Origin of the sequence: Pseudoalteromonas sp. BZK2 (assembly GCF_014349195.1) — a bacterium.
Taxonomy (GTDB): Bacteria; Pseudomonadota; Gammaproteobacteria; order Enterobacterales; family Alteromonadaceae; genus Pseudoalteromonas; species Pseudoalteromonas simplex.
Genome location: NZ_JACSOG010000003.1, coordinates 57,672 through 173,014, shown reverse-complemented (window position 1 = coordinate 173,014; position 115,343 = coordinate 57,672). Strand labels below are relative to the sequence as shown.

General features: G+C 41.9%; 112 protein-coding genes, 1 tRNA gene and 1 riboswitch (2 of these 114 cut by a window edge). Of the genes, 63 read left to right on the top strand and 50 right to left on the bottom strand.

Annotated elements, in window-relative coordinates:
• The 7 genes from tatC to BIZ38_RS03140 all read right to left on the bottom strand — a co-directional run.
• Positions 1 to 686, bottom strand: the 5' portion of a protein-coding gene (gene tatC / locus BIZ38_RS03170; RefSeq protein ID WP_187489538.1) for a twin-arginine translocase subunit TatC. 55 nt of this gene lie to the left of the window's left edge; the window shows 686 of its 741 coding nt (coding positions 1–686); its start codon is at positions 684 to 686; its stop codon lies beyond the left edge, outside the window.
• Between the two features lie 50 nt (positions 687 to 736).
• A complete protein-coding gene (tatB, locus tag BIZ38_RS03165; RefSeq protein WP_054552342.1) occupies positions 737 to 1,069 on the bottom strand; it encodes a Sec-independent protein translocase protein TatB in 333 nt (110 codons plus the stop codon).
• A 5-nt stretch (positions 1,070 to 1,074) separates the two neighbouring features.
• Complete coding sequence (gene tatA, locus BIZ38_RS03160) at positions 1,075 to 1,314, bottom strand: Sec-independent protein translocase subunit TatA (RefSeq protein ID WP_054552343.1); 240 nt, start codon at positions 1,312 to 1,314, stop codon at positions 1,075 to 1,077.
• A 77-nt stretch (positions 1,315 to 1,391) separates the two neighbouring features.
• The gene (gene ubiB / locus BIZ38_RS03155) at positions 1,392 to 2,993 is read right to left on the bottom strand and encodes a ubiquinone biosynthesis regulatory protein kinase UbiB (protein ID WP_187489537.1); all 1,602 of its coding nucleotides are present in this window, start codon (positions 2,991 to 2,993) and stop codon (positions 1,392 to 1,394) included.
• A gap of 17 nt (positions 2,994 to 3,010) precedes the next feature.
• Entirely contained in the window at positions 3,011 to 3,616 is a 606-nt protein-coding gene (locus BIZ38_RS03150; protein WP_138618506.1) for an SCP2 domain-containing protein, read from the bottom strand.
• A gap of 28 nt (positions 3,617 to 3,644) precedes the next feature.
• Positions 3,645 to 4,400: a bifunctional demethylmenaquinone methyltransferase/2-methoxy-6-polyprenyl-1,4-benzoquinol methylase UbiE gene (gene ubiE, locus BIZ38_RS03145; protein WP_054552346.1), complete on the bottom strand. Its 756-nt coding sequence runs from the start codon at positions 4,398 to 4,400 to the stop codon at positions 3,645 to 3,647.
• Positions 4,401 to 4,521: 121 nt separating this feature from the next.
• Positions 4,522 to 5,508: a GGDEF domain-containing protein gene (locus BIZ38_RS03140; RefSeq protein ID WP_054552347.1), complete on the bottom strand. Its 987-nt coding sequence runs from the start codon at positions 5,506 to 5,508 to the stop codon at positions 4,522 to 4,524.
• 359 nt (positions 5,509 to 5,867) lie between these two features.
• Between BIZ38_RS03140 and BIZ38_RS03135 the strand changes: the two genes are divergently transcribed.
• A complete protein-coding gene (locus tag BIZ38_RS03135; protein ID WP_138599078.1) occupies positions 5,868 to 7,646 on the top strand; it encodes a DUF885 domain-containing protein in 1,779 nt (592 codons plus the stop codon).
• A gap of 115 nt (positions 7,647 to 7,761) precedes the next feature.
• On the top strand, positions 7,762 to 9,246 hold the full coding sequence (locus tag BIZ38_RS03130; RefSeq protein ID WP_055020563.1) for an FMN-binding glutamate synthase family protein: 1,485 nt from the start codon (positions 7,762 to 7,764) through the stop codon (positions 9,244 to 9,246).
• Between the two features lie 56 nt (positions 9,247 to 9,302).
• Here BIZ38_RS03130 and mtnK read toward each other — a convergent pair whose 3' ends face one another.
• Positions 9,303 to 10,520 (bottom strand): S-methyl-5-thioribose kinase, encoded by a 1,218-nt coding sequence (gene mtnK, locus BIZ38_RS03125; RefSeq protein WP_187489536.1) that lies wholly within the window; start codon positions 10,518 to 10,520, stop codon positions 9,303 to 9,305.
• A gap of 145 nt (positions 10,521 to 10,665) precedes the next feature.
• Between mtnK and mtnA the strand changes: the two genes are divergently transcribed.
• Positions 10,666 to 11,694, top strand: a complete 1,029-nt coding sequence (gene mtnA / locus BIZ38_RS03120; RefSeq protein WP_187489535.1) for an S-methyl-5-thioribose-1-phosphate isomerase — start codon at positions 10,666 to 10,668, stop codon at positions 11,692 to 11,694.
• Between the two features lies 1 nt (position 11,695).
• On the opposite strand, the gene BIZ38_RS03115 is transcribed toward mtnA, so the two are convergent.
• The 5 genes from BIZ38_RS03115 to BIZ38_RS03095 all read right to left on the bottom strand — a co-directional run bounded on the left by BIZ38_RS03115 (position 11,696) and on the right by BIZ38_RS03095 (position 16,147).
• On the bottom strand, positions 11,696 to 13,858 hold the full coding sequence (locus BIZ38_RS03115) for a winged helix-turn-helix domain-containing protein (protein ID WP_187489534.1): 2,163 nt from the start codon (positions 13,856 to 13,858) through the stop codon (positions 11,696 to 11,698).
• Positions 13,859 to 13,952: 94 nt separating this feature from the next.
• Complete coding sequence (locus BIZ38_RS03110; RefSeq protein WP_054552356.1) at positions 13,953 to 14,294, bottom strand: gamma-glutamylcyclotransferase family protein; 342 nt, start codon at positions 14,292 to 14,294, stop codon at positions 13,953 to 13,955.
• A gap of 1 nt (position 14,295) precedes the next feature.
• Positions 14,296 to 14,838 (bottom strand): 1,2-dihydroxy-3-keto-5-methylthiopentene dioxygenase, encoded by a 543-nt coding sequence (locus BIZ38_RS03105; protein WP_187489533.1) that lies wholly within the window; start codon positions 14,836 to 14,838, stop codon positions 14,296 to 14,298.
• Positions 14,835 to 15,521 carry an acireductone synthase gene (gene mtnC / locus BIZ38_RS03100; protein ID WP_187489532.1) on the bottom strand — a complete coding sequence of 229 codons (687 nt, stop codon included), beginning with the start codon at positions 15,519 to 15,521 and terminating at the stop codon, positions 14,835 to 14,837. The genes BIZ38_RS03105 and mtnC overlap by 4 nt, the downstream gene beginning before the upstream one ends.
• Positions 15,518 to 16,147, bottom strand: coding sequence for a methylthioribulose 1-phosphate dehydratase (locus BIZ38_RS03095; protein WP_166341190.1), 630 nt, complete (start codon positions 16,145 to 16,147; stop codon positions 15,518 to 15,520). Before BIZ38_RS03095 ends, mtnC begins: the two co-directional genes overlap by 4 nt.
• A gap of 99 nt (positions 16,148 to 16,246) precedes the next feature.
• On the opposite strand from BIZ38_RS03095, the gene BIZ38_RS03090 reads away from it, so the two are divergent.
• The 6 genes from BIZ38_RS03090 (at position 16,247) to BIZ38_RS03065 (ending at position 21,518) form a co-directional block, all read left to right on the top strand.
• The gene (locus tag BIZ38_RS03090) at positions 16,247 to 17,389 is read left to right on the top strand and encodes a methionine aminotransferase (RefSeq protein WP_187489531.1); all 1,143 of its coding nucleotides are present in this window, start codon (positions 16,247 to 16,249) and stop codon (positions 17,387 to 17,389) included.
• Entirely contained in the window at positions 17,377 to 18,150 is a 774-nt protein-coding gene (locus tag BIZ38_RS03085) for an amidohydrolase (protein ID WP_187489530.1), read from the top strand. The genes BIZ38_RS03090 and BIZ38_RS03085 overlap by 13 nt, the downstream gene beginning before the upstream one ends.
• A 65-nt stretch (positions 18,151 to 18,215) precedes the next feature.
• On the top strand, positions 18,216 to 19,631 hold the full coding sequence (locus tag BIZ38_RS03080; RefSeq protein WP_187489529.1) for a mannose-1-phosphate guanylyltransferase/mannose-6-phosphate isomerase: 1,416 nt from the start codon (positions 18,216 to 18,218) through the stop codon (positions 19,629 to 19,631).
• Between the two features lie 58 nt (positions 19,632 to 19,689).
• The gene (locus tag BIZ38_RS03075) at positions 19,690 to 20,499 is read left to right on the top strand and encodes a hypothetical protein (RefSeq protein WP_187489528.1); all 810 of its coding nucleotides are present in this window, start codon (positions 19,690 to 19,692) and stop codon (positions 20,497 to 20,499) included.
• A 65-nt stretch (positions 20,500 to 20,564) separates the two neighbouring features.
• Positions 20,565 to 20,855 (top strand): hypothetical protein, encoded by a 291-nt coding sequence (locus BIZ38_RS03070; protein WP_187489527.1) that lies wholly within the window; start codon positions 20,565 to 20,567, stop codon positions 20,853 to 20,855.
• Between the two features lie 72 nt (positions 20,856 to 20,927).
• The gene (locus tag BIZ38_RS03065; RefSeq protein WP_187489526.1) at positions 20,928 to 21,518 is read left to right on the top strand and encodes a hypothetical protein; all 591 of its coding nucleotides are present in this window, start codon (positions 20,928 to 20,930) and stop codon (positions 21,516 to 21,518) included.
• A gap of 43 nt (positions 21,519 to 21,561) precedes the next feature.
• On the opposite strand, the gene BIZ38_RS03060 is transcribed toward BIZ38_RS03065, so the two are convergent.
• Positions 21,562 to 23,202, bottom strand: coding sequence for an endonuclease (locus tag BIZ38_RS03060; RefSeq protein ID WP_187489525.1), 1,641 nt, complete (start codon positions 23,200 to 23,202; stop codon positions 21,562 to 21,564).
• A 349-nt stretch (positions 23,203 to 23,551) separates the two neighbouring features.
• On the opposite strand from BIZ38_RS03060, the gene BIZ38_RS03055 reads away from it, so the two are divergent.
• From BIZ38_RS03055 to BIZ38_RS03035, 5 genes are all read left to right on the top strand, one after another.
• Positions 23,552 to 25,366, top strand: coding sequence for an assimilatory sulfite reductase (NADPH) flavoprotein subunit (locus tag BIZ38_RS03055; protein WP_187489524.1), 1,815 nt, complete (start codon positions 23,552 to 23,554; stop codon positions 25,364 to 25,366).
• Between the two features lie 48 nt (positions 25,367 to 25,414).
• Entirely contained in the window at positions 25,415 to 27,112 is a 1,698-nt protein-coding gene (gene cysI, locus BIZ38_RS03050) for an assimilatory sulfite reductase (NADPH) hemoprotein subunit (RefSeq protein WP_058584009.1), read from the top strand.
• Between the two features lie 38 nt (positions 27,113 to 27,150).
• Positions 27,151 to 27,891 (top strand): phosphoadenylyl-sulfate reductase, encoded by a 741-nt coding sequence (locus BIZ38_RS03045; protein ID WP_063701066.1) that lies wholly within the window; start codon positions 27,151 to 27,153, stop codon positions 27,889 to 27,891.
• 100 nt (positions 27,892 to 27,991) lie between these two features.
• Positions 27,992 to 28,720 carry a substrate-binding periplasmic protein gene (locus BIZ38_RS03040; RefSeq protein ID WP_187489523.1) on the top strand — a complete coding sequence of 243 codons (729 nt, stop codon included), beginning with the start codon at positions 27,992 to 27,994 and terminating at the stop codon, positions 28,718 to 28,720.
• 12 nt (positions 28,721 to 28,732) lie between these two features.
• Entirely contained in the window at positions 28,733 to 29,275 is a 543-nt protein-coding gene (locus BIZ38_RS03035) for a DUF4124 domain-containing protein (protein WP_187489522.1), read from the top strand.
• On the opposite strand, the gene BIZ38_RS03030 is transcribed toward BIZ38_RS03035, so the two are convergent.
• The 4 genes from BIZ38_RS03030 to BIZ38_RS03015 all read right to left on the bottom strand — a co-directional run bounded on the left by BIZ38_RS03030 (position 29,272) and on the right by BIZ38_RS03015 (position 33,564).
• On the bottom strand, positions 29,272 to 29,517 hold the full coding sequence (locus BIZ38_RS03030) for a hypothetical protein (RefSeq protein WP_187489521.1): 246 nt from the start codon (positions 29,515 to 29,517) through the stop codon (positions 29,272 to 29,274). The genes BIZ38_RS03035 and BIZ38_RS03030 overlap by 4 nt on opposite strands.
• 211 nt (positions 29,518 to 29,728) lie before the next feature.
• Positions 29,729 to 32,479: an aconitate hydratase AcnA gene (acnA, locus tag BIZ38_RS03025; RefSeq protein WP_187489520.1), complete on the bottom strand. Its 2,751-nt coding sequence runs from the start codon at positions 32,477 to 32,479 to the stop codon at positions 29,729 to 29,731.
• 220 nt (positions 32,480 to 32,699) lie between these two features.
• On the bottom strand, positions 32,700 to 33,119 hold the full coding sequence (locus BIZ38_RS03020; RefSeq protein ID WP_187489519.1) for a hypothetical protein: 420 nt from the start codon (positions 33,117 to 33,119) through the stop codon (positions 32,700 to 32,702).
• A 70-nt stretch (positions 33,120 to 33,189) separates the two neighbouring features.
• A complete protein-coding gene (locus BIZ38_RS03015; protein ID WP_187489554.1) occupies positions 33,190 to 33,564 on the bottom strand; it encodes an RNA-binding S4 domain-containing protein in 375 nt (124 codons plus the stop codon).
• Between the two features lie 235 nt (positions 33,565 to 33,799).
• On the opposite strand from BIZ38_RS03015, the gene BIZ38_RS03010 reads away from it, so the two are divergent.
• Together BIZ38_RS03010 and BIZ38_RS03005 are read left to right on the top strand one after the other, a co-directional pair.
• Positions 33,800 to 34,087, top strand: a complete 288-nt coding sequence (locus BIZ38_RS03010) for a hypothetical protein (RefSeq protein ID WP_055198928.1) — start codon at positions 33,800 to 33,802, stop codon at positions 34,085 to 34,087.
• A 53-nt stretch (positions 34,088 to 34,140) separates the two neighbouring features.
• Entirely contained in the window at positions 34,141 to 34,803 is a 663-nt protein-coding gene (locus BIZ38_RS03005; RefSeq protein ID WP_187489518.1) for a hypothetical protein, read from the top strand.
• On the opposite strand, the gene BIZ38_RS03000 is transcribed toward BIZ38_RS03005, so the two are convergent.
• From BIZ38_RS03000 to glnA, 5 genes are all read right to left on the bottom strand, one after another.
• Positions 34,800 to 35,258: a cyclic nucleotide-binding domain-containing protein gene (locus tag BIZ38_RS03000; RefSeq protein WP_054563446.1), complete on the bottom strand. Its 459-nt coding sequence runs from the start codon at positions 35,256 to 35,258 to the stop codon at positions 34,800 to 34,802. The two genes, BIZ38_RS03005 and BIZ38_RS03000, sit on opposite strands and share 4 nt — an antisense overlap.
• A 25-nt stretch (positions 35,259 to 35,283) precedes the next feature.
• Positions 35,284 to 36,669 (bottom strand): nitrogen regulation protein NR(I), encoded by a 1,386-nt coding sequence (gene ntrC / locus BIZ38_RS02995; RefSeq protein WP_062566672.1) that lies wholly within the window; start codon positions 36,667 to 36,669, stop codon positions 35,284 to 35,286.
• A gap of 18 nt (positions 36,670 to 36,687) precedes the next feature.
• Positions 36,688 to 37,758 (bottom strand): nitrogen regulation protein NR(II), encoded by a 1,071-nt coding sequence (gene glnL, locus BIZ38_RS02990; RefSeq protein ID WP_062566671.1) that lies wholly within the window; start codon positions 37,756 to 37,758, stop codon positions 36,688 to 36,690.
• Positions 37,759 to 37,838: 80 nt separating this feature from the next.
• On the bottom strand, positions 37,839 to 38,360 hold the full coding sequence (locus tag BIZ38_RS02985; RefSeq protein WP_235372566.1) for a DUF4124 domain-containing protein: 522 nt from the start codon (positions 38,358 to 38,360) through the stop codon (positions 37,839 to 37,841).
• A gap of 133 nt (positions 38,361 to 38,493) precedes the next feature.
• A complete protein-coding gene (gene glnA / locus BIZ38_RS02980; protein WP_054552391.1) occupies positions 38,494 to 39,900 on the bottom strand; it encodes a glutamate--ammonia ligase in 1,407 nt (468 codons plus the stop codon).
• A gap of 507 nt (positions 39,901 to 40,407) precedes the next feature.
• On the opposite strand from glnA, the gene typA reads away from it, so the two are divergent.
• Both typA and BIZ38_RS02970 read left to right on the top strand, forming a co-directional pair.
• On the top strand, positions 40,408 to 42,231 hold the full coding sequence (typA, locus tag BIZ38_RS02975; protein ID WP_054552393.1) for a translational GTPase TypA: 1,824 nt from the start codon (positions 40,408 to 40,410) through the stop codon (positions 42,229 to 42,231).
• A 379-nt stretch (positions 42,232 to 42,610) separates the two neighbouring features.
• Positions 42,611 to 43,036 carry a BLUF domain-containing protein gene (locus tag BIZ38_RS02970; protein ID WP_054552394.1) on the top strand — a complete coding sequence of 142 codons (426 nt, stop codon included), beginning with the start codon at positions 42,611 to 42,613 and terminating at the stop codon, positions 43,034 to 43,036.
• Between the two features lie 15 nt (positions 43,037 to 43,051).
• Here the strand turns inward: BIZ38_RS02970 and BIZ38_RS02965 are convergent, their stop codons facing one another.
• Complete coding sequence (locus BIZ38_RS02965; RefSeq protein ID WP_138602667.1) at positions 43,052 to 44,143, bottom strand: MBL fold metallo-hydrolase; 1,092 nt, start codon at positions 44,141 to 44,143, stop codon at positions 43,052 to 43,054.
• Positions 44,144 to 44,275: 132 nt separating this feature from the next.
• The gene (locus tag BIZ38_RS02960; protein WP_054552396.1) at positions 44,276 to 44,932 is read right to left on the bottom strand and encodes a DUF2959 domain-containing protein; all 657 of its coding nucleotides are present in this window, start codon (positions 44,930 to 44,932) and stop codon (positions 44,276 to 44,278) included.
• Positions 44,933 to 45,018: 86 nt separating this feature from the next.
• On the opposite strand from BIZ38_RS02960, the gene BIZ38_RS02955 reads away from it, so the two are divergent.
• From BIZ38_RS02955 to dtd, 3 genes are read left to right on the top strand one after another with little or no spacing between them, the layout of a single operon-like run.
• On the top strand, positions 45,019 to 45,891 hold the full coding sequence (locus BIZ38_RS02955; protein ID WP_054552397.1) for a virulence factor BrkB family protein: 873 nt from the start codon (positions 45,019 to 45,021) through the stop codon (positions 45,889 to 45,891).
• Between the two features lie 25 nt (positions 45,892 to 45,916).
• Entirely contained in the window at positions 45,917 to 46,870 is a 954-nt protein-coding gene (locus BIZ38_RS02950; protein ID WP_054552398.1) for an alpha/beta fold hydrolase, read from the top strand.
• Complete coding sequence (dtd, locus tag BIZ38_RS02945) at positions 46,858 to 47,295, top strand: D-aminoacyl-tRNA deacylase (protein WP_054552399.1); 438 nt, start codon at positions 46,858 to 46,860, stop codon at positions 47,293 to 47,295. The genes BIZ38_RS02950 and dtd overlap by 13 nt, the downstream gene beginning before the upstream one ends.
• A 7-nt stretch (positions 47,296 to 47,302) precedes the next feature.
• On the opposite strand, the gene BIZ38_RS02940 is transcribed toward dtd, so the two are convergent.
• Positions 47,303 to 47,992, bottom strand: coding sequence for a spermidine synthase (locus BIZ38_RS02940; protein WP_187489517.1), 690 nt, complete (start codon positions 47,990 to 47,992; stop codon positions 47,303 to 47,305).
• 228 nt (positions 47,993 to 48,220) lie between these two features.
• Here BIZ38_RS02940 and BIZ38_RS02935 point away from each other — a divergent pair, with 228 nt between their 5' ends.
• Positions 48,221 to 49,114 carry a bifunctional GNAT family N-acetyltransferase/hotdog fold thioesterase gene (locus BIZ38_RS02935; protein WP_054552401.1) on the top strand — a complete coding sequence of 298 codons (894 nt, stop codon included), beginning with the start codon at positions 48,221 to 48,223 and terminating at the stop codon, positions 49,112 to 49,114.
• Between the two features lie 40 nt (positions 49,115 to 49,154).
• On the opposite strand, the gene BIZ38_RS02930 is transcribed toward BIZ38_RS02935, so the two are convergent.
• The 5 genes from BIZ38_RS02930 to dapA all read right to left on the bottom strand — a co-directional run bounded on the left by BIZ38_RS02930 (position 49,155) and on the right by dapA (position 54,347).
• On the bottom strand, positions 49,155 to 50,192 hold the full coding sequence (locus BIZ38_RS02930; protein WP_054552402.1) for a phospholipase A: 1,038 nt from the start codon (positions 50,190 to 50,192) through the stop codon (positions 49,155 to 49,157).
• Between the two features lie 186 nt (positions 50,193 to 50,378).
• Positions 50,379 to 51,497, bottom strand: a complete 1,119-nt coding sequence (locus tag BIZ38_RS02925; RefSeq protein WP_138602471.1) for a succinylglutamate desuccinylase/aspartoacylase family protein — start codon at positions 51,495 to 51,497, stop codon at positions 50,379 to 50,381.
• Between the two features lie 5 nt (positions 51,498 to 51,502).
• Positions 51,503 to 52,708, bottom strand: coding sequence for a PLP-dependent decarboxylase (locus BIZ38_RS02920; RefSeq protein WP_187489516.1), 1,206 nt, complete (start codon positions 52,706 to 52,708; stop codon positions 51,503 to 51,505).
• Complete coding sequence (locus BIZ38_RS02915; RefSeq protein WP_054552405.1) at positions 52,708 to 53,448, bottom strand: 2,3,4,5-tetrahydropyridine-2,6-dicarboxylate N-succinyltransferase; 741 nt, start codon at positions 53,446 to 53,448, stop codon at positions 52,708 to 52,710. The genes BIZ38_RS02920 and BIZ38_RS02915 overlap by 1 nt, the downstream gene beginning before the upstream one ends.
• A gap of 14 nt (positions 53,449 to 53,462) precedes the next feature.
• Complete coding sequence (gene dapA / locus BIZ38_RS02910; protein WP_138602467.1) at positions 53,463 to 54,347, bottom strand: 4-hydroxy-tetrahydrodipicolinate synthase; 885 nt, start codon at positions 54,345 to 54,347, stop codon at positions 53,463 to 53,465.
• Positions 54,348 to 54,484: 137 nt separating this feature from the next.
• Positions 54,485 to 54,681: riboswitch (Lysine riboswitch) on the bottom strand.
• 183 nt (positions 54,682 to 54,864) lie between these two features.
• Between dapA and BIZ38_RS02905 the strand changes: the two genes are divergently transcribed.
• The 7 genes from BIZ38_RS02905 (at position 54,865) to BIZ38_RS02875 (ending at position 64,862) form a co-directional block, all read left to right on the top strand.
• Positions 54,865 to 55,560: a DNA-3-methyladenine glycosylase I gene (locus BIZ38_RS02905; RefSeq protein ID WP_054552407.1), complete on the top strand. Its 696-nt coding sequence runs from the start codon at positions 54,865 to 54,867 to the stop codon at positions 55,558 to 55,560.
• Positions 55,561 to 55,568: 8 nt separating this feature from the next.
• Complete coding sequence (locus tag BIZ38_RS02900) at positions 55,569 to 56,981, top strand: protein adenylyltransferase SelO (RefSeq protein ID WP_187489515.1); 1,413 nt, start codon at positions 55,569 to 55,571, stop codon at positions 56,979 to 56,981.
• Positions 56,982 to 57,310: 329 nt separating this feature from the next.
• Positions 57,311 to 58,372: an OmpA family protein gene (locus tag BIZ38_RS02895; protein WP_054552409.1), complete on the top strand. Its 1,062-nt coding sequence runs from the start codon at positions 57,311 to 57,313 to the stop codon at positions 58,370 to 58,372.
• Between the two features lie 449 nt (positions 58,373 to 58,821).
• Positions 58,822 to 59,892, top strand: a complete 1,071-nt coding sequence (locus BIZ38_RS02890) for an OmpA family protein (RefSeq protein ID WP_187489514.1) — start codon at positions 58,822 to 58,824, stop codon at positions 59,890 to 59,892.
• A 296-nt stretch (positions 59,893 to 60,188) separates the two neighbouring features.
• On the top strand, positions 60,189 to 62,786 hold the full coding sequence (gene acnB, locus BIZ38_RS02885) for a bifunctional aconitate hydratase 2/2-methylisocitrate dehydratase (RefSeq protein ID WP_054552411.1): 2,598 nt from the start codon (positions 60,189 to 60,191) through the stop codon (positions 62,784 to 62,786).
• Positions 62,787 to 62,981: 195 nt separating this feature from the next.
• Positions 62,982 to 63,614 (top strand): 2OG-Fe dioxygenase family protein, encoded by a 633-nt coding sequence (locus BIZ38_RS02880; RefSeq protein WP_054552412.1) that lies wholly within the window; start codon positions 62,982 to 62,984, stop codon positions 63,612 to 63,614.
• A 9-nt stretch (positions 63,615 to 63,623) separates the two neighbouring features.
• Entirely contained in the window at positions 63,624 to 64,862 is a 1,239-nt protein-coding gene (locus BIZ38_RS02875) for a cysteine desulfurase-like protein (RefSeq protein WP_187489513.1), read from the top strand.
• Positions 64,863 to 64,961: 99 nt separating this feature from the next.
• On the opposite strand, the gene BIZ38_RS02870 is transcribed toward BIZ38_RS02875, so the two are convergent.
• Positions 64,962 to 65,666, bottom strand: a complete 705-nt coding sequence (locus BIZ38_RS02870) for a 2OG-Fe(II) oxygenase (RefSeq protein ID WP_138602461.1) — start codon at positions 65,664 to 65,666, stop codon at positions 64,962 to 64,964.
• Positions 65,667 to 65,702: 36 nt separating this feature from the next.
• Here BIZ38_RS02870 and BIZ38_RS02865 point away from each other — a divergent pair, with 36 nt between their 5' ends.
• The 10 genes from BIZ38_RS02865 (at position 65,703) to BIZ38_RS02820 (ending at position 75,664) form a co-directional block, all read left to right on the top strand.
• Positions 65,703 to 66,101: an acyl-CoA thioesterase gene (locus BIZ38_RS02865; protein WP_187489512.1), complete on the top strand. Its 399-nt coding sequence runs from the start codon at positions 65,703 to 65,705 to the stop codon at positions 66,099 to 66,101.
• A gap of 82 nt (positions 66,102 to 66,183) precedes the next feature.
• A complete protein-coding gene (locus BIZ38_RS02860) occupies positions 66,184 to 66,762 on the top strand; it encodes an anthranilate synthase component II (RefSeq protein ID WP_135923252.1) in 579 nt (192 codons plus the stop codon).
• Between the two features lie 48 nt (positions 66,763 to 66,810).
• Positions 66,811 to 67,971: an HDOD domain-containing protein gene (locus BIZ38_RS02855; protein WP_187489553.1), complete on the top strand. Its 1,161-nt coding sequence runs from the start codon at positions 66,811 to 66,813 to the stop codon at positions 67,969 to 67,971.
• A gap of 369 nt (positions 67,972 to 68,340) precedes the next feature.
• Positions 68,341 to 69,546, top strand: a complete 1,206-nt coding sequence (locus BIZ38_RS02850) for an aspartate aminotransferase family protein (protein WP_054552417.1) — start codon at positions 68,341 to 68,343, stop codon at positions 69,544 to 69,546.
• A 79-nt stretch (positions 69,547 to 69,625) separates the two neighbouring features.
• Positions 69,626 to 70,642, top strand: a complete 1,017-nt coding sequence (gene astA, locus BIZ38_RS02845; protein ID WP_054552418.1) for an arginine N-succinyltransferase — start codon at positions 69,626 to 69,628, stop codon at positions 70,640 to 70,642.
• Between the two features lie 18 nt (positions 70,643 to 70,660).
• Entirely contained in the window at positions 70,661 to 72,130 is a 1,470-nt protein-coding gene (gene astD, locus BIZ38_RS02840) for a succinylglutamate-semialdehyde dehydrogenase (protein WP_166340658.1), read from the top strand.
• 128 nt (positions 72,131 to 72,258) lie between these two features.
• Positions 72,259 to 72,606 (top strand): DUF3802 family protein, encoded by a 348-nt coding sequence (locus BIZ38_RS02835; RefSeq protein ID WP_054552420.1) that lies wholly within the window; start codon positions 72,259 to 72,261, stop codon positions 72,604 to 72,606.
• A 146-nt stretch (positions 72,607 to 72,752) separates the two neighbouring features.
• A complete protein-coding gene (locus tag BIZ38_RS02830) occupies positions 72,753 to 73,166 on the top strand; it encodes an OsmC family protein (RefSeq protein ID WP_187489511.1) in 414 nt (137 codons plus the stop codon).
• Positions 73,167 to 73,254: 88 nt separating this feature from the next.
• Entirely contained in the window at positions 73,255 to 74,067 is an 813-nt protein-coding gene (gene speD / locus BIZ38_RS02825) for an adenosylmethionine decarboxylase (protein WP_054552422.1), read from the top strand.
• A gap of 118 nt (positions 74,068 to 74,185) precedes the next feature.
• Positions 74,186 to 75,664 (top strand): NAD(P)H-hydrate dehydratase, encoded by a 1,479-nt coding sequence (locus BIZ38_RS02820; protein WP_187489510.1) that lies wholly within the window; start codon positions 74,186 to 74,188, stop codon positions 75,662 to 75,664.
• Positions 75,665 to 75,822: 158 nt separating this feature from the next.
• On the opposite strand, the gene groL is transcribed toward BIZ38_RS02820, so the two are convergent.
• The 3 genes from groL to BIZ38_RS02805 all read right to left on the bottom strand — a co-directional run bounded on the left by groL (position 75,823) and on the right by BIZ38_RS02805 (position 78,428).
• Positions 75,823 to 77,469, bottom strand: a complete 1,647-nt coding sequence (groL, locus tag BIZ38_RS02815; RefSeq protein ID WP_187489509.1) for a chaperonin GroEL — start codon at positions 77,467 to 77,469, stop codon at positions 75,823 to 75,825.
• A 51-nt stretch (positions 77,470 to 77,520) separates the two neighbouring features.
• The gene (locus BIZ38_RS02810) at positions 77,521 to 77,808 is read right to left on the bottom strand and encodes a co-chaperone GroES (protein WP_063701599.1); all 288 of its coding nucleotides are present in this window, start codon (positions 77,806 to 77,808) and stop codon (positions 77,521 to 77,523) included.
• A gap of 143 nt (positions 77,809 to 77,951) precedes the next feature.
• A complete protein-coding gene (locus BIZ38_RS02805; protein ID WP_054552425.1) occupies positions 77,952 to 78,428 on the bottom strand; it encodes an FxsA family protein in 477 nt (158 codons plus the stop codon).
• A 162-nt stretch (positions 78,429 to 78,590) separates the two neighbouring features.
• Between BIZ38_RS02805 and cutA the strand changes: the two genes are divergently transcribed.
• The 15 genes from cutA (at position 78,591) to BIZ38_RS02730 (ending at position 94,241) form a co-directional block, all read left to right on the top strand.
• On the top strand, positions 78,591 to 78,911 hold the full coding sequence (gene cutA / locus BIZ38_RS02800) for a divalent-cation tolerance protein CutA (protein WP_054552426.1): 321 nt from the start codon (positions 78,591 to 78,593) through the stop codon (positions 78,909 to 78,911).
• On the top strand, positions 78,911 to 80,737 hold the full coding sequence (locus BIZ38_RS02795) for a protein-disulfide reductase DsbD (protein WP_187489508.1): 1,827 nt from the start codon (positions 78,911 to 78,913) through the stop codon (positions 80,735 to 80,737). The genes cutA and BIZ38_RS02795 overlap by 1 nt, the downstream gene beginning before the upstream one ends.
• Positions 80,738 to 81,085: 348 nt before the next feature.
• Complete coding sequence (gene aroQ, locus BIZ38_RS02790; RefSeq protein ID WP_138600159.1) at positions 81,086 to 81,538, top strand: type II 3-dehydroquinate dehydratase; 453 nt, start codon at positions 81,086 to 81,088, stop codon at positions 81,536 to 81,538.
• A 31-nt stretch (positions 81,539 to 81,569) separates the two neighbouring features.
• Positions 81,570 to 82,034: an acetyl-CoA carboxylase biotin carboxyl carrier protein gene (gene accB, locus BIZ38_RS02785; protein ID WP_054552429.1), complete on the top strand. Its 465-nt coding sequence runs from the start codon at positions 81,570 to 81,572 to the stop codon at positions 82,032 to 82,034.
• Positions 82,035 to 82,057: 23 nt separating this feature from the next.
• On the top strand, positions 82,058 to 83,398 hold the full coding sequence (accC, locus tag BIZ38_RS02780; RefSeq protein ID WP_054552430.1) for an acetyl-CoA carboxylase biotin carboxylase subunit: 1,341 nt from the start codon (positions 82,058 to 82,060) through the stop codon (positions 83,396 to 83,398).
• Positions 83,399 to 83,540: 142 nt separating this feature from the next.
• Positions 83,541 to 84,014, top strand: coding sequence for a tRNA (adenosine(37)-N6)-threonylcarbamoyltransferase complex ATPase subunit type 1 TsaE (gene tsaE, locus BIZ38_RS02775; protein WP_187489507.1), 474 nt, complete (start codon positions 83,541 to 83,543; stop codon positions 84,012 to 84,014).
• Positions 84,015 to 84,080: 66 nt separating this feature from the next.
• On the top strand, positions 84,081 to 85,388 hold the full coding sequence (locus BIZ38_RS02770) for an N-acetylmuramoyl-L-alanine amidase (RefSeq protein ID WP_262387547.1): 1,308 nt from the start codon (positions 84,081 to 84,083) through the stop codon (positions 85,386 to 85,388).
• A 23-nt stretch (positions 85,389 to 85,411) separates the two neighbouring features.
• Positions 85,412 to 87,256: a DNA mismatch repair endonuclease MutL gene (mutL, locus tag BIZ38_RS02765; RefSeq protein ID WP_187489505.1), complete on the top strand. Its 1,845-nt coding sequence runs from the start codon at positions 85,412 to 85,414 to the stop codon at positions 87,254 to 87,256.
• 15 nt (positions 87,257 to 87,271) lie between these two features.
• Positions 87,272 to 88,189: a tRNA (adenosine(37)-N6)-dimethylallyltransferase MiaA gene (miaA, locus tag BIZ38_RS02760; RefSeq protein WP_187489504.1), complete on the top strand. Its 918-nt coding sequence runs from the start codon at positions 87,272 to 87,274 to the stop codon at positions 88,187 to 88,189.
• Between the two features lie 80 nt (positions 88,190 to 88,269).
• Positions 88,270 to 88,533, top strand: coding sequence for an RNA chaperone Hfq (gene hfq, locus BIZ38_RS02755; protein WP_054552435.1), 264 nt, complete (start codon positions 88,270 to 88,272; stop codon positions 88,531 to 88,533).
• 17 nt (positions 88,534 to 88,550) lie between these two features.
• Positions 88,551 to 89,840 carry a ribosome rescue GTPase HflX gene (gene hflX, locus BIZ38_RS02750; protein WP_054552436.1) on the top strand — a complete coding sequence of 430 codons (1,290 nt, stop codon included), beginning with the start codon at positions 88,551 to 88,553 and terminating at the stop codon, positions 89,838 to 89,840.
• Positions 89,841 to 89,931: 91 nt separating this feature from the next.
• Entirely contained in the window at positions 89,932 to 91,098 is a 1,167-nt protein-coding gene (gene hflK, locus BIZ38_RS02745) for an FtsH protease activity modulator HflK (protein ID WP_054552437.1), read from the top strand.
• 5 nt (positions 91,099 to 91,103) lie between these two features.
• Entirely contained in the window at positions 91,104 to 91,982 is an 879-nt protein-coding gene (gene hflC, locus BIZ38_RS02740) for a protease modulator HflC (protein ID WP_054552438.1), read from the top strand.
• 225 nt (positions 91,983 to 92,207) lie between these two features.
• The gene (locus BIZ38_RS02735; RefSeq protein ID WP_054552439.1) at positions 92,208 to 93,521 is read left to right on the top strand and encodes an adenylosuccinate synthase; all 1,314 of its coding nucleotides are present in this window, start codon (positions 92,208 to 92,210) and stop codon (positions 93,519 to 93,521) included.
• A gap of 111 nt (positions 93,522 to 93,632) precedes the next feature.
• The gene (locus tag BIZ38_RS02730; protein ID WP_138600165.1) at positions 93,633 to 94,241 is read left to right on the top strand and encodes a tetratricopeptide repeat protein; all 609 of its coding nucleotides are present in this window, start codon (positions 93,633 to 93,635) and stop codon (positions 94,239 to 94,241) included.
• 50 nt (positions 94,242 to 94,291) lie between these two features.
• Here BIZ38_RS02730 and BIZ38_RS02725 read toward each other — a convergent pair whose 3' ends face one another.
• A complete protein-coding gene (locus BIZ38_RS02725; protein WP_138600166.1) occupies positions 94,292 to 96,151 on the bottom strand; it encodes a cation:proton antiporter in 1,860 nt (619 codons plus the stop codon).
• Positions 96,152 to 97,069: 918 nt separating this feature from the next.
• Here BIZ38_RS02725 and proB point away from each other — a divergent pair.
• The gene (gene proB, locus BIZ38_RS02720; protein WP_138600167.1) at positions 97,070 to 98,176 is read left to right on the top strand and encodes a glutamate 5-kinase; all 1,107 of its coding nucleotides are present in this window, start codon (positions 97,070 to 97,072) and stop codon (positions 98,174 to 98,176) included.
• Positions 98,173 to 99,420 carry a glutamate-5-semialdehyde dehydrogenase gene (locus tag BIZ38_RS02715; protein ID WP_138617986.1) on the top strand — a complete coding sequence of 416 codons (1,248 nt, stop codon included), beginning with the start codon at positions 98,173 to 98,175 and terminating at the stop codon, positions 99,418 to 99,420. The genes proB and BIZ38_RS02715 overlap by 4 nt, the downstream gene beginning before the upstream one ends.
• Positions 99,421 to 99,561: 141 nt before the next feature.
• On the opposite strand, the gene BIZ38_RS02710 is transcribed toward BIZ38_RS02715, so the two are convergent.
• Positions 99,562 to 99,637 (bottom strand) — tRNA-Ala (locus BIZ38_RS02710).
• A gap of 165 nt (positions 99,638 to 99,802) precedes the next feature.
• Here BIZ38_RS02710 and BIZ38_RS02705 point away from each other — a divergent pair.
• Together BIZ38_RS02705 and BIZ38_RS02700 are read left to right on the top strand one after the other, a co-directional pair.
• Positions 99,803 to 100,189 (top strand): hypothetical protein, encoded by a 387-nt coding sequence (locus BIZ38_RS02705; RefSeq protein ID WP_187489503.1) that lies wholly within the window; start codon positions 99,803 to 99,805, stop codon positions 100,187 to 100,189.
• Positions 100,190 to 100,690 (top strand): prolyl-tRNA synthetase associated domain-containing protein, encoded by a 501-nt coding sequence (locus BIZ38_RS02700; RefSeq protein WP_058583962.1) that lies wholly within the window; start codon positions 100,190 to 100,192, stop codon positions 100,688 to 100,690.
• On the opposite strand, the gene BIZ38_RS02695 is transcribed toward BIZ38_RS02700, so the two are convergent.
• Positions 100,657 to 101,793 carry an MFS transporter gene (locus tag BIZ38_RS02695; protein WP_166339850.1) on the bottom strand — a complete coding sequence of 379 codons (1,137 nt, stop codon included), beginning with the start codon at positions 101,791 to 101,793 and terminating at the stop codon, positions 100,657 to 100,659. The genes BIZ38_RS02700 and BIZ38_RS02695 overlap by 34 nt on opposite strands.
• A gap of 232 nt (positions 101,794 to 102,025) precedes the next feature.
• On the opposite strand from BIZ38_RS02695, the gene BIZ38_RS02690 reads away from it, so the two are divergent.
• The 4 genes from BIZ38_RS02690 to BIZ38_RS02675 all read left to right on the top strand — a co-directional run bounded on the left by BIZ38_RS02690 (position 102,026) and on the right by BIZ38_RS02675 (position 105,074).
• The gene (locus BIZ38_RS02690) at positions 102,026 to 102,565 is read left to right on the top strand and encodes a DUF2058 domain-containing protein (RefSeq protein ID WP_063701878.1); all 540 of its coding nucleotides are present in this window, start codon (positions 102,026 to 102,028) and stop codon (positions 102,563 to 102,565) included.
• Positions 102,566 to 102,668: 103 nt separating this feature from the next.
• A complete protein-coding gene (locus BIZ38_RS02685; RefSeq protein ID WP_054552448.1) occupies positions 102,669 to 102,992 on the top strand; it encodes a c-type cytochrome in 324 nt (107 codons plus the stop codon).
• A gap of 129 nt (positions 102,993 to 103,121) precedes the next feature.
• Positions 103,122 to 103,889, top strand: coding sequence for a class II aldolase/adducin family protein (locus tag BIZ38_RS02680; RefSeq protein ID WP_054552449.1), 768 nt, complete (start codon positions 103,122 to 103,124; stop codon positions 103,887 to 103,889).
• A 9-nt stretch (positions 103,890 to 103,898) separates the two neighbouring features.
• Positions 103,899 to 105,074, top strand: coding sequence for a mandelate racemase/muconate lactonizing enzyme family protein (locus BIZ38_RS02675; protein ID WP_054552450.1), 1,176 nt, complete (start codon positions 103,899 to 103,901; stop codon positions 105,072 to 105,074).
• Between the two features lie 65 nt (positions 105,075 to 105,139).
• On the opposite strand, the gene BIZ38_RS02670 is transcribed toward BIZ38_RS02675, so the two are convergent.
• The 9 genes from BIZ38_RS02670 to BIZ38_RS02630 form a co-directional block, all read right to left on the bottom strand.
• On the bottom strand, positions 105,140 to 105,514 hold the full coding sequence (locus tag BIZ38_RS02670; RefSeq protein WP_187489502.1) for a hypothetical protein: 375 nt from the start codon (positions 105,512 to 105,514) through the stop codon (positions 105,140 to 105,142).
• A gap of 9 nt (positions 105,515 to 105,523) precedes the next feature.
• Positions 105,524 to 107,071, bottom strand: coding sequence for a S41 family peptidase (locus BIZ38_RS02665; RefSeq protein ID WP_187489501.1), 1,548 nt, complete (start codon positions 107,069 to 107,071; stop codon positions 105,524 to 105,526).
• A 46-nt stretch (positions 107,072 to 107,117) separates the two neighbouring features.
• Complete coding sequence (locus BIZ38_RS02660) at positions 107,118 to 107,960, bottom strand: amidohydrolase family protein (protein ID WP_187489500.1); 843 nt, start codon at positions 107,958 to 107,960, stop codon at positions 107,118 to 107,120.
• Positions 107,957 to 108,682, bottom strand: coding sequence for an SDR family NAD(P)-dependent oxidoreductase (locus BIZ38_RS02655; RefSeq protein ID WP_187489499.1), 726 nt, complete (start codon positions 108,680 to 108,682; stop codon positions 107,957 to 107,959). The genes BIZ38_RS02660 and BIZ38_RS02655 overlap by 4 nt, the downstream gene beginning before the upstream one ends.
• Before the next feature lie 9 nt (positions 108,683 to 108,691).
• On the bottom strand, positions 108,692 to 109,180 hold the full coding sequence (locus BIZ38_RS02650) for a peptidylprolyl isomerase (RefSeq protein ID WP_054552455.1): 489 nt from the start codon (positions 109,178 to 109,180) through the stop codon (positions 108,692 to 108,694).
• A 63-nt stretch (positions 109,181 to 109,243) separates the two neighbouring features.
• Positions 109,244 to 110,740 carry a LysM peptidoglycan-binding domain-containing protein gene (locus BIZ38_RS02645; protein ID WP_187489498.1) on the bottom strand — a complete coding sequence of 499 codons (1,497 nt, stop codon included), beginning with the start codon at positions 110,738 to 110,740 and terminating at the stop codon, positions 109,244 to 109,246.
• Between the two features lie 28 nt (positions 110,741 to 110,768).
• Entirely contained in the window at positions 110,769 to 111,755 is a 987-nt protein-coding gene (locus tag BIZ38_RS02640; protein ID WP_166339864.1) for an MBL fold metallo-hydrolase, read from the bottom strand.
• A gap of 68 nt (positions 111,756 to 111,823) precedes the next feature.
• Positions 111,824 to 112,111 carry a cell division protein ZapA gene (locus BIZ38_RS02635; protein WP_054552457.1) on the bottom strand — a complete coding sequence of 96 codons (288 nt, stop codon included), beginning with the start codon at positions 112,109 to 112,111 and terminating at the stop codon, positions 111,824 to 111,826.
• Complete coding sequence (locus BIZ38_RS02630) at positions 112,111 to 112,341, bottom strand: hypothetical protein (protein ID WP_054552458.1); 231 nt, start codon at positions 112,339 to 112,341, stop codon at positions 112,111 to 112,113. The genes BIZ38_RS02635 and BIZ38_RS02630 overlap by 1 nt, the downstream gene beginning before the upstream one ends.
• Positions 112,342 to 112,581: 240 nt before the next feature.
• On the opposite strand from BIZ38_RS02630, the gene BIZ38_RS02625 reads away from it, so the two are divergent.
• Positions 112,582 to 113,421 (top strand): 23S rRNA (adenine(2030)-N(6))-methyltransferase RlmJ, encoded by an 840-nt coding sequence (locus BIZ38_RS02625; protein WP_187489552.1) that lies wholly within the window; start codon positions 112,582 to 112,584, stop codon positions 113,419 to 113,421.
• 55 nt (positions 113,422 to 113,476) lie between these two features.
• Here BIZ38_RS02625 and BIZ38_RS02620 read toward each other — a convergent pair whose 3' ends face one another.
• The 3 genes from BIZ38_RS02620 to BIZ38_RS02610 all read right to left on the bottom strand — a co-directional run.
• Positions 113,477 to 114,286: an META domain-containing protein gene (locus tag BIZ38_RS02620; protein WP_138600177.1), complete on the bottom strand. Its 810-nt coding sequence runs from the start codon at positions 114,284 to 114,286 to the stop codon at positions 113,477 to 113,479.
• A gap of 156 nt (positions 114,287 to 114,442) precedes the next feature.
• Positions 114,443 to 115,009 (bottom strand): PhnA domain-containing protein, encoded by a 567-nt coding sequence (locus tag BIZ38_RS02615; RefSeq protein WP_054552461.1) that lies wholly within the window; start codon positions 115,007 to 115,009, stop codon positions 114,443 to 114,445.
• Between the two features lie 83 nt (positions 115,010 to 115,092).
• A protein-coding gene (locus tag BIZ38_RS02610) for a substrate-binding periplasmic protein (RefSeq protein WP_054552462.1) crosses the window boundary here: on the bottom strand, positions 115,093 to 115,343 show its final stretch. Its footprint extends 511 nt past the window's final position; only the last 251 of its 762 coding nucleotides appear in the window; the start codon falls outside the window, past its right edge; it ends in the stop codon at positions 115,093 to 115,095.

Below are 115,343 nucleotides of genomic sequence, written 5' to 3'. Positions count from 1 at the left end.
CCTAATTCAAATAATAACAGCATGGGTAATGCTAGCAATGTTTGTGACAGTACATCAGGAGGTGTTAAGAACATGGCAACCACGAATACACCTACCACGATATAAGGTCGTTTTTCTTTTAAACTTTTCGTTGTTGTTGCGCCACTCCAGCATAACAGCATGATGGCAACAGGTATTTCAAACGCAATACCAAAAGCAAAAAACAGTTTTAAAGCAAAACTTAAATAACTACTAATATCAGGTGCTAATGTCATCATATCAGGGCCAGTATTAGTAAAAAACCCTAAAATAATAGGTAGCACCACAAAGTAGCAAAATGCGATACCACTATAAAATAGCAAGATACTTGAGGCCAAAATTGGCATTAGCATGCGCTTTTCATGTTGATACAAACCTGGTGCTATAAAGCTCCAAACTTGATGCAGTATCATGGGAATAGCAGCAAATAACGCCACAAATAAGGTGAGTTTAAACGGTGCAAAAAAAGGTGCTGTTACATCCGTTGCGATCATGGTGGCAGTGCTTGGCAAGTTTGCAATCAGTGGAGCTGCAACAAAGCTATAAATATCGTTGGCAAAATACACCAAGCTGATAAATATTAGCAAAATGCTTAACAAAGCTTTCATGAGTCGGTTTCGTAACTCAATCAAGTGGCCAACAAAGCCTGTTTGAGCTTGCTCGGTCATAATTTACTATTCATCATCATTGTTATTGACCACAAAAGCAGAGATTAATTTCACTTTTTTTCGTCATTATTGTTAGTTTCTGCTTTTTCTGGTGTGTCTTTTTTATAACTGTGGGTAACTGACTGAGCAGCCTTTTGAAGTTCGTTTACAGAATCTTGCAGATCTGGTGTGAGCTCTTGCAAATTTTGCTGTTCTGCTTTTTTTAAGTTCTCGTGAAGCTCATGGATACGGAGTTCTTCGTTCACTTCAGCTTTCACTGAATTGGCGACTGACTTTAATGTTTTTACCCAGCGGCTAACTGTACGAATTGCCACAGGCAAGCGCTCAGGACCTAACACAATCAGACCTACGATAAGTACGACAACAAGTTCCCACATCCCCATGTTGATTAAGCCTTATGGTCGTCTTTGCTTTTCTCTACGGTTTCTTTGCTTTGCGTGTTAGAAGCTTGCTCTATTTGCTCGCTTTTGGAATTAGTTTGGTCATCATCAGACACGGCTTTTTTAAAGCCTTTTACTGCGCTACCTAAATCACCGCCAATGCCACGAAGTTTCTTTGTGCCAAATAACAACACGATGATTGCTAAAATAATGATTAATTGCCAAATACTGATACCACCAAAACCCATGGGTTACTCCGTTTTTATCAAATTTATTGAATAGACTTGCCTTGATTATACCCACCAAAACATAAATAGCACTTAGTTTATGCGCTTCGCCATGCTGCAATAAAGCCTGCTATAGCAAAGCCTGCGGTAATTACACTGGCGACTAAGTCATGCTGTAAATAACATAAGCCTGAAACTATTAAACAGCTACCAGCAAAGATACTAAGTAACAAAGGCTTAGCAGATTGCGGCGCTGGCAATTGTACAGGTTGTTGTTGACGTTTTAAGTTTTGATAAATTAAATCAGGTAATTCAGGCATTTTTTCTGCCCAAAATGGCAAGTTCGCATACATTTTTTTCATTACTGCAAGCGGACCAACTTGTTCTTTGACCCAATCTTCTAGAAAAGGTTTAGCGGTTTTCCATAAATCAAGCTGCGGATACAGTTGTCTGCCAAGGCCTTCAACATACAACAGCGTCTTTTGTAGTAACACTAATTGCGGTTGAACTTGCATATTAAAGCGACGAGCCGTATTAAACAGGTTAACTAGCACGTGGCCAAAAGAGATTTCGGCCAGTGGTTTGTTGAAAATTGGTTCACACACAGTACGAATGGCAAATTCAAACTCTTCAATGCTGGTATCGGCGGGTACCCAGCCAGAATCAACATGCAGTTGCGCTACTTGGCGGTAATCACGGTTGAAAAAGGCAATAAAGTTCTCTGCTAAATAGCGTTTATCTTCACGATTAAGGGTGCCCACAATGCCGCAATCAATGCCGATATATTTTGGGTTATGAGGGTTTTCACGTGAAACGAAGATATTACCCGGATGCATATCAGCGTGGAAGAAACTGTCGCGGAATACTTGTGTGAAAAATACTTCGACTCCACGCTCAGCTAGTAGCTGCATATTGGTATTTTGTGCCAGTAATGCGTCGGTATCAGATACTGGAATACCGTAAATGCGCTCCATTACTAATACGTTATTGCGGCTGTAGTCACTGTAAACAAAGGGAATGTAGAGCGAATCTGAGTCTTCGAAGTTACGGCGTAGCTGAATCGCATTCGCCCCTTCACGCATTAAGTCGAGCTCATCGAGTAAAGTTTTTTTGTACTCGTTTACTACTTCAATAGGGCGTAAACGTTTTGCTTCTTTTAATAACTTAGCAACCAAGCGAGCGACTTTTTGCATTAGCATTAAGTCAGCATCAATTTGCTCTTTAATGTTAGGGCGAATGACTTTAATCACCACATCTTGTGGCGCGCCATGCTCATCAATTAAGGTTGCCGTGTGAACTTGTGCAATCGAGGCTGATGCCAAAGGTGTTTGCGAAAAATCACTAAATAATTTACTAATATCATTAATACCGAGCGCCTTTTCGATCAGTTGCTGGGCAAGCTCACCTTCAAAAGGTTCAACCTGATCTTGTAGCAGTGCAAGCTCTAATGCGACATCATGCGGCAGTAAATCACGGCGTGTAGAAAGCATTTGACCAAACTTGATCCACACCGGGCCGAGCTCTTGCAATGCAAGTCTTAAGCGCATACCTGCAGGTTTATCTTTATGTTGGTTACGTAACCAAAATAAGCTGCCACGGGCGAGTTTGGCAAACCAAGGCACTCGTTTACGCGGAATTAATTCGTCTAAGCCATAGCTCAGTAGAGTTTTAGTAATGTAATAAAGACGAGCAGACGACACACAAGTTCCTTAGCGCATTAGCGTGACTGTAACAGCGCGTTAATTCGCATCTCTAATTGAGATACTTGGCTTTTTAATTGGCGATTTTGCTGTTTAAATTCAGCAAGTTCAAGAGGGTGTATGGTCACTGCTAACTCATCTTGGCAAAGCGTTGTTAAGGTATTTTCTAACTTGCTTTTCGTTTGTGAACTACGACGTTTTAAAGCTTGAATAGAGAGCCACAACTGTTGTGCTGGGGCATCGCCAATGTATCGAGAAAAATGTTCTGGCCAATCAATATCAAGCTCAGCAAACGCATTGCTAAAGCCTTGCGCAAGATTTAAATCGCCTTGTAAGTCGAGCTTGTCTTGGCGAATGAGTTGCGTGAGCATTGATGGATCTTTAAGCGCCAATAAGGTGTTGATATCGGCGCTGATCATGCAGTCAAAACTGCGTTCTTGCGTACTGTATAAGTGAATTTGCTCGTCGCTGTAAACGCACAAAATTGACTGTTGCCAATCACGTATCTCAATCAACAGCTGTTTATCAGCAATTGCTGCAAGCTTACCCTTTAACTGAGGGTCTAACTGCAGCAGTTGATTAATGATTCGTTCGACGAGTGATAACAGAGCGTTTGCTAACATCGCGTTACCTACTTAATTTACAGAGTTTTTAGTATTTAAAACCACGGTGAAGGGCAACAATACCGCCAGTAAGGTTTTGATAACTGGTTTGTTCAAAACCCGCATCTTCCATCATGCCTTTTAATGTTTCTTGATCAGGATGCATACGGATAGACTCAGCAAGGTATTGATAAGACTCGCTGTCATTCGCAACCAGCTCACCCATCTTAGGTAAGATATTAAATGAGTAGAAATCGTAAGCTTTGCTCAGTATTTCTTGCTCTGGTTTTGAGAACTCAAGCACAAGTAAACGACCGCCAGGCTTAAGAATACGATACATTGAGCGTAGAGCTTTATCTTTATCGGTCACGTTACGAAGACCAAAGGCAATCGTAATTAAGTCGAAGCTGTTGTCAGGAAATGGCAATGCTTCGGCATTCATTTGTACATATTCAATATTGCCAACACGACCAAGATTACGCAGTTTCTCGCGGCCAACTTTCAGCATTGAAGAGTTGATATCGCCTAAGATAACTTGACCTGTTTCACCCACTAACTGACTAAATTTAGCGGTCAAATCGCCTGTACCGCCAGCAAGATCTAATACATAGTGACCTTTACGAACACCAGAACTTGCAATAGTTTGGCGTTTCCATAAACGATGAATACCGAACGACATTAGATCATTCATTACGTCATACTTTGCAGCGACTGAGTGGAATACATCAGCAACCATTGATGCTTTGTCGTTTTCAGCAACGGTTTTATAGCCAAAATGCGTGGTCTTTTCTTGATTCTCGTTCATGATTAATCTCTATCGTGGCAATAAAGACTAGTGTACTTGATTGTAGCTGTGGGGTGCAATTTGATTATAACTAAATCATCAGATTAGCATTGCTTTTCATGATTTAGCACAGGTTTAAACTTTACTGGCCGGCAATAAAACTACTTTGCCCAAGCGACTTGGCTTTCGCAGCTGCTAAAGAGGCTTTACGGGCTAAGCTGTTAAAGTCGCCATCGCCTTCATGTTTAGCGATACCTAGGGCTAAGGTAATAGCGGGGAGTTTGGTGCCATTTTTTGAGCTGACAAAGCGCAGCTTTTCGACACCATTTCGTACTTTTTCGGCTATTAAGTTGGCAGTTTCAGGCTCAATATCAGCAAGTAAGATGGTAAATTCATCTTTACTTGTGCGCCCAGGTAAGCCGCTTTCTTGTACGTATTTTTGCACCTGCTTGGCGACTTTATTTAAAATTACTTCACCAATCACATCACCATAGTTTTCAATAAAATGGTTTAAGTTCTCAATGTGAATAGAGATAGCACAAACCGCTTTATTTTGGCCGACCCAAAGTTGAGTTTGTTGATTTAAGTAATGGCGCTTGTATAAGCCGGTTTGTTGGTCGGTGATGTGTTGTTTGCGTAATTGAGTGAGCTGTTTTTGGGTTTTTTCTTGCAGTGATTTGGCTTTTGCTATTTCTTGCTTAAATTGACGATGCTGATTGAGCAGGACTTCAGATTGCTTACTGAGCATTTTTAATGCATGACGCGTTTGCTCAATATTGTTTTCATCAATTGAATGAACACATTCTGTGACTTGATCAGCAAAGCGCACAATATTTTGCTCGTTATTGTTAGCATTTCGCGAAAGGGTGTTAATTACTGAGTCAACGTTGCGAACAATGGCGGTTTTCATTTTATGCCCTTGCTCTATAAAATCGAAATAAAGCTGTTCTACATAGACACAATCGATGGTTTTTCTTTGTGCGATGGCACGGTCAATAGCGGCGTTAAGTTTAGGGTTAGACTGGCTGACGTAGGTGTAAACAACTTGGTAGTTAAGTGGTGACGGCGGTAATGCATGATGTTCTAAAAAGATACATACCTTTGTCATTTTTTCTTGAGCAATAGCCATGGGATCATGGAACATCATTTTTCAATACCACTAAATACGCATATCAACCAATTAATCATCTCTTCCGTAAGGTATAGCTGCTTCCAAGCATAAATACTGAGTCTACAGTAATCTGTAATCAGCCTATTTAAAAGCAAAATCGCTTACTTTGGAACTTAAATTTGTTTCGTTTGTGTCTATTAGCTGATTTTCTCAACAACTTTAACAAGTGTAATTAAAAATTGCTTAAACCTTGCTCATTCTTATTTATACACCGTTGTTAATTTGAGCGTATTTAACCTGAGCTTGGTCGCATTTGTTTGGGTTTTAGCCAGTGCTGCGCTACTTTAGCGATACTGACTAAAACTAAAAAGAATGCTATGAAACAAACACTGTCGCGAACTTTAAATCGTTCTGTTATTGCGGTTGCTTTAGCGTGTACTTTAAGCGCTTGCCAAGTAACAAATATTGATGCTGATCAGCAATTTACTCAAGTAGCCGAAAATATTGTTAATTATCGCCAAAGCATCAGCCCGTATGGTAAAGATAATGGCGTTGATGGTTATTTATTAGAAAATCTATCGGCTGAATTTTTAGAACAAAAATACCAAAAGAATACAGAGTTACTTGCCGAGCTAGACGCTATCGACCGTGATAAGTTATCGGAAGAAAATCGCATTAACCTGACTATTTTACGCGGCCAAGTGCAAAATAGTGTCGATGAATATGTGTTTAATGCGCACTATATGCCGCTGACATCTGAATATGGGTTCCATTCTAGCTTGTCATTTATGATCTCCAGCTCAGATTACACAAAACCACAAGATTACCAGCTATATCTCGCTAAATTACAGCAAATTCCTCGCTATTTTTCGCAAAATATTGGCTGGATGCGAAAGGGGCTTGAAGTGGGCCTAACCCAGCCAAAGGCTGTTTTAGAAGGTTATCAAGACTCAATCACGGCTTATATTGTTGATGATGCTACTAAGTCTGAATTCTACAAACCATTTTTAAATAACACGGCAGGCCTAAGTGATAGCGAGTTTGCAGCGCTACAAAAGCAAGCGCAAACCATTATCACAGAACAAGTTATTCCGGCATATCAAGGTTACTTAACCTTCTTTAACAATGAATATCAACCGGGTGCACGTACAGATATTGGTATTTCAAGTACGCCGAATGGCAAAGCGTTTTACGAAAATCGCGCTAAGTACTACACCACCACAGATATGACGCCAAAAGAAATCCATGAGCTGGGTTTACAAGAAGTCGCGCGTATTCGCGCAGAAATGGAAAAAATTATCGAGAAAGTAGGCTTTGAAGGCTCGTTTGCTGATTTTGTGCACTTTTTACGTACTGATCCGCAATTTTACGCAAAAACACCAAAAGATTTGCTAAAAGAAGCGTCTTACATTGCCAAGAAAATGGATGCGCAGTTACCTAAGTTATTCCACACCTTGCCAAGAATGCCGTACGGTGTTGCGCCAGTGCCAGAGAGCATTGCACCTAAATATACAACGGGTCGTTACTCAGGCTCTCGCCGTGATGATCAAGCAGGTTATTACTGGGTTAATACCTATGCGTTAGATAAGCGCCCGTTGTATGTACTTGAAGCATTAACTTTACACGAAGCAGTACCTGGGCATCATTTACAAATCTCGCTAAATGCTGAACTTGAGTCATTACCAAGTTATCGCCGTAATGCATATTTGTCGGCATTTGGTGAAGGTTGGGGCTTATATTCGGAGTTTTTAGGTATCGAAGCGGGCTTTTATCAAGACCCATACAGTGACTTTGGTCGTTTAACTTATGAGATGTGGCGAGCGGCACGTTTAGTGGTTGATACCGGTATGCATATGTATGGCTGGAGCCGCGAGCGTGCAATGAAGTTTATGAGCGAAAACACCGCGCTTTCATTGCATAATGTGAAGACAGAAACTGATCGTTATATCTCATGGCCTGCACAAGCGTTGTCATACAAAATTGGTGAGCTAACGATTAAACGTCTACGCCACGAAGCTGAGCAAGCACTTGGTGCAGATTTCGATATTCGCGAATTCCACCATCAAATATTGCGTCATGGCTCAGTGCCAATGTCAGTGCTTGAAGAGCAAATTCAACTTTATATTAAAGCTGAATTAGCAAAACGAGCAGCATAGCTGTATAGCAGTATAAAAGAAGAGGCGTGATTTACATCACGCCTTTTTTGTTTATTGCACGTAATATAAACACCTTATATGCTTTGAAGGATGTCATTTCACAAAGGGGCCTTGGATGAGTGATTTTATAATTTTTAGTATCGATGTATTTGCCAGCTTGTTTATTTTTGCACTCGGTATAGGTTTGCTGGTGATTGTGTGCTTTTACATTAGTGATGTGACGCAATCTAAACAGGCGATTCGCCGTAATTACCCGGTGATCGGTCGCTTTCGTTATTTTTTTGAACGCCAAGGTGAATTCTTCCGACAATACTTTTTTGCCATGGATAGGGAAGAGCTACCATTTAATCGTGCTGAGCGAAGCTGGGTGTATCGTGCTGCGAAAAATGTTGATCGTACTACGGCCTTTGGTTCAACCCAAAGCCTTGAAGCAACGGGCACTGTGATGTTTATGAACTGTGCGTTTCCGACTTTAGATGAAGATGCACTCGACCCGAGCGAAGTCACGTTAGGGCCTTATTGCCAAGCTCCTTATACAACAAACTCGTTATTTAATATTTCAGGTATGAGCTTTGGCGCATTATCTAAGCCCGCTGTTCGCGCATTATCGCGAGGGGCAAAATTAGCCGGCTGTTGGATGAATACCGGCGAAGGAGGGCTCAGCCCTTACCACCTTGAAGGTGGCGCTGATATTGTGTTTCAGATTGGCACGGCAAAATATGGTGTACGAGATGAGCACGGTAAATTAAGCACCGAAAAACTCAAAGCGATTGCTGAGCACGAACAAGTTAAAATGTTCGAAATTAAAATGAGTCAAGGTGCTAAACCCGGTAAAGGGGGTATGTTACCAGGGCGCAAAGTGACTGCTGAAATTGCAAAAATTCGGGGTATTCCTGAAGGGCATGACTCGATTAGTCCAAATGGTCACCCAGAGATTAAATGCCCAGCAGATTTACTCGATATGATTGAAACGGTACGCAGTACCACAGGTAAACCAACCGGTTTTAAAGCGGTTATTGGTGAATACACTTGGCTCGAAACCTTGTTTAGTGAAATAAATAACCGTGGTATTGAATCTGCCCCTGATTTTATCACTATTGATAGTGCCGACGGTGGAACGGGCGCTGCCCCTCAACCCTTGATGGATTCAGTTGGTTTACCGCTACGAGAGAGCCTGCCTTTGGTTGTTGACTTGCTAAAAAAACATGGTCTCAGAGAACGAGTGAAAGTGATTGCATCGGGTAAGCTAATCGTACCGTCAAAAGTGGCTTGGGCACTCGCGCTGGGTGCTGATTTTATTGTGTCGGCGCGTGGTCATATGTTTTCGTTAGGTTGTATTCAGGCTCTACAATGTAATAAAGATACCTGCCCGACCGGTATTACGACTCATAATGAACGCTTACAGCGGGGCCTAGATGTGACCGATAAGGCACAACGTGTCGCCAATTATAATAAGTTTATTCATTATGGTGCAGGGCTGATTGCTCATTCATGTGGTGTATCAAGTGCCCGCGAGTTAGCTCGCCAGCATGTGCGAGTGGTACAAGAAAATGGTTTATCAGAGCCGCTCGATAAAATGTATGAGCACTACAATAAATAATCTAGTTGAGTTGAATAATTCAAAGGCGCATTGAGCGCCTTTTTACTTTTTGACTATCAGTTTAATAAACTGATTAACAACGAAAAGAACTCGTCTTTATTGTTACAGCTTGTGGCATTGAGCATCAGTTGCTCGCCGAGTACAAGAGTTTGTTGTTGTACTGCTAAACGAGCTTGTGCATCTTCAATACCGTCTATATCTGCAACATGGGCTAAACCAATAGTACGGCGAATAAGTTCAGCGCCACAGTAGCCAATCGCATCACGCAATACGTGTTGTAAGTAATCTTCGCTAAAGGCGCGGTTTGCAAAGCTAATATCAGTTGCTTCCCTGCTTGCTAGGTTTAACCAATGTTGCTCAAATTGGCTATAACAGTCTTGTAAGCAAGTTAATAAATGGGTTTGATACTGACGGCGCTTTGCTTGCTCTGTAATACGGGCGTTTTGGGCACAGTAATTTAGTAGCAAGTTACCCATAAATGAGCCGATATCGAAACCAACAGGGCCAAAAAAGCCGAACTCTGGGTCGATCATTTTAGTGGTTTTGCTATCAACAAAAATGCTGCCACTGTGCATATCGCCATGCAATAAAGTTTGCGGGCACGATAAAAATTTCGCTTTTAATTTAGCTGCGGCTAGTTTTAAAGCACCATTATTACGAATACTTTCGACGTGCTCAGTAAGCTCTGCAGGGAAATTATTGCGCTCATGCTCAATGTACGGATCAGTAAAGAATAAGTCTTCTGTGATCTTACATAAATCAGGGTTAATAAATTGACTGACTTTGGCTTTTTTATCTTCAGCAGATAAGTAAAAATCCGAGTTATAAAAGCCTATACGGCTTAAGTAGAGCGCAACATGACTTGCCAATAAGGGAAATTGCTCTGCGTTGATTTGTGCGCCACGTAAAATTTGTAACTCACCTAAATCTTCTAACACGGTTAATGCCAGCTCGATATTGTGATGTAATATCGCCACGGTATGCTCTGGGCATAACTTACCATGATTAATCAATACTTCGGCTTCGATTCTGGCGCGGTCTAACGATAATGGCCATGACTCACCTACGCAGCGGGCATAAGGGAGTGCTTGCTTTAGAATTACACTGTTGTTGTGCTGATCAGCAACCCGAAAAACTAAGTTTAAGTTTCCATCTCCAAACTCGTATGCAGTCAGTGTTGCATCAGCAGGGAAGACTGAAATTAGTTCACTTTTAACAAGTTCTTTAATGTAATCAACAGCATGCTCTGCATTAAAGGCAGTGTATTTAGCCATGGCTCTATCTCGTAATACAATTAACTTTGAGCATTCTATACCTGTAACCGTTTAGATGTCCATACATCTAGCTTGTTAGTTGTCTAAACTGATGTAAAATAACTATTCACATAAATTAGTTATTCATTAGTTATTCGGATTCAGTATGCAAGATCTCATCGCCAGCAGTATTAAATATCAGCAAGGTACGCTAACCGTGCTTGATCAGTATTTGTTACCACATCAACAGCATTGGCATGTATTTAACGATGTTGAAACGATGAAAGATTTGATTCTGACTTTGAAAATCCGGGGAGCGCCTTTAATCGGCTTAGGTGCTAGCTTATTGGTTGCACACCTAGCTGAGCAAGGCATGAGTCAATCAGCACTTGCGGTTGCTATAGATGAACTAGAAGCGACACGCCCAACCGCCGTTAACCTTATGCACTGCATGGCCAAGTTACGCCTAGCGCTTGTAGAGACTGATTATGTTGCGGCTGTTGTCTCTACTGCTGAGCAGTTATTTAAAGAAGATATTGCCCTTTGCGATAGCATGGCAGAACGTGGTGCTGCCTTGGTTGATAAAGGTGATAACATTTTAACGCACTGTAATACCGGTGCGTTAGCGACTGCGGGTGTCGGTACTGCATTAGGGGTTATTCATAAAGCGCAGCAACGCCACGGTGATATTCATGTTTGGGTTGATGAAACGAGGCCGCTACTGCAAGGCGGTCGCTTAACGGCTTTTGAGCTTGAGCGCTGGCAAATTCCTTATACCTTGATTTGCGATAACATGGCGGCGAGTTTAATGGCTGCGGGCAAAGTAGATAAAATCTTTGTAGGTGCAGACCGTATTGCTGCAAACGGTGACTTTGCTAATAAGGTAGGTACATATAACCTTGCTGTGTTAGCGCATTTTCATAACATTCCATTTTATGTCGTTGCGCCACTTACGACGCTTGATACACAAACGGCGTGTGGTGCGAATATCGAAATTGAGCAACGCAGCCCTAATGAAGTGCGAGGGGTTAGTGGCAGTTTTGGCGAAGCAATATGGGCACCAACTAACGCGAAGGTTTATAACCCGGCATTTGATGTTACACCGGCTAGCCTAGTCACAGGCTGGGTGCTCGATAGCGGCGTTTATAACCAATCCGATATCGAGCAAGGTATTCTAAAACAGTTAATATCGTAAATTACTCTGCGCTTTTTTTAGTGTAGAGCTCAATGCTATTTTGACTATTTGCGGTTAGTAACGAAATCGCCAGCTTGTCATTACTCGCATTGATATGCGTTATATAGTGTAAGGGCCGCATTTTCATTGCTAGATCAACATCTTGTATGTTTGCCAAGTCAATACTATAAATTTCATTATTTGTGGCAATATATAAGCTGTGATGGTTGCTTGTCATAGTGATAATTGAAGGCTTTAGCTCGATTAGTTTGTCAGGAGTTATCAGCTCACTATAAGTATTGCTGTCACTATCTAAAAGCAAATATTTTCCGTATTTAGAATGGACGATTAGCTGATTATCATCATACCAAGCAATTGCCAATGGGGTGTCGATGGTGCTTTTGACAACCTGATCGCTGTTGGTGTGCAAAATCATTAGTTGGTTTTGCTGGTTACTAAGCTCGGTAAAGATTACTGCAATTTTACTACCTCTGACTGCTGCTAGTTTGCTGTTTCCTGGTAGTGTCCAGTGTTTAACTTCTGAAAAGTCATTGGCATTTAATAAGCTTAGCTTTTGATTGCTTTTATTAAAACTCACCAGCTGACTGCTGTCGTTATTTGCAGAAATAATGGTGGTATCTTCACCAATTTTGTCGGTTATATCTATATATTGGTTGTTTTTTCTGAGCCAGTGCTGTCGTTTATAGTATTCAAGATCAGCGAAGTAGACATCATTATTCGGTAGTGCGACAACATCATCCTCATGCTTATTAGCTGTGGCAATATAGCTCATTTGTTTTGATTTTATGTCAAATATAGCCGCATCACTGTCGTGTAAATCAGTGCTTATCAGTACACTTTGTTTATTAAGAGGGTAAGCGTAATTTGCTCGTTTTACTGGGGCTTTAATGGCTTGTCCCCGACTCATGGTATCAAATGAAAATGATTCAATTGTTAATTTACCGCGGTTATACCAAACAAGCGAGTTAGTTTGTTTATCATAAGTTGCAGCCCAAGCTCGGTATTCGTTGGTGGTTAAAAGTTTGAGTGAGCTACCGTCCAAATTCGCTATATAAATTTCTGCTTGGCCAACATTGTGGCGTTCAAAAATAACACGGTTGGGGTTTTTAAGTGTTGTTAAAATATAATCGCCAGTGCCAGTAATATTAGGTGATGTAATGCGAATTTCTTCACCGGTCTTTAAGTCTTGCGCATACAGAGCAGATAGGTGAGTTAAGCCACGGTAATTATTACGTCTTGTAATTGCCGTATTACCAATTTCAATGTACTGATCTGGTGTGATATTTAATATAGATTGATTTGTAACTGGCTTTAGTAATACTTCATTTGATAGCAAATTGCTTGCTTGCCAAGCACTACAATCATTGAAGTCACTGTTTTCACATGAACTATAAAACAGCCGCTCGCCATCTTCAGACCAGCCCTGTAAAAAGACAGCGCCAGATGTAATTGAGTACTCTTTTTTTGTCGTTAAGTCGACAACATAAATATGCTGATTGTCATTTTGCAGCACATAGGCAAGCTGCGTTTTGTCGTGATTTAGCAATAATTGATAGTGAGTGCCCTTATGCCATGAAATCGTTTCGGCTTGCAGGTCTAAAAATGGCGCTTCGTTTTGTGCTTCATCATTTACTTTAGGTTGCTGTAAGAACAACCAAATAGCCGCAATCAATAAACCAAGCGCTAAGGCTGCAAAAGGCCATGGCCAGCGTGAAGAATGCGCTTTTTGCACGTTAAGGGGAGTTGTATTAACTGGAGTGTTAGCTTCTTTATGTTCTGTGTTTTTATCTTCTGTTATTTGTGGGTCTGAAATGGGGGTGGGCTCAAGAGGCTTAACTTTAATAAATAGGCTATAACCTTTGCGGTAATGGGTTTTAATAGTTTGCCCGGGCTGCTTTTCTGATTTGAGAGTTTTTCTTAGTTCAGAGATGGCACGGTTAATAGCATTGTCATCAACAAAACTTTGTTGCCAAATATTCTCAACCAGCTCTTGGCGAGTGATAATGCGATCATTATGCTCAATAAAGAAACACAGCAATTTAAACAATAAAGGTTCTAGTTCACGCTTATGAGTGCCATCGCTGATGGTTTGCTGCTGAGTGTTAAATTGCCACTCACCCACATAAATAACGGTATCGCGTAAGGGTGAAAATGCCGACCCCATGTTTAGTCCTTTAACTAAAAAATATTAATTTTGATAGGGAAGATAATAACAGCTTTTGTTCTTGATTTGGGTCTTTTTGTTTTATATTTGTAAATTAAAGGCTGTTTTTTGCAACATATAGCCAAGCTTGGTTGTTACATTGGAATGTTTCTGCGATTCGTTGATAATCATCTACTTCGTAAGCATCAGCCTGATTGAGCTCACGTTTAGTGATTAAATAAATAGTGCCATTAACAATATCACTTTGTTTGCCTGTTTTGATTAACGCCGGGTGAAAACGTTGACCACTACTTTTAAGTACGGCTTCGTCGGTGATCTCGACTTCACCAATGACATACCCAGTTAGCGTAGCAGGTTGACCTTCGAGCAAACGCCCAAAGGTATCAAGCTGAACCTGCGGGTACTGTAATGTACCGTAAGAAAATAGCTTTTCCATGTTAGTCCAGCAGCGGGAAGTTGGTAGCAATAGTTGACTCAGTGCTTTTAGCGACCCAACCTTCGGTATTATTGAATAAGCGAATTGCTGTGAATTCAGGGTCGCCGCCCATATCAAACCAATGTGGTGTGAGTTCTGGTACTGAAATTAGGTCGCCTTGTTGACACAGCACTTGATACACTTTATCGCCTAGGTGTAAGCAGAATAAGCCTTGGCCTTTCACAAAAAAACGAACTTCATCTTCGCTATGTGTATGCTCAAACAAGAACTTACCGCGTAGTTCGCTGGCATTTGGATTACCCTTAGCAAGCGAAATAACATCCACTGTTTGATAGCCCCCTTCAGCTTTTAAGCGCTCTATATCGTTAGCATAGGCAGTTAAAATAGCGTCATGGCTGGTATCTTGGTCAATCTGTGCTGTTGCTTGCCATTGCTCAAAGCGAACGCCAACCGCATTCAGCTCACTGGCAATAGCGCTTAAGTCTTCACTATGAAACAGTATGTTGCTTGCGTTGTTATCGTTATAAATAGTTAATTGACTCATGCTAACAGCTCCGCGCTAAATTCCGAAAAGTCGTTGATATATGGGTGAGCATCACTTACCGCTTGGCCATCGCGAACAAGGTGCAAAGTTCCAAGGCCTGCAGCTTTGGCAGCATCAAGCTCTGCCACCACATCGCTTAAAAACAATACTTCGGCAGCGTCAAATGGCAGCTCGGCGATAATATTCTCATAAGAGCTTTGCTGTTGTTTTGCACCGACTTTAGTGTCGAAGTAATCACTAAATAAAGGTCTAACATCACCATAATCAGAAAACTCAAAAATCAGGTGCTGCGCTTTCACAGAGCCTGATGAGTAGACATATAAACTTTTACCAGCATGTTTTTGGGCTTGTAAAAAGTCATAAGCGTCAGGGTAAAGGTGGCCAGTAAAATCACCACTTTCGTAGCCCGTTTGCCAAATTAACCCTTGTAACTGCTTAAGTGGGGTAATTTTTTGATCAGTTTCAATCCAATGAATTAAATGACTAATAACCGTGTCGATATCGGCTTCGGGTTGTTCAATGTGTGCTTTAACGGCCTCAATTTGGGCTGCAACTTCTGGGTCTGTTTGATGTGATTTTACAAACTCAGGTAATTGCCCTGCCGCGTAAGGAAATAATACGTCTTTAACAAATGAGATGCGGGTAATAGTGCCTTCAATATCAGTTAAAATTGCTTTGATCATGGCTGAACTCCAGCTTGAATACCTTCTAGTTTTAGGCGCTCAAGCTCACAGCTAAATAGAAACTCTAACCCTTCTAAATGACGAAGTACTTCTTTGATATCTCGACCAACGACATATAAACCATGGCCACGAATTAATACGGCATGCTCAATAGGGGTGTGAAGGTGATGATCACTGACTAGTAAGCTTAAACGGTCAATGTCTTGGTCATTATCAAAAATGGGAATAGTTAAGGTATCTAAGTGCGATTTGATACCGCTTAAAGATTTTTGCATTTCGTAGCCATGCAAATTGATAGCGTGGCCTTTGATCACACGAGATAACACGGTTGCCGCAACAGAATGAGTGTGCAAAACAAATTTAGCTGACGGGATAAGCTTATACATATTCAAATGTAGCTCAGTTTCAGCTGATGGATTGCCAGAGCCTTTAGTACGATTGCCTTCATGATCAAATTCAATAAATGCATGAGTGCCGAGTTGACCTTTATCGAAACCACTTGCTGTGACGACATAACCGCTTGCAGTGCGGGCTGAAAAGTTACCACCAGTAGCAGGGACCCAGCCACGTTGGCTTACCCATTTACCAGCTTCAATTAGTTCTGAAATAGCGGTATTGTTATGCATATATTCCTCGACATTCTAAAAGTTATTTAGACGGCTATACATCTGTTTTAAGCAATGATAGCATCGCTTCGGGCGCAAAACCATCTTTAAGGAACCTCTGTGTTTGAAAGTAAATTGCCGAATTTAGGCACCAGTATTTTTAGTCAAATGACCGCTCTAGCAAATAAGCACCAAGCGCTTAATTTATCTCAGGGTTTTCCTGAATTTGATGCACCAGAATTACTAAAAAAACAGCTCAATCATTATGTACTTGAGGGAGTAAACCAATATGCGCCTTCAAGTGGGGTTGCAAAGCTACAACAGCAAATAGCGGCTTTGATTGCTAGAAAATACCATAACAACATAAATTACGAGCAACAAGTTACCGTCACCTCTGGGGCAACAGAGGCATTATTCGTAGCAATTCAAGCGCTTGTTAAAGAGGGTGATGAAGTTGTGGTATTTGACCCCGCGTATGACTCGTATCAACCGGCAATTGAACTTGCCGGCGGTCGCTCAGTTCACGTTGCTTTGCATGCGCCAGACTACAAAATCGATTGGCAAACAGTAGCTGATGTTATAACAGACAAAACACGTGTCATCATCATCAACACGCCACATAACCCAAGCGGTAAAATCTTTAAAACAGAAGATATAAATGCCCTTAAAGCGCTTGTTACTAAGCATGATTTATATGTAATTAGTGATGAAGTGTATGAGCACATTACCTTTGATGGCGCTTTACATTTAAGTGCGCTGACCGACCCTGAGTTATTTGCACGTAGTTTTGTGATCTCAAGCTTTGGCAAAACCTTTCACAGCACTGGCTGGAAGATGGGTTATTGTGCTGCACCCGCTCAGCTCATGGTGGAGTTTCGTAAAATTCACCAATATGTGACTTTTTCAAGCTTTACGCCTGCCCAGCATGCACTAGCCGATATGCTTGAGTTAGAGCCAGAACATGTTGATGAACTTAGTGGTTTTTATCAACAAAAACGCGACTTGCTCAGCGAAGCACTAGCGCAAAGCCGTTTTAAAATATTACCAAGTGAAGGCACCTACTTTTTGTTACTCGATTACAGTGATGTGTCTGATCTTGATGATGTTGAGTTTTGCCAATGGTTGGTTGAGCAAGCGGGTGTTGCAGCTGTACCACTCAGTGTGTTTTATAACAGTACAAGCAGCGATAAGGTGATTCGTTTATGTTTTGCAAAAAATGATGACACATTAAAACGTGCCGCGGAGATTTTATGCCAACTTTAACCTTAGCTTTAGTGCAGTCATCACTGCATTGGCTTGATAAAAGCGCCAACCTTGCGCACTTTACAGAGCAGCTTAACAGTTTTAACGAGCAGGTTGATTTAATTGTCTTGCCAGAAACATTTGCCACGGGTTTTGCGATTAATCTAGATTGCAGCGAACCAGAGCAAGGCGAGGTACTTAGCTGGTTAAAAGCCACAGCTAAGCAAAAAAATGCTGTGGTTGCAGGCTCTGTTTTAGTTGCGAAAGGCGACAAAAAGGCTAATCGCTTTTATTGGGTTTGGCCAAATGGCGAAGTGAAGTATTACGACAAACGCCATTTATTCTGTTTAGGTAACGAAGGCAATTTCGTTGCAGCAGGCGAGCAGCGCGAGATATTCGCTATCAATGATTTTCGCATTTTGCCGCAAGTGTGTTACGACTTACGCTTTCCTGTATTTCAGCGTAATTGCAACGACTACGATGTGATGATCAACGTAGCTAATTGGCCAGCAGCTCGTCGCCATGTCTGGGATACCCTGCTAAAAGCACGCGCAATGGAAAACCTATGTTATGTCGTGGGTGTCAATCGCATTGGTGCTGATGGTAATAATGTTGCCCACAGTGGTGGAACTGCCGTTTATGATTTTAAAGGTGACACCTTGGCTAAGCTCGAAGATGGCCAATCGGGTATCATTATTCAGCGCTTAGAAAAATCACCGCTTGATGACTTTCGAAGAGCGTTTCCTGTTCACTTAGATGCTGATCAATTTCAGTTACTGTAATTGCTCGAAGCCGCATACTCAAAAATTTGTTAAACTCATGGTTGGATTATTTACTTTAAGCAATCATGAGTCGCAAAATCACCCCCGTTATTCTTGCTGGTGGCATAGGTTCTCGTTTATGGCCTTTGTCGCGTAAAGCGATGCCTAAGCAGTTTTTGTCTTTGCTTAGCGAAAAATCACTGTTACAGAGCACGCTTTTACGAGTGGTTGACTCACAATTTAATGCGCCAATTCTAGTGTGCAATGAAGAGCATCGCTTTATCGCTAAAGCGCAAATTGCAGAAATCACAGATAGCTATACTTTATTGCTTGAACCTGAAGGTAAAAATACAGCCCCCGCGATTGCCCTAGCCGCTGAATTTGCATTGCAAAATGGTCTAACCGATCCCTTACTAGTCATGCCTGCTGATCACCATATCAGTGATTTTGATAAACTTATTGCCTGCTTAGATAATGCGATAGCGCTTTGTCAACAACAACAATTAGTAACCTTTGCTATTACTCCCACTGAGCCACATACCGGCTATGGTTATATTCGCCAAGGTGAGCCGTTAGCTCATAAAGGCTGTTTTAAGGTGGCTGAGTTCAAAGAAAAACCAGCTCTGCAATTAGCCGAAAAATACCTTGCCAGTGGTGAGTATGGCTGGAATAGCGGCATGTTTTTATTTTTGCCAGATGTGTACTTGAGTGAGCTTAATCGTTTTGCGCCAAAGATTGCTGACAGTGTCGCAAAAGCGGCTAGCTTCACCGCAGATTTAGGGTTTCAACGGCCTGTTGCGGGTGCGCTCACAGCATGCCCAAGTGATTCTATTGATTATGCTATTTTGGAGCGTAGCGCTAACGTTGCTGTTATACCTGTTGACTTAAATTGGAGCGATGTTGGCAGCTTTTCTGCATTATCGAAAATCGCAGAAAAAGACCATCATGGCAACTATTTAGCTTCACAAGGAGTGAGTTTAGATAGCGAAAATAATCTACTGATCAGCGAGGCTGATCACACTATTGCGGCGCTCGGCGTGAGTAATCAAGCAATTATACATACTCATGATGCCACCTTAGTGGCAGACAAAAGTGCGCTCGATAAGCTCCCTGATTTACTTAAACAGCTTGCTGTTGTTGATAGCGATAAACTAACCCACCATCAAGCCGTATTCAGACCTTGGGGCAACTATCGAACTTTAATTGAAAGCACTGGCTTTAAAGTAAAGAAAATAATCGTAAACAGCGGCGCAAAGCTTTCAACTCAACGCCATCAGCACCGTGCAGAACATTGGGTTGTCGTATCTGGAGTGGCAAGCGTGCGAGTAGGTGATGATGAATTTGAATTATCCGCCGACCAATCTTGTTACATCGCGGCTAAGCAGCTACACAGCCTTGCTAATCAGCAATACACGCCACTAATCGTTATCGAAGTACAAACCGGAGCGATACTTGATGAAACTGACATCGAGCGATTTGATGATAGGTATGGGAGGGGATAGCTGGAAGCTTTAAGCTTATCGAAAAGGAGGCTTTTTAACAGAGCTTATGTAAATTCTGTTGTCATTGGTTAAATTTTTACCACCATTTTCTGATGAACTATTTCACTCATCTGGCACTCTTAAAAATAAAAAGCGAGGCGCTTGGGTGTTAAAAGGGAATTACAAAGCATGGATCATCTCGTTATCGCTACATACTGTGCTTTTGTTGTTACTAGCTCGATATGGCAAGTTTGTGAAGTTACACGCCGTCTCAGAACCGCCCAAGGTAATCAACGCGTATGTGAGTGTCGATTTAACAAAGCTACCTAGTTTGCAGAAGACTCAAGACAAACCTTTATCGGATCAGCCGCCAGAAACAGTTGATGAAGCGAAGGCTTTGCCGCTAAGAAAGGAAACCCCTCATAGCAGTCCTAAGCAGAAAAGCGATGATAGGGTTGTTGAATACTCAGTTAGTGAATCCCAAGAAGTGACAACTGAGGTCGCAAAGCCTGATCAGGCACCTGAACACTCAAAAACAACCGAAGTACCCTTTAAAAAGCTCAACCCGTATGCGCCAATTCCAGAGCTTAAGTTTGAAAATGACTCTTCTAATGCATCGCTATTTGGTCAGGTGAACGCCGCAAATAATAATTCGTCTGTAGGCAGGATATCTGTACCTGTGCAATTAACAGTATCAGATAAGGCAAAAGTCGTTTGGCAGAGTGGTGATGGTAGCAAGCGCATCGAGGTGCTAAATGGTATGTGTTATGGCATCGATTTTAATTCGGTGTTTGGTAAATCTGGAGTGCCAAGCGGTTCGCCCAGACCTTGTGAAGACAAGGATGCTAAATTATTTAAAGAAATAATGAATAAGTGGAGTAAAAACTAATAAAAAAACACTTTACCTCAACTTAACTTGAGCTTTTAAAGTGGCGTTTTTAAAAGGGCGCTACAATGAATCCATTAGAAAACTATCTATTAAGCTTGCAGATTAATACTTATAAAACTTCAATTTATCAAGTTATTGAAATACAAACGCGTATTTGGCAATCACTCCAATCAGGCTCTAGCTATGCACTGGCCATGCTGGAGGTATTAGAAGTAGTAAACCATTCAAAACAACAGCAGCATCAAGCACTGTTAAAGCAGGTGTTACAGCTTCTTGGCTATAGTGCCCAATCTCAAGTCGGTAATAATTTACTTATTGCGCATAAGCGCTTTTCACATTCGTTAGAATTATTATGAGCTGTCATTATTAGGTCACAAAGGTTGGGTGAAATAATACTGTTTTAAGGATTGAAACGGAGTTTCTGCATCATGAATGAGCAGCCAGAGATAATTATTATAGGTAATGGCCCAATAAATACCGAGCTTGCTGAGCTGATTGATTGTTGCCCTCGTGTCGTTCGTTTTAACCGCTGTGCAGCAATGCCTACGCACCTAGGTAGGCGATGCACTGATCTATGGCTACTGGGCCGAGGAAGGCAGGCGCAAAGCTTACTTACTGATCCGCTTGTGATGCCGCTTGAAGGGATAAGTAAAGTTGTCGTCACTGATCCTGCGCCAAATTTACTTATGCAGCACATATTCAAACTGATCCGCCGTCAAAGCCGGCTTGACCATGGTGACGCTTTGTTTAATCGATATGGCAAAGGATTACAGCAAGAAAGGTTAACCCAGCAATTTCGCCAATCAGTCCTTGAGTATCTATTAACGTTAGGGCCAACAATACATAAGCCATATTGCCCAAGTTCAGGAACTTTAGCGATTGTTCACTACCTTAAATTGTTTTCAAAAGTGCATATAGCAGGTTTTGGTTTTCAGGGCTGGAAGCGTCATCCATGGCATTTAGAAAAACGCTATGTATCAGAGTTAATTCACGAAAACAAAGTCATTATGCTTGACTGAAAAAAGGCACTTAGCCGAAACTAAGCGCCTTGGCTTAACGAAGTTACCAAATCATTTCTACAAATTCTGGGCGATCCACAAATGGGTTGCGGTTACCTTGATGTTCATAAGCGGCTTGGTTACGGTCAAGCTCTAATTGGCTAACGGGATCCTCGTTATGCCACTTTAATAACATAGTAACGACCCAGCTCTCAAAGACCTGATTAGATGAACCATTCAGTACAGCGTTACTGTAGGTTGTGTTGTTTTGCCATGAGCCAATCACGTTTTCATAGCGTGTTGCCATATAGAAGTACGCTCTTGCAAAGTCACCTTTAAATTCATCAATTGGTTCAAAAACCGTTCCTGAGTAATTTAATGAGCTGGCTGCACTACCTACTTTGCTGCCGTTACTAGAGGTATAGTTTGCACTAGCTACTTCACCAAATGGGTAGTTACTGCGTTTTGAATTGACATAACCGTCAGTGGCAAAAATATGATGTACGTCTGAATTCATTGGCTCAATTGTTCCACCAAACCAACTTTTCGGGAAAGAATGCTCACGGTTGTAGCAGTCTGCTTCGCTGTTGTATGTCCCACATTGGTCGCTCACAGCAACATAGTTGTAGCTGTCTTGGCCTGCAGGGTTTTCTGAATAACGATCTAAAATAGAGTTGTCGTTTTCAAAATACTTATCGCGTGAAGCAACATCGTAAAAGCTCCAAATCGCAGAATAGCCTTGTGAGTTGTGATCTTTAATGATGTTGTATAACTCTGTTTTTAGTGCATAACCACTAAGGCCTTGCGTTGTAACATAGTATCCCGATGGCTCTGTTGGGGTTGTACCACCACCGTCACCGCCGCCTGAGCTATCGCCTAGGCTAAACGGCGTTGCTTCTGAGCTTTGGAAGCTTGCACCACTGGCAAGTACTGTTTGACCTAATGAAAGGCTGTAACTGCCATTGCCGAATGAGCAGCATATGCCATCACCATAACTATCAAAAATAGTAAAGCTATAGTCACCATCCGTTAAACATGCTTGCTCACTGTACTGAGTATTTGCTGCATAGCTGCCGCCTGATGCTACTGCACTACCTTGGCTATTGGTGATTTGCCAGCTGGTTTCTTCTCCATAGTTATCGGTAGTGAGGGTTAAAGACACTTGGTTATAGGCGCAGCTGCCCGAAGGTGGTGGGGTTGCGCCAGTGCTTGGTGCAAAGTTATCTACATAAACTACTTCGCTGCCATCAAAACCAGTTACGTCGTAAAAGCGCAGGCCAACATTAATTGATGTGGTAGCAGAGGCTGTGTACTGATAACTGATTTGTTGCCATTGATTAGTTAATGCTGAATTAGAATAGCCTTGATAGCCATCAACCACTAAGCGAGCTCTTACGCCGCCTTCTGTATGGTAAACCCAAGCTGAAAACTCATAAGTTTCACCCGCCACTACATCAACTAGCTGCTGTAAATCGGTATTACTTTGCGTGCCAGTATTAACCACGACTTGCGCTGAGTAATTACCTGAGTAAACCACATTACTATTAGCGCTAAGGCTAATACCGCTATCTATGGTGCTCCAGCTTGCAGGGGTGTTTGCTGACCAGCTTTCGAAGCTGGCGTTATTAACATTTGCCAATGCTGAACTCGCTAGGCACAGCAAGCCACTGGCTAGCATATATTTTTTACATGTCCCGTGTGACATTGTATTTTCCTTTTCATATTTTTTAATAGTTATTGCTGTTCTTAAAATGAACACAGCGAGTATAGGCTAATTGTCTTATGTTGCAATAATGTTAATTAATAAAAGTTTCTTATTTGGGAATTTTTGCTTTTAACATGTTTTTTTTGGATAAATACTAAATTAATAACTAAATGGAATATCAAAGCAGATTCTATTCTTTTTTAATCGCCTCAGACCTCGTTATTCTTCACGCTCAGATAAACCTTTAAAGCGTTTTTATTAGGTCTTTAAAGTCGAAAAAATTGTTCGCGAAATGACAGTAGCAAGTTCGTTTCGCAGTTAACTTTTCAGGGTTACGAGGAATAAATTCATGTTGTTAAGTCAACTAAATGCAGCGGCGAGCCCGCTATCGCAAGAGCAAGTACAGAAGCTGCAAGGCTTAGTGGCTGAACTTAATCCAATTCAGCAAGCGTGGGTAAGTGGTTACTTAGCTGCGAATGCCAACGCAGGTGCATTAACCGGTGGTGTTGTTGCCACTCCAGCTGCAGGTGATGCTGCACCGCTAACTATTTTATACGGTTCGCAAACGGGTAACGCTAAAGGCGTGGCGAGCAAGTTAAAAGAACAAGCAGAGTCACGCGGTCTAACTGTTAAGCTAGTCAACATGGCTGACTACAAGCCAACTGCCCTGAAAAAAGAAAAGTTCATCACGGTTGTTGTTTCAACTTACGGTGAGGGTGAGCCACCAGAAGATGCTGAAAGCCTGCATGAGTTTTTAGCGACTAAAAAAGCACCAAAACTAGATGGTGTTAAAGTGGCTGTGATTGGCTTAGGTGACTCAAGCTACGAATTCTTCTGCCAAACAGCAAAAGATTTTGAAGAGCGTTTTAACAAGCTTGGCGCAGAAACTATTTTCCAGCGTGCCGACTTAGATGTTGATTACGATGATGAAGCTACTAAGTGGATTGATGGTGCACTTGATGCGTTTGAACCTGATCTTAAAGCGCAGCAACAAGCAAGCGGTGGTCAAGTTGTGGCTATGCCATTTGGTGCAGCGGCACCAGCATCAAGCCAATACACCAAGCAAAACCCATTTGCTGCAGAGCTAAGCGTTGTGCAAAAAATTACCGGTCGTGATTCAACCAAAGATGTGCGTCATGTTGAAATTTCATTAGAAGGTTCAGACATTACCTATACACCGGGTGATTCGCTAGGCGTTTACTTCTTAAATGACGAAGTGCTTGTTGATGAAGTTCTTACGCTTACACAAATCGATGCATCTAGCACGGTTAAATTAGGCGATGAAGAGCTAACTATTCGTGATGCATTAATCGAAAAATTAGAATTAACTCAGTCATATCCCGGTTTTGTTGAGAAATACGCAACAGCAACTGGCAATCCTGAATTATTAAAGTTAGTTGAAGATAAAGCGGCAATGCGTGAGTATATCGAACCTCGCCAAATCTTCGATATTATTCGTCAAAACCCAGCTCAGCTGGAAGCACAAACCTTAGTAGACTGCTTACGTAAACTACAAGCACGTTTATATTCGATTGCATCTAGCCAAGCAGAAGTTGAAGAAGAAGTTCACTTAACGGTGGGTCTGGTTGAGTTTGATGCATTCGGCAGCGAGCACTTAGGTGGTTGTTCTGGCTATTTAGCACGTCGTGCTGAGGAAGGCTGCAAAGTAAAAGTATTCAGCGAGCATAACGATAACTTCCGTTTACCGGCTAATGATGAAACGCCAATTATCATGGTAGGTCCGGGTACGGGTATTGCACCTTTCCGTGCGTTTTTACAAGAGCGTGATGCCCGTGAAGCAAGCGGTAAAAACTGGTTATTCTTTGGTAACCCACACTTTACCCAAGACTTTTTATATCAAGTAGAAATTCAAAGTTACTTGAAGTCAGGTTTATTGACTAAAGTGGATGTGGCGTTTAGCCGTGACCAAGCGGAAAAAGTATATGTTCAAGACAAACTTCGTAAAAACAGCCAAGAAGTATTTGCTTGGTTAGAAGCGGGTGCTCATTTCTATATCTGTGGTGATGCAAACCGTATGGCGAAAGATGTTCATCAGGCGCTTGTCGACATTATCAAAGAAAATAGCGGCAAAGATGATGAACAAGCTGAGCAATACTTAAAAGATTTACGTAGCGCAAATCGCTATCAGAAAGACGTGTACTAATCACGTTAAAAGCTAACAGCCGTCACTGTAACAAATTTAGGAAATACCATGAGCGAACAAGACAAAAACGTAAAGCTTTCTGATAACGAGCGTTTGAAAAGAGAAAGTAACTTTTTACGTGGCACAATTGAGCAAGATTTAAAAGACGAGATCACCGGTGGTTTCACTGCTGATAACTTCCAACTGATCCGTTTCCACGGCATGTACCAGCAAGATGACCGTGACATTCGCCCTGAGCGCGCTAAACAAAAATTAGAGCCGTTACATAACGTAATGTTACGTGCTCGTATGCCTGGCGGTATCATCAAGCCAGAGCAATGGTTAGCGATTGATAAGTTTGCTGAAGAGAAAACCAGCTATGGCAGTATTCGTTTAACCACGCGTCAAACGTTCCAGTTCCATGGTGTGCTTAAGCCAAACATTAAAGGCATGCACCAAATGCTTAATAGCGTGGGTATTGACTCAATTGCAACGGCGGGCGATGTAAACCGAAACGTATTATGTACAACGAACCCAGTTGAATCTGAGCTTCACCAAGAAGCGTACGAGTGGGCAGCGAAGATCTCTGAGCACCTATTACCAAAAACCAAAGCATACGCTGAAATTTGGCTAAATGGTGAAAAGAGTGAAACTACTGAAGAGCCAATTTTAGGTTCAACTTACTTACCGCGTAAGTTTAAAACCACAGTAACAATTCCACCGAACAATGAAGTGGATGTGCATGCGAACGACTTAAACTTCGTGGCAATTGCAGAAAACGGCAAGTTAGTTGGTTTTAACGTGTTAGTAGGTGGTGGTCTTGCGATGACTCACGGTGATACCGCAACGTATCCTCGTAAAGCAGATGACTTTGGTTTTATCCCACTTGAGCACACGTTAAAAATTGCTGAGCACGTGGTGTCTGTACAACGTGATTGGGGTAACCGCTCAAATCGTAAAAATGCAAAAACTAAATACACACTAGACCGTGTCGGTTCTGATGTATTTAAAGCAGAAGTTGAAAAACGTGCCGGTGTTCAATTTCAGCAAAGCCGCCCGTATGAGTTCACTCACCGTGGTGACCGTATCGGTTGGGTTGAAGGTATTGATGGTAAGCATCACTTAACGCTGTTTATCCAAAGTGGCCGTATTTTAGATTACCCAAATCAACCTCTTAAAACAGGCTGCCGTAAAATTGCTGAAATTCACCAAGGTGATTTCCGTATGACTGCAAACCAAAACTTGATCATCGCAGGTGTTCCGGCTGATCAAAAAGCGGTAATCGAAGAGATTGCTCGCAACCATGGCTTAATTGATGACAGTCATACAGAGCAGCGTAAAAACTCAATGGCGTGTGTGGCATTACCAACCTGTCCGTTAGCGATGGCTGAAGCTGAGCGTTATTTACCAAGCTTAATTGAGAAAACTGAAGCGTTATTAGCTAAGCACGGCATTAGCGATGACAACATCATTATGCGTGTTGTGGGTTGTCCGAATGGCTGTGGCCGCGCAATGTTGGCAGAAGCGGGTCTGGTTGGTAAAGGTCCGGGTAAATACAACGTGTACTTAGGTGGTAACCGTGAAGGCACGCGTATTCCTAAATTGTATTTAGAAAATGTTGGCGAAGACGTATACCTAGAGGCATTCGATAAGCTTATTGGCCAATGGGCAAGTGAGCGTAATGAAGGCGAGTGTTTTGGTGATTTTGTAATTCGCAAAGGCATTGTTGCTGAAGTTAAAGTTTCAGTAACCGATTTTCACGCATAATTTTATAAGCGACACCGCTTTAAGGTTTGGAATTAACCATGAGTGAATTTAAAAACATCTTAACGATGAGCAAAGAAGACCAAACAGCTATGCTGGCTGATATTAATGGTCTTCTGGCTGATAAAAGCGCAGAGGAGCGTGTTGCGTGGGCACTTGAAAACTTACCAAGCACGCACTTTTTGTCGTCGAGCTTTGGTATTCAAGCGGCGGTGATGCTGCACTTAGTGACATCACAGCAGCCAGATATTCCTGTGGTACTGACTGACACTGGTTATTTGTTCCCTGAAACCTATCAGTTCATCGAGCAAATGACGGAGCGACTTTCGCTTAATCTTAAAGTTTATAAAGCTGAGCTTAGCCCGGCGTGGCAAGAAGCGAAGTTTGGGAAACTTTGGGAACAAGGTGAAGCCGGTATTAAGCAGTACAATCAACTGAATAAAGTTGAGCCAATGACCCGTGCTTTAAACGAGCTTGAAGCGGGCACCTGGTTTAGTGGTTTGCGCCGTGATCAATCATCTAGTCGGGCTGACAAGCAAATTGTTGAAATCAGCCGTGGTACTGTGAAAGTGTATCCACTTATTGAGTGGAACAATCGCGATATTTATCAGTATCTAACTAAGCATGATTTGCCATATCACCCACTTTGGGAGCAAGGTTATGTATCTATGGGCGATGTTCATACAACCCGTAAACTTGAGCCTGGCATGACAGAAGAAGAGACACGTTTCTTCGGTTTAAACCGTGAATGTGGCTTACATATTGATGGTGACGGTATCTAATCCTAAATTCCTATCAGAATTTTCGTAAAGCGCAACCTAGGTTGCGCTTTTTTTGTGCTATTTATATACAATCCCAGGCTCAATTTTATGAGAGAAAATTATGAGTCGTGCTGTTGTTTTTTTATTATTGCTTTTAATTGCGCCTTTAGTGCGAGCAGAAACGTTACAGGTTGCGCTGTATGACACGGATTATCCCCCTTATCATTTTGCTGACAGTGGTCATAAAGGACTTGTTGATGAGCTATTAACTCGTTTTGCTGAAAAATATAATCACGATATTCAATACATGCTGGTACCCGAGGTGCGTTCACAGCACTTACTAGATGCAGGTAAAGTCGATGTACGCTTAGAGTCTGAGCAATGGTATCGTGGAAATAAGCAATACTATTGGAGTGATAGTATCGCTCTTGTAGAAGATATTTTAGTGATGCCCAGTGGTTGTCATATTCCAACGATTGATAAGTTAGGCGGCTATGTGTTGATGGCCCGCTTTGGTTATACCTACCCGCAATTTGAAGCATTGTTTGCATCAGGTAAGTTGCACCGTGAAGATTTTTACTCTGAAATAGATATGCTGAAGGCTTTAGTTGATATGCAGCAAAATCAACGTGTTGCTGTTATCGCAAAAAACACACTGCAGTGGTATGCCTCAAAAAATAATGCCTTTAAAAAATTCACGGTAAGTGATTACAGTGTGGGCAAAGCGCCGATGCAATTACAGTTTGCTTACAATGAAAAAGGGAAGCGTATGAGCGAGCAATTTAATGAATTTATGAAAAATCTTAAATCATCCGGTGAATTTGCTAAGATTGAGAGTAACTACCAATAATCGGTAAATGGAATGATTAAGCGTTTTTGTTATCTTGCGGTTATGTTGCTACTGACCAGTGTTGCCCTGCTGTTTTACATTAAAAAGCCAGACGGAAAACCTTACCTAGAGCTGAGCATGTTCGAGCGTTACGCAGAAAAAGTAAGTGGTGATGTGAGTGATTTTGCTTCGCAAAGTGCCGATACACTTACCAGCCAAGCAAAAAAGCTCACTGAGAAGTTGAGCTTGAGCAAAGACGCAAATGCACCTGTCGTGGTGTATAAATGGCAAGATGAACATGGTCAGTGGCACTATGCTGATGCCCCTCACCCTAATTACGTTAGTACCGCGGTAAGTTTAGATCCTAACGACATAACAGTGTTACCTGCAGAGACATTTCAAGTTGATGAGAAGCAAGCAGCAACAGTTAAAACTGACGAAACATCTTCGGTGCTTGGGGTATACGACCCTAAAAACGTACAAAAGATGATGAAAGACGCTGAGCAAGTAAAGCAGCTTATGGAGCAACGTAACAAGCAACTTGAGCAGCAGCTCAAAGAGCAAGGTGGGAATTAGCTTTGTTTGTTTTGAGCTGTGAGATCGCTTTCCATTTTCATCAGTAAAATAGTGAGATAAATTTTGGTGGGCAAAGAGAACAGCACACCAACAGCAATGCACGCTGCGCTGATCATAATGCCATGCACACCCATGCTATCACTTAAGTAATTGCCGGCTAATAAAGAGTGCCCCAATATAATTAGGCAAATGCCTAAAATAATAAAGGTTTTTAAGATTCGAATGATGGTTTGTTCAGTCATACAAGCACCTCACTTTAGCCTTAATTAAAGTGTAGGTACTGTTGTCATTAAGAGGATTGTTCTAAATCAAGCAAGTGTCGGTTATTTGTCTAATTTTAACGCGCTGGTTTTTATGCGCTTTTCATTTTTTGTAAATAAGTGTGTTGGCCTAAACTGCAATTTATTGTAAAAAAGGGCTGAAAATTCAGCCCCTTAGTTAACTTAAAAGCAATTACTGCTCAGCCAGCATATTACGCAGAACATACTGTAAAATACCGCCATGTTTGTAGTAGTCCCATTCTTTCGGGGTATCTATACGTACATCAACACTAAAGCTAATTTGTTTGCCTTCGCTGTTAGTGGCAATCACACTGACTTCATTGGTTTTGTCGTATAAGCCTTCAAAATCGAACGACTCTTGGCCGGTTAAACCGAGTGACTCATAGCTTTCACCTTCTTTAAATTGTAGGGGTAAAACACCCATACCAATCAGATTTGAACGGTGAATACGCTCATAGCTTTGTGCAATAACGGCTTTAACACCAAGCAGAAGTGAACCTTTAGCAGCCCAGTCGCGTGATGAGCCTGTGCCATATTCCGCGCCCGCTAAAATAATCAGTGGCGTGCCATCTTGCTGATATTGCATCGCTGCATCATAAATGCTGGCGAGCTCATCGCTTGGTTGCATACGGGTCACACCACCTTCGGTACCCGGTGCTAATAGATTACGTAAACGCACATTAGCAAAGGTACCTCGCATCATTACTTCGTGGTTACCACGACGCGAACCGTACGAGTTAAATTGTGCTTTTTGCACACCGTGCTCTTGCAAGTAAAGACCTGCTGGGGCATCTGCTTTAATCGCACCTGCTGGCGAAATGTGGTCAGTGGTTACTGAGTCACCTAATTTTGCTAAACAGCGCGCACCACTAATGCTAGGAATGCCAGGAGGCTCAATCTCCATGCCATCAAAGAATGGCGCTTTTTTGATGTAGGTTGACGCATCATCCCAATCATAAAGTTTGCCATCAGGAATTTGAATTTTCTGCCAACGATCATCACCTTGATACACATTGCCATAGCTTGATGCGAACATTTCTTTGGTTACAGTTTCGCGGACGAGCTCGTTTACTTCACTAACACTTGGCCAGATATTTTTTAGATAAATGTCATTACCATTAGGGTCTTGCGCAAGCGGCTCATTGTAAACGTCGATATCTGTACGACCCGCAATTGCGTATGCAACCACAAGGGGTGGTGACGCTAAAAAGTTCATTTTCACATCTTGGTGAATACGGCCTTCAAAGTTACGGTTACCCGATAAAATAGAGCTTACAACCAGTTTATGTTTTTGAATTGCATCAGTGATTTCATCAGCTAGTGGGCCTGAGTTACCGATACAGGTTGTACAACCATAACCGACAAGGTTAAAGCCTAACGCATCTAAGTCATCCATTAAGTCGGCTTTTTTCAAGTAATCAGTCACCACTTGTGAGCCTGGAGCAAGTGAGGTTTTAACCCATGGCTTAACCTTTAACCCTAATTGCTTGGCTTTTTTAGCCACTAGGCCAGCTGCTAAAATAACACTTGGATTTGAAGTGTTTGTACAACTTGTAATTGCAGCAATGACACAAGCACAATCATTAAGCTCAAACTCTTCGCCTTTAAAGTTAACCTTAGCTGCGCCCATAAACTGTGCTTCGTTTACTGGCTCATCAGGGTTAGTGGTTGGGCCCTCGTCTTCAATGCGCGCCTCTTGAACATCGCTTTTATCTCGATGTTGCATACGCTCTTCTTGAAAGCCTTTTAAATGCTCACCAATGATGCTACCTGCTTTATCAAGGGCAATTCTATCTTGCGGGCGCTTAGGTCCAGCAAGGCTTGGCACAACATCGTCAAGTGATAACTCTAGTGTGTCGGTATAATGAGCTTCATCGCCAGGGTTACGCCATAAACCTTGGTGCTTAGCATAGTCCTCGATGAGCTTAAGTTGTTTGTCATCGCGGTTAGTTAAACGTAGGTAGTTGATGGTTTCATCATCAATTGGGAAAATACCGCAGGTTGCACCATACTCAGGCGCCATGTTTGCGATAGTTGCACGGTCTGCAAGCGGTAAATCAGCAAGACCATCACCATAAAACTCAACAAATTTACCCACTACGCCATGGTTACGCAGCATTTCTGTTACGGTTAGTACCAGGTCGGTTGCCGTTGTGCCTTCTGGCAGGCGACCATTGAGCTTAAAGCCAATGACCTGTGGAATGAGTAAACTGATCGGTTGACCAAGCATTGCGGCTTCGGCTTCAATTCCACCCACACCCCAGCCTAACACCCCAAGACCATTGATCATGGTAGTGTGCGAATCGGTTCCGACTAGGGTATCTGGATAGGCGAGTGATTTACCATTTTTACTATCGTTAAATACCACGCGGGCTAAATATTCTAAATTAACTTGGTGTACGATGCCGGTTGCTGGTGGCACGACTTTCAAGTTATCGAAGGCAGTTTGCCCCCAGCGTAAAAATTCGTAACGCTCTTTGTTACGCTCATATTCAAGTTTCGCATTTAAGTCGAATGAGCCATCTTCACCGTAGCCGTCAACTTGTACTGAGTGGTCAATAACAAGCTCAGCAGGCGACAGCGGGTTAATTTTCGCAGGGTCGCCGCCAAGTTTTTCCATGGCATCACGCATCGCGGCTAAATCGACAATGGCGGGTACGCCGGTAAAATCTTGCATGACAACACGAGCAGGCGTAAACGCTACTTCTGCTGATGGTTTCGCTTGAGGGTCCCAGTTTAATAAGGCATCGATATCTTGCTTTTTAATATTAACGCCATCTTCATTGCGCAACAGGTTTTCAAGTAAGATTTTTAGAGAGAATGGCAGACGTTTTGCTTTGTCGCCTAAACCTTGTAAAGAGTGAATATGATATTGCTCACCATTAATCGTAAGCTGCTTTTGGGTATCAAAACTGTTATTCATTATTTGCCCCTGTGGTTTGAGCAAGCAATTTGGCTTGCTTTGTTGTTTCCTTTTCGAAATAGACACAGTGTTATTGCAAACTTAATACCAGCTGAGAAATTCATCTAGCTGATGAAAAAATATGCTACCTAATATAGTTGCTGCTGATGTGATTTATTTCAAGGGAAGGGGGCAGATAAAAAGGGTAGTCACTTTAAACTACCCTCAGAAATAAGTGTTTTTAGTTAAGCCAGTTTTGTTGTTTACCTTTATGGCTAATAAACAATAATAGTAAACCAATAACGATCACACACAGTGGCATTGCTAATGCGCTAGTACCAAACATAGCAAGGCTATCTATCACCACAAAATTATAATATTGCTGGACTAATACTGCGATAAACGAGATTAAAAATAACTCGCGCGCAAGGGCTTTTTTTGCCAGTAATAAGATGCTCGCGAAGCTTGCTGCAAACACGGCTATCGCAAAGGCAGCCGTTGACCAGAGCGGTATGTCGCGGTATGCGGCTTGTTGTGCTTCGGGGAGTTGGTTAATCATTTCGGGTGTGATCAACAGTTGCATTATAAACGCAATGACACCTAAAAAATTCCATACAAGGGCTGCCCAAGCAAGTGGCTTGAGCCAAGCTGGAGGATTCATAAATCACCTTTTATTGTTGTTATAATCGCATTCAATTAAAGGTGATTTATGCTAACTAAGCAAGCTCTAGTTAACCAAACGAGATAGGGCGGCGACCGGTTTTTTCGTCTACTTTTGGTTTTTTAGTACGTTTACGCTTCGATTTTTTTGGCGCTTCTTCAGCGCTTTGTGGTGGTGATTTTTGTACAGGTTCCGGTGGGCGAGGATTTGGTGTTGCATCTTCGCTTAGTGTCAGTTGGAACAACTCACCATCGAAAGCAAGCACGTCACCACTGTATAATTTTTTCCGTTTTATTGTACAAATTTCATAGTTAACTCCAACATAACCTTCACCAATTAAGGCTTTTGCTTGGCCGCCTGTTTCGACTAGGTCGAGCACTTTTAGCAAGTTGCATAACTCTATTGGCTCTTCTTCTAGTTCAATTTCGATGAAATCTTCGTTCATGTTGGTCTCTCTTAATTCAATCGCAGCCATTATAAAGCCTAGCACTCAATTGAACCAAGATTAAATTTTTAAGCCCTTCAAGCGGTTAAAATTTACAGCAATAAATAATCTGACATTTTTATAAACAGTAAAAAAACTGCAGTATTTACTGGGTACACTGCGCGCGTTTGGAATTGGTGTACAAATTGCTAAATGCATGTCCGTTTCATTTTTTATTCGTTCAGGAGAAGTTGTAATGGGCGTAAGATCAGCGCTAAGAAAAGAGCTAATGGGTTTGCAAGATTCGTCATTGCTTGCTGCAGATGATGTGCGAGCTTTGTTAACGCAAACAATTAAGTCTCAGCCTGAAAAATCAGAACAAGGTTTTGCGTTAATTTCGCGCTTTAATGATAACCATAGCCAGTTAAGTTCAGGTGAAACAAATAAAGAAAAACTGCTTCAGCATCAAACTCACCGTTTATTTAAAGATATTTTATATACCCGTCAAAGTGTTAATAGTTGGCTAAAAAAACATCTTAGTTGATTTATTGTTTTTCTCACTTTAGACTACATTTGTAATCTAAAGTGAGAAAGAACATGAAAAGGATAATTTCAGCAGCCATATTTTTAATTTTGGCTGGTTGTCAGCAAGCTACAGTCTACGTATACACAGAAAATCTTGATCAGTCGCAGTTGCAATCATTAGAGCAAGCATTAAATAAGCAAAGCTTACCCTATGAATACACTCAGCTCCCAGTGCCAAGAGAGTTTGCGGATGCAACCTTAATGTTATCGAGTGATAAAATCCTCACTCATGAAACTGAGCAACTTGCTGAAATTATGCAGGGACTGGGTTATCAAGCTGAAATCAAATACACCACAGATGCCAACCACTTTTACAATCATGGCAATATTGGCTTTTACTTAAGAGCTAAAAATACCACCACCAGTTTTACTATGCCGGCTCGTGTGCTCACCACTGGGTGCGTTGAAGACAAATATAATGACCTTGCGGTTACATTTAATGATAAGCAGGCACACTTTACCCTTACAAGCGGTCGAAAAGTCTCCCTAGATTGGGATTATTTATATGGCTACCTAGTTATTTATTATAAAAATTATTCGCAAACATACAGTCATTTAACGCCAGAAGTGAGTACCCCTTTTGGTATGAAACCATCAGACACCTACCGTTACACGGCACGTGTTAATAGCCCAAGTTGGTTAAATTGCTCATTACAAATTGTGTATATGGACTAGCTTCGCGACTCAAGGTAATTACTAAGCTTAGTAATACGTTCACTCATGCCTTCGATGATGCGATCTTTAATTTTTTCACGGATTACATTAGGTAAGCGGGTGAGTGCTTCAGGGGAAATAGCTAACAAAATGGTATCGACTCTAGCGCGTGCGCTGGTACTGTGCTCTCGGTTATTGATAAAAGCACCTTCACCGATAAATTCACCGGGCTCAATGGTACCAAGTTCGAGTAAATGACTTTGTTTGAATACCATCAGTGAGCCGCTTAGCACGATATAAAGCCGTTTATCAGCATCATACTGTTTGAAAACAGCGCGGCCTTGTTTGACCAAATACAAATGACTAAATGACTCTAATAACACTTGTCGTTCACTGAGAGTAAACTCTCTAAAGAACGACAATCTGTTAATTATTTCCATTTGTTTAATTAGTGGAATGTGCTCGATTAACTTCATTGACTCACATAGGTATAGCGCGAAATTAGCTAATATTGCGCTCTTTTAGCTTGCGGGTCAATGTATTGCGGCCCCAACCAATCTTCACTGCGGCTTCTTGCTTGTGGCCAGCACAGTTGGCAAGGGCGGTTTTAATCAAACGAGTCTCGAGTTGTGCTTGAATGGCAGGCCAAATATTTTCTTTGCCTTGTTTAAGTTCAAGGTTAAGCCATTGCTGAAATGCATCCAGCCAATCACCTTCTTGCTCAGTCGGTGCAACAGCAACAATCTCTGGTGGTAAATCTTGTTCGCTGATCAGCTCACCCGGTGCCATAACCGTTAACCAGCGGCAGGTGTTCTCTAATTGGCGCACGTTACCAGGCCAGTTAAATAAGCGCAGTTGCTCAGTAGCTTTAGGGCTTAAAATTTTGCTTTCAACCTGCAACTCTTTGGCACTTTTATGTAAAAAGTGTTGTGCTAGTCGTTCAATATCTTCAGTACGCTCACGTAGCGCGGGTAAGCGTAAACGCACCACGTTTAAGCGATGGAATAAGTCGTCACGAAACTTACCTTGTTTTACCAAGTCTTCGAGGTTTTGGTGCGTTGCAGCGATAATACGTACATCAACTTTAATACTTTGATGACCACCAACACGGTAAAACTCACCATCAGCTAACACGCGTAATAAACGCGTTTGTACATCGAGCGGCATATCACCTATTTCATCTAAAAATAAGGTGCCGCCATTCGCTTGTTCAAAACGGCCTTTACGAATACTGTCGGCTCCAGTGAACGCGCCTTTTTCGTGACCGAATAACTCTGACTCGACCAATTCTTTTGGAATGGCAGCCATATTCAAAGCTATAAATTGGTTTTCTTTACGAGGGCTGTGGTTATGCAGGGCACTTGCAACTAGCTCTTTACCTGTCCCTGACTCACCATTAATCAGCACGCTCATACTTGATGCTGATAATTTACCAATTGCCCTGAACACCTCTTGCATAGCAGGCGCTTCGCCTATGATATGCGCATTGGTTTGTGGTGCTTGCTTACGTTTAGTTTTTTTCGTTGAATTAGCACGGCATGCGCTTTCGACCAGCGCGACAGCTTCATCTAAATCGAACGGTTTAGCGAGATACTCAAATGCCCCTTTTTGGAAGGCATTTACCGCCGAGTCTAAGTCTGAGTGAGCGGTCATGATGATCACTGGCAGGCCAGGGTTTTGCTCAGCGATAGTCTCAAGTAACGCCATGCCGTCCATACCCGGCATTCGTACATCAGATACTAATACCGTTGGCTGGCTAAACTTTAATGCATTAAGCACATCTTGTGCGTTCGCATAGCTTTCAGTTTCAAATCCTGCACGTGCCAACGCTTTCTCTAGTACAAAGCGAATTGAGGCATCATCATCAACTAACCAGACTGTTTTCATGACTACTCCAAAAAACCATTAATCCGTAAAAGGCAAATAGATATTAAATTCTGTATGGCCTGGCCAACTGTCACAATCAATGTGGCCGTCATGTTGGTCAACCAAGGTTTGCGCTATCGATAAACCAAGCCCTGATCCATTTTCTTTGTTGGTGATCATTGGGTAGAACAAGGTTTCACGTAAGCTCTTGTCTATACCTGGGCCGTTATCCGAAATTTGGATCAGCAAGGTTTTTTTCGGTGCCTTACCTGGGCGCCTGTGTTGATGATTGATGCGAGTTTTTATTCTTATCTCGCCACCATCAACAAGTGCCTGTTGTGCATTACGAATAATGTTCAGTACCACTTGTTGAATTTTACTTTGGTCAATGTACACACTCGGTATACTTGGATCATAGTCTTTCACTAAAGTGATATTGGCATTGTTATCTAACATGCTCAGTTTAATCACTGACTCTAACGCTTGGTGAATATTGCCATAGGATTTATGTGGCAATTGATTCGGACCAAGTAAGCGGTCTACAAGCTCGCGTAAACGGTCTGCTTGTTCAATGATTAATTCGGCACATTGATCACGTTCTTGCTGATCAACTTCATATTGCAATAATTGCGCCGCTCCGCGAATTCCACCTAAAGGATTTTTAATTTCGTGTGCCAAACCGCGAATTAGGTTACGTGCTGCTTGATATTGATGCATTTGATTCGAAGCCTGATCGTGGCGAATTTCATCATCCATTTGGCGGCATTCAAACAAAATATAATTTTCATCATGGCTGCTTATTCGGCGCGTGCTAATCGTTAGCTTGGCATGGCGAGAATCGACGAACACCACGTCAGCTCTATGTTGGTGGCAATCAACACCATCGAACAACGAATACTGAGCAATGCGTTTTAAGTCTATCGAGTGGTAATTGAATAGGTTATCGAATGGTTGGTTGATAATGCGCTTGGGCCCTAAACCTAAAAGCTCACTGGCGCTATCGTTTGCATAAACCAGTTTAAAATCTCGGTCGAGTAAAATGACTGCAGTACTTAAATTTTTCCAAATACTGTCGAGCAGTTCAGAGTTAAAATGTGTTTCACTGAGCATGGTTGCACCATTTTAGTGCGTTTCAATTTAGTGCAGCTTAGCATAGTCTTTTTGCTTTGCGAGACATCATGTCGAAAATTCTAATTTCCGTTATTAATTGAAGTTCTGTGCATGAAAAAAGTGCTGACTGGGCTAACTGAAACGAGTTTATTATTTGCATCAAAAAGTTTCGCTTGTAATGTGTGTTCGCCTCGAAAGACCTCTCTTAGAGCAAAGGTCGTGCTATTACTTGGTGCGCCATGAGGTGAACCATCAACGAGTAATTGAACTTTGAAACCAGTTTCAAAACGGGGGCTGATTCGTGTAGTAACATAAACAGAACCTGTATTTTCTCTCACAGTTTCTTCATTTGCGGGGGCTGCAATTGACACTTTAAAGTTAACAGGGACTGCACTTGGAGCAGTATCAAGAATACTGGTATCAGCTGCAGGCATTGTAAGGTTTTGGGTATTTAACTTGACCTCAGTAGCACCGGGGCGAGGAGTATCAGAAAATACTAATACACCATTCTCATCTTTCCAAGAATAGACTTTTTGTGCTGCTGTATAACCAAAAAAGCTTGCAAATAATAACGATAATACCAATAAGGTTGTGCTTTTCACCCTGCGACCCTGCATTTTTTCACTTAACTAAAACTGTAGAGTAGAACCCGCTCAATTACCATTAAAAAAGCCCGCAGAGCGGGCTTGAGAACACACATTTATTATCTTTTAGATAATTCTGATACAGCGTGTATTACACGCTGTAGTACATTTCGAACTCAACTGGGTGAGTTGTCATGTTAAGTTTTTCAACTTCTTGGCTCTTAAGCGCGATGTATGCATCGATTAGGTCATCAGTGAATACGCCACCTTGAGTTAAGAACTCACGGTCTGCGTCTAATGATGCAAGTGCTTCTTGTAAAGAAGATGCAACTTGTGGGATCTCAGCTGCTTCTTCAGCAGGTAGATCGTATAAATCTTTGTCCATTGCATCGCCAGGGTGGATCTTGTTCTTGATACCGTCTAGGCCAGCCATAAGCATTGCAGAGAATGCTAAGTATGGGTTAGCTGTTGGATCAGGGAAACGTACTTCGATACGACGTGCTTTTGCAGACGGTACCACTGGGATACGGATTGAAGCAGAACGGTTACGTGCAGAGTATGCAAGCATTACAGGAGCTTCGAAGCCTGGTACTAAACGCTTGTATGAGTTCGTTGACGCGTTAGCGAATGCGTTGATTGCTTTAGCGTGCTTGATGATACCACCGATGTAGTAAAGTGCTTCTTCAGAAAGACCTGCGTATTTGTCACCCGCGAAGATGTTTACGCCATCTTTACCTAGAGATTGGTGACAGTGCATACCAGAACCGTTATCACCTACGATTGGTTTAGGCATGAATGTCGCTGTTTTTCCGTATAAGTGAGCCATGTTATGGATAACATATTTCATCTCTTGGATTTCGTCAGCTTTTAATACCATTGTATTGAAGCGAGTTGCGATCTCATTTTGACCTGCAGTTGCTACTTCGTGGTGGTGAGCTTCTACTACTTGACCTAGTTCTTCAAGAACTAAACAAGTTGCTGAACGCCAGTCATGTGATGAATCAACAGGTGAACACGGGAAGTAACCGCCTTTAACACCTGGACGGTGACCCATGTTGCCACCTTCGTAATCTTTATCTGAGTTCCAAGCAGCTTCTACAGAATCGATTTTGTACATAGAACCAGACATGTCTGATTTGTATTTAACGTCATCAAAAAGGAAGAATTCTGGCTCTGGACCGAATAATACAGTGTCAGCAATACCAGTAGAGCGCATGTACTCTTCAGCGCGTTTTGCAACAGAACGTGGATCACGCTCGTAACCTTGAAGTGTTGAAGGCTCAACTACGTCACAACGTACGATTAGTGTAGCTTCTTCAGAAAACGGGTCCATTTTCGCAGACTCAGGAACAGGCATAAGTACCATGTCTGATTCGTTGATACCTTTCCAGCCAGCAATTGAAGAACCGTCAAACATTTTGCCGTCTTCGAAGAAATCTTCATCAATTTGATGATGAGGAATAGAAACATGCTGTTCTTTACCTTTGGTATCAGTAAAGCGTAAATCAATGAACTTAACGTCATTTTCTTTGATAAAATCTAAAACCGATTGTGACATGTGTCCTCCAATTGTTGGGTTTTATTTTTGCTGCATTATTGCTTTTCGCTTATATAAGCTGGTTTCGTGCCATGTTTTTAACACCTTGTTTAGGCTTGTAAAAAGTGAACAGGGCTTCGTTTTGTTAACTTTCGTTGCACTAAGTTGGTGCGTAAAAAGATCATTCTGGTGCGTAAAAAGTGCGACCTTGTTTTGCACAATTATTGAGCGTGCCAATTTTTCGGTTATGAACACGATTTAGTGCCAAAATATGGTTCAAAAACTAAAATTTCGCCAGTTTTGAGCTCAGATTCACTTTAATTTTCATAAATTTGTCATTTATAAAACAGATACTTATAAAAAGCCTGAAGAAAGTTTATAAATTTATATTGGATAAACTTTCATCCATGCCATTATTAAGGGATAATATGCGCCCTTTTAAATCCTATGCTGGGACATCTGGTGAAAACGCAGGTGACTGCGTAGATCTTGCAGGATCAATGAGATTCAATTTCTCTGAGAAAAAATATGAGCATCGAAAAGTTAAGAAATATAGCGATTATCGCCCACGTTGACCACGGTAAAACAACTTTGGTTGATAAACTGCTTGAGCAATCAGGCACATTAGAAACGCGCGGCGGTAACGAAGAGCGCGTAATGGACTCAAACGACATTGAGAAAGAACGTGGTATTACCATTTTAGCTAAGAACACAGCTATCTCTTGGAACGACTACCATATCAATATCGTAGACACCCCAGGACACGCCGACTTCGGTGGTGAAGTAGAACGTGTACTTTCGATGGCTGACTCAGTATTACTACTTGTTGATGCTCAAGAAGGTCCAATGCCGCAAACGCGTTTCGTAACGCAAAAAGCATTCGCACAAGGTTTAACGCCGATTGTTGTTATCAACAAAATCGACAAACCTGGTGCACGTCCTGACTGGGTTATGGACCAAGTTTTCGATTTATTCGATAACCTAGGTGCAACTGACGAACAGTTAGACTTTAAAGTAATCTATGCATCAGCTATCAACGGCTGGGCAACAATGGATTTAGACGAGCCATCAGATAACATGGAACCAATGTTCCAGATGATCGTTGACGAAGTATCTCCACCGGATGCAGATCCTGAAGGTGCTTTCCAAATGCAAATTTCTCAGCTTGACTACAACTCATACATCGGTGTTATCGGTGTAGGTCGTATCAAGCGTGGTACTGTTCGTCCTAACCAACAGGTGACTGTTGTAAGCGCAGACGGTACTAAGCGTAACGGTAAAGTTGGCCAAGTAATGAGCTACTTAGGTCTTGAGCGTCATGAAGCAGAATCTGCAGGCGCAGGTGACATCATTGCAATCACTGGTCTTGGTGAGCTGAAAATCTCAGACACTATCTGTGATGTAAATACCGTTGAAGCATTACCACCACTAAGCGTTGATGAGCCTACAGTAACAATGACGTTCTCTGTAAACACATCACCATTTGCTGGTAAAGAAGGTAAATTCGTAACGTCACGTAACATTCTTGAGCGTTTACAAGCTGAGCTTGTTCACAACGTTGCATTACGTGTTGAAGAAACTGACAACCCAGATAGCTTCCGTGTTTCTGGTCGTGGTGAGTTACACTTAGGTATCTTAATCGAGAACATGCGTCGTGAAGGTTACGAGCTTGCGGTATCTCGTCCACAAGTAATCCTTCGTGAAGTTGATGGTCAAAAAGAAGAGCCATACGAAACACTTACAATCGACTGTCAAGAAGAGCACCAAGGTTCTATCATGGAACAAATTGGTCTTCGCAAGGGTGAACTAACAGACATGTCTCCAGATGGTAAAGGCCGTGTACGTATGGACTTTATGATCCCAAGCCGTGGCTTAATTGGTTTCCAAACTGAATTCATGACATTAACGTCTGGTTCTGGTCTTCTTTACCACACATTTGATCACTACGGTCCTCACAAAGGCGGTACTATCGGTGCCCGTAAGAATGGTGTAATGATTGCTAACGCGACTGGTAAAGCACTTACTAACGCATTATTCAACTTACAAGACCGTGGTAAGTTATTCATCGGTCACGGTGTTGAAGTTTACGAAGGTATGGTTATCGGTATCCACAGCCGTGACAACGACCTAACTGTAAACGCGCTTAAAGGTAAGCAACTTACAAACGTTCGTGCATCGGGTACAGATGAAGCACAAACGCTTGTTCCACCACTAAACTACACGCTTGAACAAGCGATTGAGTTCATCGATGATGACGAGTTAGTGGAAGTAACACCTGAGAACATCCGTATTCGTAAGCGTCACTTAACTGAAAGTGAGCGTAAGCGTGCGAGCCGTGCAGCTAAAGACTAATAACGTCTTTTAGTTTTGCAAAATAGAAGCCGCCGTATTGAAAAATACGGCGGTTTTTTGTTGTAATGATTAGCCGTCAGCCGTCAGCCGTCAGCCGTCAGCCGTCAGCCGTCAGCCGTCAGCCGTCAGCCGTCAGCCGTCAGCCGTCAGCCGTAAAAAATCGAGAAGTTAGATTTCAGAAGTCAGATATCAGTTGATCGAGAGGGTGGTTTTATTTTTTATGTAATTACACAAACAATCTTGTTGTTGAGGAATGTATTTTACTTTGTTCTAACCACTAACCACTAACCACTAACCACTAACCACTAACCACTAACCACTTTTTACTAACTCCCCCATCTGTACTATCTTTTCTAAATCCAACTTGCAGGAGAGTAAGATGTATTTAGTTAGACTGATTTATACAAGTGAAATTAGCGATGGGTTTGGGCCTAATGATATTGAGGATATTCTCGAAAAGGCGAAAAAGAAAAATGCTGAATGTAATGTAACAGGGCTACTTTGTTTTAATAGTACTCATTTTATGCAGTGTCTTGAAGGATCGCGAAAAGCAGTGAATGCAACGTATCATCGTATTTTGAATGATAAAAGACATCGCAACATTATCATGCTGAACTATTGCGAAATTGCAGAGCGGGAATTCGAAAAATGGTCGATGGGGTACATACCATATTCAAAATTAACAACGCCATTAAATATTAAATACTCAGGTACTAGCGATTTTAATCCATTAGCAATGTCAGCAGGAAGTGCTCACAAATTGATGCTTGCTTTGCGAGACTCCATGCTGGATAAAGTTATTTAATATTAGCCCGTACCTTTAAAGCGAGATTTGCTCTCCTTCGTTCATTATATAAACCGGAACTTGGCTGTTCATCTGCTTTTGCATATTTAACAACCTAAGTAATGCCGAATGACTTGAATGGTCACCCATTTGCCAGCTTGAGTTGCCGTAACCCCATGGGATCATCACTTTACAGCTTAACTCTTCCGCCGCGTTTAATGCATCTTCAGGTGTAGTATGAACATAACGATACCACTTACCATCTTCTTCATGGTAGTAGGAAGCAATTGGCATTAAGCACACATCAATCTCGCCGTATTTTTGCTTAATATCTTGAAAGTGTTTTGAGTAACCGGTATCACCAGCAAAAAACAAGGTCTTGCCATTTTGCTCAAGTAACCAACCATTCCATAAGTCTTTATTGTGGTCGTCGTAAATGAAAGGCACCATAATGCGACTGCTAAAATGATGGGCCGGCACCGAATGAATCGTTAGGTCATTAATTTGTGTACTTGCATACCACGCCATCTCTGAAATATTAAAGCCACCAGTCGGAAAATTATCTGCAAAGCCTAGTGGCACTAAATAGCGGGGAGCATTACCAATTTCTTCGATATCTGCTTTATTAAAATGGTCATAGTGAATGTGTGAGTACATTACCGCGTTTAAACCTTCGAGCTCTGACTTAGTAGGCCAAAATCCGGGCTTACGATAACTGCCACCAGCAAGTTTAAAGGCCAAGTCTACGGGTGAGTCAAACTGATCTTTAACAGGGTCAAACAACAGTTGTTCACCATTTGGTGATTGAATATAAAAGCCTGCATGACCTAACCAACGGACTATAAACCCTGTATTTGTTGCTGGAACTATTTGTTCTGCTTGATATTGGCACTGAGAATTGCTGTCATCACATATAAGTAGCTCTGATGGTTCATAGCAATTGTCTGTACAGGTTGTTGGGTATTCTTTATCACCCGGATAAAGGTTGTGGTAGCGACCTTCGAAGTCACCTTCAGTTTTTAATGGGGTTATAGTGCCTTCACCGGCAATAACATTCACTGTATTCGAGTTGCTACATGCGCTTATAAGTGCTGCTGCAATAAGTGTTGAGAGTGTTTTTAAATGCATACTATGCTTACTTTTTATTCTTTGCCGTGAGTTTAGCAAAATAAAAATTAAGATAAATCATTAAAAAGTAACAAGAGGTTACACAAAAAAGCCTACGTTTAAGTAGGCTTTGATATTAATAGCTTGAGCTGATTAGCCCGCTTTATTCATTTGCTCAATGAACTTATTCGAGTCTTCAATTGATTTGTTCATATCGTCCATTAACACTTTAATATCGCGTTTAAGATTTGTGAACTCACCTTTGATAGCTGTAACAGCCTGTGCGTTTAGGTTATGTTTTAAGTACAAAACATTATCATGAAGTGATGATAATACCGGCTCCATTTTGCTTTCTGCACTGCGCATTGAGCGAAGTAGTTGATCAAACTGGCGCTTAGTTGCGTTGAGTTTTTTGCTGCTTTCACGTTTTAGTGAGGCACTTTTGTATTGTTCTAGCTCGTCGGCCCATTCATCAAACAGTGCCTCAGCTACATCTTCTACTTTATTGATATTGTTTGTAACGTCGTTCGCTGCAGCTAAGCTCGACTCGTAATCATCATTCAGTTGATTGTAGGCATCTTGTAGCTCACCACCATCAAAGTTGATCAGCGTGGTTAATCTGTCTAGTGCTGATTGAAACTCTTCTTGTGACTCTTGCTGTGCTTCTTTTGTTTCTTCTACGCGGTCCACTAAAATGTCGCGTTTATGCACACCGACAGACTCCATGGCTGAGTAATAAGCTGACTGGCAGCCCGATAATGCCATTGTAACTGCAAATAGTGGTGCACTTAAAAGTGTCAGTTTTTTCATTGAGAATCCTTTTTAGGTACCTGTCATTTCAAATTATGTGGTGGATTGCTATGATTATCAAAACATTTTAGCAGAAATTAGATTCTATGGACGAGAAGCTCAGTCGGTATAAGCTGCAAATAAGCATTTTCTTAAAACAACAACCTGCTTGGTGGATGCAGTATCTCAATCGTTGTATTGACGATCAAATCACAGTCAATGCGGGTTATTTGGCTTATGTAACCTTATTATCAATCGTGCCTTTAGTGGCAGTTGGTGTGGCTATTTTTTCTGCTTTCCCAGGTTTCGAAAGCACCTTGGTAACCATAGAAAACTTCTTGTTTACTAATCTTGTGCCGACCTCTACAGATGTAATTAAAGAGCATATCAGCGCTTTTGCCGGTAATGCGAATAAAATGACTGCCGTCGGTGTGGGCTTTTTAGCGGCGGTATCCTTGTTACTCATTCGTAATGTCGACGCTACATTAAATCGAATTTGGCGTATAAAGAAAAAGCGCCCAATGATGATTTCGTTTGCCGTTTATTGGATGGTGCTCAGCCTAGGCCCGGTGTTATTAGGGGCTAGTATTGGTGTTACTTCATATATTGTGTCGTTAGTGTCGTTTGCCGATCAAGGCATTCCCGGCTTTAGCGGCTTTTTATTGAAACTATTACCTTACATAATTTCAATGATTGGCTTCATTATGCTCTATACTTTAGTTCCTAACACACGAGTTCCATTTAGAGCGGCAATTCCGGGCGCTTTGTTTGCAGCTATGTTGTTTGAGCTGACAAAAAAAGGCTTTGCTTTGTACATCAGCCACTTCCCATCATACGAAGTTATTTATGGGGCGTTGGCGACAATCCCTATTTTATTTGTATGGGTGTATTTGTCGTGGATTGTCGTATTACTCGGTGCAGAATTTACTGTATGTATCAGCCCTGAGAATATCGAGGACACGCCTGATATAGAGGTTTAAATTCACTGCACCTAAGGAGAGCGAGGTGCAGTTACATCCACAATATGTTGCCAATCGCGATTACCATTTGAGTGTTGGCGATGGTCATCAAATCCATGTGCAAGAATATGGTGCTTCTACAGGGATTGCTGTGGTGTTATGCCATGGCGGGCCCGGTGCGGGCCTATGTCCTGAAAATTGCCGCTTTTTCGACTTAGAGCGTTTTCGAGTGATCATGTTCAGTCAGCGCGGTTGCGGTCACTCAACACCCCATGATAGTTCAACCAATACCACTTCAGAATTAGTCGCCGATCTCGAGTATTTACGCCAGCAACTGGGTATTGAAAAATGGCTGGTGTGTGGTGAGTCATGGGGGGCCACTTTGGCACTTGTCTATGCTATTCATCACCAAGAGCATGTTGCAGGGCTTATTTTACGGGCTAGCTTTTTAGCTTGTAACAGTGACTTCGAGTGGCTTTACACAACAAAAGGAGCCGGCGCGCATTTTTACCCTGAGTGCTTTAATGAATTTGCACATAATTACACTGATTGGCACGCCTTACTCGACTTTTATCAGCAGCAACTAAACAGTGACGATCAAATTAAAGCTAGTAAATTTGCCAAGTTATGGTGTCATTGGGAGCAGGTATTGTGTCATGGTGAGCCGTTAACAAACTGGGGGTTACAGGAGCCCCATGTCGGGTTAAATCAAGCAAGGTTAATGGTGCATTACTTTCGTCATCACTGTTTCATTGAAGAAGGCTTTATCGCAGAAAATGCACATTTACTGACTCATTTACCGATTTGGTTTATTCATGGCCGCGCCGATTTGATTTGTCGATATAGTGCCGTACAGCAGCTTGCTGAGCAGTTAAATGCACAATTATTGATTTTAGATGGCATTGGGCACAGCAGCGATAATCAGGTATATTTGGCGGCAATGCGACGTGCCGCAGATTTAATGTATATCAAGTTATCGAGGGATCAATGCAAGGCTTAATTCAAAGAGTAAAACAGGCAAAAGTAGAAGTGGCAGGCGAAGTAGTGGGTGAAATTTCAAACGGTATTTTGCTGCTATTAGGTGTTGAAAAACAGGATACAGAGCAAAGTGCCCAGAAGCTTTTACATAAGGTCAGCAATTACCGCATTTTTACCGATGAACAAGGAAAGATGAATTTAAGTTTGAATGATATCAAAGGTGAGCTTTTAGTGGTTTCGCAGTTTACCTTAGCAGCCGACACTAAAAAGGGTATGCGTCCAAGCTTTTCAAGTGCTGGCACGCCAGAACAAGCCAATACGCTCTATGAGTATTTTATTGCAGAGGCTAAAAAAGCAGGCTTAACAGTGGCTACAGGGCAATTTGGTGCTGATATGCAAGTAAGCCTATGTAACGATGGTCCAGTTACTTTTAATTTATCTATTTAACAGACAACTACTTTTTGATCATCACGATATGATTCACGTAGTCGGGGATTTTTACAATGCTTGGGCGCTTGCCAAACTCGGTGATTAGCAGGTGCTCAAGTTGCTTTAGTTGCGATGGGTGATTGGATAAAAAATTAATGAACAACAAGCCATCTTTTGTCATTGCTGCTCTTAGTTTGGTGTAAAACAGGTGCTTGTATAAAAATAATGGTGCATCTACCTCACTGAATAAATCTAAGATAATCCAATTGTATTCGTTATTTTGCTCTAATACTTGCTGCGCATCAAAACAGTGCAGGTTATTGGCATGGTCGCCACCAAAGTAACGTTTATAGCAGTGAATTATGTCGGGGTTTTTATCAACCGATGTCAGTTGGCTATCAGGGTAGGTGTGCTGTAAGTAGTTACGAATAGCACCACCGCCTAGGCCTAATTCTAAAATCTTTTTCGGTTCCTCTAAGTCTTGCCAAAGCTTTGCAAGGTATTGTAAATGAGGGAAAAGTAATCTGGCAGGTCGGCGTTTTTCAATGACCGATTGCAGAGTTTCGTTGATCAGTAACCAGCGTAATTGGTTAAGTTGCCTAACTTGAATACTGTAATTGCCTTGTTTATGCCAATAAATGAGCTGCCCTAATCGGTGACAGTCCTCAATAAAACTATGTTTTACTGCGCCACTGGGTTCAATAAAATGTTCCATATTTCGGGCCTTTAGCGTGTTATTATAATAATTAGACAATTATTTCAGCATAGACCAGTAAGCATAAAGTGCAATTGTGCATTAGTTTTTACAGCTGTGAATAATAATTTAGGCTGGGTCACCAAAGTATTATTCCAACTTGATAGAAGATCGCGTATCGTAATTCGCATTGCAAAGGCCACGACAGAAAAACAACAGACCCGTGGCTGAATTATCACAGGAGTTTTTATGTTTAAAGTGACCACCCCGCAAAGCAGCGAAGATTGGCAAGCGTACTATTCATTACGTTGGCAGGTTTTAAGAGCACCCTGGGGCGAGCCGCGCGGTTCTGAACAAGATGACTTAGAGCAAGACGCAGAGCACCGCTTTATCAAAAATAATGATGGCGAAGTATTAGGCGTAGCTCGCCTGCATTTCAACAATCATCAGCAAGCGCAAGTTCGTTATATGGCGGTTGCTGAAGGTAATCGTAACCAGCATATTGGTAGCCGTTTATTACATGAATTAGAAAAAATCGCATGGACTCAAGATGCAGATGAACTGGTATTGTTTGCTCGTGAGCGAGCCCTTGATTTCTATAAGCGTCATGGCTACGAATTAAAAGAAAAAGCACACCTTGCCTATGACGATGTACAGCATTGGAAAATGGTAAAACAAAAACCCTCTGAGCCGGGTTGGTTCCGTCATCCAAACTGGACACAAGTACTACAAAACACGTGGCGTGAGTCGATCCCTATCAGTGATGCAATGGGAATTAAAGTAGAAAGCTATACCGATTGGCAGTTTACTACGCGCGCTGATCTAGATGCGAACTTAAATCTTCATAACACTATGTTTGCCGGCTCGATTTATAGTTTAGCGACCTTAACAGGCTGGGGCGCAACTTACCTAGCGCTTAAAGAAGCTGGCCTTGAAGGGAATATCGTGTTAGCAGATGCCAACATTAAATACCTTAAACCACTGAATAACGATCCTCGCGGGAGTGTTGAGTTGGCTGGCTGTAAAGGCAAGTTGGCGGAGCTAGAGGACAATGGCAAAGCAAGCTACCATGTGCCAGTGAATGTATACGATGGTGATGTGCTAGTAGCAGAATTTGAAGGTCACTTCATCGTTAAAAAATAACGAATATTCAGAGCGAGCTAACTAAAGCTCGCTCTTTAAGTTAAAGCAAGTCAGTTAACAGAATACCCACACCAAAACGTTCAATATCGGCGTTGTAATCAATCAAGCTCTCACCATAACCATTAAAGTATTGTGCATAACCACGTAATCTGCCCCAAAGAGGGAAAGACCAATCTAATTGAATTGCACCACGGTTATCTGAATTTAAGTTATTACGGGTCATAAAGCTAAACTCATGCTCGTTGTAACGGTATGCACCCGAGAATTCAAAGTAACCCATGTATTTGTAGATATCAGGGTTGTCATCACCTTTAGCTTCTAGTTCATCATCTTTTTTATCTTCAGGAATGCGGTACCAAGGCTTAAAGCTAAATACAAAGCCATCTTTTTCCCATAAGAAGTCAGCATAAATGCGGTTCCACGAACGTGAATTAGGCTGGCTGCGGCCATTAGATTGATGTGAAGCACCAATTGCAATCGCCATCTCATCGCCCCAAAGCACATGCTCAGGATCAAGATAGTTCACCCAGAAGATCTCTGGTTCGTAGTTTGTTTCACGAAACGGCGATGAAATATCTTTATTGTAAAATTGCCAAAACGATTGCATGGTAAATGCAAAAAATACGCCCTGATCTTTATCAGAGAAGTCTTCGAAGATTGGCACTTTAATTGATAGTTGATATTTTACTTCCAGGTTATCAAGTGGCTCGCCATCAGTTTGCTCAGCAAGGTCTTTTAGGCCATCAAAAGGGCGCTCATTCGGATTAGATACGTAAGAAAGCGGTAAAATATAGTTACGCTTATGTGGGGTGATCACATTACGGTTTTTCTTGCTCACTTCTTCACGCGCTTTACGTTTGTCTAAAGCGGTGAGCTTTTTGCTTTCATCTAAATCAGAGCACTTTTTACGAAGTTCTTCGAGTGTTTGCTTGCCGTCACCGCCAATAGCTTCGTTCAAAATACACTGCTTTACGAGTTCTAGAGCATCATCTTGTTCGTTAGTTTGTGGTTGTTCAGTTTGAGCAAATACAGGTACAGAAAATAAGCCAGCGGCTGCCAGCCAAATGCGCCATCCCATTGCAGTTCCCTTTCAGTAGACTTGTAAGTAGGTATAATTATAACGATTTTTACATAAGTAACCGTGAACTTGTACTGAATTGTTGAAATTTTAGGTAAATAGAGAGCCCCAAGCTAAGCTTGGAGCCCTGCTGTAACGGCCTAAGAGCATAAGCCGTTGACTCTCACGCAATGAGAAGGGATGAGCTTATAGCTCAAATACGTTGGTAAAAAACTTATAAAGTTCGGTACCTTGATTCACGCTTGCTGAAGCAAAATGCAAAATAGCAATGGCGTCTTTATCAAAACTTAATGTTTGTAGCGGCTGCTCAGAAAGGTAGCGCTCCATTCTTAAAATATGGGCGATAGGCTCACCAGCTTTAATATGGCCGCCCAGTGGGGCAAGGTATTCAACCATGCCACCCATAGGGGCATAGTAAGCTACATAATCTTCAAGCATGCAGGCATAGCGTGTCATCGCTTTTGGATGATACGCAGCATCAACTAATACCTCTTTTTGATTGAGGTAACTTAAAATGCTATTTGCATCTTCAAGTGCCGCACTTAAATCGATTTTTTCTTGGCTACCAAGTTCAACAGTGAATGCTTCGACTTGAACAGCAAATTCACGGCCTTGTTTGGCAAGCTCTTCAGATAGTGACCACCATGGGCAGAAACTCGCTTCATCCATCGCGCCATCAAAATCACTTGGGATCAGTAACACATGCTCGATGTTGAAGTAGCTTGCGCTGTCTTTGGCGTATTCAGGGCAATATAAGTGCTTACTCGAGATAGGCCCGGTGTGAAGGTCTAAAACAATATCTGCCTGATGGGCAAGCTTTTGCAAGTTAAGGGCAATACGCTTACCCGTTGTTAGGCTGTAATCAGGGCCTGTTAATTGACTATCGATGTCAGCAACGAGTGCCTGTTTAAACGCCGCTTTAAGGGTCGCATCATCACAGTCTTTGTGCTGTTCAGCAATCTGTGACGGTAACGCTTTATTAAAGCGGTACATGCGGTTCCAGTTGGTGCCCGTAATTGGATCGAAGCGACCTAAAGTAAACTCACCTGATTTTTGATTGCAACCAATAGGGTTGGCATAAGGCACTAGGGTAATATCGCCACGCAGCTTGAGTGATTTTAGCTGCTCAAGCAATTGATAAATTACTGCATTACCTTGTACTTCAGCGCCGTGCATATTGGCTTGTATATACACGTTTGGGCCTGTGCCATCCCCTTTTAAGCGATACACTGGGATTGTCAGAGGTAGGCCGTTGGCAATCTCGCCAACCACAATATTCTCTTGGCTGATTAATTCTTTACTCATGGCGATTACCTTAAATAATAACTGGCATCTTCAGCGCTACGAATGCACTCAATATTGCCTTGTTCAAGGATGTATTCAGCCGCTAATTCGTGGCATAAAAAGTACGGCATACTTTCGGTAAAGCCATACGCGCCACATTGGCTGAATACCAACCAGTCTTGCTCATTTAAATCGCTCGCTAATTGGTGTTCACCTAAGCAATCAAGGGCGGTGCAAAGCGGGCCGTATAAAGTCATTGCCGCAGGCTCAGCCGTCGATTCGCGAAGTAAGGCCGCAGGGAAATCTTGGCTTGTCACAGCTGGGCGAAGTAAATGGTTAATACCGCCTGATAAAATCACCTGCTGTTGATTGTAATTTACTTTACGCTCAACAACTGGCGTTGCGTAATGGCCGCATTCGCCCACCGCATAGCGGCCAAGTTCCATCCAAAGCTCTTTGACACCGGCATCTGCTTTAATGCTAGCCAAAGTCTCAATAAGTGCAGACCAATCGAGTCGGTTAGCACTTTGAGTATAAGGAATGCCTAAGCCACCCCCTAAATCGAGAATATTAAGATTAATGTTTAATGAGCGTGCTAGCTGTTGCAGTGGCGCAATCATTGCGCGCCATAGCTCGGCGAGCTTGTCAGTGCTCAGCATATTGCCCCATTGGAAAATATGCAGACCATCAAAGCTAAGAGCTGGGTAATCACTTGCAGTGAGTGCTTGCCACTCATCGCAGCCCAAACCAAAAGGAGTAAGGCTATCGCCGCCAAGTGGATTCTTTTCGCTGTCTGGCCAACGAAGTTGAACACGCAATAGCACTTGCAGCTGACAATTTGTTTTTGTTGCTTGTTCGTTTAACCAGCGCACTTGGTTAATGCTCTCGGCGACAAAAGTACGTACGCCGCGAGCAATAAAATGTGAAATTTGTTTAGGGCTCTTTGCAGGCCCAGTGTTGAGCACGCGCTCGCTATCGATGCCTTGGGCAAGTACTTGCTCAAGTTCACCTTTACTTGCAACATCAAAGTTAAATCCTGCGCTGTCTAAACATTGAATAATGCGAGACAACGGGTTGGCCTTAACGGCATACCAAAGTTTCACATCGGTTTGCGCAGTCAGTTGATTTAAATGTGCAGTTAATTTATCTAAATCATAGATAAAAAATGGCGTATCAAGATGCGTTGAAACTTGCTCAACCGCTTGCTTGATGGGCGTGCTCAAAAAGCTCATTAACGTAAAACCTCTTCTAACAGTAATGATGCATCGCTTTGTTCATCACGGTATTTCACGATCAATGCACACGACATGCTAAGACCTTGTTCACGAGCCCATGCATTTGAAGCTGGGCGAGAGCCTGGGATCACAATCGCATTTTCTGGGATCGCTTCACCTTTGTCTAGCTGGCGCTCATTAACGCAATCGTAAACAGGAATGGTTGCCGATAAGCGAACACCCGGCGCAAGTACAGCACCTTTTTTCACAACCACACCTTCAACAATAACGCAGCCTGCACCGATGAATGCGTCATCTTCAATAACCACAGGGCTGGCACCAATTGGCTCAAGCACACCACCTAATTGTACTGCTGCACTTAGATGAACATTTTTACCCACTTGTGCGCACGAACCCACTAATGCGTGGCTGTCGACCATCGTGCCTTCGTCGATGAACGCGCCAATATTTACATATGCTGGTGGCATGATAATGGTGCCTTTAGCAACGTGTGCGCCACGACGAACACTGCTACCACCTGGTACCATACGCACGCCAGCATCGGCTGCAAAGCCTTGTGGAGCTAAGTTGTGCTTATCAACAAAACCACCCGGGAACTCAGTGTTTGTGCCATTTTTAAAGGCTTCTAAAATGCCTTGTTTAACTTCAACATTGGCGTGCCAGTTGCCGTTCTCGTCTTGTGTTGCCGCGCGAACTGCGCCTGATTCTAAGTTGTTTAATAATTCTAACCAGCTCATGATAAAACCTGTTTTTAGTTCCAAGATAAAATTGTGTTGTTTGCGTGGGTGATGCTGTCTGTTTGCTCAAGCTCTAAATGCGTAAGCGGCGGACGTAAATGCGGGGTATTTATTTTACCTTGCAGGTGCATCAGTACTTTTACGGGGATTGGATTTGCCACAGCGAATAAACTTTGAATCGCTTGCGACCAATCGGTGAATAGATTTGGGTATTGACCACTTAAACTGCGTTTAACAAACTCATGGGTTTGACTCGGCCAAGCATTCGCGGCAACCGAAACTAAACCTTTTGCTCCTGCTTGAGCAAAATACGGCATAAGAGCATCATCGCCACTAAATATGGCCAGTGTTGGCGATGCCGTTCTAAAGCCTTCAAATTTGCTAATGTCGCCACTGGCTTCTTTTAAAGCCCAAAGATTTTTGTGGTCAGCAAGGTTTTTGATCACCTGCGGTGAAATCTCAACTGCACTGCGTCCAGGTACGTTATACAGCATACATGGGTGATTACTTGCATCAAGAAGGCTTTCAAACCAATGTGTTTGGCCAACTACCCCAGGTTTTGCATACAGAGGTGAGCCCAATAGATAGCCATGAATAGGTAGTTGGTTGCAGTATTCAACCCAAGCAACTTGTTGCTTGAGGTTCATGCCGCCCACAGCAACCATGAGTGGTACACTCGGTGCTAATTGGCAAACATGCTCCACGATGGCTTGTTGCTCTTTGAGTGAAAGCGCCAGTCCTTCACCGGTACTGCCAAGTAATAAAATGCCGTTATTTGCATCTTGCTGCTCAGCGACCAGTTGTTCAAGGGCTGTGTAATCGACCTCGCCAGATTCAGAAAATGGCGTGACAAGCGCTGTCCATAATGGATAGTCGTTTAAATCAAAATTGTTGATCATCTCTCACGAACTTATAAGGTATTCGAAGAGTTTATGCGGGAACATTTGAATGGAGCCGCATGTCGTCGTTCGAACAAGGTATAATTCGAAGAGCGAATGGGCTTAAAATAATAAAGACGCGACGGCCTTATTATACTAAGACCAGAAGCTCTCCACCAAACTAATCAATAGCACTTTGCTATTGTTGGTGACAGTCGCTGGGATTCAGCCCAGTCGCCCGAAATAAGCACCTCACAAACGGTGTTACTTCTCGGCGTTAATTCCCCTCACGTATGATCAACAGAGTCTGTGCTCTTCCCATACGCTACCTGAATAACGCACCTCTTCCAGCCCTTTATGCTCGCTTTAAAGGTTAAAGCCAACATAGTTAAATAGGGTATTTGCAGCGATTAAAGCATTTTAGCCGTCTAGGTGTCAAGGCGAGGAATTTGTTTTTTAGTGACCGAATTTGCAACATGGTTACGTATAACCGTGTTTTTACGTACACTTAGCGCTAACCAAATCAATTGGAAAAATGATGGAAAAATTTAACGATATTTATCAACGAGCCGTATCTCGAAAGGGCAGTGAAGAAATGCTGCAAGCACTGTTATCAAACCCGCTCGACGATGCTGATATTGCTAAAATGCATGACGATTTATGGTTAGAAGAGTTCACGCGTAAAGTCTTTCAAAGCGGTTTTTATTGGTCTGTTATCAATAATAAATGGGCTGGTTTTCGTGATGTGTTTTGGGATTTCAGTGTAGAAAAATTGTTGATGATGCCGCCAGATATGCTCGAGCAAAAAGCCAGTGATGAGCGAATTGTTCGCAATTTTAAAAAAGTACAAACGATCCCAGAAAATGCGTACATGATCCACGAAGTTGCTGAGAAGCATGGCAGCTTTAGCCAATTTATTGCAGATTGGCCTACTGACAATATTATTGGTTTGTGGGCTTATCTTAAAAAGCATGGTGCGCGTTTAGGGGGAAATACTGGCCCATACGCTTTACGAGCGCTTGGTAAAGATACTTTTTTACTTTCTCGGGATGTAGAAGCCTATTTGCGTGCCCATGAGTTGATAGATGGCGGCTTACAAACTAAAAAGTCACTGCAAGCAGCGCAAGATTTTTTCAACGAATTACAACAGCAAAGCGGTTACAGCCTGCAGGCACTAAGCCAACTAGTGGCCTATGGTGTAGGCGATAATCGTGTTGGTGTCGCAACACGTTAAGGACAGTTATGAAACTGCAAACTCGATACACAGATATTAGTGAACTACTTGCTATCAAGGATATGCCGAGCGCCGTTGCCGAGCCGCAATTACTGCTATTTAATGACAAGCTAGCTGATAATTTCGCAATTAAACACGACAGCGAATTTTTAGCTAAATTGCTATCTGGTTCAACGATAGATAACGACGTTGCGCCGGTTGCTCTTGGTTACTCAGGTCATCAATTTGGTCATTTTTCACCGCGTCTTGGTGATGGTAGAGCGCATTTACTTGGGGCTATTGCAGATAAAGATGGCACATTGTGGGACTTACAGTTAAAAGGCGCTGGAGCAACAGTGTTCTCGCGCGGTGGTGATGGTCGCTGTGCCATTGGTCCAGCTGTTCGAGAGTACATTATGAGTGAGGCACTTCATGCGCTTGGCATCGCAACTACGCGCTGTTTAGCTGTGGTTACAACTGGCGAAACGGTATATCGTCAGCCACCACGCCCGGGGGCAGTTGTTACTCGCCTAGCTAAAAGTCACATCCGTGTTGGTTCATTTCAATACTTAGCTACACAAGGTGATATAAAAGGGCTAGAGAAGCTCGTTGATTACGCAATTAATTGTCATTTTCCTGACATTAACAGTACGGGTGAGCAGCGTTATATTGAGTTTTTAACTGCTGTACTCGATAAGCAAATAGAGCTGGTTATCAGTTGGATGCGAATTGGCTTTATACACGGTGTGATGAACACAGATAATACCTTGATTAGTGGTGAAACCATTGACTATGGCCCTTGTGCGATGATGAATCAGTTTGACCTAGACACGGTGTTTAGTTCGATTGACCATCAAGGGCGTTATGCATTTGGAAATCAACCGAATATTGCTAATTGGAATATTGCACGCTTGGCTGAAAGCTTAATTCCGTTATTTGCTGATCAAGAGAGTGCCGTCGAACAACTCTCACCGGTTGTAAATGGCTTTGCAGCTAAATTTAATGATGCATTTAATACTATGTGGCAGCAGAAATTAGGATTAGCAGGTCAGCACGAAGGCGATCATGCTTTAGTTTCAGAGTTGCTAGGTTTAATGAAGCAACATCAGCTCGATTATACTAATACTTTCAATGCTCTGACTGAATCTTTACTTGCGGATTTTGCAATTCCAACTAGTTTAAAAGAGTGGCATAAAAAGTGGAACGTGAGGACTTCGTCTAAAAGTTATGAAACTATGCGCGCTGTTAATCCTGCAGTCATTCCACGTAATCATACTATTGAAATGATCCTAGCGGAATACGAAGCATCGGGAGAAAGTTCATTAAAAGACGCCTTTTTAGAAGCATTTAACGATCCATATGTTTACGATGAGCGTCAATTTGAATGGCTTCAGGCCCCAAAAGATTATGATAAAAATTATCAAACTTTTTGTGGGACCTAGTCATTTAAATTAACTAGGAAAATTCCTATTTATTGAATTTAACTGTATGCTGATTGAGCGCTCTAATAGGCGGTGGTATTATAGATTTTAGGCTAATCTATTGCTTTAAAAGATGATCTCATACGGTATTCGAAGCTGGTTTGGTCATACATTTAATCGCTTATCTACGAAATTAGGCTAGGCTATTATTAGTACCTTAATAGTTATGGATTAATTAATAAGTTGAATGTCAATGCAAAGTAACTAATCGTTTTTTGTATTGTTAAAGTTTTGATTACTCAAAAAATACGAGCTCTTACGAGCTTTATTATGAAAATGGGAAGGAAACAATGAAACTGAAATCACTGACTATAGCTTTGGCACTTGCTGCAACTAGTGCTTCAACATTTGCTGCTGAGAAACAAGGTTTTTATATCGGCGCATTTGGCGATTACTATGATAATTCATGGGAAAATGTTCGCGATTACGCACCAGGCGGCCTTGATGTTGATGATTCAACAGGCTGGGGTTTAGAGCTGGGTTATCGCTTTAGCGATTACTGGAGTGCTCGCTTAGAATATGCTGATATGGATTTTGACTGGACCGCTGAACTAAACGATGGCACATCGATGAGCGGTTCTGAAAGTGGTAAGCGTTACGGTATTGATGGTTTATATCACTTCGGTGGTGGCCCATTTTACGGTATTTTTGGTTTGAAAAACCTTGATGCTGTTGATGAGGATTTAATGTTTGCAAACGTTGGTGCTGGCTACCAACACTACTTCACAGATAACTTTGCTTTCAATGCCGAAACTTCTTTGTACCAAGGCCTTGATCGTGGTTACACCGATGTGGGTGCTAAGTTAGGTTTAAGCTATATCTTTGGTGATCAAAGCAGCTCTGCGGCTCCTGTTGAGCCAGCTCCTGTAGTAAGTGGACCTACAGATAGCGATAACGATGGCGTAATGGACGCTGATGACCAATGCGCAAATACACCAATGACTGATGCGGTAGATAGCAAGGGCTGTACTCTTTATGAAGAAAAAGAGGCAACAATCACTTTACTAGTTACTTTCCCGCATGATGTTGCAGAAGTACCAAATAAATACTTCAGCGATATTGCTGATGTTGCAGCATTTATGAAAGAAAACGAAGGCACATCAGTTGTTCTTGAAGGTCATGCATCAGCAGTTGGTGATGCGGATTACAACATGAAGCTTTCTGAAAAACGTGCTAAAGATGTAGCTGAAGAGTTAGTTAAAGACGGTATCTCATCAGATAGAATCTCTACGGTTGGTTATGGTGAAGAACGCCTGAAGAACAAAGCATATACGCTTGAAGCGCATGCAGAAAATCGTCGTGTTGAAGCACAAATTAGTACGGTTGAACGTGTAAAGGTTATGCGTAAGTAATAGATTACTATTAGCTTATTGTAATTTATTAATAATCTTGAGATTAAAGCTGAACTATTTTTATGGTTCAGCTTTTTTTATACCTTAAAAACGCATTTACTTTTTTAATAAACGCGATACTCTTAAAGGTATACGGCATGGTATAAAAATAAGGTACACTTATATTGATTTGAATCATCGCAGCAAATGGGTGATTATTGTACTATGTTCTTATTGTTATCTCGTGTAATTATCACTAGGTAAATTAGAGTTTTTTTGAGCACTGTTAATTTGGTATGCCATTCTATGGCATTTCGACGGTGCTAAACGTCACTTTTTTAGGTGGTGTTTTGAAATTAACAAATTTATTGTAGTTTTAGTTTATTAAGTTTGGATTAATTACTCATCATCTATCTTGACAGAGTTTAGGCTACACAGCCTTTAGTTACTTAAATGGAAGGGAAGGAAACATGAAACTAAAATCACTAACTATAGCTTTAGCTCTTGCTGCAACAAGTGCTTCTAGCTTCGCTGCTGAAAAGCAAGGTTTTTATATTGGTGCGTTTGGCGATTACTATGATAATTCATGGGAAAATGTTCGTGACTACGCACCAGGCGGTCTTGATGTTGATGATTCAACAGGCTGGGGTCTAGAGTTAGGTTACCGCTTCAGTGATTACTGGAGTGCGCGTCTAGAATACGCTGATATGGATTTTGACTGGAAAGCTGAATTAAACGACGGTACGTCGATGAGTGGTTCAGAAAGTGGTAAGCGTTACGGTATTGATGGTCTTTACCACTTTGGTGGTAGTCCTTTCTACGGTATTTTTGGTTTAAAAAATCTTGATGCGGTTGATGAAGATTTAATGTTTGCTAATGTGGGTGCAGGTTATCAACACTACTTTACAGAGCATTTCGCATTTAATGCAGAAACGTCTTTATACCAAGGTCTAGACCGTGGTTATACAGATGTGGGTGCTAAATTAGGTCTTAGCTACATCTTCGGTGCTCAAAGCGCGCCAGCTGAGCCTGTAGAGCCTGCTCCTACGGTTGTTCCTGTTGCTGTAGAACCAGTAGATAGCGATGGAGATAATATCCCTGATGCAGACGATCAATGTGCAAATACACCAATGACTGACGCTGTTGATGGTACTGGTTGTACGCTATATGAAGATCGTGAAGTAACTAAGAGCTTACTAATCACGTTCCCTAACAACACATCTAAAGTATCTCAACAATACCTAGATGATATTGATGCTGCAGCAGCATTCTTAAAAGAGCACCCAGGTACTGACGTAGTGCTTGAAGGTCATTCTTCATCAGTAGGTAAAGCTGACTACAATAAGTGGTTATCTAAGAAACGTGCTGATGCGGTTGCTAAGAAACTAATCGAAGATGGCATTGATCCAATGCGTCTAACTACTGTTGGTATGGGTGAAGAGCGTCTTAAAAACCCAGCAAACACACCAGAAGCTCACGCCGAAAACCGTCGTGTTGAAGCGAAAGTAACTGTCATTGAACGTGTTAAAGTAGAGCGTTAATCTAACTCTTTACGCAAATTTTAAAAACCCAGCCTAGTGCTGGGTTTTTTCTTTTCTAAGTACTAGGAATTGGTTAGATAGGAATGATTCTTAATAAATATTCATTTGAATAGCGTTTTTTTCTAGTACTATTCATGGTATTTATAGTGACTATTAAACTCCTTACTTACCGCATGGATTTTCATCTATACTTAAAAGCTTTATAATTAACTGTCAGAATACTATAAGTACTGGGTCTTAATTGGTATTTAGCTTAATACTACCGAGTACTTTCACGTCACCAAGAGGGCAATATTGTGCTACAAGAATATCGTAAACACGTAGAAGAACGTGCCGCGTTAGGTATCGTACCAGCGCCATTAGATGCTCAGCAAACGGCTGATCTTATTGAATTAATCAAAAATCCACCGGCAGGTGAAGAAGAGTTTATCGTTGATCTTCTAGTTAACCGTGTACCACCAGGTGTTGATGATGCTGCTTATATCAAAGCAGGTTTCTTGGCTGCAGTTGCAAAAGGTGAAGCGAGCTCTCCACTTGTATCAAAAGAAAAAGCAGCTGAGCTACTTGGTACTATGCTAGGTGGTTACAACATCGCGCCTATGATTGACCTTTTAGATGACGAAGCGTTAGCGCCAATCGTTGTTAAAGGTTTATCAAACACATTATTAATGTTTGATGCTTTTTATGATGTAGAAGAAAAAGCGAAAGCGGGTAACGAATTTGCTAAGCAAGTAATCGAATCTTGGGCAAATGCTGAGTGGTTTGTGAACAAGCCTGCAGTTGCTGAAAAAATCTCAGTTACCGTATTCAAAGTAACTGGCGAAACAAATACTGATGATCTTTCACCTGCTCCAGATGCATGGTCTCGCCCTGATATTCCACTACACGCTTTAGCAATGCTGAAGAACGAACGTGATGGTATCAATCCTGAAAAACCAGGTGAAGTTGGTCCAATCTCACAACTAGAAGAGCTTAAAACGAAAGGTTTACCTCTTGCATACGTTGGTGATGTAGTTGGTACGGGTTCGTCTCGTAAATCTGCAACTAACTCTGTACTTTGGTTCATGGGTGATGATATTCCTCACGTACCGAACAAACGCGTTGGTGGTGTATGTTTAGGCGGTAAAATCGCTCCTATCTTCTTCAACACAATGGAAGACTCTGGTGCATTACCAATCGAACTACCTGTTGATGAGCTAAACATGGGTGACCAAATCGATATCTTCCCATACGAAGGTGTTGTTAAGCGTCACGGTACTGATGAAGTAATCTCGACTTTCTCTCTTAAATCAGACGTAATTCTTGATGAAGTGCGTGCTGGTGGTCGTATTCCATTGATCATTGGTCGTGGTTTAACTGATAAAGCACGTGCATCACTAGGTATGGAAGCAGAAGATATCTTCCGTAAGCCAGCGCTTGTAACTGACTCTGGTAAAGGCTTCACATTAGCTCAGAAGATGGTTGGTAAAGCATGTAACATGCCAGGCGTACGTCCTGGTCAATACTGTGAGCCGAAAATGACAACTGTTGGTTCGCAAGATACAACAGGTCCTATGACACGTGACGAACTTAAAGACCTTGCGTGTTTAGGTTTCTCTGCAGACTTAACAATGCAGTCTTTCTGTCATACATCAGCTTATCCTAAGCCAATCGACGTAAACACTCACCACACACTTCCTGATTTCATCATGAACCGTGGCGGTGTATCACTACGTCCTGGTGACGGTGTAATCCACTCATGGTTAAACCGTATGTTATTACCAGATACAGTAGGTACTGGTGGTGACTCACATACTCGTTTCCCTCTAGGTATTTCATTCCCAGCGGGTTCAGGTGCGGTAGCATTCGCAGCAGCAACAGGTGTAATGCCTCTTGATATGCCTGAGTCAATCTTAGTACGTTTCAAAGGTGAAATGCAGCCAGGTATCACACTACGTGACCTAGTTCATGCTATCCCTTACTACGGTATCAAAGAAGGTCTTCTTACAGTTGAGAAGAAAGGTAAGATCAACGAATTCTCTGGTCGCGTACTAGAAATCGAAGGTGTTGAGCACCTAACAGTTGAGCAAGCTTTCGAACTTTCTGATGCATCAGCTGAGCGTTCAGCGGCAGGTTGTACTGTTAAACTTTCTAAAGAGTCTATCGCTGAATACCTTGAGTCAAACATCGTAATGCTTAAGTGGATGATCTCTGAAGGTTACGGCGATGTTCGTACTATTGAGCGTCGTATCACAGCAATGCAAGAGTGGTTAGCTAACCCAGAACTTATGGAAGCTGATGCAGATGCAGAGTACAAGCACGTACTTGAAATCGATCTTGCAGACATCAAAGAGCCAATCCTTTGTGCTCCAAATGACCCAGATGATGCGCGTCTTCTTTCAGACGTAACAGGCGAGAAAATCGACGAAGTATTCATCGGTTCTTGTATGACTAACATCGGTCACTTCCGTGCTGCAGGTAAACTACTAGATGGTTTCAGTGGCCGTATCCCAACTCAACTTTGGGTTGCACCACCAACGAAGATGGATAAAGACCAGCTTACTGACGAAGGTTACTACGGTATCTTTGGTCGCGTAGGTGCACGTATCGAAACGCCAGGGTGTTCACTATGTATGGGTAACCAAGCACGTGTTGCTGATAAAGCAACAGTTGTTTCTACCTCTACGCGTAACTTCCCTAACCGTCTTGGTACTGGCGCTAACGTATTCTTAGCATCAGCTGAGCTTGCAGCAGTAGCGGCAATCTTAGGTAAACTACCTACACCTGCTGAGTACCAAGAGTATGCAGATAAGATCAATGCAACTGCAGCTGATACTTATCGTTACCTGAACTTCCACCGTATGCCTCAATACACTAAAAAGGCAGACAAAGTAATCGTTCAGCAAGCTGTTTAATTTTAGCTAAATTAAATGACAAGAAAGCCCGCTTTTAGCGGGCTTTTTATTTTAGATAAAATTTCTAAAATATTTATAAATACGATCTTAAAGCTACATAAATCATCATCAGCGTTTACATAATAACGCAAAAATTTCCTACCAATTGCATTAAAATCCTCGCCAATATTCTCAACGTATTAAGGCGAGATCGAAATGACTACATTAAACAACCAGAACCTTTTACAGCTTCGTTTTGTAAGCCAAGCACATATTGACGCAGTTAAGCCTTCTTTTGCTAACCTACCTGCAAACCCATACGCAGATGGTGAATTTCGTAAGCGTCGTTATTCAGTAATCAAAGTTGTTGATGGTGAATTAAAACTACAACCAACAAAAGCATTTGTGCAAGATGACTCAATCAATACCTTCCAAGGTAATGTTGAGCGTACTTATGAAAATCTAGAAGATAGCTTATTAGCGACTGATGGCATGAAGCAAATCGTTAATCAATTTCGCGATATGACGGGTATCAGTGATGATCGCGTTATTGAAATTCATCAGTTCAGAATGCTTGCGATCGACAGCGACACTCCAGCTGCACCTGAAGGTGTTCACCAAGATGGTTTTGATCACGTATGCGTATGTGGTGTATCACACGAAAACCTAGAGGGTGGTGAGCTACTTGTTTATGAACACCAACAAGCTGAACCATGTTTCAAAATGGAAATTAAAGACGGTATGTTCGCACTGATTAATGACCGTGAAGTATGGCACAACGCTACACCAATGAATAAATTAGACGCAAGCAAAGAAGGTTACCTTGATTGCTTCGTACTAACTGCGTAAGGGTAAACCATGAACTTAACGCAATTACGTCGCCAGTTCCCTGCACTTATGCAACAAGTTGCAGGTCAGTCACCGATTTTCCTTGATGGTCCAGGTGGCTCGCAAGTACCACAGTCAGTGCTAAGCGCTATGAGTGCATATTTGGGTTACTTCAACTCAAACTTAGGCGGTGCATTTTTCTCAAGTGATAAAACGGTAGAGTTAATGGCAAATGCTCGCCAAGCTGCAGCCGATTTATTAAATGCGCCATCTAAAGAGCAAATCGTGTTTGGTGCAAACATGACAAGCTTAACGTTTAGCTTTAGTCGTGCCATCTCACGTGATTGGACTGCTGATGATGAAATTATTGTCACCAATGCTGATCACTTCTCAAACGTATCATCTTGGCAGCAAGCTGCTGAAGATAAAGGCGCGACAGTAAAAACTACCCTTATCAACGAAGCTGATTGCAGCCTAGATATGGCACATTTTGAAAGCCTTTTATCTAGCAAAACAAAGCTTGTTGCTGTGACATATGCATCAAACACCACTGGTTCAATTAATGACATTAAACGCATCGTTGAGCTTGCACATGCTGTTGGTGCGCTAGTTTATGTTGATGCCGTACATTATGCACCTCATGAGCTAGTAGACGTACAAGCACTTGATTGTGACTTCTTAGCCTGCTCTGCATATAAGTTCTTTGGTCCTCACCTTGGTATTGTCTATGGCAAACGAGAGCACCTTGAAGGTTTCACACCGTATAAAGTTGAACCTGCAAAAGATGTTGCGCCAGGTCGCTGGGAAACGGGTACACAAAGCTTTGAAGCGCTAGCTGGCTTAATTGCTGCTGTTGATTACATTGCTGCAATTAGTGAACTTGATGATAGTCATTCACGCCGAGATAAATTAGCTGCCGCATTTACTATGACTAAACAGCATGAAATGGCATTAAGTAAGCATTTTTTAACGCGTTTAGCAGATTACCCGCGCATTAAGTTATTTGGTATTGATGATCTAGAGCGCGTAGCTTCACGCACACCGACTTTTGCTTTAACGTTTGAAGGCATCGAGCCACGCGTTGTGTCTGAATTTTTAGGTAAGCAACATATTTGCGTGTGGGACGGTAACTTTTATGCACAAGGTCTATGTAAGCAGCTAGGTGTATTAGAAACAGGCGGTGTAGTACGCATTGGTTGTATGCATTACAACACTATTGATGAGCTTGATAAGGTTTTTGATTTATTTGATCAATTACTGGCAGATTAAAGCTGAGTTGTTGGTTTTAAGCAGCCCGAGTGGGCTGCTTTTTATGCTAACAAAAAGCGTGATATCAAACGTTGCATTCTTTCTACTAACAGCTTGCCGCTAAGATTGTGGTTGTCCATAAATTTGTTCTGCACGGTTGAATAAGACCCACGAGGTTAAAATATACTTGTCATTTGAAATAGGCTTATTACCACGGTGCGTGTGGGTAAAATAGCCCGGCGCTACGACCATAGTACCTTGTTTTGGCGATATTTTTCGTTGTTGATAGTAAAACTCTGTTTCACCACCTTCATCTACATCATTTAAATAAAACATAAATAATAACACGCGATGAAGGGCCTCGTTATGGCCTGCTTGCGGGTATACCTCACTATGCCAATAAGGGTAACCACCTTTATTGATATCGTATTTTTGTGCTTGAATTGGACCCATACGAAAAATCTGCTGCACGAGTAATGGCAATTGTGGTTTGCCGACTTCTTCAAAGTTATCTTGTGTTAGGTCAACAGGTTTGCCTGTTTGCGGATGGTAAACCTTTAAACCAAAGGCGCCAATCATCATAAAAATATGCTCTTCAAGGTATTTGAAGACGTAACCCGCAGTCGTTTGTTGAATATGCTTAAGTTGCTCAGCGTATTCAGAGTGATTATTAAGGTATAAATCGCGGCTGTCTTTTTTCGCTAAATCTACTCCGCCTGAGGTAGTGCCTTGTTTTAAATGAGGGCTTTGTTCAAATACCGTGATAAAGTTGTCGCAAAATTCTTTGCTGAGGGCGTTTTCGTATACGCGAATAAAGTCCGTCATGAGCTACCTTTAGTTTATATTTTTTATAGGGTTACTATGTTTACTGAAACTATCACACCACGCTTTAGCGAAACAGATGTGCTAGGGCACATCAACAATACCGTACTCCCTGTATGGTTTGAAGCCGCCCGAGCGCCTATTTTCAGGTTTTTTACGCCTGATTTAAACCCTTATGAGTGGAAACTGATCATTGCTAAGGTTGAAGTAAGCTTTGTGGGTGAGTTGTTTTATGGTCACGATGTCACAGTGAAAACCAGTGTTGAGCATGTCGGCTCTAGTTCATTCGTACTGCGCCAAGAGGCTTGGCAGCAGGATAACTGCTGTGCCGTTGGTAAAACCGTACTAGTACGTTACGACTTTGCAAATAAATGCTCGCAAAAACTTAATGAGCAAGAAAGGGCTGACCTCACAGCGCATCTAATCGCTGATGAATAAGCCATTTTTTGCCGACATTTATGTGTGCTTGGGGTAAAATGCGCCTTCATTATTTTGACTGAGTAATTTTGGGTTACACGCAATGCTGTTAATGATCGACAATTATGATTCGTTTACATACAACCTAGTGCAATATTTTCAGCGCTTGGATCAAGATGTATTAGTTAAACGAAACGATGAGATCAGTATCGCTGAGATTAAACAGCTTAACCCAGAGCACATCGTACTTTCACCTGGGCCCTGTTCGCCAAACGAAGCGGGTATTTCTTTACAAGTGGTGGAACAACTAAAAGGGCAGTTGCCAATTCTCGGTATTTGCTTAGGGCACCAAACCATTGCTCAGGCTCTGGGTGCTGATGTTATTCGCGCTAAGCAAGTGATGCATGGCAAAACATCATTAGTTAAGCACAGCAACCAAGGTGTGTTTAATGGTTTAGCTAACCCGCTGACGGTGTGTCGTTATCACTCACTTGTGGTTGATAAACAAAGCTTACCTAGTGACTTCACTATTACTGCATGGACAGAACAAAATTCTGATTTTGATGAAATTATGGGGATCATGCATAATGATTTAGCACTTGAAGGCGTGCAATTTCACCCCGAAGCAATTTTGACCCAACAAGGGCTTGAATTACTTGCTAACTTTTTAACTCGCTTCTAATCTTAGGCTAGTGAATTAACAAATATGACCGACAATACGCCTGTGCAAATGACTGAAGAAACCCGACAACAAAGGACTGCGATGGTGCTTAATGAGCGCGCGCACGATCTTTTGCTTGGTCATAGTTTTGCGCAGCGCCAAATTGGCTTTATTCATACCTTAGAAATCGATTATGGCGAGTCAATGGAGCAACGTACTTTATTAGAAGTAGAAGTTGCTGCTGAAAAAAAACGTCAGAAGGTAAGCACGGCGCATCATAAATATCGTGCTCAAGCGAGTAAGCAGTTACATCAAGTTATTGAAACAGCGATGAATAAGCAGCTTGAAGATATTGATACTGTAATTCACGAAACGATTGGGATTCAAGACAGTGTACCTGCTATTTTAGATATTTTAGCTGTACGTTCAGCTTCAGTGGGTCGACTTGAGCCTTTGGTTAAAGATTTAGGCTGGCTGGGGCGCGAGCTAGTCGCGTTTGTGAACTTGCCTTTTTACCGTCAACAACGTAATAAGCATACTTCCGTTAAAGTTGATAACCCGCTTTTAGCACTTCGTTACATTGGTTTAGATAACTTGAAGTTTGTTGTGCCGACATTTGCTGTACGCCACTGGATGCCTCATAGTACTGAGCCATTCCCGCTTTTAAAGCGTCGACTAAGAGATAATTCAATGGCGTGTGCCATTGCAGCGCAAGAAATAGCGAAGCTAAATGGCGTAAATGAAGAACATGCATTTACGCTTGGAATGCTGCTTGATGTTGGGAAGATTGCCTTAGTACGTTTGTATTTACGCACTTTTGAGCGAGTTTGGCAGCGTAAAGTAACTATGGCGCGTGATGAACAAAAGAAAGACTTGCATACCGCATTATTAGAGCTCAAGCCTGATCCTTTGTTTTTAAGTAGTTTGCTTAGCAAGTTGTCATTAAAAGTAACCGCAACAGTAATTGAACAAATGGCCTTTAGGTATTTACCATTTAATGCGGTGATGCAGCAGTTAACGACTCCATTAGCTAAAAACGATGAATATTTGCCGCTTACCAAGGTGATTTTAAAAGCACGTTGTTACGCTCAGTTTTTAAGTTTAAATGAGCATCAATTGGTCGAAAGTGACGAAACTGAGCGTTGGTTTGCACACTTCGATTTCACTAAGGAAGAGCTTGAACAGTTAGCTAAATGCAATTTTGATCACTTTCATATCCAAATTAATTAAAAAAATTGTTAATTTTTTTGCGACTATTCATTCATTGTTTATCAATCCACAGCGACAAAGTTTTTGTCATTAGCCAGTGCTTGGCTCACTAGCCTTACGCCTTTTTGTAGTATTTCGAGCAAAAAAAGGCCTTCAAATAGTTATTCACTATCCATGAAAAAATATCTCAAGCCCTTTGTTTTCAAGGCCTGCATGAAAGTTTTCTAAGAGACATAACGAAAATTTTCTGAAATAATGGATGAATGAAAATTGAACCAAAGAGTAATTTTGGTGATTTTGCGCTAAGCTCAATCAGCTAAGTAAAATGGCTTAGTTTTGCTTTAAAGCGCCACCAAACTCTGTGTGTGCTTACAATTATGAGGATATAAAATGACAGTCAATCGCGAATTATTTGATCAAGTAATGGTTCCAAACTATGCACCATCAAGTGTTATTCCAGTTCGAGGCGAAGGTTCTCGCGTATGGGACCAAGAAGGTCGTGAATTTATCGATTTTGCGGGTGGTATTGCTGTTAACTGTCTTGGCCATTGTCACCCAGCTCTTGTAAGTGCATTAAAAGAGCAAGGCGAAAAGATTTGGCACTTATCAAATGTAATGACTAATGAGCCAGCGCTTCGCTTAGCTAAAAAGCTAACTGACGCAACGTTCGCTGAAAAAGTATATTTTGCTAATTCAGGTGCAGAGGCAAATGAAGCGGCACTTAAACTTGCACGCCGTTTTGCACTTGATAACTTTGGTGAGCAAAAGTCACAAATTATCTCATTCAACAAAGGTTTCCACGGCCGTACATTCTTTACTGTAACAGTAGGTGGTCAAGCTGCATACTCTGATGGTTTTGGTCCAAAACCTGGTGATATCGTTCACTGTGACTACAACGATTTAGCGGCATTTGAAGCGCTTATCTCAGACAATACTTGTGCGGTAATGATGGAACCTCTACAAGGTGAAGGTGGCATTATTTCGCCAACTGCTGAGTTTGTTGAGGGTGTTCGTGAACTGTGTACTAAACACAATGCACTACTAATCTTTGATGAAGTACAAACCGGTGTTGGCCGTACGGGTGAGCTTTATGCTTATCAAGGTCTAAATGTAACTCCAGATATCTTAACGACTGCAAAAGCATTAGGTGGTGGTTTCCCTATCGGTGCGATGATCACCACAACTGATATTGCTAAGCACTTAAAAGTGGGTACTCATGGTTCTACTTACGGTGGTAACCCACTTGCGTGTGCAGTAGCTGAAGCTGCATTCGACACAGTAAATACACCAGAAGTACTTAACGGCGTTAAAGAAAAGTCAGCGTTATTCCGTGAGTTACTAACTGCGATTAACGAAAAGTACAATGTATTCACTGAAATCCGTGGCGAAGGTCTATTAATTGGTGCTGTAGTAACAGAGCAATTCAAAGGTCGTGCAAAAGAGTTTTTAGTGGCTGGTACTGCAGAAGGCGTTATGTCTTTAGTAGCTGGCGCTGATGTTGTTCGTTTCACTCCGTCACTTGTAATTCCAGAAGCTGATATCCGCGAAGGTATGGCTCGTTTCGAAAAAGCAGTTGCAAAAGTCGTTAACGGCTAAACGAAACGTCATTTCAGGGCAAGTTAAGCTTGCCCTCATTTCTTAATTTACCGTTATTTATAAGGGAGCAAGCGGACTTATGATGATCCTTCGCCCAATCCAGCAAAGCGATTACCAAGCGTTAGTAAAGATTGCTGATGAGTCAGGCCATGGCTTTACGTCTTTGCCTAATAATGAAGAGCTATTACAAAAGAAAATTGATCATTCTGTCAGCTCATTTGCAAAAGCTGCGCAACAGCCAGGTGATGAAGGTTACTTGTTTGTTCTTGAAGATAGCGAAACGGGTGAAGTTGTAGGGACTTCGGGGATTGAAGCTGCAGTTGGTTTAGATGATGCTTTTTATCATTATCATCTAAGCAAAGTGATTCATTCTTCTCGTACGCTAGACGTGTATAAAGCCGTTGATATATTAACCCTGTGTAACGATTACACCGGCGCAACTGAGCTGTGCACATTATTCTTAAAAGATGGCTACCGTAAAAATAATAACGGTAAATTGCTTTCAAAAGCGCGTTTTATGTTTATTAATCAACATAAAGAGCGTTTTGCTGACACCGTAATTGCTGAGATGCGTGGTGTTTCTGATGACAATGGCGAAAGCCCATTCTGGCAATGGCTAGAAGAGCACTTTTTCTCGATGGACTTTCCAACGGCAGATTACTTAACGGGTATTGGCCAAAAAGTATTTATTGCCGAGTTAATGCCTAAATATCCAATTTACGTCAACTTACTGAGCAAAGATGCGCAAGCTGTGATTGGTCAAGTGCATGATAATACACGCCCTGCGATTGAACTTTTAAAGAGCGAAGGTTTTACCTTCAATGGTTATGTAGACATTTTTGATGCAGGCCCAACTGTTGAAGCAAAAGTTGATAACATTGCTACAGTGAGAAATGCCCAAACGGTTAAAGTAGAAATTGGTGAAAGCCAAGGCGACACTACGGTATTGTTAGCAAATGATAAAATTGCTGATTTTAGAGCAACCGTGACTCAAGTTAGCCTATCATGTGATGCCGATAGCATTACAATCTCAAGTGAATTAGCAAAAGCACTTCACTTAGAAGCGGGTGATTCAGTATCACTTGCAAAACTATAGAATTCAGGAGACATATTAATGACTCATGCAGCGCAATTTATTAATGGTCAATGGCAAGCAGGCCTTGGTCATACTTTTCAATCTGTAAACCCAGCAAATAATGATGTAATTTGGCAAGCAAACACTGCCACTGCTGAACAAGTAGACGGCGCAGTCGCTGCTGCACGTGAAGCATTTTACAGCTGGGCTGATAAAACATTTGCAGAGCGTTTAGCGATTGTAAAAACATTCGCAGAAACGCTTAAAGAGCACAGCGAAGAATTAGCGATTGCTATCGCACAAGAAACAGGTAAACCACTTTGGGAAACACGCACTGAAGCAGGTGCGATGGTGGGTAAAATTGCTATCTCTGAAAAAGCATTTTTAGAGCGCACAGGTGATGTTGAAAACCCAATGCCACAAGGGCGTGCGATGATCCGCCACAAGCCTCATGGTGTAGTAGCTGTGTTTGGTCCTTATAATTTCCCTGGTCACTTACCAAATGGTCACATTGTGCCTGCACTTCTAGCTGGAAATACCGTGGTATTTAAGCCGTCTGAGCTAACGCCAGCAGTTGCTGAGTTAACGTTAAAGTTATGGCAAAAGGCAGGCCTGCCTGCAGGTGTTATCAACCTTGTGCAAGGTGAAGTAGAAACGGGTAAAGCGCTGGCATCTCATAAAGGGATTGACGGTTTATTCTTTACGGGCTCTTCGCGCACTGGTCATATTTTACATGAGCAGTTTGCTGGTCAACCGGGTAAAATCTTAGCCTTAGAAATGGGTGGTAATAACCCGCTTATCGTTACTGATGTTGCTGATACTAAAGCGGCTATCCACGATATTATTCAATCTGCGTTTATCTCTACAGGTCAGCGTTGTACATGTGCGCGTAAGTTATTCTTACCAGCAGGCGAGCAGGGTGACGCCATCCTAGCGGGTCTTATTAAAGCAACGAAAGCAATTAAAGTCGGTGACTACGACGCAGAAGATCAACCTTTCATCGGGTCAATGATTTCTTCAGCGGCAGCAGCTGGTATGGTCAAAGCGCAACAGCAGCTTGTTGAGCTTGGCGCAGAAGTGCTTGTTGAGCTTACACATAAAGAAAATACCGGTTTCGTAACTCCGGGTATTTTAGAGTGTACAAATGTAGCTAACTTCCCAGACGAAGAGCACTTTGGACCGCTGCTTAAAGTATTCCGTTTCACTGATTTTGATGCTGCTATTGATAAAGCGAATGACACAAGCTTTGGTTTATCAGCTGGCTTATTAAGCGACAGTGCAGCAGATTACGACCATTTCCTACGTCGTATTCGTGCGGGTATCGTAAACTGGAACCGTCCTATCACGGGTGCATCAAGTGCTGCACCATTTGGTGGTATTGGTGCATCAGGTAACCACAGAGCAAGCGCATATTATGCTGCTGACTATTGTGCATATCCGGTTGCTTCGGTAGAACTTGAAAAAGTAGCAATGCCAGCGACATTAAGCCCAGGCTTAAAAATTGATTAATAATCGTAAATCATTACAAAAAGCAGCTTCGGCTGCTTTTTTTGTATGAGATGCTTGGCAAAGGTAGCAATTAAAAGCGCTTTCTGCTTAAATCTAAAGAGATAGTTTTTTATTAGGTGTGTAGTCGTATGGTTTTAGATAGGCAAGGGTACGATGATCTTGTCATGTATCTCACTCAAAATTTAGCGCTTTTTGAGAAGCCGGGTCAAATTAAACCAGGAGCTCCAACAGTGTTAGAGCTGATTGAAGATGTGATAGCTGAAAATGTCATGTTACTTTGCGAGCAACACACTGAGCTTAGTACTGAACAACGCAGCCAAATTGTTCGCGAAGTCGACGGTATCGTATATGACTTACAAGAAGTGCTAAGCAGCGTCACCAATCATACAGTAACCGTTGAACAGCACGCGTTTATAGATGAGTTTGCTGGATTAGTGAAAAACTTATTTGATAGTGCTGTTGTAGAAAGTGCTTAATGTATAAAGCACAACACAATTTCTAGTCTTTAAGCGAGCAGCTCAACGTTAGGCAACTCGCTTTCCTTTAAAGCTCACCTCTTATCCCTTGCATCTGTGTGTGACTTGCTTACAATCAAGCAAAATAACTTTAAGAGATAAAGCACATGCAAGCGAATGTAAAATGGGTAGAAGGCGATACGTTTATTGGCCTTTCAAATTCAGGTCATAATGTAGTTTTTGATGCAGGTAGCGATAGTGCTGCGCCAAGCCCAATGGAAATGGTTTTAATGTCAGCAGGTTGTTGTTCATCTGTTGATGTTGTTAGTATTTTAAAAAAAGCCAAGCAGTCATTTTCTGATGTGCAAGTTAAGCTAACAGCTGAGCGTGCTGAATCAGCGCCTCGCGTGTTTACTAAGATTAACCTACACTTTGTGGTTACCGGTGATAATGTCTCTGAAAAGCACCTTGCAAGAGCGGTACAACTGTCTGCTGAAAAGTATTGTTCTGTAGCCTTAATGCTTGATAAAACAGTAGAAATTACGCATAGTCATGAAGTTGTGCTAGAACAGGTAAAATAACGCTTTTTCCGAGCAGAAAATTCGTATAAAATCCGCGAACTTTTATTTCTGCTGGTGCAGGTTTCACTCGTTTTAAGGTTGGTTTAGCATGAATAAACCCTTCGATAAAATTAAGCTTCATGGCTTTAATAACTTAACTAAGAGCTTAAGCTTTAGTATTTACGATATTTGTTACGCAAAGACGGAACAACAGCGTAAAGAATATATTGAATATATCGACGAACAGTACAGTGCTGATCGCCTTACCGATATTTTAGGTGAAGTTGTGGATATTATTGGCGCAAACATTCTAAACGTTTCTCGCCAAGATTATGATCCGCAAGGTGCCAGCGTGACAATCTTGATCTCTGAAGAGCCAATTGAGCAACAAACAACGTATGACGTTGATGAGGCGCCGGGCCCTCTTCCTGAAACAGTAGTAGCGCACTTAGACAAGAGCCACATCTGTGTTCACACATACCCAGAAGCACACCCTGATGATGGTATTTGTACGTTCCGTGCTGATATCGAAGTATCAACGTGTGGCATTATTTCGCCATTAAAAGCGTTAAACTTCTTAATTCACAGCCTTGAGTCTGATGTTGTAACAATTGACTACCGCGTACGTGGTTTTACTCGTGACGTAGATGGTGTTAAACACTATATCGATCACGCAATTAACTCAATTCAGAACTACATGACTGAAGATACCAAAGAAGCGTACCAAATGATGGACGTGAACGTGTATCAAGAGAACTTGTTCCACACGAAGATGATGTTAAAAGAAACTGACTTGAATACTTACCTATTCGGTGTTTCTACAGCAGATCTTTCTGAAGAAGAAGAAGAAGTTATCTACTCTAAGCTGACCCGCGAGATGCAAGAAATCTTCTACGGTCGCAACTTACCAGACACTGAGTAAGTCACTAAAGCTTTAAAGAAACGGCGCGTAATGTAAGTTACGCGCCGTTTTTTTATGCCTCATTGACTGCACTTACCTGTGCTTATATGCTGATTAAAAGGCCAATTTAAGGATAGATATGTCAGTTGTTCTCTCGCAGTCAGTATTTTTAGCAGAGCAAGTGCGTGACCATGAAGGACCCGCAGCTAAGCGTTCTGGTATCACCTTGTATGAGCTTATGGAGCGAGCAGGGCTGGCGACTTATCAGCAAGCTATCAGCTATTTTCCTAAAGCAAGTACATTCGTTGTGTTAGCGGGCGTTGGTAATAATGCCGGCGATGGTTATGTTGTTGCTCGTTTAGCTAAACAAGCGGGCAAACAGGTTACGGTTATTGCAGCAATACCTGATAAACCGCTCAAAGGTGATGCGCTCAGTGCTCAGCAAGCTTGGCTCAACGCAGGAGGGACAATTACCGCTGATGCCAGTGCTATTGAGCAAGCAGATATCATTATTGATGGCCTGCTTGGCACGGGAATTCAAAGCGCGGTGCGCGAGCCTTTTTCACAGCTGATTAAAGCTGCCAACGAAAGCCAAGTGCCGATAGTTGCTATTGATCTACCTTCAGGCATACATGCCGACACAGGTGTCGTACAAGGAGTGGCAATAAAAGCCGCGCTCACTGTGACTTTTGTAGGTATTAAACAAGGTTTAGTGACAGGGCAAGGGCGAGAGCATACAGGGACATTAGAGTTTAATGATTTAGGTATTGAAGATGCCTTTTTAAAACTGACATCACCCACGGCAGAGCTTATCAATTATCAGACACAGCCGAGGCTTTCTGATCGCGATAACAACAGCCATAAAACCAGCCATGGTAAATTGCTGTGTATTGGTGGTAATTCAGGCACTGCAGGCGCTATTCGTTTAACTGCAGAGGCAGCGCTTCGCACCGGTGCGGGTATGGTCAAAGTGTATACCCATAGTAGCTCTATTCTACCAGTGAGTATTGGCCGGCCAGAACTAATGGTGACAGATACAAACCTGATTAGCGCCCTAGAGTGGGCAACCTGTGTGGCTATTGGCCCTGGACTTGGTCAAGACACTTGGTCGGAAACAACCTTTGAAACCGTCATGCAGTATTGCTTTACTAATAACAAGCCTCTGGTTATTGATGCAGATGCACTTAATTTAATGGCTCAGCATGCTTCGTCATTTCCATTGGCTAATACCGTAATCACACCACACCCCGGTGAGGCTGCAAGGTTACTTAATTGTCGCGCTCGCGATATTGAAGAAAATCGCTTTCATGCGGTAAAGCAGCTCGCACGTAGCTATACCACTACTTGTGTACTCAAAGGTGCTGGCAGTTTAATTGCTGATAATAACCAAACATGGGTGTGTACCGACGGTAACCCTGCACTTGCGGTTGGTGGCAGTGGCGATGTATTAACAGGTATCATAGCGGCACTAATCGCACAGGGGCTTACTCCTCAGCAAGCAGCGTGTTTAGGTGTAACCTTACATGCAAAAGCCGGTGATATTGCCGCAGAACGTGAAGGCGAAAGAGGCATGTTACCGAGTGACTTGTTTGCGATAGTGAGGGAGTTGGTTAACTGAGCCGTCAGCCGTCAGCCGTCAGCCGTCAGCCGTCAGTCGTCAGCCGTCAGCCGTCAGCCGTCAGTTTCTGTGATAGCTGACAGCTTAAAACTGATAGCTAAAAGAAAACCCAGCCGAAGCTGGGTTTTTTAAGCGAGGTGCTTAGGAGGTGATGTTTATCACATCATGCCGCCCATACCACCCATGCCGCCCATGCCGCCCATATCTGGAGCAGCTGGCTCATCTTTCGGGATTTCAGCAACCATTGCTTCAGTTGTGATCATAAGACCCGCGATTGAAGCTGCGTACTGTAGTGCAGAACGCGTTACTTTAGTTGGGTCTAAGATACCCATTTCGATCATGTCGTTGTACTCGCCTGATGCTGCGTTGTAACCGTAGTTACCTTCACCGCCTTTTACTGAGTTAACAACAACAGATGCTTCGTCACCTGCGTTAGTTACGATTTGACGAAGTGGTGCTTCCATCGCACGTAGTGCAACTTTGATACCGTGGCTTTGGTCTTCGTTGTCGCCAGCAAGTTCAACAAGTTTGCTTGCTACGCGAACTAGTGCAACACCACCACCTGGTACAACACCTTCTTCAACCGCTGCGCGAGTTGCGTGTAGAGCATCTTCAACGCGGTCTTTTTTCTCTTTCATTTCGATTTCAGTTGCTGCGCCAACTTTGATTACTGCAACACCGCCAGCTAGTTTAGCCATACGCTCTTGTAGTTTCTCTTTATCGTAGTCAGACGTCGCTTCTTCGATTTGTGCTTTGATTTGTGCAACACGACCATTGATGCCGTCTTCTTCGCCTGCACCGTCGATGATTGTTGTATCATCTTTAGTGATCACAACGCGCTTCGCTGTACCTAGGTCTTCGATTGTCGCTTTCTCTAGCTCTAAACCGATTTCTTCAGAAATAACAGTACCACCTGTTAACACTGCGATGTCTTGTAGCATTGCTTTACGACGGTCGCCAAAACCTGGTGCTTTAACCGCAGATACTTTAACGATACCGCGCATGTTGTTTACAACAAGTGTTGCAAGTGCTTCACCTTCAAGGTCTTCAGCAATGATAAGTAGTGGCTTGCTAGCTTTAGCAACAGCTTCTAATGTAGGTAGTAGCTCACGGATGTTAGATACTTTTTTGTCTACAAGTAGAATGAATGGGTTGTCTAGCTCTACAGCGCCTTTTTCAGCGTTGTTGATGAAATATGGAGAAAGGTAACCGCGGTCAAACTGCATACCTTCAACTACGTCTAGTTCGTTTTCTAACGACTGACCTTCTTCAACAGTGATAACGCCTGAATCACGGCCTACTTTTTCCATTGCTTCTGCAATGATGTTACCGATTTCTTTATCAGAGTTAGCAGAAATAGTACCTACTTGTGCAATTGCTTTAGTGTCTGCACATGGAACAGACAGTGCTTTAAGCTCTTCAACTGCTGCAGTAACTGCTTTGTCGATACCACGCTTAAGGTCCATTGGGTTCATACCCGCTGCAACTGCTTTTAAGCCTTCGTTTACGATAGCTTGCGCTAATACTGTTGCAGTTGTTGTACCGTCACCTGCAGCGTCATTCGCTTTAGACGCTACTTCTTTAACCATTTGAGCGCCCATGTTTTCGAACTTGTCTTCAAGCTCGATCTCTTTAGCTACAGATACACCATCTTTAGTGATCACTGGCGCGCCGAATGATTTGTCTAATACAACGTTACGGCCTTTAGGACCTAAAGTTACTTTTACTGCGTTAGCTAAAATGTTTACGCCAGTTAGCATTTTGCCACGTGCGTCACCTGCAAAAAGTACTTCTTTTGCTGCCATGATTAAATTCCTCTTAAATTCTGTAAACGGGTTGCTAAACGAAAAGTAGGATTAGCCTACAATGCCTAGAATGTTATCTTCACGCATGATCAGGTACTCTTGACCTTCGATCTTTTCAACTTTTTCAACATAAGAGCCGAACAGCACAGTGTCACCGGCTTTAACTTCTAATGCTCTTACTTCACCGTTGTCTAAAACACGGCCATTACCAACAGCGATAACTTCTCCGCGAGTTGATTTTTCAGCTGCAGAGCCAGTTAATACAATACCGCCAGCAGACTTAGTTTCTTCTTCTAGACGCTTAACGATGACGCGATCATGTAAAGGACGAATGTTCATTTATTTAGTTCTCCTAACAGTTTCTGAACAGTACAGAAAAAATCTTGTGTTATTGCAGGGGAGTGTTAAGCCACCCGTTGCGTTTCATTGCATTCATTAATGGGGGTGGCTTAAAAAAATCCAAGTAAAAAAATTAAAAAATTTTAATCTTTTCGCTCAAATTCACCATCAATAGTTGTAGGTTGATGGTTTGGCTCTTCATGAGTGGTTGTTTTACTATGATATTGGAAGTGTGCAGAGCCTTGATTTGCCTGTGAACTCATACGCACAGTCGCTTGACTAGCAAGGCCTGCAGCCAGTTTGTTGCGGATTGCTGGCGTAAGTAGTAAAAAGCCAAAAAAGTCAGTCATGATGCCTGGTGTCATTAATAAAACACCGGCGATAATCACACATAATCCAGTAAATAATTCTTTTGCAGGCATTTGCCCTTGTGCCATTTGTAATTGCACGTTTTGAATCGCGCCCATACCTTGTTGCTTCACTAATTTCGCACCGACAATCGCGGTCACAATTACAAGCGCTATGGTGGCAAAGCCGCCGATCACTTCACTCACTTGGATGAGTAACGCGATCTCCACAATCGGCACTAAAATAAATAACAAAAACAAAAATCTAAACATAACGCTCTCTAAAAAATGTCATTCTCTTTCGAGTCAGTGAAATATAAATTGGGGTGAGCAGGTCATTTTTCAAGACGGAACCTAGGATCACCTTGCTCGCTACACATTATAGTTACTATCGGCTACTATGGTGCGACTCACGTAATCAAATAAAGGTTCCTTATGACTACGCATTTTCGACTTATTTTTACGACTTGTGCAAATGAGGCTGAAGCCCGTCAGTTGGCACAGCATCTAGTTAAAGAAAAGCTGGCTGCTTGTGTGAACATTTTGCCTACTATTGAATCTATTTACATGTGGGAAGGCGAGGTGACTCAAGCTATTGAAAGTAAGTTACTGATCAAAACTAAGTCAGAAAAAATGAATGAGGTGATCCAAACTATCAAGAAATTGCATAGTTATGAGGTGCCTGAAATTCAGGTCGTTGATGTGGCTACGGGCAATTTAGCCTATTTTAATTGGATGGATGAGGTACTTAATTAATGCGATCGTTCCTTTTATTACTTTGTGCATTGTGGCTTATGCCAGCAAGTGCAAGTAATAACAATTTACTTGGAAATCTACTACAACCTGCGGAGCAAACATTTCTCCCGGTTGATCAGGCGTTTGTTTTCGATTTTGACCAGCAAGGCAAAACCTTATTTATTGGCTGGGATATTGCGCCTGATTATTACCTTTACAAAAAGAAAGTCGAAATTATTGCCAAAGGCGCTGATATTGAAGTTCCTGATCTTGGCAAGGGCGTGATTATTGAAGATGAGTTTTTTGGTAAGACTGAGGTATTCTTTGATTCGTTAAGTGTGGTTTCTAAGCTCAGTAACGTCACAGAAGATGCGGTTGTTAAAGTGCGTTTTCAAGGCTGTGCCGAGGCGGGGTTATGTTATCCGCCAGAAGTTAGAACCATTCCTTTATCTGTGATTGCAGGTGAGCAAGTATCACAGGCTGCAGATGCGGGGAACGCATTAGCGGCATTAACACAAGCAGCCGATACTAATGAAGCGTCATCAGCCCCTTCTCAAGAAGTTTCAAAACCAGCTGGTGAGCAGTCATATACCGATAAGCTGGCATCGCAAGGTTTACTAACTAACCTAGTAATCTTCTTTTTAGTGGGTGTTGGTCTTGCCTTTACACCATGCGTATTCCCAATGTTTCCGATTTTGTCGAGCCTTATTGCGGGTCAGCAGAATTTGTCGACTAAAAAAGCGTTCTCGCTGTCTTTTGTGTATGTACAAGGTATGGCCGTTACTTACGCAGCACTGGGCTTAGTGGTTGCATCATTAGGTGGGCAAGTACAAGGGTATTTACAGCATCCTACTGTACTAATTAGCTTTAGTATCTTATTTGTATTGCTGGCAATGTCGATGTTTGGCTGGTACGAAATCAAGTTACCTAGCGGCATGATGAATAAACTCACTCAGGTTAGTAACCAGCAAAAAGGCGGCAACTATGTTGGCGTATTTATGATGGGTGTACTGTCTGGTTTGATTGCTTCACCATGTACAACAGCACCTTTATCTGCTGCTTTACTTTATGTGGCGCAAAGTGGTGACTATCTAGTTGGTGGTTTAACACTTTATGTGCTCAGTTTAGGCATGGGCTTACCATTATTATTACTGGGGACTTCTGGTGGTAAATTACTACCAAAAGCCGGTGGTTGGATGGAGCAAGTGAAAACCCTATTTGGTTTCATTATGCTGGTCGTGCCGCTTATTCTGCTTGAGCGTATTGTTGATATTGAAATCATTTGGTTAATGGCGGGTTTATTAGCACTTGCTACAGCGCTTTATTTACACCATTGGCAAAGTGGCCAATCACAAGGCAAGCTAAAAACAACATTGTGGTTTGCAGCAACCTTATTGGTTGTAACTGGGGCAAGTTTAACGAAAAATTATTTTTGGCCTAGTAAAGCGGTAGTTGCTGAAGCTGCTGTACAAACACATGGTTTTAGACAAGTTGCTAATCTAAGTGAATTAAAAGAAGAAATTGCACAGGCAAGTAGCGAGGGGCGCTTAGTGATGGTCGACTTATATGCCGACTGGTGTGTTGCCTGTAAAGAGTTTGAGCACTACACGTTTCCTGATGCTAAAGTGCAAGAGCTGTTTGCTCACTTTGAATTAATTCAAATCGATTTAACTGAAAGCGATGCAAAGACCATAGAGCTAATGGAAGAATACACGGTATTTGGGTTGCCGAGCATTTTGTTCTTTGATAGCCAAGGTAATGAGCTTTTAGAGCAACGTGTAACAGGCTTTTTAAATGCCAAAGACTTTGCAGAACATTTAGCAAAAGTTCGAAATACCGCTAAATAAACGCAAACGTGCAAGAAAATAGCAAAACGCCACTCATCTGAGTGGCGTTTTTGTATCTGCATCGTAAAAAATACTTATTTTAAGTGAAAAATAGCAAATTCACTGATTGAAGCTCAATTTATCAACAGGAAAACAGCTGGAATGACACTGTTGTGTGCCTTGCTATGCTTGACTTTACCACGAATGGGGAGTGATTAGACCAGTATTTTGCTGCTATTTACGTCGAAATATCTATAATAGGTGGTTAACGTGAGAAATAGTTGCTATTTTACATCAGCACGCTTAGGTTAAGCGTGGGTTTATGATGAATATGGTTAAACTGCTTACTTATAGGATATATCGCGTATTATGGCTGCAAAATTCAAACTTTTAGTTCTAAATGGGCCAAATTTAAACATGCTTGGCAAGCGTGAACCAGAAAAGTACGGTACTCAATCTCTTGATGAGATTATAGCTGAACTTAGCTTGGTTGCTGCCGGTCTCAATGTTGATTTAACGCATTTCCAAAGTAACAGTGAAGCTGCATTAATAGAACGCATTCACGATGCATGGCAAATGGTTGATGCAATAATTATCAATCCTGCTGCATTTACGCATACAAGCGTAGCCTTACGGGATGCATTACTCAGTGTAAACATTCCCTTTTACGAGGTGCATTTAAGTAATGTGCATGCTCGAGAAGCATTCCGTCATCATTCGTATTTTTCGGATGTGGCACAAGGCGTCATTATTGGATTAGGAGCAATGGGTTATAAGGTGGCACTTGAAGCTGCTGTTAGCCGGTTGCAAAACACACATTAATTTTTTAAATAACTAACAGGCGGGTCGTTCAATGGATATTCGCAAGATCAAAAAACTTATCGAACTAGTAGAAGAATCTGGTATTGCTGAATTAGAAATCACTGAAGGTGAAGAGTCAGTACGCATCAATCGTAACAACATGTCTGCAGCACCTGCAATGCAGTATGCACCACAGCAGTTTGCAGCACCTGCACCAGCAGCGGCTCCAGCTCCAGTAGCAGAGGCACCAGCAGCAGAAGCGGCTGCTCCAGCTGCACCGACTGGCCATCAAGTTAAATCTCCTATGGTTGGTTCATTCTACTCAGCGGCTTCTCCAGAAGCAGCACCATACGTAGAAGTAGGTTCTAAAGTAAATGTTGGCGATACGTTATGTATCGTTGAAGCAATGAAGATGATGAACCAAATCGAATCTGATAAAGCAGGCACAGTAAAAGCTATCTTAGTTGAAAATGGCGAGCCAGTAGAATTCGATCAACCTTTATTCATCATTGAATAATAGCGCAACAAAAGGCCAACTCTATGTTAGATAAAGTAGTCATTGCAAACCGAGGTGAAATTGCACTTCGCGTACTGCGCGCCTGCAAAGAGCTTGGGATCAAAACTGTTGCTGTGCATTCAACGGCAGACCGTGATCTTAAGCACGTGTTACTGGCAGACGAAACAATTTGTATTGGTAAACCAGCAGCCACTGAAAGTTACTTAGATATTCCGCGCATTATTGCAGCGGCAGAAGTAACAGACGCAGTTGCTATCCACCCAGGTTATGGTTTCCTTTCTGAAAATGCAGACTTTGCTGATCAAGTTGAGCAAAGCGGCTTTGTATTTATCGGTCCTAAAGGCGACACGATTCGTTTAATGGGTGATAAAGTTTCTGCAATCGAAGCGATGCGTAAAGCCGGTGTACCTTGTGTACCAGGTTCTGATGGCCCATTAACGGCAGACAGTGAGCGCAACATTCAAATCGCTAAGCGTATTGGTTACCCTGTAATCATTAAAGCAGCAGGCGGCGGCGGTGGTCGTGGTATGCGTGTTGTTCGCAGCGAAAAAGAACTGATTGATTCAATCGCTCTTACTCAGCAAGAAGCTAAGCAGTTCTTTGGTAATGGCATGGTTTACATGGAAAAATTCCTTGAAAACCCACGTCACATCGAAGTTCAAGTACTGGCAGACGGTCAAGGCAATGCAGTTCACTTAGGTGAGCGTGATTGTTCAATGCAACGTCGTCACCAAAAAGTTGTTGAAGAAGCGCCAGCGCCAGGTATCACAGCTGAAATGCGTAAGTTCATCGGTGACCGTTGTACTCGTGCATGTATCGAAATTGGTTATCGCGGTGCAGGTACGTTCGAATTCTTATACGAAAACGGCGAGTTCTATTTCATCGAAATGAATACCCGTATTCAGGTTGAGCACCCAGTAACAGAAATGGTTACTGGCGTTGACTTAATCAAAGAACAGCTAAAAATTGCAGCTGGCCAGCCACTATCATTCACACAAGAAGATGTGGTTATTCGTGGTCACGCAATTGAGTGCCGTATTAATGCGGAAGACCCAGACACTTTTATTCCATCACCAGGTAAAATCACGCGATTCCACCCTGCTGGCGGTTTAGGTATTCGTTGGGACAGCCACATCTACGCAGATTACACAGTACCACCTCATTACGATTCAATGATTGGTAAGCTGATCTGTTACGGTGAAAACCGTGATGTAGCCATTGCTCGTTCACGCAATGCGTTAAACGAATTAGTGATTGATGGCATCAAGACCAACACACCACTGCACAAGAAAATCTTGGCAGATGAGAACTTCCAAAACGGTGGTACAAACATCCACTACCTTGAGAAGAAACTAGGTCTGTAAACAAAATTCTGTTTAAGCTAAAAAGCCGGCAACTTTGCCGGCTTTTTTTTGTCAAAATAGTCATAAGAGTGATTCTCGCCTTACAAAAATATTCTGGTATGATTAACAAAGCAATGTGTTTTTAGTTTTTCATGAGGTAATAATGACCGACAGTGTTGGTTTTCCACTCGCTGATGAAGCAGCAACGGTTAATATGGGTAAGCAACTTGCAACCTTAATGGAGCAAGGAGCAGTCATCTATTTACATGGTGATTTAGGTGCCGGTAAAACGACATTAACCCGTGGTATCGTGCACGGTTTCGGTCATCAAGGTAAGGTTAAGAGTCCAACTTATACACTGGTTGAGCCTTACCAATTAGCCAAAGCTGATGTCTATCACTTTGATTTATATCGCTTAGGTGATCCTGAAGAACTTGAATATATGGGAATTCGTGACTATTTTTCACCACAGGCCATTTGTGTTGTGGAATGGCCTGAAAAAGGCGGCGAATTTATTCCAACACCAGATCTTGATATCACCCTACGCTATGAAGGCGAGGCGCGTGCTATTACAATTAATAGCTTAACCGAGCGTGGTAAGACTATCGTTCAGCAACTTACGAGCGCGCAAGAATAAACATATAAAAATAAAGGTGTATTAGTAAAAATGGGTCGTTGTACGTTTAAACTATTAACTACTTTGATGTTATTGGTTGTTAGCCAGATTGCGCTTGCACAAAATACCATTAATAGCGTACGAGTGTGGCCCTCACCTGACAGCACTCGAGTGGTCTTTGATTTAAACGATAAGCCTGATTTCAGCTATTTCATGCTGAAAAACCCAGCTCGTTTAGTCATTGATTTAAAAAATACCGACAAACTAGATAGCTTGCCTGCTATTCCTAAAAAGCATCAGATTGTTTCCAAACTGCGTTACTCAAAACCAAAAGACAGCAAAAGTGTACGTTTTGTCTTTGAGCTAGCCCGTGCCAGTAAACCTGTTGTATTTGCTTTACTACCAACCGATCCCTACAAGCATCGTTTAGTGGTTGACCTTGTTGATAAAACACCGAAGGCTGAGCCCGTTGTTTCGACCAATACCAGTGTGAAAAAACGCGAACTTAATCAAGAGCGCGATATTGTTATTGCCATTGATGCAGGTCATGGTGGTGAAGACCCAGGTTCAATTGGCCCGTCAGGCACTTATGAAAAAGATATTACGCTACAAATAGCGAAGCGCTTAGAGCGAATGATAGATGCTGAAAAAGGCATGATTTCGCGTATGGTGCGCCGCAGTGATTACTTTGTAAATCTAAACACCCGTACCAGCATAGCTCGTAAGAAAAAAGCTGATTTCTTTGTGTCGATTCATGCGGATGCCTTTACTAGCCCGCAGCCAAACGGTGCCTCAGTGTGGGTGCTATCACTGCGCCGTGCAAATTCAGAAATTGGTAAATGGATTGAGGATAAAGAAAAACACTCAGAGCTTTTAGGTGGTGCAGCTGGGGTATTAAAAGATACTGCAAGCGAAAAATATTTAGCACAAGCACTGCTAGATATGTCGATGGATCACTCGATGAAAACAGGTTTTAGTGTCGCAGAAGAAGTGGTTAGCGAATTACGAAAAGTGGCTAAAATGCATAAAAAACGCCCGCAAGCGGCGAGCCTTGCGGTATTGAAATCACCCGATATTCCGTCTATTTTGGTCGAAACAGGGTTTATTTCGAATCCGCGTGAAGAGCGAATGCTAAAAACGGCGCAGCATCAGGAGCGCTTAGCTAAAGCAATTTTCACCTCGATTAAAAATTACTACATGAAGAATCCACCAGATGATTCACTATTTGCTAAGTTAAAGTCGCAGTTTTCGACTAAACACAAAGTTCGCCCTGGTGAATCGTTAAGTATTTTAGCAAGCAGATACAACACCTCTGTGAGTAAGCTAAAAACGGCCAACAACTTAAAATCGAACACCTTATTTATTGGTCAAGAGCTTGATATTCCTCAAAGCTAGTCAATTTTCGTGTTAGGAACACTATGAGTATAGAAATACTACCCGCGCGATTGGCTAACCAAATTGCTGCGGGTGAAGTGGTTGAACGCCCAGCATCCGTTGTTAAAGAGCTGGTAGAAAACAGTTTAGATGCTGGCGCAACGCGCATTCAAATAGATATTGAGCGTGGTGGGCATAAGCTAATTCGTATCCGCGATAATGGCTCTGGCATTAATAAAGATGAGCTAACATTAGCCTTGTCGCGCCATGCTACGAGTAAGCTTAAGTCACTCGATGATCTTGAGAACATTTGCTCACTGGGTTTTCGTGGTGAAGCGTTAGCATCAATTAGTTCTGTTTCTCGCTTAACCTTAAGCTCAAAGCCAAAGCAGCAAGAGGCTGCATGGCAAGCGTTTGCTGAAGGTCGCGATATGGCGGTGCAGATTAAGCCAACCGCACACCCTGATGGTACCACCATTGAGGTGAAAGACTTATTTTTTAACACCCCTGCGCGCCGTAAATTTCTTCGCACCGAGAAAACCGAGTTTTCACATATTGATGAGCTCATAAAGCGTATTGCGCTGAGTCGTTTTGATGTCTCTATCACCCTGACTCATAATGGCAAGGTCGTGCGTCAATACCGTGCTAAACCAAACCCTGAGCAAGCGATAAGCCGTGTTGCACAAGTGGCGGGTAAAGCATTTAGTGAACAGGGGCTGCATATTCAGTCAGGTGAAGCAGGTTTGATGTTGCGAGGTTGGGTATTGCCCGTGGGCTCAACGAATAGCACGCAATATACCTATGTGAATAATCGCATGATGCGCGATAAACTCATTTTGCATGCAATCCGCCAAGCCTTTGAAGAAGTCGCAGGTTCAGAAGAGCTACCCGGTTTTGTCATTTATATTGATATTGACCCACGTCAGGTCGATGTAAACGTGCACCCAGCAAAACATGAAGTGCGTTTTCATCAAGGCCGTTTAGTGCATGACTTTATCCTGCAGGCAATAAAACAAGTGGTGGTGCCGCTTCAGCACGAAGCTGGTTTTACAGAGCATAATGACACTGCTTTTCAGCATGCTCCGTTTGATGAGGCGCACTCAAGCAGCACACAGCCAAGTTTTACTCAATCAGCGCCAACAGAGCAGTATGATTACCCTAAATCTGAATTACAGCCGACACGTTCAGTGAGTTATTCTGGGGCAACTGGAGCAGGGAGCTCTGGCGGTGGTTTTAGTAGTGACAGCCAGGGCCGCAGTAAAACATCTCACCAAGATGTCAATGCATTTTATCAAGAGATCAGCGAGCAACATGCTGCGCATTTTGACCAAGTACGCCCAGAGCCAAGCGTTAAAGTACCGGTTGTTGAGCAAGCTAAGCTTGCCAAACTCATCCACGTACGCGAGGGCGAATGCGTATTTAGTGAAGACAACCAACTCTTTGCTGCGCACTTTAAGCATGCTTTAGCACTCGACTGGCAAGCGCACGTAGAGCAAGCAGGTAGCCTTGATGGCAAAGCCTTGTTGTTACCTGTGCGAGTAAATGCAAGTGCTGATGATATTAGTGCGTTAAATGCTCAGCAGTCGTGGTTTACCTTGCTTGGTTTTGATTTAGTAATAGAAAAACAGTTTGTGATGGTTAAAAAGCTTCCGCCTTGCGTGTATTTACTTGATGTAAGTGATGCTATTGAGCGGCTTATTGCTGGCTGTAAAGCCTCACCAAGTTCACTCGATGAATGGTTAGCTTGGTTAGCTCAACAAATACCAACACGTTATTACGCAAGCCAAGCCTTTATGGAGCAAGTAGCTCGGTTAGAAAATAATCCACAAACTATGCAACGTTTACGTCAAAAAGCAGTTAAAATAGAACTATCTCAGTTTTTAAACTAAGCAAGGTATTTAGGCTTGAATAACTTACCCGTCATTTTTTTAATGGGACCAACCGCTGCAGGGAAAACAGATTTAGCAATTTCGCTGTGTGAGCATTTAAACACAGAAATAATCAGTGTTGATTCAGCATTAGTCTATAAAGATATGGACATCGGCACGGCAAAGCCAAATGCCGAAGAGCTTGCTCGTGCGCCGCATCACTTAATTGATATTATCGACCCAGCAGAAAGTTATTCAGTGGCAGATTTTCGCCGTGATGCAATTGAAAAGATTGATCTATTTCATCAGCAAGGTAAAGTACCTGTATTGGTTGGCGGTACAATGATGTATTTTAAGTCGCTTATTGATGGCTTATCACCGCTACCAGAGGCATCACCTGAAGTACGTGCTGAACTCGAAAAAGAAGCAGCGCAGTTTGGTTGGCCACATTTGCATAAAGAACTTGTGAAAATCGATCCTGATGCAGCGAAAAAAATGAGCGAAAATGATTCGCAAAGAATTAATCGTGCATTAGAAGTGTATCGTATAACAGGTAAAACAATGACTGAGCTGCAAAAACAAAAGCAGCCTGAGCTTCCTTATACTTTCTATCAATTTGCCATTGCACCTGATGATCGCAGTGAATTACATCAGCGAATTGAGAAAAGGTTTAAAATAATGCTCGATCAGGGGTTTGAAAATGAAGTTTCATCCCTATATAAACGTAAGGATTTACACCCAGACCTACCTTCGATTCGTTGTGTGGGTTATAGACAAATGTGGGATTACATTGCTGGCGAAATTGACTATGATGAAATGGTCTTTCGTGGTATTGCAGCCACACGGCAGTTAGCCAAGCGACAACTGACTTGGTTAAGAGGTTGGCCTGAAGTAATTTGGTTGACTACGGGTGATGAAGAAAACTTGCAACGTGTAGTAAGTTCGCTAAGCTAGTAGTAGCTGAAAGTTTTTTAGCTTTGTTAAATTAGTTCAGCTACTTAATTATAATAACACCTAGAACGAAGGAAAATAACATGGCAAAAGGCCAGTCGTTACAAGACCCATTTTTAAATGCGTTACGTCGTGAGCGCATTCCAGTATCAATCTTTTTGGTTAATGGCATTAAATTGCAGGGTAAAATCCAGTCATTTGACCAATTTGTTATTTTACTTGAAAACACCGTAAATCAAATGGTGTATAAACACGCTATTTCAACTGTTGTTCCAGCGCGTTCTGTTAACTTCCAAGGCGTTCAAGGAAGTGATGATTCAGAAGAGCAAGAATCTGGAAATTTTTAAACTTAGGAGCGTAATGCTTGTTTGACCGTTATGAAGCCGGCGAACAGGCAGTTTTAGTTCATATCGACTTACCTAAAGAAGGAGATCGCGAAGATCTTCACGAATTAGAGTTGTTGGTATCTTCTGCTGGTGTTAGTAGTTTGGCGATTGTGCAAGGCAGTCGTCAAGCACCGCATCCGAAACTTTTCGTCGGGACCGGAAAAGCAGAAGAAATCGCTGAAACTGTCAAAATCCACAATGCAGATGTCATTATTTTCAACCATCAACTTAGCCCGTCACAGGAACGCAATTTAGAGCGCGTTTGCCAGTGCCGCGTTCTTGATCGTACGAGTTTGATCTTAGATATTTTTGCGCAGCGAGCGCGAACTCACGAAGGTAAACTTCAGGTTGAGTTAGCTCAGTTACGCCATATTTCTACTCGCTTGATCCGTGGTTGGACCCACCTTGAAAGACAAAAAGGCGGGATAGGGTTACGTGGTCCGGGTGAAACCCAGCTCGAAACCGATAGACGATTACTGCGCGCAAGAATTAAAAATATTCGTGCCCGTTTAGATAAAGTTGCTGTTCAACGTGAGCAGGGGCGACGTGCGCGTACGCGAAATGAAATTCCAACTGTGTCACTAGTAGGTTATACCAATGCGGGTAAATCAACGTTATTTAACCGTATTACTGACTCAGATGTGTATGCTGCTGATCAGCTATTCGCAACCCTAGATCCAACCTTACGTAAGTTAGACATCGGCGATATAGGTCCAATTATTTTAGCGGATACGGTAGGTTTCATTCGTCACTTACCTCATGACCTTGTTGCAGCATTTAAAGCGACCTTAACAGAAACCCGTGAAGCTGATTTACAGTTGCATGTTATCGATGTGGCAGACCCTCGTCGAAAAGAAAATATTGAGCAAGTACAGTCTGTTTTAAAAGAAATCGAAGCAGATGAAGTGCCGCAATTATTGGTTTATAACAAAATTGATGCGCTAGATGACGTTGCGCCACGTATAGATAGAAACGACGAAGGTCAACCGGTACGAGTCTGGTTGTCGGCGCGCACTGGCGTTGGCTGTGAACTGCTAAGTGAGGCAATTAATGAGTTACTTGCCAAGAAGATGTTTGCTGATGAGCTAAAATTACCACCACAACATGGTCGTATTCGTGCAGCATTATTCAACTTAAACGCAGTTCATCAAGAACGTTTTGATGAGCAAGGAAACTGGTTGTTATCGGTACGCTTGCCAATGGCAGAATGGAATCGCTTGAAAAAAGAGATGGGACAAGACCTCGACTCTTTTGTAGTGACTGATTAAAAATCGCCAGCATTTGTCTTTTTTAGTATGAGAAATGCTGTAGATTTGATAGATTTAACCTAATTCATTTAGATAACAATGGAGTATAGCTATGGCCTGGAATGAACCGGGTAATAATGGCAATGATAAAGATCCGTGGAATAATAAAGGCGGAAAAGATCAAGGCCCACCTGATTTAGACGAGGTAATGCGTAAATTCGGCAACAAGTTTGGCGGTTTATTTGGTGGTAATAAGCCAGGTAAAAACGGCGGCGGACTTGGTGGCGCAGGCATTTCTTTCATCCTTATTATTGCCGTCATTGTATGGGCATTAAGTGGTATTTACACGGTAAAAGAAGCCGAGCGCGGTATTGTTTTACAATTTGGACAATACAATCGCATTGCAGAACCTGGCTTACGTTGGAAAATGACCTTCATTGAACGCGTGATCCCTGTAGATATTGAAGCGGTTCGCTCGTTATCTGCAAAAGGTTTCATGCTGACAGAAGACGAGAACGTGGTAAATGTAGAGTTTGAAGTACAATACCGTGTTATCGATCCACACCTATACAAGTTTAGCGTAACCGACGCAGATGGCAGCTTGAAACAAGCGCTTGATAGTGCTCTTCGTTATGTGATTGGTCATGTAAAAATGGACCAAGTGCTAACAACTGGTCGTGAGTTAGTGCGCCAACAAACGTGGGATGAACTAAACAAAATCATTGAGCCTTACAACTTAGGTATTATCGTAAGCGATGTGAACTTTAAAGATTCACGTCCGCCGGGTGAAGTAAAAGACGCGTTTGATGATGCTATTGCTGCACAAGAAGATGAAGAACGCTTTATTCGTGAAGCTGAGGCTTACGCTCGTGAAATTGAGCCTCGTGCCCGTGGTCAAGTTACGCGAATGACACAAGAAGCAGAAGCGTACCGTGAGCGTATTACTCTAGAAGCGCAAGGTGAAGTAGCACGTTTTGAAAAACTGTTACCTGAGTACCAAGCTGCGAAAGAAGTAACCCGTAAGCGCTTATATATCGATGCGATGGAAGAAGTGCTAGGTAACAGCTCTAAAGTGTTAGTTGATGTAGAGGGCGGTAATAATATGATGTATCTACCGCTTGATAAAATCATGGAAAAGCAAGGTACAGCAACGCGTGTTGCGCTACCAAGCTCAAGTGATATTCAAGATCTTCGCAATAAGTTAAATCCATCACGTAACAGCACGGTTAATTCAAGTAATGATCGTTTCGCAACTGACCGTTTTAATGAGGGGAGATAAGTAAGATGAAAAATTTTAGTTTAGTAATACTTGCCCTTGCAGTTGTGCTGTCTTTTTCTGCGATTTTTGTTGTACAAGAAGGCGAAAAAGCAATTGTCTTATTATTCAGCAAAGTTGAAAAAGACAGTGACGATAACGCTGTAGTATATGGCCCAGGTTTACACTTAAAAGTACCTTTCTTTAGCCAAGTACGTCGCTTAGATGCACGAATTCAAACGCTAGATGGTGAAGCTGACCGCTTTGTTACTAGTGAGAAAAAAGACTTAATCGTTGATTCTTATGTGAAGTGGCGCATTAATGACTTTAGTGCATTTTACCTACGTGCCCGTGGTGATAAGCAATATGCTGAAACACTGCTTAAGCAAAAGGTGAACAATGGACTTCGTACTAATTTCGGTTCACGTACAATCAAAGAGATTGTCTCTGGCGAGCGTAGTGAATTGATGGAAGAAGCGTTAGTTCAAGCGTCTGAAAGTGCGCAAGAGCTAGGTATTGAAGTACTTGACGTACGTGTTAAGCAAATTAACTTACCACAAGAAGTGAGTAGCTCAATCTTCCAGCGTATGCGTGCTGAGCGTACTGCAGTAGCTAAAGAGCACCGTTCAGAAGGTCAAGAAAAAGCTGAGACAATTCGCGCAGAAGTAGACCGCCGTGTAACCGTAATGCTTGCAGATGCTGAACGTAATGCTCGTACAGTTCGTGGTCAAGGTGATGCTGATGCTGCTGCTATCTATGCTAATGCATATAACAAAGACGCTGAATTCTTTGGTTTTATGCGCAGCCTAGAAGCATACAAAAATACCTTTAAAGATAAACAAGACGTGATGGTAATTTCACCTGATAGCGACTTCTTTAATTATATGAAAGGTACAAAAGTACAGTAAGTAATACTCGTATGATCAAAAGCCCCGCAATTTGTGGGGCTTTTTTGTTTCTGTAAGTGATTAATTTTTATTCTTAACAATTTTATAAACCTCTGTTCTGCATGTAGTTGTTTAAGTAATTGAGAAGATAAAAATTCAGGCGCAGAAAAAATAAGCTAAACGGGGTGATCTTTCACCTCGTTTTCTGATAAAATCTCGTCCTAATTTTTTCTAAGTGAATTTGCAATGGGTAAAAACGTTGTTGTACTAGGCACCCAATGGGGTGACGAAGGTAAGGGTAAGGTAGTTGACCTCCTTACAGACAAAGCATCTTTAGTAGTTCGTTATCAAGGTGGTCATAACGCAGGCCATACTCTGGTAATCAACGGTGAAAAGACGGTTTTACACCTTATTCCATCGGGTGTATTACGTGACAATGTTAAGTGTGTGATCGGTAATGGTGTTGTTTTATCACCAGAAGCATTAATGAAAGAAATTGGCATGCTAGAAGAGCGTGGCGTACCAGTACGTGAGCGCTTATTAATCAGCGAAGCATGTCCATTAATTTTACCTTTCCACATTGCATTAGATTTAGCCCGTGAAAAAGCACGTGGCGATAAGCCAATTGGCACTACAGGTCGTGGTATCGGTCCAGCTTATGAAGATAAAGTTGCACGTCGTGGTTTACGTGTAGGTGACTTATTCAATCCTGAACAGTTTGCTAGCAAGCTTAAAGAAGTATTGGAATACCATAACTTCACTTTAGAGCATTACTACAAAGCTGAACCAGTTGACTTCCAAAAGACATTTGACGATGCAATGGCTATCGCAGATATCTTAAAAGCAATGGTTGTTGATGTTACTGAGCTTCTTGACCAAACGCGTTTAGCGGGCGACAACATCTTATTTGAAGGTGCGCAAGGTACATTACTTGATATCGACCACGGTACTTACCCGTACGTAACATCATCAAACACAACAGCTGGTGGTGTAGCGACTGGTGCTGGTTTTGGTCCATTACACCTTGATTACGTGTTAGGTATTATCAAAGCTTACACTACACGTGTAGGTTCTGGTCCATTCCCTACAGAGCTTTACGACGGTCTTGATAAGCAAGATCCAGTTGGTAAGCACTTAGGTGATAAAGGTCATGAGTTCGGTGCGACGACAGGTCGTTTACGCCGTACAGGTTGGTTAGACGCAGTGGCAATGCGCCGTGCAGTGCAAATCAACAGCATCTCAGGTTTCTGTTTAACTAAACTAGACGTTTTAGACGGTTTAGAAACATTAAAAATCTGTACTGGTTACCAGTTAGAAGATGGCACAGTAACGAACGTTACACCATTAGCAGCTGAAGGTTACGAGAAAGTAACACCAGTATACGAAGAGATGCCAGGCTGGTCAGAAAACACAGTAGGTGCTACGTCAGTTGATCAATTACCGCAAGCGGCACTTGATTACATCAAACGTATTGAAGAAATCACTGGTGTTCCAGTTGATATCATCTCTACTGGTCCAGACCGTGTAGAAACTATGGTATTACGCAGCCCATTTGCATAATCGTCATAGTGACTGAAAAAGCTGCTTCGGCAGCTTTTTTTGTGCCTAAAATTCACTTGGTATAATATTTGTATATTATTTGCTAAGACTGACTTTATTTAAGTGATTTTGATGCGTGTTTTATTGCCTTTAACATTACTCTTCTCAAGCCTGAGTATGGCTGAAGAGCCTATCACAGCTGTGCCTCTTTACACAGAGAGCGAGTTAATAGGCTTGATCAATAAAAATACACACCTTGCACGTGTCAAGGCAGATGATTGCCAGTTAGTGCAAGATATCGAAGCGCGAGCCAATAAAATGGCACTGCCATCATATCAGTTCCTGTATGGCGATATGCTAGCTTATGCGGTGTGTGTAGACCGTAATGTAGAGTTAGGGGTTTATTACATGCGTCAGGCCGCTCAGCAAGGGCTAGGCGCGGCTTTAGAGCAGCTTGGTCGCTACTATGATGTAGGTCAGTTAGTGCAGCAAGATAAAGCAATGGCGGTGACCTATTTACGAGAAGCATCAGCTCAAGGTAACCTAAAGGCACAAATGCGTTTGGTTAATCTATTTAATCAAGGTTATGGCAGCCCACGAGATTATGAAGACGCCTACCGTTGGTTATTTCATTCAATGGTTGCCGATAAAGCAACTCACAAGAAAGTCGAAAATTTACTCGCTAAGCTTGCCGAAAAAATGCCAGACAGCGTCGTTGCACGCGCCCGTTTACCTATGTAGGCAAATAAAAATACATGCAAATAAATAGGCCAGCTAATGCTGGCCTTTTTTTATTTCTCTTCTTTATTTTCTTTTGGTTTGCCGTTATTCGGGTCTTTTAGCACCGATAGTTTAGGCGGTTGAAGTGCCACAATACGTTCACCTACTTGTGGAGGTTTTTCCATATTTGTCGTGAACGGGCGAATTTTAATAGGCGTATCGTCATCATCGCTTTTTTCACCATTTAAAATAAATAATGGGATTGCTTCGCTATTAACTTCTTTATATTGATCCCAACTAAACTCTTCAGAAATACGCGTCGCACTAACTTTGCCGCCTTTGGCAATTAAGCTGCTTAAACGGGCATAAGCGCCATTGTCGCCAAACAGAATTTGTCGTGACAAGAAGGTCGCACTGTCTTTATTCGCTTTTGCATGGTTAGTCGAAGAGCGCAGAGAAAATACATTCTTTTCGTCGAACAAATGCGAGAAGTATTGTACGCCTAATGCATTGTGATGGCGGTTAGGTGAAAGCGCGAGTACGCTACGAATTGTTGTTAATGGTAAATAACGCTCCGCATGCTCTGACTGCGGATTACCATAGTAACAAGGTAAGCCATCCATGCGTGCCATTTTACAGTTTTCCCATGCAGGATCAGATAAGTGCACCGGAATATTTTGATCTTTTAAGCCGCAAGCAATAGCACGGGCTACATGGTTTGCGCCAATAATTAAAATAGTATTTGGCGCAGGCTGGCGTACTTTTAATAACTTTGCCAACGGTGTTGCTGTAAGGCTTTGCAGTACTACAGTAATAATAATTACAGTAAATATAAGTGGCACTATTTTTTCAGCATCGGCAATGCCAGCTTCGACCATACTTAGAGCAAATACAGAGCCCACCGCAGCGGCAACGATACCCCGTGGTGCAATCCACGACAGAACTAAACGAGACTTAAGTGGTAAATCAGTTTTAAAGGTCGATATTGCAATACAGGCTGGGCGAGCCACAAAAAGCACGATGGCTAAGAAAATAAACACATCGCTATGTAACATCATTAAATCTGATAACTGTAGTCGGGCTGCAAGTAAGATGAACAGTGATGAAATTAAGATCATCGAAAGGTCTTCTTTAAATTCAAGCACAGAGTCAATTTCGAGATCATCTTGGTTAGCAAGCCAAATACCAAACACGGTAACAGCGAGGAGGCCAGATTCATGGCTTAGGTGGTTCGAAACCGTAAAGCTAATCAGTACTAAGGCTAAAATGCCAAACTTGTGTAACTCAAATGGTAGCCATTCTCGGCGTATCAGCAATGTGGTAAGCCAACCGGCAACGACACCAATGGTTAAACCAACTCCCAGGGTTTTAAAGAGCGCGATAATGGTATGACTCAGTACTTCGCCTTGACCTACAAGCATGACAGCTTCAAATACTAGTACTGCGAATAATGCACCTATAGGGTCTATAACAATACCTTCCCAACGCAAGATGCGGTCAATATCTTGAGTAGGTCTCATAGAGTTTAACAGCGGCGCAATAACTGTAGGTCCAGTTACAACAAGCACCGCCCCAAGTACTGCAGCAACTCGCCAGTTCAGCTCTAAAATCCAATAAGCGCTGAAGCTGATTACTAAGCAAGTCGTGAGCATTCCAATAGAGCAGAGGTTACGAACTACCTTACCAATCCCTTTTAACTCTCTGAAGTGTAAGGTTAGTGAACCCTCAAATAAGATCACCGCCACACTTAAAGAAACTACAGGGAAGAGTAAATCACCCAGTAGAGCGTCAGGTTCTAGTACGCCACTAAATGGCCCTAAAACTAAACCTGTTAGTAGTAAAAATAAAATAGCGGGTACGCGAAACGCCCATGCGACCCACTGTGCTAATACTGAGCACAATGCGATCCCTGCTATATAAATTGCTGACATAGAATAAATTATCCTTTTGTTACTACTGTTCAAAAAAGGTCGAATCACATTATTTATGATGTAATGCAATCCTCAATTAGACCTTTGAAATAAAATTGCCTGCTTATTAAAGCTTACTCATCACTATAGACACAAGCAAACTTGATGCTTCAAATACGATTTTAGTCGTTATTACTACTTTTTGGGGTTATATCTAAAACAAAAGTCAGGTTTGCAGAGAAAAAATCATTAGGGCTAACATATGGTGATCTAACTTATTGTTAAAAAGTATTTATTTTTCCTATTTATGGCAAGTATAAAAGCTGTGATTACTTTTCGCCCTTGATCTTTACCCCTAATTTCCCGTATTATATTTCGTGTTCAAACAATTTGATATCTAAATGTTTATCGGTGTTGCTACAGTTTTCTAGAGCTTTACCTCTAAATAATCAATTGCTTGTAACAATTTTAGTGTTTTATACACTTTGTTTTCTAATTAAATAGAAATGAGCTTTCCCGTGTTCAGTGTGTATTTATTACGTGTTGAATAGAATATAAGTTCATTATCTGGTCAATGTTTAGTTCCCATCGTGGCAGCTAAATCTCGGTCATACAATCTACACCCTATCTGTTGGTGTACCAGATTGTATAGGCTCTATGTATGTTGTTATTAATAAAAGCCTCACACAGCTTTTTACAGCGATACATAAACAACACTTATCTCTTTTTATCAACTTATGGTTTATAACCGTTTGGTCTACTGACTGAATAAAAGTTGTGCTATATCTAATCGCAGTACTTGCGTGGCGTAGTCGTGTGCATAGATAAGTTGTTTGGCAAAGTGATAATAGTCAGTGCGTTTAGTAAAGCTAAACGCGAGTCTTTTAATCAGTGGCAAATTGGCACTGAACAGATAGTAAAATGGAAAGTTGAACAGTTATGCAAAAGTTAAATTGGCGACGTATAGTACTAAAAGTAGGTAGCGCATTAATCGCACCCGAACAAGACGGGTGTCGCTCACGTTATTTACTGACCATTGCACAGTTCATCGTTCGCTGTCGAGCGCAAGGTATCGAAGTTATTTTAGTATCATCGGGTTCGGTAGCTGCTGGTTCGCATTTATTCCCTGAACAAGAAAAGCGTTCAGTGACGATGAAAAAAGCAATGGCTGCTGCCGGTCAGACAGAAATGATGGCGATGTGGGATCGTTTCTTTGATTTCCCATCAGCACAGATTTTATTAACTCATGGTGACTTACGTGACCGTGAGCGTTATACCAGTATTCGTGAAACAGTTTTCACCTTACTGGAGCATGGTGTATTACCTATCATTAATGAGAATGACACGGTAACAACTGATGATTTAAAAGTTGGCGACAATGATAACTTGTCGGCAATGGTAGCCGCAGCGGCGGACGCAGATGCATTGATGATTTTTTCGGATGTTGATGGTCTTTATGACAAAAATCCGAATTTACATGAAGATGCAGTGCTTTTACCAGAAATTGATAGCATCGATGAATCAATTTACGCCATGGCCGGTTGTGCAACCAGTGCCGTTGGTACAGGTGGTATGAAAACGAAAATCGAAGCGGCAGAAAAAGCCACTTCACATGGTATTACAACCTTTATTTTAAATGGTTTTAAAGAAGAGACATTTAACCGACTGCTTGCGGGTGACAACCCAGGTACTATCTTCAAACCATATGAGAAACCGATGCAAGAAGCAGTGCATTGGATGACTCACACAGCTAACGAGCAGGGTGAGGTTGTCGTTGAAGGTTCATTCGATGAATCATTAAAAGATGAAGACGGTTGTATTCGTAGCGATGAAATCGTTGCAGTACACGGAGAATTTGGCGTAGGCGATACCATTTTAGTTCGTAGTGATGATGGTACGCGTCTAGCAAAAGCAACAGCGAACTACAGTAGCTGTTTATTGAATTTTATTGCTGACAACGAGCAAAGTGAATTTAGCGAAAAAATGCAAGATTCAATCGGCCCAGTTGTTTCAGAGAAAGATATCGCATTATTGGAGAAGTCATGAGTTTAATTACGGATATTTCGAGTCAAGCTGCAAAAGCTGCAACCCAGTTAGCTTTACTTGATACTGCTACTAAGAATCAAGTGTTAACTGAGATGGCAGAGGCGTTACGCGAAAGCAAAGCGTTTATCATCAAAGAGAACGAAAGCGATTTAGCGGCAGCACGTGATAATAACCTTGCTGCGTCTATGATTGACCGTTTAACGCTTAACGATGAACGCATTGAAGCAATGGCTGAAGGCATCGAAGTAATTGTTAGCCTTGATGATCCTGTAGGCCAATTACGTGAAATTTCAGAGCGTCCAAACGGTATTAAGATCAGCAAGATGCGCGTACCACTGGGTGTTGTGTGTATGATTTATGAAGCACGCCCGAATGTGACGGCTGATGCCGGTGCGTTATGCTTTAAATCGGGTAATGGTGTTATTTTACGTGGTGGTAAAGAAGCTCTTCGCAGCTCGCAAGCAATCGCAAGTGTAATGCACAAAGTACTTGAAAAGCATGGTTTACCTGCTGCGTTGATTTCAGTGATCCCAGATCCAGACCGTGGTCTGCTCATGGAGCTGATGCAACAGCGTGACACTATTGATTTAATCATTCCGCGTGGTGGTGAAGGTTTAATTAATTTTGTAACAGAAAACAGTACTATTCCAGTGATCCAACACTTTAAAGGTGTATGTCACCTTTATGTAGATAAAGACGCTGATCTGAACGTAGCAATCAATTTACTATTAAATGGTAAAACCCAGCGTACAGGTGTGTGTAATGCCCTAGAAGGTTTAGTGGTTCATCAAGATATCGCTGATGAGTTTTTAAACCTATGTGCAGTTGTTCTTCGTCAAGAAGGCGTTAAAGTAAATGCAGATGCGAAAGCTGCCGAGTACTTTGATAATGCAACAGTACTTGCTGACGACGAGTTTGGTGAAGAGTACTTAGATTTAGAAATCGCAATTAAAGTTGTACCTGACTTTGCCGGTGCCATTGATCATATTGCTAAGTTTGGTTCAAACCACACTGAAGTGATTTGTACTAAAGACCAAGCTGCGGCGCAGTTATTCCAACGCAGTGTGGATGCATCTGTGGTAATGGTTAATGCATCATCGCGTTTTTCTGATGGTTCACAGTTAGGTTTAGGTGCCGAGATTGGCATTGCGACAACTAAGCTACATGCTTACGGTCCAATGGGTCTTGAGTCACTTACAACTGAAAAATACTTAGTGAATGGCGAAGGTCAAATTCGTGAGTAATCACTAAAGTAATTGCTTTAAAAAGCCGGGCTTTGCTCGGTTTTTTTGTGTCTAAAACAAATAAATAAAACGAATCGAAATATGAATATGAGTTTGTTTAGATATTTAATTTGGCAGATTGCCTAAAGAGAGGTAGGAAAGTGGTGGAGCTAAGCAGGATCGAACTGCTGACCTCCTGCGTGCAAGGCAGGCGCTCTCCCAGCTGAGCTATAGCCCCACATTCCTAAATACAGGATGCTTAAGTCTTGCGTCTCAAGCGGGGTGAACTTTAAATATTTTTGCATTTGTGGTCAAGTATTTTTTTTAAAATGTTCGAATTTTTACTCTGTTGTTTTATTTTTGGTAGACTAAAGCGCATTCACTGTTTAAGGCTTATCCAATAATGAAAAAAATAGCATGGCTTTTGGTTGTTTTACTTGCCGGTTGCGCAAGCCAAGAAGAAGCGCCTCCTTTTGAAATCAATAATAAACAGTTTTACGAAAAGAATGACGAGCAATGCAATAAAATCTTTGCCTATGTGGTGTCAGTTAAAGCACAGGGCAGACGCCCAATTAATCTCGATAAGCCAATGACACGTAGGCAGTTTAAAGATTTTGCCGAGCAAGAAGTATTTGAAGAGTCGAGCAACTTAAAACTTATGCTCGAAGACCAAGCGGTTGAATTATTAAATGAAGAGCTTAAAGAGCGACAATACTGCGACGATAAACACGTTATTGACGAAGTATTATGGCGTGATTTAAGTGTGCAATTACGAGGACGTTGTTTGTAAATGTATGCAGATAAAAGCAAGTTAGCTGCTACGCTAGCTCAATTAGATATTAATTATGATGTGATTGAGCATCCACCATTACACGGCAGCTTAGATGCCGATAAGTTTATGCTCGATAGACCGGGCACTCGATTAAAAAACCTGTTTTTACGAGATAATGAAGGTAAGCGCCACTTTTTAGTGATCACTGCTCACGATAAGCAGCTCGACTTAAAAGCCATTGCTCAGCAGCAGGGGTTATCTCGCTTAGGGTTTGCATCTGATGAGCGGTTAGCGCGTTATCTTAAAGTGCCACCGGGCTGTGTTTCTATGTTGGCACTGTTAAACGATAAGCAAAATAATGTCACTCTTTGGCTAGACCAAGAAATTTGGTTTAACGAGCTTTTTCATTGTCACCCTTTTGAAAATACCGCCACTTGGCTGATGAAAAAAGAGGACTTAGAGCTGTTTTTTGAAAGTACCGGGCATCAACCACGTATTGTATTTCTACCTGCCAAATAAACTAAGCTTAAACCTACTAAGCAGACTAAAAGTAGCACGGTCATAAAGGCAACTTGGCCGTGTTGCTGATATACCAGCCCTGGCAATAATGAACCTAATGCCCCACCGCTATAATAAAACGAGACATAACCGCCATTGGTGACACTTGCAGGTGCGCTGCTGATTTTATTTACCAGTGGAGCGGCACTTGAGTGGATAACAAACATTGCACCGCAAAAGCCAGTAAAAGCAATAACAAAAAGTAATAACTGTTGGCTCATCAATAGCACCATCGTCAGGCTATAGAATACAAAAACCCAGGTTAATAAACGCCAAGGTGTTGATGACTTTCGTAACAGCCAAGGTGTGGCTATGGAAGCCAGCGCGCCTAACAAGTAGCCGCTGTAAACCAGTCCGATGTCTCGGGTGTTAGTGATAGCAAAACTGTCTTGCAGAATGAAAGGTAAATAATTTAACAGTGCCGCAAAACAAAAGAACATACAAAACACCGCTCCGTAGAGCTTTAATACCAACGGATCTTTTAATTGCTTTAGATACAACAGCGGCGACTTTGCAGCATGAATACTCGCGCCTTTACCTGATTTAGGAATGGCGAGTGCAAATAGTACTAACCCAAGCGCAATCACATAATAAAAACTTTGCCAGCTCAAAAAGTCAGTAAACAAGGCGGCGAGCATACGTCCGAAGTAGCCACCAACAATGGTGCTGCCAATGTAAAGCGTCATGTTACGTTGTAATTGGTCAGCCTGAAAAGTCACACCAATATAACTGGTCATGGCAGTGAGCGCTGCGGGTAGGGTGATCCCTTGTATAAAACGAACCAGTAATAGCAACTCAAAGCTTGGTGCTAAAGTAAAAGCGATACAGCTGATTGCTAACACAAACATGGCAATCTTTAAAATTGTGAGTGGGTTTCGCTTAGCTAAAAACAAGCCATACACTAAAGGTGCAATGGCTAGTGGCAACATAGTTGCGGTCATTAAGCTACCAGCAGTGGCTGGCGATACAGAAAAATGACTGGCAAATAATCCAAGTAAGGGTTGTGGGGCGTATAAAACAAAGAAAATAAACACAGAGCAAAGTAACAAATGTCGCAGCTGCATTTTTAGCTCCCAAGAGGAAAAGCCCTAGCTTATCGGGTACAGGTTTTTTTACAAGTTCAAAGGCGACTAAAATGATAAATCTTGCGTTAAATCAATATGTCATGATTTCATCGCGTGTTAATCTCACATCAATATACTCGATTGCTGTGAATCAAGTGGGCTCAGTACTGTTATTTGTTGGCAGAGCTGATTAAAATAACCCTAATACGCATTAATAAATTGGAATTTCGTCATGGGTTCATTACAAGATCAATTACTTAAAGCTGGTCTTACTACGGCACATAAAGCTAAAGTAGCCAAAACAGAAAAGCGCAAACAGCAAAAGAAGAAAAAGAAAGGCGCCACGAGTAATCCTAGCGATCTGCAAAAACATATTGAACAAACTAAGCTTGAGCAGCAGAAAAAAGCCGACGAGCTTAATAAAGCGCGTTTAGAAGAGCAAAAGCAACGTGAGCAAGTAGCGCGCGTTAAACAGATTTTAGAGCATCACAACCAAGATGAAATCCGTGGTGATCGCACATTTAACTTCACTTATCAAAATAAAGTGAAAGAGCTCGAAGTAAATGAAAAAACACAAAAGGCCCTAGCTGGTGGCCGCTTAGCAATTTGTGTTTTAGAAGGCCAATTTTTTGTACTGGAAGACGAACCAGCACGAAAAGTCGCTGAAGTCAGCGAAGACTACATAGTGTTCCATGTTGAGCCTGAAGATAAGCAAAAGGATGAAGATGATCCGTATGCTGATTTTGAAGTACCTGATGATTTAATTTGGTAGTGACTGTTTCTATTGCCGTTACAATTTTCGGGTGCAATATTGTTAAATCATGGTCTACACTAAAGAAAATGTTTAATAACCCGTCAAAAAAGAGAAAATAGATATGAGCAAGATCACGAAAATTTTATGTGGGGCTGGCATTGCAATGGCTGCAAGCCTATCTTTCAACACTATGGCTGCGGATGGTGCAACACTATACACAGCTAAGCTTTGCCAAACTTGCCACGGTGCAGAAGGTAAAGCGCCTATCATGCCTCAGTACCCTAAATTAAATGGTCAAAATAAAGAGTACTTACTAGCACAAATGAAAGACATTAAGTCAGGTGCGCGTAGCAACGGTATGGCTGCTGCGATGAAAGCAATGGTTGCAAACGTATCTGAAGAAGAAATGGCTGCAATTGCTGATTACTTATCACAAGTAAAATAAACACCATTTTAGCGTGAAAAGGCCACATCAATTGATGTGGCCTTTTTGTATCACCTATTGATCATCTATTAATAGTAATTTAGACTTCTATACATCTATTTGTGCAGTGTCACATATACAAGGTTTTCCATGTTTGACTTACCAAAACTCGATTTAAAAAATAAAGTATCTGAACAAGAATGGCAGCTTCGTGTTGATTTAGCAGCATGTTACCGTTTAGTTGAGCACTTTAGATGGGGGGATTTAATTTATACCCACCTATCGGCACGTTTACCGGGTACAGATCACTATTTAGTTAATGCATTTGGTCTTAGTTTTGATGAAGTGACGGCATCAAACCTTGTGAAGGTGGATTTAGCTGGCAATATTCTTGATGACACGCCATTTAAAATTAATCCGGCTGGTTTCACTATTCACAGCGCTATTCATGAAGTTCGTGATGACGCTCACTGTGTTATTCATTTACACACAAAAGAAACCATTGCCGTTGCAACGCAAGAAAAAGGCCTATTGCCACTTAGCCAATACTCAATGTTTTCATTGCCATCATTGTCTTATCATGGCTACGAAGGGTTAGCGGTAAACAGTGATGAGAAAAAGCGTTTGCAAGATGATTTAGGCACCACTAATCACATGTTATTGGTTAATCACGGTGGCTTAACTGTTGGCCCAACGGTGGGGGATGCCTTTATGCGCTTTTATGATTTGCAGCGCGCCTGTGAAATTCAATTGGCTATTCAAGCCAGTGGTCAAACGGCAATCCCGGTACCACAACCTATTATCGATAATATTTATAATCAAGCGAATGTCGTGCATAGCGGCAGCACCGGTGGTCAGTTAGCTTGGCCAGCCATGTTGCGTAAAGCTTATCGTCTTGATCCTAGTTTTGCTCAGTAAGGAGTAACCATGAAAGTTAATCGCGTCGAAGTGTTCGATATTCATTGTCCAGACAGACCTGCTTGGACACCTGTTTTTGTGCGTATTCACACCGATGAAGGTATTAGCGGTGTGGGTGAAGCGGGTCTGGCTTATGATTTAGGTCATAGTGCAGCTGCGGCAATGATCAAAGAAATGGCTGATGCCTTTTTAATTGGTCATGACCCATTTCAAACAGAAAAACTGTGGTCACGAATGCTGCGCGAAAGCTTTTGGGGTTTAGGTGGCGGTCCTGTTGTGTATGCAGCAATGAGCGCCATTGATACTGCACTTTGGGATATTAAAGGTAAAGCATTAGGCTTGCCTGTTTACCAACTATTAGGTGGTAAAGTTAACGATAAGCTACGTACTTATGCATCACAATTACAGTTTGACTGGGACAGCGAATTTAAAGCGCTTGTTCACCCAGAAGAATACGCAGAAGCAGCGCTTAAGGCGATGGCTGAAGGGTATGATGCGGTAAAAGTTGACCCAATCCAGTACGATAAAAACGGCAATACTTATTACGATCGCACTAACATTATTTCTCGTGCAGAAATGAAATTATATCGTGCGCGTATGCAGGCTATTCGTGAAGCAGTCGGTGACGAAGTTGACATTATTTTTGAGTGTCACAGTTTACCAGGCGCAACATCAGCAATTCAAATTGGTGAAATTGCTGAAGAGTTCGATTGTATGTATTACGAAGAGCCTGTGAATTACTTAAATCATTCATTACACGCAAAAGTTGCTGACAAAGTAGCGGTGCCAATTGCAGGTGGTGAACGTTTGTATAACCGCTGGGGGGTGCGTCCATACTTAGAAGATCAAAGTATTGATGTGCTACAGCCAGACTTAGGCTTGTGTGGTGGTTTCACTGAAACTAAGAAAGTGTGTGATTATGCTGATATCTTTGATGTGCGTATTCAAGCTCACGTGTGTGGCGGCCCAGTAGCAACTGCAGCTTCGTTACACTTAGAAACTGCGATTCCTAACTTCTTAATTCACGAACATCACACCTACGCGATTAAGAAATGGAACCGTGAATTGTGTATTCAAGATCCACAACCTAAAAATGGTTTCTTCCAAGTATCAGAAGAGCCAGGTATCGGTATTGAATTAAATGATGAAGTCGTTATGCGATCTCAACGTGTTGAGATTAAGTAATATTCACCAACATATTATAAAAAAGCCCGCAAGGGCTTTTTTTATATCTACTTTTTAGCTTTGAATTAATCAACTGGTTTGCATTTCACCAAAGGAAGAGGTTCGGTCGCTTTACTATCTAAATGGCGCACAAAGCATATTTGGTTTTTAATAAGTAGCTCAAAGCGTTCTGGCATTGACAGTTGCTTGCCCATTATAAGGTTACCTTGCCCATCCATTACATTCATACTGTCAGTGACAAGCACACTGGTATTCATAAAAGCATCATCAGCAACAGCAATTGGCTTGCTGTGCATCAACCTTGCGATGCCTTGCGCTATTAGTTCACTTTGCGGCTCAGTAAGCCGTGCATGTTGCAATTTAGGTGTAGGCTCTTGGCTTTGAGCACTACAGCCTAGTAAGGTAAAAAGCATTAATAAGCTAGCTAATTGAACTCTCATGATTCGCTCCTATTGCTTCAATATTTTACTTTGTTGAAGCAAGGTTGAAGTTCGTATATCACGTACTTGCGGCGTATCGTTATAAGTAGCAGGTGCAAAGCCTTGCTCACTGACTGTTGAAGTAGCTACTGGACAGCGTCCATTATCTCGATAGCTAAGTGCTGCACTGAGCATTGCTTCATTTTCATCGCCTAGTTGGTGAGTGAAATCATCAGCAATTGCACAGCCTGGGATTTTTACAGGTTGAAATTCACTATCGTTGCTGTTTTGTGGTGAAAAACCATCAGCATACTCACCAAACCCTTTATTATTGACGCCAGTAAATTGAATACTGAAGTATGTGGTATCGCAATTATCAGTTGGATAAAAACCATAGGGTTTACCGCAAGTTGTTTCGCCTATTTGAATTACTTCTATATTAGCGCCCCTAAGGCCATTGATCACAGCTTCACTTGCTGAGCAGGTGCTGTCTGTTGTAAGCACGAAGACTCGCTCTAAATTTAGAGAAGGTAACGAAGTACCAGGCGAAATCGCAGGATTGTCTGCAAAACCTAAAAACTCATTAGTAAACTGAACAGGCTCTAAGCGCTCCCCAGTAATAGGGTTAAAAGTTGGGTGTTGATCATTAAAAATAGTCTGTTCAAATATTTTGCCACTGGTATTACTCTCGCCTGCCACCATATAAGCAACCTGACTTGCCATTTGAAGGAATCCGCCTGGGTTGTAACGCATATCAATAATTAAATCTTTAATATTACTTGCTGCTAAGCTGTTAAATGCGTCGTACAGAGGTTTTTCTGCAACTGCATTATGGCGATTAAACTGGAAATAACCCACTTCACCATCCGCAAATGTTTTAACGTTACTAACTGCTTGGCCAGTAATAGTTTGTGCAGTCATGCTCACTTCACGAATTTCACTGGTATTTATATCTCGAAATGCAAATGAAGTAACTTTGCCGGACTCAGATGGAAATAGGCCTGCATTCAATATATCAACCTCTGCTTGGGTCGTTGCATTTACAAAGTCGACACCATCCACTTCGATTACTTCTAATCCTCGGCCAAGATTCAAGTTTGATGCAGGAGAGTTTGGCTCAGTATAGGAAATAATGCCTTGGCGGGGGGCGCCCGCACTTATCAATCTAAGTTTGAAACCATAACCAAAAGATTGCCCTGATTGGCTTTGAGCTTGCCATTCAGCTGTGGGTAAACTACTGTGGAAATTATCTTTTTTAGCACCTGAATCTGTAGTGTTTTCAGTTTTTAATAAAGCGAAATAATTTAATACTCCTTCAGTTAGTGCGGGGTCTCGATCAACTATTTCGTCATACCACAGATAAGTTTCATGACTCCAAGCTCGTAACCAATGCTTCTCATTGAGTGCTTGGCATTGTTGATCAAATTTGCTTGATGGCTCAAATACACCTTGAGTCCAAGTGATGTCTTCACTAGCAATTACGTCTGAATCTGAACTGCCGGAACCACCGCAACCAACTAAAATCAGTGAGCAAATAAAGGCACTACTTGCCATAGGTTTTTTTAAAGCATTAAACATAAAACAGAGTTCCAGATAAATTAACTTATTTGAATATAGCTAGTTTTTAAGCAATTAGATAGATTTCGTAGGCGTTTTTATAGCTAAGTTGATGCCATAAACTCGGCAGCGAGCACAGTGAGTGATAGTGTTGCCAGCAGTTTTCGTAACTGGTATTTATTTGGCATACAGGAAAGTTACTGGCAAACATAACGCGATGCTCACCAAAGTACTTAACTAAATTATCAACCAGCCATAGGTGTTTGTTTGTGGCAATTTGTGTGAACTCCAACCCTGAGAACTTTATCGCGATATTATCGCAGCGGCTGAGTTTAATGATTGCTTCAAGCCATCTTTGCTCATCACTAATAAAGCCTAAATGATTAATCACCACACGTAGTGATGGTAGTGCTGTGCAATACTTAATAAGCTGCTCAGTTACCTGTATGTTTTCAATTTCAAACTGTGCTTCAAAGTGTAAGTTTTCGGCTGCGATAAAAGCTAGATTATCTAGGCAGTGGGGAGTTAATAAGCGCCTAGCTTCATCACCTTCTGTTATATCGCGAATACCAACTAAAGATGGATGTTCTAACTTATTGAGTGACGCTTCAAATTGCTTGGGAGATGCGTCAATCGGGCTGTAGCTGATTGCGCGATACGGAATGTCGTCTAAATGCGTTGCAAGCCAATTGAGCTCATTAATTGGTGCTTGATTATCAAAGCCAGCTTCAATATGCACCAAGGCTTCTAGTTGAAATGGACAAGCAGCTTTAAGTTCAGAAGCGACAATTTGCTTTTTAATTTTATCTAGATTTGGCCAAGCGGGGGGATTACTACCTTGTAGCCAAGTGTATTGACCCTCAGTGAGGTTAAAAAAGTGCACATGAGGGTCAATAATTTTGTCGCTCATTGCGTGGTGTATCCACCATCAATACTTTGTAAGCTGCCAGTAATAAAGCTCGCTTCTGGGCTTATTAAAAAATTAACCAAAGCAGCAATTTCTTCGGGTTGCCCTAAACGGCCTAACGGCTGCAGCGCGGCTTCTTCAGCAACAATCTCTGCTTTATCTGCACCACTGCGCTGACAGTAGGCATTAATCGCATTATGAAACAGTGGTGTTTCTATTGTACCTGGGCACACAGCGTTAGCACGAATGTTAAACGCGGCATAATCCAGCGCTGTCGTTTTTGCCATTGAAGCCAGTGCATGCTTGGTCAGGTTATAAGCAAACGAGTTTGGTTTGCCGATAATTGCCTGATCAGAGGCAACCAATACGATACAGCCGCCTTGCTGACTTTTCATGCTAGGTAATACAGCTTGAATTGCGGCATAGGCACCTTTCACATTGAGCGCAAATAGGGCATCAAACGTTGCTTCGTCGGTATTTTCAATGTTGGCACTTAAATGACGACCCGCATTAGAAATTAAAGCATCGACACGACCCTCTTCTGCAACAATATCGGCGATAGCCGACTTCACTTGCTGAGTATCACTGACATCACAGTGGCGATAATTGCCCTCTGATGGGGTAATATCTAAGTTATAAACTGTGTAGGCTTCACGCTCTAAACGCTCGACTATCGCTTTGCCAATACCTTTACTGCCACCGGTGACAATTGCAACGTTTGTCATTATTTACCCTTAGTGGCTGTGGCCACAACCGCCTTCACCGTGCACGTGGCCGTGAGATAATTCTTCAGCTGTCGCTTGGCGAACATTAATTACTTCAACGTCAAATGTCAGCGTTTTACCTGCAAATGGATGGTTTAAGTCACAATCTGCATTGAAACGACCTACTTTAACAATAGTCACTTGGTGACGACCTTGATTTGAATGAACGATAGCAGTCATACCTGGCTTCCACACTTTTGTGTTGCCTTGTAAGTGCTTAAGTGGAATACGTTGAATTAGGTTATCAACGCGTTCGCCGTAAGATTCGCTAGGCTCAAGTGTTACGCTAAAATTATCGCCAGCCGCTTTACCTTCAAGGGCTTTCTCAAGACCAGGAAGCATGCCTTCAGTACCATGGATATATGAAAGTGGCTCGCCATCTTTACTTGATTCGATTTGCTCGCCTGCTTCACTAAGTGTGTAGTGAAACTCAACCGCTGCGTCTTTACTGATCTGCATGTTATTTCTCTTTAGAATTTAAATATAGGCACTGATTTTACGCTAACCACAAGTGCTGAGCAATCAAGGCTTTTTCAATGAGCTTTCAATCCCTGACAGCATGGTTTCAGTTGCTGGCACTTGTGGCTCAGTTGGCTTAGCTTGTGGTAAGTGTAATGTTAAAATAGTACCGGGTTTTAAAATGCTGGTAGCGCTGAGCTTATTCCACGTTGCAATATCTTTATGCGGTACATCATAAAGTTGGCTAATACTCCAAATTGAGTCTCCAGGTTTAACCTTATAGTCGATAGCGATTGTAGAAATGACTTCTTCATGTTGCTCAAGGTAGGGACTGATATTGTAATCAACCAATAATGATTCCGGCATGGTTTGTGGTTGTGATAAGCGCAATTGTTCACCTACCTTAATCAAGTTTGTTGTTTTATCGTTGAGAGTTTTTAGATCTTTTACAGACATTTTAAAACGCCTTGAAATACTGTAAAGGGTATCGTCTTTTTGTACTGTGTATTCCCCAGCAAAATTGTTGCGAAACAGTTTGCTTTGTAACAGCGTACGGCGCTCTATTGGCAGAAGTAAAGTATGTGGGCCATTCGGGGAACTTTGGTTTTTTAAATACCCTGGATTTAATTTATGGAGCTGATTATGGCCGATGCCAGATAAATTAGCGATCACCGAAAAATCAAATTGTTGGCCTACATCAAACTCTGTGGTGAGTGCTTTATTCGCTAATTTCGGGCGTTTTAAACCTTTTTCTGGGTGCTTTAGTAAATAGCTAAGCGCCAAAAGTTTAGGAATATATTCAGCGGTTTCTTTTGGTAACGATAACGACCAATAATCAGTTTTCTTGCCAAGCTTTTTATTTTTTTCGATCGCTTTTTTAACGCGTCCTTCACCACTGTTATAGGCGGCAAGGGCATGCAGCCAATCACCATCAAAGCGTTTATGTAAGTAACTTAAATAAGCTAATGCGGCATCGGTTGAAGCAAGTATGTCTTGGCGGCCGTCATACCATTGGTCGCTTTGCACACCAAAATGATAAGCTGTCGCGCCGACTAGCTGCCAAACACCTACCGCTTGCTCTGATGATCGTATTGTTGGTCTAAAATCACTTTCAACAAAGGGTAATAAGGCCAATTCCATCGGTAGCTTTTGTTGTTCGATACGTGTGACGATATGATACAAATAAGGTGCCGCACGTTTATTTACTTTAATTAGGTAATTGGGTTGTTTTAAATACCATTTTACTCGTGCAGATGTATGTTTATTGGTTTGAAATACCAGCGTTAAATTGTTGGCGATATGCTGCCACAGATCTTTCGCGCGAGGCTTTGCTAGTGGAATATTATTGACTGCTATGGGCGCAGCAATAGGGCTAGGTTCGACAGCCGTTGAATCGACAAACTCACTAGGTGCTTGTTGGGTTGTTAAATCGGGCTCGTAATGGCTAAAAATCTCCGGCCTTGCCCGTTGCTGTTCTGTTTCTTGCTGAGTTAGTTGGCATCCTTGTAAGCCAATAAACAAGCTCAGCAAAAGTAAATATTTCAAACTTACTTGAGCCATATAATAAAATCCTTTTACTATTTTAGCCCTATTTTGACAACTTGCCCTGTTTAAGTCCAGCTTCTAAAAACATAGAAAACGCTCTTTCACCCACTTCATCTAGCTGGTATTGCTGTTTTATCTCAGTAGGAAAAAGCGGAATTAATTCACTAACGGGCTTATCTGGTGAGGAGTTTGTCATCTCTTGAATGGTTTTTAAAAACCTTAAAGGGAGTGCAAGTTCAGCAGGTGTCAGTGGCTTACCGTGACCCGGTAAAATAGTTGTCAGTGTGGTATTTTTTTGAATATCTTGCAGCGCACTTATCCAGCTAGAAAACGAGCCATGTCCTGGGTAGGGTAAGCTGTCGACTATATCGCCACCCAATAGCACGCGACCTTGATCGGCACTAAGGGTCAGATCACCCTTAGTATGCGCTTGGTAGGGTGTAATAACGATGGGGTAGTTACCAAGGTCTAGCTGTGTTGATTCAGTAATGTTAATAGCTGGTGGGTTCAGGGTGAGCTCTCGCCAGCGAAATAAGCGTTTTTTAGCAAGTTCTAGTTTGTCGCGCCAAACTGCTTGCTGATCTTTAGGTTGATTGGCAAGGCGTTGATAGCTCAGTTCTATGCTTTTTTCATAACCATCTAATTTATCAGTCAATGCTTGCTGCATTGCAACAAACTCAGTCGCTACTTGCTGATGTACGATGAGCTTAGCTTCAGGGAACTCAGCCTGTAAAACGGCCAAGCCTAGTAGATGATCATCATGATAATGACTCGCCACCAAATAACATAATGGTGTTTTTAAGCGTTTTTTTAGCTGCTCTGCGAGCTTTTCTACTTCGGCAAAGTTACCACTGGCATCAAACATTAAGGCACATTCTTTACCCTCTATCAGCACTTGATTCGAATCGTAAAAACGCAGCTTATTTTGTTGTTGTAGAAATTGGATTTCGGGAGTGATGCTATGCCAGCTAACGCTTGCTTTGGCGCTATAGCTTACGAAAAGACAGATTAAAAAAGCACAAAATCGCATGGTGTTTCGCTCGAATAGGTGTCAGTGCTGTTGATTGTAAACAAAAAAAGCGCCAGATGCGCTTTTTTCTAAATACTAAGGTGTTGGCTGAGCTTATCTATTAAGCTGTCATGTTGTTGCTCTTGTTCAGCTTGTTGCGATTTTACTTCAAGCAATTCATGACTTAGATGCAATGCTGCCATCAGCAACGCTTTTTGGTCATTGCGAACCGATGAGCGTTGTTTCATTTGCTCCACTAAGTCATTCAAATTTTGTGCAGCAGCAACTAGGGCATGCTCTTGCCCAGGAGGGCAAGAAAACTCATGTTCTTTACCTAGTAGCTCTACGGTGACCCGCTGACTTTGTGGGCTGCTCATTAGCTAGCCTGTTGAACGCTTTGTAATTTCTCAAGCAGTCCAGTCAATGTGCTGCTTGTATCTTTTTGTTTCTCTTCGTTTTCGAGTACTTCTAGTTGCAGAGTTTCGTTCTCATCTAAAAGCTTAGCGGTTTGTTCTTGTAAGCTTTTAACTTCACTTTCAAGTTCGCTGTTGCGAAGGATTAATTTGTCGATCAGTTGTTCGAGTTGGGAAAGAGTTTCGTTATTCATAAATGCGCTCATAAAACTGTGATTATTGTCATGCAAATGTAAAGGAAAGTGTCTAGATATGCCAGCATTTACGGCCGTTTTAGGGGATTTTTATTTATTATTAAGGTGTAATTCAGCGTAGCGGCTTTTTTATTCATTTATGATTCACCAAAGCGCCAGATGCTAGGATCATTTTCTGTTTATCATGTACAATATGGCTATTCATTTTTAATGCAGTTTTGCATTTGGCGATTTATAAATATGCTTAGTTATCGACACTCCTTTCATGCAGGTAACCCTGCTGATGTGCTAAAACATCTTGTTCTAGCTGAAGTTCTTAAGTACCAAACAATTAAAGACAAACCACTTGATTATGTGGACACCCACTCAGGTGCTGGCTTTTTTGAACTTGCAGGCAGTGATGCACAAAAAACACAAGAGTATTTAGATGGGATTGCTAAGCTTTGGCAGCACAACAGTGAGCATGATGCACTTAATGAGTATATTGAGCTGATTAAATCATTTAATTCAAATGGTAATTTAGATTTTTACCCAGGTTCGCCAAAAATTGCAGAGCACTTTTTACGTCGCCAAGATAACGGTTGGTTCTTTGAGTTGCATCCACGTGACTTACAGTTACTGCAAGACAACATGAAAGGTAAGCGTTCTATTCGCGTACGTGGTGAAAACGGCTTTCAAGGCTTAATTGGTTTATTACCACCAGCATCACGTCGAGCTTGCGTGCTTATTGACCCTCCTTACGAAATAAAAAGCGATTACGATACGGTTGTTAATACTCTTGTTAAGGCGCATAAACGCTTTGCTACGGGGACGTATATGATTTGGTATCCGGTTGTAGACCGTGAACGAATTGACAGAATGGAGGCGGGTTTAATCGCATCGGGTATGCGTAACATTCAGCTTTTCGAGCTTGCAACAGAGGCCGATACCGACGTTCATGGTATGACTGCATCGGGTATGATAGTGATCAACCCGCCATGGAAATTAAAGCAAACGATGGATGCTGTATTACCAGAACTTGTTTCCATACTAAGCGATAGCAGTGGTTTTTATCGCAGTGAACAATTAGTTGAAGAGTAATTTCTTCAATACAAAAACGCCCAGCAATTGCTGGGCGTTGTTAATTTAACTGTTGTTAATTCATATAAGTCGCTGCGAAGGTCGCAAGTGGCTCATCACTATCATCTAACAAGGTTAACTGCTCACCATTGATTGAGTACTTAGCCGTGGCTGCAAGTGCTGCCGACATGGCCGCTTCAATATCCATTTGTGATACACACATTTTTTTGGTGCTTGCTAATGGCTTGAATGTGAGCGCCTGCTCATTAACCTCGTAACTACCTGAGAAGTTATTACAACCTAAGTGACCATTGGTTGAACCATCGTCTTTAAATTGTACGAAAGGTTCTTTATTTTCAACGGTGATAGCCTCACCGCTGATGGTAACTGCTTTCCAATAGGTATTGGTCAAAGTCACGTCTGGCTTTTTCGCTGATACTTTAGTCACCGTTACCTTGTACAGATCGCCAGCGGCATCTTCGGCAAATGGATTATTGTGAGTGGTGCTGATGTAAAGTAATTTACCTTGATTCTCAATGCGTGCACTTACACTGTAGCGGTGACGGTCAGCAATTTTGCTTTCGTCATATTCAAGTGCTACATCATATGGTGGTGCACCATCTAATTGAATTTCTTGTTCGCTAATTACTTCAGCCTTGACATCCATTTTAGAAACATCAGCGAGCTGTACTTTTAATACTGAACCCGGAGGTAGCATACTACGATCTAAATAGGTGATTTGAGTATTCAGGGTTTTCATTGATGATTGCTCAGCTTGTGGTGCACTAGAGTCTTCACCACAGCCTGTTAAAACCAAGCTGCTCCCTAAGATCATTAAACTGCATAGAGAAGCGCGTTTGAAAGATGAAAAGGTATCCGAAGCCATGATTATTTTCCTTGCGTTTAGGGTTATGCATCATATTTAATTGCCTAGCATAAAGTTCGCTGTCTTAATCATAGCTTAATTAACAAAAAATGGGCACTAAGCCCATTTTCGTAATAACGAATCGCTTTAAGAACATAAAGCGCATAAGAATAAACGTTATTTTTTCACGTATTTGGTAAGAATAACAATACGTTGACCATCAACACGGCCTTCAATGTGTTCTGGGTTGCTCGTTAAGCCAATGTTTCTTACTGCTGTGCCACGCTTAGCAACAAGGCTGCTGCCTTTCACATCAAGATCTTTAATAAGTGTCACTGTATCACCCGCCTGCAGCACAACACCATTACTGTCGATGTGTTTAATGTCGTCATCTTCAGCTAGCGCTGTTTGCGCCCATTTTAATGTGTCTTCTTCAAGATAAATCATATCGAGTGCATCTTGTGCCCAGCCGTTATCAGTAGCTAAGCGTTTCAGCATGCGGTAAGCGACAACTTGTACCGCTGGAGTTTGACTCCACATACTGTCATTCAAACAGTGCCAATGGTTTGCAGTTAAATCAGCATTGTTTTCGATTTGATCTTTACAAGTTTGGCAGACATAAATGCATTTATCAGAATGAGCCTCTGTAACAGGCGGCACTTCGTATACAGATAGGTTATCTGTAGCGGCACAAAGTTCACATTGGTTATTACTGCGTTCGATTAGGGCTTGTTCAATGCTCATAGGAGGCTCTTTTAAGTTTGCAAGGTAAGAAAAACAGCGCGCATTATAGCAAAAGAGGGACTGAAGCGGAATATCCCTAGTTATTATAGGGGTATAGTTTTTGTGTATTTATTGATTATGGCATCTAAGCTGCCAGAATTTTTAAGTTCTTTGATTGCTGCATTTATTTTTGGTAACAATGATTGATGTTCACTGCGGAGGCGAATTTTTAGGTTGCCTAGCGAGTGTAATGCGCCAAAACTGATATCAGCATCAAATTGCTCAGCCCAATATAATGCTGGCAGTTTATCTATTATGACGACCTCAATTCGGTGTATTTTTAGTGCCTGAATGA

Coding starts and splice junctions, on each gene's coding strand:
- tatB (WP_054552342.1), bottom strand. CDS start 1,069: ATGGGGATGTGGGAACTTGTTGTCGTACTTATCGTAGGTCTGATTGTG.
- tatA (WP_054552343.1), bottom strand. CDS start 1,314: ATGGGTTTTGGTGGTATCAGTATTTGGCAATTAATCATTATTTTAGCA.
- BIZ38_RS03150 (WP_138618506.1), bottom strand. CDS start 3,616: ATGTTAGCAAACGCTCTGTTATCACTCGTCGAACGAATCATTAATCAA.
- ubiE (WP_054552346.1), bottom strand. CDS start 4,400: ATGAACGAGAATCAAGAAAAGACCACGCATTTTGGCTATAAAACCGTT.
- BIZ38_RS03140 (WP_054552347.1), bottom strand. CDS start 5,508: ATGGCTATTGCTCAAGAAAAAATGACAAAGGTATGTATCTTTTTAGAA.
- BIZ38_RS03135 (WP_138599078.1), top strand. CDS start 5,868: ATGAAACAAACACTGTCGCGAACTTTAAATCGTTCTGTTATTGCGGTT.
- BIZ38_RS03130 (WP_055020563.1), top strand. CDS start 7,762: ATGAGTGATTTTATAATTTTTAGTATCGATGTATTTGCCAGCTTGTTT.
- mtnK (WP_187489536.1), bottom strand. CDS start 10,520: ATGGCTAAATACACTGCCTTTAATGCAGAGCATGCTGTTGATTACATT.
- mtnA (WP_187489535.1), top strand. CDS start 10,666: ATGCAAGATCTCATCGCCAGCAGTATTAAATATCAGCAAGGTACGCTA.
- BIZ38_RS03115 (WP_187489534.1), bottom strand. CDS start 13,858: ATGGGGTCGGCATTTTCACCCTTACGCGATACCGTTATTTATGTGGGT.
- BIZ38_RS03110 (WP_054552356.1), bottom strand. CDS start 14,294: ATGGAAAAGCTATTTTCTTACGGTACATTACAGTACCCGCAGGTTCAG.
- BIZ38_RS03105 (WP_187489533.1), bottom strand. CDS start 14,838: ATGAGTCAATTAACTATTTATAACGATAACAACGCAAGCAACATACTG.
- mtnC (WP_187489532.1), bottom strand. CDS start 15,521: ATGATCAAAGCAATTTTAACTGATATTGAAGGCACTATTACCCGCATC.
- BIZ38_RS03095 (WP_166341190.1), bottom strand. CDS start 16,147: ATGCATAACAATACCGCTATTTCAGAACTAATTGAAGCTGGTAAATGG.
- BIZ38_RS03085 (WP_187489530.1), top strand. CDS start 17,377: ATGCCAACTTTAACCTTAGCTTTAGTGCAGTCATCACTGCATTGGCTT.
- BIZ38_RS03080 (WP_187489529.1), top strand. CDS start 18,216: ATGAGTCGCAAAATCACCCCCGTTATTCTTGCTGGTGGCATAGGTTCT.
- BIZ38_RS03070 (WP_187489527.1), top strand. CDS start 20,565: ATGAATCCATTAGAAAACTATCTATTAAGCTTGCAGATTAATACTTAT.
- BIZ38_RS03065 (WP_187489526.1), top strand. CDS start 20,928: ATGAATGAGCAGCCAGAGATAATTATTATAGGTAATGGCCCAATAAAT.
- BIZ38_RS03060 (WP_187489525.1), bottom strand. CDS start 23,202: ATGTCACACGGGACATGTAAAAAATATATGCTAGCCAGTGGCTTGCTG.
- BIZ38_RS03055 (WP_187489524.1), top strand. CDS start 23,552: ATGTTGTTAAGTCAACTAAATGCAGCGGCGAGCCCGCTATCGCAAGAG.
- cysI (WP_058584009.1), top strand. CDS start 25,415: ATGAGCGAACAAGACAAAAACGTAAAGCTTTCTGATAACGAGCGTTTG.
- BIZ38_RS03045 (WP_063701066.1), top strand. CDS start 27,151: ATGAGTGAATTTAAAAACATCTTAACGATGAGCAAAGAAGACCAAACA.
- BIZ38_RS03040 (WP_187489523.1), top strand. CDS start 27,992: ATGAGTCGTGCTGTTGTTTTTTTATTATTGCTTTTAATTGCGCCTTTA.
- BIZ38_RS03035 (WP_187489522.1), top strand. CDS start 28,733: ATGATTAAGCGTTTTTGTTATCTTGCGGTTATGTTGCTACTGACCAGT.
- BIZ38_RS03030 (WP_187489521.1), bottom strand. CDS start 29,517: ATGACTGAACAAACCATCATTCGAATCTTAAAAACCTTTATTATTTTA.
- acnA (WP_187489520.1), bottom strand. CDS start 32,479: ATGAATAACAGTTTTGATACCCAAAAGCAGCTTACGATTAATGGTGAG.
- BIZ38_RS03020 (WP_187489519.1), bottom strand. CDS start 33,119: ATGAATCCTCCAGCTTGGCTCAAGCCACTTGCTTGGGCAGCCCTTGTA.
- BIZ38_RS03015 (WP_187489554.1), bottom strand. CDS start 33,564: ATGAACGAAGATTTCATCGAAATTGAACTAGAAGAAGAGCCAATAGAG.
- BIZ38_RS03010 (WP_055198928.1), top strand. CDS start 33,800: ATGGGCGTAAGATCAGCGCTAAGAAAAGAGCTAATGGGTTTGCAAGAT.
- BIZ38_RS03005 (WP_187489518.1), top strand. CDS start 34,141: ATGAAAAGGATAATTTCAGCAGCCATATTTTTAATTTTGGCTGGTTGT.
- BIZ38_RS03000 (WP_054563446.1), bottom strand. CDS start 35,258: ATGAAGTTAATCGAGCACATTCCACTAATTAAACAAATGGAAATAATT.
- ntrC (WP_062566672.1), bottom strand. CDS start 36,669: ATGAAAACAGTCTGGTTAGTTGATGATGATGCCTCAATTCGCTTTGTA.
- glnL (WP_062566671.1), bottom strand. CDS start 37,758: ATGCTCAGTGAAACACATTTTAACTCTGAACTGCTCGACAGTATTTGG.
- glnA (WP_054552391.1), bottom strand. CDS start 39,900: ATGTCACAATCGGTTTTAGATTTTATCAAAGAAAATGACGTTAAGTTC.
- typA (WP_054552393.1), top strand. CDS start 40,408: ATGAGCATCGAAAAGTTAAGAAATATAGCGATTATCGCCCACGTTGAC.
- BIZ38_RS02970 (WP_054552394.1), top strand. CDS start 42,611: ATGTATTTAGTTAGACTGATTTATACAAGTGAAATTAGCGATGGGTTT.
- BIZ38_RS02965 (WP_138602667.1), bottom strand. CDS start 44,143: ATGCATTTAAAAACACTCTCAACACTTATTGCAGCAGCACTTATAAGC.
- BIZ38_RS02960 (WP_054552396.1), bottom strand. CDS start 44,932: ATGAAAAAACTGACACTTTTAAGTGCACCACTATTTGCAGTTACAATG.
- BIZ38_RS02955 (WP_054552397.1), top strand. CDS start 45,019: ATGGACGAGAAGCTCAGTCGGTATAAGCTGCAAATAAGCATTTTCTTA.
- dtd (WP_054552399.1), top strand. CDS start 46,858: ATGCAAGGCTTAATTCAAAGAGTAAAACAGGCAAAAGTAGAAGTGGCA.
- BIZ38_RS02940 (WP_187489517.1), bottom strand. CDS start 47,992: ATGGAACATTTTATTGAACCCAGTGGCGCAGTAAAACATAGTTTTATT.
- BIZ38_RS02935 (WP_054552401.1), top strand. CDS start 48,221: ATGTTTAAAGTGACCACCCCGCAAAGCAGCGAAGATTGGCAAGCGTAC.
- BIZ38_RS02930 (WP_054552402.1), bottom strand. CDS start 50,192: ATGGGATGGCGCATTTGGCTGGCAGCCGCTGGCTTATTTTCTGTACCT.
- BIZ38_RS02925 (WP_138602471.1), bottom strand. CDS start 51,497: ATGAGTAAAGAATTAATCAGCCAAGAGAATATTGTGGTTGGCGAGATT.
- BIZ38_RS02920 (WP_187489516.1), bottom strand. CDS start 52,708: ATGAGCTTTTTGAGCACGCCCATCAAGCAAGCGGTTGAGCAAGTTTCA.
- BIZ38_RS02915 (WP_054552405.1), bottom strand. CDS start 53,448: ATGAGCTGGTTAGAATTATTAAACAACTTAGAATCAGGCGCAGTTCGC.
- dapA (WP_138602467.1), bottom strand. CDS start 54,347: ATGATCAACAATTTTGATTTAAACGACTATCCATTATGGACAGCGCTT.
- BIZ38_RS02905 (WP_054552407.1), top strand. CDS start 54,865: ATGGAAAAATTTAACGATATTTATCAACGAGCCGTATCTCGAAAGGGC.
- BIZ38_RS02900 (WP_187489515.1), top strand. CDS start 55,569: ATGAAACTGCAAACTCGATACACAGATATTAGTGAACTACTTGCTATC.
- BIZ38_RS02895 (WP_054552409.1), top strand. CDS start 57,311: ATGAAACTGAAATCACTGACTATAGCTTTGGCACTTGCTGCAACTAGT.
- BIZ38_RS02890 (WP_187489514.1), top strand. CDS start 58,822: ATGAAACTAAAATCACTAACTATAGCTTTAGCTCTTGCTGCAACAAGT.
- BIZ38_RS02880 (WP_054552412.1), top strand. CDS start 62,982: ATGACTACATTAAACAACCAGAACCTTTTACAGCTTCGTTTTGTAAGC.
- BIZ38_RS02875 (WP_187489513.1), top strand. CDS start 63,624: ATGAACTTAACGCAATTACGTCGCCAGTTCCCTGCACTTATGCAACAA.
- BIZ38_RS02870 (WP_138602461.1), bottom strand. CDS start 65,666: ATGACGGACTTTATTCGCGTATACGAAAACGCCCTCAGCAAAGAATTT.
- BIZ38_RS02865 (WP_187489512.1), top strand. CDS start 65,703: ATGTTTACTGAAACTATCACACCACGCTTTAGCGAAACAGATGTGCTA.
- BIZ38_RS02860 (WP_135923252.1), top strand. CDS start 66,184: ATGCTGTTAATGATCGACAATTATGATTCGTTTACATACAACCTAGTG.
- BIZ38_RS02855 (WP_187489553.1), top strand. CDS start 66,811: ATGACTGAAGAAACCCGACAACAAAGGACTGCGATGGTGCTTAATGAG.
- BIZ38_RS02850 (WP_054552417.1), top strand. CDS start 68,341: ATGACAGTCAATCGCGAATTATTTGATCAAGTAATGGTTCCAAACTAT.
- astA (WP_054552418.1), top strand. CDS start 69,626: ATGATGATCCTTCGCCCAATCCAGCAAAGCGATTACCAAGCGTTAGTA.
- astD (WP_166340658.1), top strand. CDS start 70,661: ATGACTCATGCAGCGCAATTTATTAATGGTCAATGGCAAGCAGGCCTT.
- BIZ38_RS02835 (WP_054552420.1), top strand. CDS start 72,259: ATGGTTTTAGATAGGCAAGGGTACGATGATCTTGTCATGTATCTCACT.
- BIZ38_RS02830 (WP_187489511.1), top strand. CDS start 72,753: ATGCAAGCGAATGTAAAATGGGTAGAAGGCGATACGTTTATTGGCCTT.
- speD (WP_054552422.1), top strand. CDS start 73,255: ATGAATAAACCCTTCGATAAAATTAAGCTTCATGGCTTTAATAACTTA.
- BIZ38_RS02820 (WP_187489510.1), top strand. CDS start 74,186: ATGTCAGTTGTTCTCTCGCAGTCAGTATTTTTAGCAGAGCAAGTGCGT.
- groL (WP_187489509.1), bottom strand. CDS start 77,469: ATGGCAGCAAAAGAAGTACTTTTTGCAGGTGACGCACGTGGCAAAATG.
- BIZ38_RS02810 (WP_063701599.1), bottom strand. CDS start 77,808: ATGAACATTCGTCCTTTACATGATCGCGTCATCGTTAAGCGTCTAGAA.
- BIZ38_RS02805 (WP_054552425.1), bottom strand. CDS start 78,428: ATGTTTAGATTTTTGTTTTTGTTATTTATTTTAGTGCCGATTGTGGAG.
- cutA (WP_054552426.1), top strand. CDS start 78,591: ATGACTACGCATTTTCGACTTATTTTTACGACTTGTGCAAATGAGGCT.
- BIZ38_RS02795 (WP_187489508.1), top strand. CDS start 78,911: ATGCGATCGTTCCTTTTATTACTTTGTGCATTGTGGCTTATGCCAGCA.
- aroQ (WP_138600159.1), top strand. CDS start 81,086: ATGGCTGCAAAATTCAAACTTTTAGTTCTAAATGGGCCAAATTTAAAC.
- accB (WP_054552429.1), top strand. CDS start 81,570: ATGGATATTCGCAAGATCAAAAAACTTATCGAACTAGTAGAAGAATCT.
- accC (WP_054552430.1), top strand. CDS start 82,058: ATGTTAGATAAAGTAGTCATTGCAAACCGAGGTGAAATTGCACTTCGC.
- tsaE (WP_187489507.1), top strand. CDS start 83,541: ATGACCGACAGTGTTGGTTTTCCACTCGCTGATGAAGCAGCAACGGTT.
- BIZ38_RS02770 (WP_262387547.1), top strand. CDS start 84,081: ATGTTATTGGTTGTTAGCCAGATTGCGCTTGCACAAAATACCATTAAT.
- mutL (WP_187489505.1), top strand. CDS start 85,412: ATGAGTATAGAAATACTACCCGCGCGATTGGCTAACCAAATTGCTGCG.
- hfq (WP_054552435.1), top strand. CDS start 88,270: ATGGCAAAAGGCCAGTCGTTACAAGACCCATTTTTAAATGCGTTACGT.
- hflK (WP_054552437.1), top strand. CDS start 89,932: ATGGCCTGGAATGAACCGGGTAATAATGGCAATGATAAAGATCCGTGG.
- hflC (WP_054552438.1), top strand. CDS start 91,104: ATGAAAAATTTTAGTTTAGTAATACTTGCCCTTGCAGTTGTGCTGTCT.
- BIZ38_RS02735 (WP_054552439.1), top strand. CDS start 92,208: ATGGGTAAAAACGTTGTTGTACTAGGCACCCAATGGGGTGACGAAGGT.
- BIZ38_RS02730 (WP_138600165.1), top strand. CDS start 93,633: ATGCGTGTTTTATTGCCTTTAACATTACTCTTCTCAAGCCTGAGTATG.
- BIZ38_RS02725 (WP_138600166.1), bottom strand. CDS start 96,151: ATGTCAGCAATTTATATAGCAGGGATCGCATTGTGCTCAGTATTAGCA.
- proB (WP_138600167.1), top strand. CDS start 97,070: ATGCAAAAGTTAAATTGGCGACGTATAGTACTAAAAGTAGGTAGCGCA.
- BIZ38_RS02715 (WP_138617986.1), top strand. CDS start 98,173: ATGAGTTTAATTACGGATATTTCGAGTCAAGCTGCAAAAGCTGCAACC.
- BIZ38_RS02705 (WP_187489503.1), top strand. CDS start 99,803: ATGAAAAAAATAGCATGGCTTTTGGTTGTTTTACTTGCCGGTTGCGCA.
- BIZ38_RS02700 (WP_058583962.1), top strand. CDS start 100,190: ATGTATGCAGATAAAAGCAAGTTAGCTGCTACGCTAGCTCAATTAGAT.
- BIZ38_RS02695 (WP_166339850.1), bottom strand. CDS start 101,793: ATGCAGCTGCGACATTTGTTACTTTGCTCTGTGTTTATTTTCTTTGTT.
- BIZ38_RS02690 (WP_063701878.1), top strand. CDS start 102,026: ATGGGTTCATTACAAGATCAATTACTTAAAGCTGGTCTTACTACGGCA.
- BIZ38_RS02685 (WP_054552448.1), top strand. CDS start 102,669: ATGAGCAAGATCACGAAAATTTTATGTGGGGCTGGCATTGCAATGGCT.
- BIZ38_RS02680 (WP_054552449.1), top strand. CDS start 103,122: ATGTTTGACTTACCAAAACTCGATTTAAAAAATAAAGTATCTGAACAA.
- BIZ38_RS02675 (WP_054552450.1), top strand. CDS start 103,899: ATGAAAGTTAATCGCGTCGAAGTGTTCGATATTCATTGTCCAGACAGA.
- BIZ38_RS02670 (WP_187489502.1), bottom strand. CDS start 105,514: ATGAGAGTTCAATTAGCTAGCTTATTAATGCTTTTTACCTTACTAGGC.
- BIZ38_RS02665 (WP_187489501.1), bottom strand. CDS start 107,071: ATGTTTAATGCTTTAAAAAAACCTATGGCAAGTAGTGCCTTTATTTGC.
- BIZ38_RS02660 (WP_187489500.1), bottom strand. CDS start 107,960: ATGAGCGACAAAATTATTGACCCTCATGTGCACTTTTTTAACCTCACT.
- BIZ38_RS02655 (WP_187489499.1), bottom strand. CDS start 108,682: ATGACAAACGTTGCAATTGTCACCGGTGGCAGTAAAGGTATTGGCAAA.
- BIZ38_RS02650 (WP_054552455.1), bottom strand. CDS start 109,180: ATGCAGATCAGTAAAGACGCAGCGGTTGAGTTTCACTACACACTTAGT.
- BIZ38_RS02645 (WP_187489498.1), bottom strand. CDS start 110,740: ATGGCTCAAGTAAGTTTGAAATATTTACTTTTGCTGAGCTTGTTTATT.
- BIZ38_RS02640 (WP_166339864.1), bottom strand. CDS start 111,755: ATGCGATTTTGTGCTTTTTTAATCTGTCTTTTCGTAAGCTATAGCGCC.
- BIZ38_RS02635 (WP_054552457.1), bottom strand. CDS start 112,111: ATGAGCAGCCCACAAAGTCAGCGGGTCACCGTAGAGCTACTAGGTAAA.
- BIZ38_RS02630 (WP_054552458.1), bottom strand. CDS start 112,341: ATGAATAACGAAACTCTTTCCCAACTCGAACAACTGATCGACAAATTA.
- BIZ38_RS02625 (WP_187489552.1), top strand. CDS start 112,582: ATGCTTAGTTATCGACACTCCTTTCATGCAGGTAACCCTGCTGATGTG.
- BIZ38_RS02620 (WP_138600177.1), bottom strand. CDS start 114,286: ATGGCTTCGGATACCTTTTCATCTTTCAAACGCGCTTCTCTATGCAGT.
- BIZ38_RS02615 (WP_054552461.1), bottom strand. CDS start 115,009: ATGAGCATTGAACAAGCCCTAATCGAACGCAGTAATAACCAATGTGAA.